Below are 115,343 nucleotides of genomic sequence, written 5' to 3'. Positions count from 1 at the left end.
GTCAGAATAATGACAGGGATATGGCTGATCTGAAAATCCTTCCGGATAGATTGCAGCATTTCCAGTCCATCCATTTCCGGCATCATCTGATCGGTCACTACGATGTCCGGGTGATACAGATGCACTTTCTTCAGACCTTCTACGCCGTTATTGGCTATATGGATGTTGAATTTATCTTCCAATTGCAGTTTTATTAACTGGCAAAGGTCTTTATTATCCTCTACCAGCAGAAGAGTCGGTAATGAAGCGTCAATTTCCAGTTCCTCCTCCGGTTCCTTTTCGGAATCGATAACCATCTCCTTGTCTGTAGCGGCAGGAGCAGTTTCCGTATCGCTGACATAGAAATCTACTTCCGACGGACGATAATGATCCTTGCCCAATAATAGCTCTACAATAAACACGGCCCCCTGCCCTTCCGGACTTTCGGCACGGATGATACCGTGATGCAGATTTACTATTTCTTTGGAAAGTGCCAACCCGATGCCTGTACCCTGATAATGTGGATTATTCGCATTCTCTCCTTGTGAGAAACGCTCGAAAATCTCACTCAGCTTATTTTGCGGAATGCCGACACCGTTGTCTTCTACTCGTACATAGCAGGATTTTCCGTCATCCGTCAATCCGGTAGTTACATAAATACTTCCACCGGAAGGGGTAAATTTGAACGCATTCGATATGACGTTGCGGATAACAATGCTCAATTTATCCTTATCTGCCCATACCATAATCGGTTCGTCCGGTAGCTGGAAGGTGAAACTGATTTCATTTTCCTCCGAAAGTACACGGAATTCTTTTTGGAAGGAGGCTATCATTTCATTGAAATCGATCAATGATACATGCAGGCGCATCTTGCCATTCTGAATCTTTCGGAAATCAAGAATCTGATTGACCAGTTGTAACATTTGATTTGTATTTTTTTCCATCAGGTCCACATATTGCAATCCTTTCGGAGACAGCTCTTCCCTTTCCTTCAGTTCTTGTATCGGCCCTTTTATCAGTGTCAGAGGAGTACGAAGCTCATGGGAAATATTGGTGAAGAACTTGATTTTCATTTCCGAGACTTTCTGTTCGATATAAATATCGTTCTTCATCTTAATCATGAAGAAGGCCAGGCGCAGACCGAAATAGAGGGCCGCAATGCCAAGGATTACATAGATAAGAGTAGCCCACCAGCTCAGCCACCATGGCGGGAGAATGGTGACAGCCAATGTACGTGTGGATACAAGTTCCGGATTAGCTTCATCCATCGTTTCTACACGGAATACGTAGTCTCCGGGAGGAACATTGGTATAAGAAGCAATACGGTTTTTGCCGTTATAGTGCCATTCCTTCTCATACCCTTCGAGTATGTAACGATAAGATACGCGATTCTGATTGTAGAAATTTAATGCGGCAAATTCGATTGTGAACATAGACTGATTATACTTCAATTGAAGTGCATCGGTGTATGTGATAGACTTTTGAATCGGACAGTCGTTCAAACTTCGCAGATTACGATTGGATACTTTAAAGTCTACGATACGGGTGTCATAGTTGGTATGTTGTGTCTCCAGTTTATCAGGAGAGAATGTCAGAATCCCCTGTCGCGAACCAAGCCATAAGTCTCCGTTCAATGCACGCAACGCACTGCCTTCTTCCAGTTCAACATTCAGGAAACCATCGTATTTGTCGTAGTTACGGAACTGCTCTGTCGCCTTATTAAAGCAGGACAGGCCAATCTCGGTAGTAAACCACAAATTTCCGTTTTTATCTTCCACGATGGACTTGACCACATCGTTATTCATTCCTTCACGTATGCCATATGACTTGAATATCGGTTCACGTTTTTCTTTGTCATAGCGGACCAGTTTATTCAGACCTCCACCGAATACACTCACCCAAATTTGTGAATTACTGTCTTTATATAATACATAAATATCATTGTCCGCCACATTGGAACGATCGCTGATTTGTCGGTACGTCTCAAACTGAATCTGTTCGGGAGTCGTAAAATGTCCGTCAAAAGACATCAGACCATCCATCGTTCCTACCCAGATACGCCCATCTTCATCTTCCGTCATTGTGCGGACTTCCATATACAGACCATAAGCGGGATACTGTTTCAGTCCGTTGTACTTATGCTTGAATACAAGCGTTCCATTTTCTTCGGAAATTAAGTTCAGCCCGCCGCCCAACAGACCGACCCAGATACGCTCCTGACTATCCTGATATGTGAAATATACATCATTGTTACTGATAGTATTCGGATTCTTAGAATCATTTTTATAACGGGTAAAGCGCAGACCGTGCGGTGAGTTCATATCCGGTTCGGCTTTGACAAGTCCGTTTCCCTTAGTGGAAAACCATAAGTTTCCTTCTTTATCTTCCATGATATGATATACGGCGCCTATCAGATAATTCTGATCCGTAAAAACCTGCTTTATCTGTCCGTTGCTATCCAGACGATAAAGTGCCTGCCAACGGGTACCTACCCAGATATCCCCGTTCTTTGCCTGATAAAGCGCACGTATCCCCTGATTCCAGGAGGTCGCTTTTTCAGCCCCGACAGGGACAGGAGAAACTTCTGTCAGCAGTTGAAATTGCTTCTTTGGAAAGTTGACTTTGTATACTCCGCTGCCTGTAGATGCCAGCCAAAGAATACCGTCTTTATCCAGCAGCAGATGAAAGAAGAGCTGATCGGGAAGGTCGTCGGAAAAAGGTTTCAGTTGATTGATACGGGTCATTTCCAGTTTCTCCCTGTCGAAGAGCAGAATTTCTCCACCGGGGGTGAGGAAAAACATACCCTGTTCACCGGCATCCTGCTTTTCAAAGTTACCGATGGCATTTTGTTTGGGGAAAGGAAAGCGATGATTGCTTTTGTTCAGAGGATCATAGTACGTCAATGCCTCATTACCTTCCTGAAACCAAATTTTGTCATACTTGTCATTGAATATCATTCCTACTTTTTTCCCTGCGATGGAGAACGGTAGTTTGGTCAGTTGTTTGTAGCCGATGTTATATTCATACGCACCATCAACGGTGGTGATATACATTAATCCTGATTCAGTGACCAGTATATTGGAAATCGGTTGATCAATTTCCGGTATTTCGTAACGGTTGACTACTCCATTTTGCGGATCGACGCTATAAATATGTCCGTTCTTATCTCCCAGCCATAAGAATTTGGAACTGTAGGAAGCACAAGTGAACTGGTCCGGATTGGCAGAAACTTTCTTTTGAATAAAGTCGACAGGCTTATCTTTCAGAGCCTCTCCTTTTCTTAATGAAAGAATCTGATAGTCCATACCGATCCAATTGATAAACTCGGCAGTTTCGCAAAACACATTATGCTTGAGGCGTAAGTCGTAGACGTTGACATTGGGACGCGAATCGTGCAACTGCTTCATGGTGATTTTACCGTTCTGGTCTGTATTTGCACGCAGCAGGCTTTTATCTTTGGTCAGCAGCAGTACGTCTCCGTCATCTGTCGTCTGTATCTTGATAATCTGAATATTTTCAGAGTACTCTTTTACATCGTCATACACTGCGTGGAAACTTTCATGTTTCTTATCAAATAGATAGAGTTTGCGGTCGATAGTCTTGATCCAAAGGTATCCGTTCCGGTCTTCTACAATACGCTGAATCTTACGGGGAGGAATATCTGCTGAGTAAAATCCGTCATGATTATCATAGGAACGGAATTTGGTACCGTCGAAACTGCATAGTCCGTACCAGGTGCCGAACCATACAAATCCGTCCTGCCCTTTCAGTGTACAATTGACAATGTTATTGGGTAAGCCTCGTTCAGCCGTATAATGTTCAACGATCATGTTAGGGTAGGCAAAAGCACAGATTCTCGTTATCAAGAGAAACATAAATATCAAAAAGAAGTGTTTCTTCATTGTATATTATATTAGTGGAAATGAATCTTGCATCAAAGATACTATTTTTCGGGTAAAATTCAAATTAGCAGATAATAAATCCAGATTGGTAACCTTGTTTTGCCATGCACAAATCTGCGGTCAAGTTTTTCAAATTTACTTTTCTATTCCAAATTCAGTCTGTTGCCGTTCCACTTCATCCAACACCCGTTGCCGTTCTTCTTCCGTCAGTTGCACTTTGCCTTCAGTTGCACTCTCGGACGAACCGGCTTTTACAGTTAATGAGGATGTTTTCTGACCAATACAGTACTTCTCGTCATAACAGAAAGGAAGTCCCGCAGGAACACTTTCAAATTCCATTTCAGTTGCAGTCGGAGCCTGAGTTCCTTCAAATTGCACGTGGGCTTTCACTCTAATCTTCCCGGCTTTTCGTGTGGAACGGATCAGTAGAGGAGCCGATCCGAATTCTACGGCACGGGGATTGGCGCCAATCCTTGCATCGCCAATGATTTCTCCTTCACCTTCTACCGTGAATACGATATTTTCCTTTGCCAGACGACGTACATTTCCGCTATCATCCGTTACTTCGGCAACTACCACTATGAAATCCGAACCATCCGCTACCAGATTTACTTTTTGAGTATCTGCATACAAGCGAAGTTTGGTAGACCGCCGGGAAGGCATTTTCTTTTGTGTACATACAACTTTCCCATCGATAATACCTTCGGCAACCATATTTACCTTCTGCCAGTTCTTTTGAGTATAACTGTATCCGCGTGCTTCCCAAAAATCCCATACATTTTCAAAGACAACAGGTGCGTTCGGCAGGTGACCTTTGGCATGTACCACAGGTTTGGTCCATGTTTTTGTCCCATCATAGATAGAAAGGCGGATGGAGTCACAGTTGCTGAATATCACGACATCCTTATCGGAGAACTGTGACATTTCATGAGCAAGGAATATCATCGGTCCGCATTCTGCCAACGGATGTTGGAGGCTTGCCGGAGATTGGCTGCGGAACATTTCATACGCATACTTTTTCTGACGGAAAGCGTCATAAATACCTCCCCAGTATGGATCGGGGTGATAACCACGCTGGTGATCGAACGGATGCCACTGTGTGCCACCGATAAACTGACCGGTAGTGCGGTACATCTCATCATAACTTGTAGCCAGAGAAAGTGCCTGTATCAGCAACGGACGTTCACCCCAACTGCGGCTTGCACGATTATTGTTGTTGTGGGCATACCAGTCATCTACGTTTTCTCCGAATTCACGGGTGAAGATGCATTGTTCCGGTTTGTCCTCCTTTTCGTCATCACCCGGCCAGCCGTAGACTACATCGTAATGTTCCTTTACACCGGCAGAATGCACATCGGCAGCGGCTATCGGACGTCCCGGATATGGATATTCTTCCTTCGTTATTTCAAGTGCCTTCAGTGCAAAGTCGAGTGGATAACGGGTCTCATTCAGAATAGGCTCCCACATCAGCACGGAAGGATGATTGCGATCACGACGAATCATTTCACGGGTATTCTGATGAACCAGTTCTCCGAATTTCGGGTCTTTGTTCCAGTATTGCCAGCCCGGAGTAGCGACGATGACAAACATGCCGAGTTCGTCACAGGCATCCATAAAGGATGGGTCCTGTGGATAATGCGCTACACGGATGATGGTACATCCTGCATCACGCAGGCGTTTTGCGTCACGCCATTGCTGTGAATTGGGAAGAGCATTGCCTACGTATGCGAAATCCTGATGACGATTGGCTCCAACTAATTGTCCGAAAGGTTTTCCATTCAGCCAAAAGCCCTCTTTGCCACGAAATTCCGCCAGGCGGATACCGATACGGGTAGTTCCTCCGTCGATGGAACGGTTTCCTTTCTTTATACGGGATTGTACTCTGTATAGATATGGTGCATCCGGTGACCAAAGTTTCGGATTCCTCACATCCATCTGCTGGCGGATTGATTTCTTTTCTCCGGAGTTCAGAGAGAGTTTGCTAGACGTACGTTTGATAACCTTGCCTTCGGCATCTGTAAGGGTCGTTTCTACTGTGACGGATTCCGAACGAGTATTATTGTTCTGAATCTCTGTTTCTACGTATACTTGTGCGCTCTTTTCGCTGATCTTGTCGAAGTGAACAAATACACCGCCACCGCCAACTGTCCGGGAGTCGATGGCATCGGTAATGGCGACCGGAGACTTGGCAATCATCCATACATCACGATAGATACCTCCATGATAAGCAAAATCCAATGTGTATTGTGGCTTTCCGGGAGGGTATGATTTATCGTTGCTGTTGTCGGTATAGACGGCAAGGAGGCAGGAGTCTCCGGCTTGTACGCCGTTTGCCGTCAAGTCCAGTGTGAAAGGCAGATAACCTCCGAGATGTTCCTGAACACGTTTGCCGTTCAGGTAAAGTACTTGCTTTCCCATTGCCGCTTCAAAATGAAGGAGTACACGCTGTCCTTTCGTTGCGGTGGGAACTACGAAATACTTGCGATACCACGCAGGGCCCTGATAATTGCGGCAACCACTACCTTCGGCAGGCATCAACTCTACTGTGTGAGGAGTAGAAACGACCTCCCAGGAACGATCGTCAAAATTTACAGCTTCCGCCCCCCGGATATCGCCTTTGCAGAATCGCCATCCCGGATTGAAGTTATATACTTGTCGCCCGCAATCGGGAAGCGGAATAAATCCGGCAACCGATGTTTCGGGACGGTAAGTATCTGCTGCCTGCCCACCGAAGGAGAATAGCAGCAGAAATAGGAACAAAATTAAAAACGGTCTTTTATTCATAGTTTTTTCATTTATGTAATTCGTGCTTATTTTTTCTATTTTTCTATCATTATAATAATGTCTTTCTTTCTGTTTTCTGGTGATACCTTTAGGTCTGTCACTTTCCCGTCTTTTAAAGTTGCTTCTACCGTCGTATTACCCGGAGCGTGGAGCTTGAAATGGACGTTCCATTCTTTGGGCCAGGCGGGGAACAGAAGTATTTGTGCTCCATTCGTTTGTAAGAGCATCTCTTGAAGTCCTATCATGCCGCTACCTCCCCAGTTGTGGTCGGGTGTCCAGTCATATCCCGGTCCCCAGAAGGCAGGAAAACGGTGGGGACCATCCGATAGCTTTGCCAGAGAAAGGCTTTTGGCTTCTTCGGTCAGTCCCAGACAGGCCGCCCAGATGTTGTCTTGCTTCCATCCGGTGTGGGAACGGAATTTGAGTGCGTCAGGATCATAGAAATAGGTATCACGAGCTATTTCCAGATTTTCCTTGCCTACTCCGTAGATGCGCCAGGGAAATACCGGGTAGAGTTGTGGTGTCTCTATATTGTTGATTCGTTCCCAGCTTTTGGCGGGAGAAATCGTTTGTTTCCATACTGGAGTCATGGTAGAAGTCTGACGATTAAGAGAATCCTTGACTTCGATATAGCGTAATGGAACCGGAGGAATTGTTTCCAGCATCTTTTGCCACTTTTCATTGTTGTAAATTTTGATGTAAGTCTCCAATACAGTTCGCAGTGCGGCGATGGTGTTGCTGGCGTTGTTGGTCATCTTGTAGGTTTCGCAGGCAGAGCCGGGGAACAGTATCAGGTGTCCGTCGCCATCCAGTGCTTTACGTCCCCGACGGGAAGCGAGTAGCCGATAATGTTCGTCGAAAAAGGTCAGCGAGCTTTCAATCAAAGGCAAATACGGGGTTATGTCGGCATCGGCATAATTCTTCGTTTCCAAAATCATCTGGCAAAATTCAAGAATAGTGTCCCATTCATATTCCAGCCACGCATTGTATTCCAGTCCTTTGTCAAACCAATCCGGACGTTTGAAACCATATTCTGCGGGATTGGGTAAGCCGAAGTTTTCTATCTGTTCGGAGAAACAGGCTCCCTCGTGTTGCCAATATACACGGCTGCGGAGTTCCGCATTCTTCAACATCCGGTTATAGAAATTGAATTGGGAAGGCATCATGTCGAAGTCACCGCTTTTCAGCATTGGCCAGTAGACAAGACGCTGATTCTGTGCAGTCATCGTTCCTCCTCCCCACTTTCGGTAGTCAGGAGTGAATGCCTGCTTCTCGTCTATGTGGCAGGGATCGAAGGTGAACAAACCACCGTTGAACTTGGTGGGGACACTGCCGTAAGCATTGCAGCCCAGCATATAACGGAAAAGAGTGTAGTTTCGGGTGATTTCTTTCAATGCATCTTTCGCATCGCTCTTTTCTTTATTTCCGGCTTCTTTTTCTACTTTGCTGTTCTCCTTGTTTTCGGTTTCACCGATCGTTTCGATAAAACTCCGTTGCCAGAAAGCATTCCACCACAGGCGGGTTTGTTTTTTATCCTGTGATACCACTTTAGACGATATCTTTCCTTGTGGGGCAATTCGTTGCCAGGCTGTTTTCAGACCTTGCTCCCATTGGGTGACGGTTTCCGTCTGTTCTGTGTGTAACACAACTGAGAAATGATGCTTTTTAGAAGCTTTCAAAGAACGAAATCCCCAAGTGCGGTAATCGGTCCCGGCATATACACTGTCTGAAGTGCCTGTATATTCCAGATTCTCTCCTGACAGATACCCTCCGAAAGTCAGATTTTTAAGAGGATTCATCATCTGCGACTTCACTTCATTCATCCCTTGTTGGGCAACTGCTATGTCAAATACTGTCTCTTCCGCATTACGATGATAAAACAAAAGGCGTTTGCTGTCCTTTTCGGATAAATTCTCTAATGAAATGAAGTCGGCATATGTTACCGTACCTTTCGGAGGAGCCCACTTATAAGAACATTGTTGCCCCTCTCCTTTTCTGATCAGCCGATCCTGGTATCTCCAGTTTTCATAAAATATTTCCGTCTGCAAAGGCCGGTCATTAACCACTTCAATGTGTACAACCGGATGAAAAACATCCGCCCAGAGTTGTACTTGCGTTCCTCCGGCGGAGATTTCAACATAGCCGTCGATCAGCTTTAATTCCTGCCGGAAATCCTTTGCGTCTTCAAAAGGATTGGGAGATAACCGGAGGCGAAAACGTCCCAGCTTCAACTGGCAGTTGTTTTCATCGAACGTACCGCTCCTGCTCAGATAAAACAGTATATCCCCCTCTTCTACCCATATGTTCATGCCGATATCTCCCCCGCCGCATGGCATCGATTCGGAGGAGTTCCGGCTGGGAGTATCCCAGACGACATTGGCATGCTGGCTCCAAAGAACCGACACGCCAACGAATATCATTGCTATAGCCAGATAAAATCTCTTCATATTCTCAAATTACCAGTTGTCCGAACGGAAAGACCCCAACGGCAGACCATCACAATATACATCTCCTTCCACATAATTCTCAAATCCATAACGGACAGCTACCGGATGCGGAACTTTATCACTTTTTACTAGCATTTTGCTGCGTTCGATCCATGCTTTCGCCGGATAGAATACTTTGTCTTCACCTGCCACCTGAAAGTTTTTCGATTCGAAACAGTTTTTACCGCTGATCCACATATTCGCACGTTCAAAGCTGACGACGATAGTGTCATTCTTGATTTCAATACTTTTGTAATAGGGACTTTCTCCGTTCACCCCCTCTACTCCGTACGTCTTTGTTAGTGCAAGGAGTGCCAGACGCTCTCCGGCAGCCTGTTTCTTTGCGGGATGAATACCCTTTTCCATTCCTGCATCCAGCAGTACAGCCATGCCGCTGTTAGACACACGATGTTCTACCTTTGCCTGTGCTTCCCGCAGATAGGCTGAATTAATCACTTCTTTACCTTTTTCAGTGATAATACCATAGTCATAGGGAGCTATCTGGCAATAGTAGAAAGGAAAATCACCTTGTTTCCATTCGGCACGCCAGCCGTTAATCAATGTGGCAAACATATCCGCATAGGTATGGGCACGATTCCAGTTATCTTCTCCCTGATACCAGATCACGCCTTTCATAGTCATGCCGATCAATGGATGCAACATACCATTATAGAGTACGGTTGGAGTACGGTTTTTCGATTTGATATCAGCTTCCGATTGAGGTATCTTTGCATCCGGAAATGCTTTCAGCCAATCAGCAGTCATCCATGCCTCGCAGGCAGAACCGCCCCATGCCGCTACTACGAGTCCTACCGGAACTTCTAATATTTCATTGACCAGTCTTCCGAAATAATAGGCCGTCGCACTGAAATCACGGACACTAACCGGAGCCGCTTCTTTCCATGAACCGACTACGTCGTTCTGTGGGGTAATGGTAGAAGTACGTTTTACCGTAAACAGGCGGATATGAGGATTTTTGCTGCGAAGAATATCCATATTGGCATTCTCTACAGGTTGGTTCTTGAATCCTTTCATCGGCATTTCCATGTTGCTCTGACCGGAGCACAGCCATAATTCGCCTATCAGAATATTATTCAGTGTCTTTGGGGTTCCATCGTCGAAAGTGATGGTATACGGTCCGCCGGCTTCCGGAGTGGAGACTGAAAGTTTCCATGAGCCGTTTTTGTCTGCTGTTACTGCATATTGTTTTCCGTTCCAGCCGGTAGTGACTGTTACTTTTTTGTTCGGAGTTGCCGTTCCCCAAAGGTTGGCATTGGTTTGTTGCTGCATCACCATGCCGTCAGAGAAAATAGCAGGCAGTTTCACTTCCGCATGCATTGACAGACAGGCAGCGAGCAGAAAGCTTGCTAATACTGTGCTTGTTTTAATTCCTGAACTTTTCATTCTTATTTGTTTTTATTCGCTACTTCAAAATTCAAAGGTCCGAGCAATCCTGCAGGAAGCAGGGTGTTTTCTGCTTTCCGGTATTTGGCATTCGTCCATATTCCATCGAAAGGAGCTTTTCCTTCATCGGCCCCTTTGAGTGCATTCGCCCAAGTATTGGTCACTTCGATTTCCAGTTCATTCACACCTTTCTTTAAGGCTGCCGTAATATCAGCCCGATAAGGAGCTGTCCATATCGTTCCGCAATCTATGCCGTTTACACGGACAGTAGCCAGATCGCATACTTTTCCCAGATTCAGATATACTTGTTGGGCTTCTTTCACTTTACTTTTCCAGCGGAATGTTGTTTTATACACTACTGTTCCGGAGTAATAGCGTATTTGCTCATCTTCTTCTTTGCTCCAGTCAAAGAGTTCCTGTCTTTGGATAGTCTTACCGTTTGCTGTAAAAGTCACGGTATATTCTGTAGCTTCCAAGCCTGTCTCCGAAGGTTCTTTTACTGAATCCTTCTTTTCCTTGCGGCCTTTTTCCGGAGTTTCTTTATAATCTTCTTCTGCAGGGTATACGATGAAGACAGACTCATTCGGAGCTAACGTTAAAGTGATTTCCGTACGATAGTTTTTTTGTTCGTAAGGAATGTCGGCGGTAATCTCACCCGTCACCGGATTCCAGCATTCCGGCTTTCTGCCGTCGATGCGCATACTGGCGGTAAATGTACGTGTTTCCTCCTGTTGGTTGGCGATAAAATAAATGTCCCCCTGTTCTCCTTGCCGATGTGTCCATGCAATGTCTTCCGGTACGATCAGATCACGTTCCAGACCGTATGAGGAGAAATCATCTTCATTATATGGAAGAGAAGGAATCAGTATGCCTGCTTCTTTCAGTTCATTTATCTTTTGTTTTACTTCCGGAGATAGTTCTGTGGGGTCTGGATTCATCGGACGTGGAAGTGGCAATACTAATACTTTGTAACTGGCTCCACCCGGTAATGTCATCCTACCATTTTCAGCTTTCGCCAAACGGAGTAACGCGTCTTTGTTAAAGCTGTCATAGGCATATCCTCGAAGTGGATTTACCCACTTTTCAGGATCGGCCATATTGGCAGAATGTGTTACGCCTACAGGACGCACACGTAAGGGTTGTCCTTCGTTTGCCAAGCGGATTCGTTCGCTTTCCACCCGCTCTGTACCGAAGATGCCCGGTAAAGAAGGAACTAAACGTTCCGGCAATATCGAACGTCTTGGCATCTCTTCTCCTGTAAAAACTGCAATATCTACCACTGGATGCCCGTATTGCAGCAATGATTGGCAACGGGTGATGTATTCACAGAAAGCCTTTGCACCTTTATTCCACCACGTCTGGTCACGCTGGAAGAAAAGGCCGATACCATCCAGAGTCATTCCCGGTTTGCGGTCCAGCCAAGGATTATGGACATATACATGGAAGAAAAGGCGGTTGATGCCTAAAGCATAGTTGCGGTCCAGTAAGGCTTTCAACATTCCCGGATGTTCGTCCCATGTTCCGCGTACTTCTGTGAAACCTTCTGCCTGGATGATATTCTTGCCGTAGATATGCGCTCCGCTGATAGCATCCAGCATATCATTCGGTTTGTCGTGAGTTGGGCTGTTCAGCCAGAATTCTCCCATGGGAAGGTCTACTTTCTGATAATGCAGTAATCCGTCACTTACCATGGTAGGCGCTACGCATTCGGCTGAGAACTGGCAATCATATTCTTTGGCACAGTCGGCCAAGACTTGATAGAAAACGTCGACGACCAGTTCACCTATCGTTGTGCGGACATCACGCAGAATCTTTTCACTTCGTTCGGCACTCTCCATCGGAATACCTGCCAACAATGGTAAATAAGGCATCAGGTCGTATCCACGGCGTTTCTGGAATTCTGCGGCAAAAGTATCGCTCCAGTTCTGGCTTCCGCATTCCCAACTATCCACGTGCATATATTTTAATACGCGGCGTGCAACGTCCGGGTTTGTCTTTACAAATGCCTGCGCAAACCAGTTGTCGAACTGCTTGCGGACAGCTTTTGGATTAAATTTATCACATTCCAGTCCTTTTCCTCCTCCGGCAGTTGCGTTCGTATGTCCGGTGGCGGTATGTCCCATGCGGAGTAGTTTCCACTTTCCTTTGGGGAGAGTAGTCGTCAGTGTTCTCTCTTTAAAATTGTCGCTCGGACTATTTTTAAAGGGATCTGTCAGGTTGATAATCTGTGAAAGGGTATAGCAATCTTGCTCCCCTATTTCCTCTTTCTTCGTGGAGGAAGCTACACGCCATACCAGTCCGGCTTTGCCTTCCCACTGATCCAGTCGGGCTTCCCGGTGCAGGCGCAATTCTTTTATTTTCAGATTAGGTTTCCATTTTGCGGCATCCATATCTTCACTTCCCGGTTCACTGCCTTCGGGGGTCCAGTAGAAGCGGAAATAGCGGGCAGTTGTAGCAGGAATTGCATGAGTGGAATTTTCATCTGTATTCTGCCATCCCTGACGTGCAGGGACGAGTTGTTTCACCAAACGGTAATTAACTCCATCATCACTTGCCATCACTTTCAAGCGGTGTGCCTGATAATTATTGCCACTCAGAATGATTTCAATATTGCGGCAGGTGAAAGGCTGTTCGTATTCATATTGGATATAGCAGGGATATGATGAACGGATTACTCCGGCATCATCCATGTTCACAGTCTTCTTGATGTCAATATGATTTCCTGTGGCTATATTGGCACAGGTTATTTTAGCCGGCATAATGTCTGCCGCTTCCTCTTTTACAGGCAGGGCAAATAAAGATATATCTTCATAAAAACCTTCATATGCCTCCGGTTGCGGCAAGTATAGTCCTTTGATATTGCCACCATCAACGATTGTATCACTCCAGACTACTTTTTGCATCGATTCTTTCGGAGTCATCCACGGACCACCAGCCAATGCAAAACCATCACAAATATGCATTCCTAACTTTAATCCCAGGCGGTCGGCTTCTTCCATGCTGAAACGAACCATTTCCCACCATTCGGGAGTTAGTTGTTGCGCCTTCCCATTGTATTGTGGCCCTTCTTTGATACCTTTGATAGGCATCAGATAAGTGCCTCCCAGTCCGGCATGTTTCATTGCTTCCAAATCAGCCGTAATCCCTTCTTTGGATACGGCGCCAAACATCCAGTACCAAAAAGTCCAAGGCTTTGCTTCGTCAGACGGATTTTGGAATTGTTCGCGAAGTGAATGTGTTTGCAGAGCATTGGCAGGAGATATAGCAGTACATACCAATAATGAGATTGCAAATATTTGTTGTTTCAGTCGGCTTTTCATTCTAATCTATATTTTTACTTATAGAAAAGACGAAGAACGGACTGTTTTGTACTCACTATATTTTCCTTGCTCAAATTAAACTATTTAATTTTTTAGGCAGTATTGCTTTCTACAAAATAAGTCTCATTTCACCGCTTCTTCTATTCGGGATACTAACTGCGGATTACTGGGACGTGCCGCAGTTCCGAAATCAATAATCTGCCCCTTTCTATTTATTAATACATAGTAAGGCATCCTGTCTATTTTCCATTGCTTACGAATTTTCTGATAGTTATCTATTCCCAAATAATCAGTCACATGAACACATTCAATTCCCCGGTTTTTCAATGAATACTCATTCAGGCATTCCTCCCATTGTTCTTTGGGTTCACTCACACAAATGGAATATATAATCAAATCATCTGTAGAGAATTTGCTGCGCAATTGTTTTAAAGGTTCCATTTCAGCCAGACAAGGAGGACACCATCTGGCCCAAAAATCGAAATAAATCACTTTTCCACGATTCTTTTCGAGCACATCATAGACAGGTTTCATGTATGGCATACGTGTTGTATGCTTTGAGTTCTCATGGAATTCGCCATATAATAAATTGTCGGAAACAGGCTGTGGATTTTTTAGATATGATTTGGTCTGATTATAGATCTGCATCACCTGTGCACGTAGATGCGACATTTTAACGATTGAGTCAAACTGTGTACGTTTTTCGTGAAAAGCAAGTGTGTCATTAGTACATAAAGAACCGGCTATCAACTTAGTATATAAATACTGATTCATCTCACTCTCCCCCATTGTAGCCATGATCTCTTCTATCGAAGGATTCTTTTTATCTCTGAAAGCGATCCCATAAGCAATATATCTTTCTGCTTCATCAGCAACATCGTATAAGCGTGCCGAGAGTATGCCTTTAGTATATAGTTTATTGATTTCAGGTAAAAGTGTATGATAACGGTCCATCTCTTTTCTCGTTTCAAACAAGTATGACATACCATTGAATAACAGCGCATAATAATAATCCTGCTTCAGCAATTCTTCAGTAAACAGTACTACATCTTCCATTGGCTTGTACTTCACCAGATACTCATTCCTACGTTCCAAACGAAAATTATAATCCTTTTTTAATTCAGCCTCAAAATCCTTAACGTCTGATTCCGGTTTCATATTGTAATTCTGTATATAGTAATATGCACTTTCAGTGAACGCCAATATCTCCTGATTAAGCTTTTCGGCATCACCTGTTACTTTAGGATGAAAAAGATCTTTGAAGTCTATTTCTACATGTATGCTGTCTCCCGGGTGGATATAAAGATGTTCTGCATAGTTGCGGATAGAAACCTCCCTTAATTTGGCATAAACCGGAAAGCGGAAAGAGAATGAACCATCTTTTTGTATGGGCGAACGATACTGATTTCCCATATCTCTGAAAAATGGGATAATGAGAGTCAGTTCCTTTTCCTGAGGATAGAAATCCCGGTTTAGGACTTTGCCTGTAATGACTGCTTCTTCAGCATACTCTTCCAATGAGGGATTGCTTTTCTCTGTTTGTGCAGAAGATTCGGACTGGAAATTACTCTGGGCTTTTTGACGGCATCCGGCAAACAACAAGGTAATTATTATCAGAAAGTATAAACTGTGTTTCATTGTGTTTGAATATTAGTATGTTCGTAAATCTAACATTTAAGAGTTCTTGCCTCTAAATGTATGAAATTATTTTTAGAGGCAAGAACTTTTGAAAGGTTATCTGTCTCAATTTTAGATATTTCACATTATATATACATAATTTGTGGGATAAACAGGCCGAATGCTATAGCCAACGTACAAACTTCCTGATATACCAGTTCTTTACCAATTGCGTCAGGATACAATAGGAAAGCAAAATACCAATCAGCCAGGGAAAATAACCCAAAGGAAGAGCCGTCAGGCCGATGGAACGTCCGAAAGCTGTGAAAGGAATAAGAATGCCTACTGCCATAATTAAGAACGTCAGCCCCATAACAGGCCACGTGGCCCGGCTTTGTATAAATGGTATTTTACGGGTACGTATCATGTGGACAATCAATGTCTGGGATAACAAACCTTCTACAAACCATCCGGTCTGAAACAAAGTCTGATGTTCGGGACTGTTACAACTGAACACATACCACATGACCAGATAGGTAGCAATATCAAAGATAGAACTGATAGGTCCTATATAAATCATAAAGCGACTCAGGTCAGATGCATCCCATTTGCGCGGTTTCTTCAGAAATTCCGGGTCCATACGGTCGAATGGTATGGTTGTCTGTGATATATCATATAATAGGTTCTGAATCAGCAAATGTATCGGCATCATGGGCAGGAATGGCAGAAAGGCGCTTGCAAACATCACGCTGAACATATTGCCAAAATTGGAACTGGCAGTCATCTTTATATACTTATTGATATTACCAAATGTCTTTCTACCTTCAAGTACGCCGTCTTCCAATACCATCAAATCCTTCTCCAGCAAGATGATATCCGCACTTTCTTTTGCTATATCTACCGCCGAATCGACAGATATGCCAATATCTGACTGACGCAAGGCGCCTGCATCATTGATGCCATCTCCCAGAAAACCAACTGTATTACCTTGCTCCTGCAATAGAGAGATGATTTGGGTCTTTTGCAAGGGAGTGAGTTTGGAGAATAACGTAGTGTCTTTTACTGCTTCTTTCAATGTTGTTTCATCCATTTCCTCCATTTCTATTCCGGTAAGGGAGTGCCCGGTATCAATCCCCACCTGACGGGCAATAGCTTTCACTACGGTATCATTGTCTCCCGACAATATTTTGACTGCTACTCCATGCATATATAATTGTTCGATGGCTTCGGCGGCAGAAGGTTTGGGAGGATCAAGAAAAGCAAGATATCCGATCAACACCATTTCTTTTTCATCTTCGATGGCAAAATTACAGTCCTTTTCGATGAAACTTTTCTGGGAAACCGCCAATACTCTCATACCTTGCCGATTCATTTCTTCACTGATCTTTTGCGCTTTTATTTTCAAGGAGTCAGTCAAAGGATGTATCTCTCCGTCGAACTCGGCATACGAACAGACATCGAGAATCTCTTCTACCGCTCCTTTGGTAATAATTTGCCGCTTCCCTTGCCTGTCTTCTATAACGACAGACATCCTTCTGCGTGTAAAATCGAAAGGAATTTCATCGACTTTGGTATAGGCATTCTTCAAATGTTCCAGATTCAACTCTCTTACATGAGAGAGGATTGCTTTATCCATCAGGTTTCTCAAGCCGGTCTGAAAATAACTGTTGAAGTACGCGTGACGAAGAATACGTTTACTGTTGTCATCACTGCCGTCTGCATTGATATACTTCTCCAACACAATTTTATCGCAAGTCAATGTACCGGTTTTATCAGTACAAAGTATATCCATTGCTCCAAAATTCTGAATGGCATTGAGGTTCTTTACGATTGTTTTCTTTTTGGACATGGCGATTGCTCCTTTAGACAGGTTAGCCGTCACAATCATAGGTAACATTTCGGGAGTAAGACCGACCGCCACAGATACGGCAAAAATGAAGGCTTCGAACCAGTCACCTTTCGTAAAACCATTCACGAAAAACACGAATGGAACCATAACCAGCATAAAACGAATCAATAAAAAGCTGACTTTGCTGATACCTTTATCAAAGGCTGTAGTGGCACGATGTCCGACCAGACTTTTGGCTATTGTACCTAGATAGGTTTTATTTCCCGTCTCAAAAACAATTCCTTTTGCCGCACCGCTAATCACATTGGAACCCATATAGCAGATATTGTCCAACTCTATGACACTTCCTTTACGAAACTGTTGTCCCTGTACTTCCGGAAACTTTTCTATCGGTTCGGACTCACCCGTCAGTGAAGCCTGACTGATAAACAAGTCTTTTGAATCGATGATACGTATATCGGCAGGAACCATATCACCGGCTGCCAGGTACACAATATCTCCCGGAACGAGTTCTGTTATATCGATCTCTTCTTCCTGTTCTCCGGCACGTTTTGCCAGACAAGTGTTTTTTACCATCTTCATTAAAGAATCTGTAGCTTCACTTGCTCTCCATTCCTGCCAGAAACGAAGGATAGCACTGAATAATACCATGGACGAAATAATGATTACCCCTGCCCATTCTTGCTCTCCGGGTTCAGCCATCAATACATCCAGAAACAAGGATATGATGGCAAGTCCTGTCAGAACGCCTATGAAAGGATTGATAAACGTTCTGACAAACAGTATAAACGGATTCTTTTTCTGTTCATGGATGACTTCGTTTCTTCCATAAATGGATTGTCGCTCCTGTACTTCTCTCAGTGTTAATCCAAGCTTTGTAGTCTGCAAACAGGAATAAATTGACTTACCGGGTTGCGTGGCAACCAAAAATACTCTCTCTGAATTGAATGTGTACTGTGATGAACGCAGTTTTTTCTTCCATACCATACTCTCTAATTTTTTTAAGTTACTAACTGCATTTATTAATTCGATGCAAAAGTAAAGAGGACTTCGGAAGGAAACCGTTAGAGAATGATTAGAGTGGTATTAGAAAACTATTAGAATTTTTTAGATATGCGGAAGTTTTACCACAAAGGTAGTTCCCTCGTCCTTATGAGAAGCTACGGTAAGTTCGCCTTTGTGAAGGTGGATGATTTTCTGTGTCAAAACCATACCTATACCATTTCCGGGAGCTATATTCTTGTTTTCTCCCCGATAAAACAGTTTAAACAGGTTTTCTTTGTCTGCATCGGACATTCCTACGCCATTATCAGACAAGCGGATAATAGCCCATTGTTCCCAATAAGCTATCAGGACGGATGAAGTCCGGTTGGAAGAGTACTTGCAGTTGTTCTCTACCAGATTCACAAAGGCAGTAGTCAACAGATAGCTGTTTCCGATTACGGTCAGCACGTTATCTTCCTCGGCTTCCTGCTCAAATACTAATTCGATATGATAATCCGGATGGGCTTTTAGGACTAGTTCTCTGGCATCCAGCAACAGTTCATCCAACCGGACCTCTTCCATTGTAATCTGTTCCGACTGATAGTCGGCTTTTGCAAGATTCAGCAATCCGTCGATCAGGTTTATGATCCGTCGGGAATCTTGCAGTGCATTGCTGATGGCTGCCTGATATTGTCCGGAGGTTCGTTCTTTCAACAGGGCCAGATCCAGTTCGGCTGTAAGGGCTGCCATAGGTGTACGTAGTTCGTGAGATACATTGCTGACAAACATCTTTTGCGAGTTGAAGGACTTCTCCAGACGTTCCAACAGTGCATTGAATGTAATACTCAGTTCTCCCAGTTCGTCCTGTTCATTTTTCACTGGCAGTCTTTTGTCGATATGTGAGGCGGTGATTTTCTCCGCTTCTTTCACGATATTGCGTATAGGCTTTAAGGTGCTTCGGGAGAGGATATATCCGACAACCGCCAACACGGTCAATCCTCCGATAAATAACAGAATGAGCATATTTCTCAGTGCATCCCGGTTAGCGTATCCATAGCCATCATAGGCAGCGGCAGTGACAATGTAGTCTTGCCCTTCAAACGGATACACAAGTCCTATTGCCTGATATTCGTCCACATAGAAACTGATATTCTTTCGTTTCAGAATACGTTTTACCATCTCGGGTGTTTCCTTGACTATGTCGTTTTGAAGGGCATCATGATACAGTATTTTAAAATCTGTGGTATAGACGGCTACCTCTACTTCATTAATAAACTTCTGATTGTTCAGGTAAATAGACTGCATCGTTTTTGCATCTACTTGATTATTAAGAAATAAGTGAGCTTTGGTTATAGCTTCACTTTGCAGGTTGCGAAAGAAGGCATTGCTGCGCGAATGCTCGCTTACGTAATAGACAGCTACAACAAATGCGAAGAATACCGCAGCTGTAATGCCCGCATATTGCAGAGTCAGCGTTGTCCGGATTTTCATAATTTGTCAGTCAGTATGAAACCCATCCCTGCTTTGGTATGAATAAGTTTCGGTTCAAAGTTACGGTCTATCTTTTTGCGAAGGTAGTTGATATATACATCAATAAAGTTGGTTCCCGTATCAAAATGCGTGTTCCAGACTTTCTCCGCTATCTCTACCCGGCTCAATACTCTTTCGGCATTTTCGACCATATATAGCAGCAGGTTATATTCTTTCGGAGAAAGTTTAATGGGAACGTTATTTCGTTCTACGTCTTTCCGCTGAAGATCAATGCGCAGATCCGCATAAACAAGTTCCTGCGGTAACTCCGGTACATTTCCTGAGACACGTTTTAATAGAACTTTGATTCTGGCATTCAGCTCTCTGAAATCAAAGGGCTTCACCATATAGTCGTCTGCACCGGCATCGAAACCGTCCAGCTTATCGTTCGTTGATCCTAATGCCGTCAACATTAATATAGGAATACGGGGATTGGACTTACGGATTTCTTTCGTCAGCTCGAATCCGTCCATCTTAGGCAGAACAATATCAGATATAACCAGATCGAACGTATGTGCCTGAAAAAGCCGCAGCCCCATTAATCCGTCATAAGCTACCATGGTCTGATAACCATTTTCTTCCAGCCCGTTCATCAGCAAACTTGCCACCCTGGGTTCGTCTTCTATAATTAGTATTGTGTACATAGGAAAGAACTCGTTAATCTGAATCTATAAAACGAAACAAAAATAATGATTATTCCTCACTTATGACTCTTTTAAACCATTTTATATTTGCTATATTTACATTAAAAAAAGGTACCCAACGCAATGTGAGTACCTTTTTATTTCATTTATTTATTCCATAAACCGGAAAATGATTCGTCCGCTCTGCGGACCATTCACCCATTTAGGCTGCGATGACGGGCCACATAGATCTGTAGAATTTACTTTATTACGTACAGGAGGAATCACATTCAAGACAGAAATTCCACTTTCAGGAAGCGTATAAAGTAAACGGTCACGACCGTCACGCGGCTGATATACTCCGATATAAGCATCCGGAGTTTCATTGGTCAGGCTGATAGTACCCTCTTTCGTGCGGATGTTCATCCAGGAAACACTGCCAAAATATCCTTTGAATTCGGGATATGTGAAAGTTTCACCCGGAATAGGATCGTTATAGTCGTTTTCCCAGACATCATATTGCGTGCCATGAATACGGTTCTGCCATACACGATAGGGCCCCGCTCCCAGCCAGCGTTTACTGATCACCTGATCTTCGGGATAGTCGAAGCAGATTCCCATTAAATCTACCACGCCGGAAAAATTGTAGGTATAATCCAGCACCGCTTCTCCATTTGGATTGATTGTCCATTGCACTTTATCCAGATTACCCAGTTTATAATTGGCAGTAACAATCAGATTGCCTCCGTCTTCTTTTACATCCAGTTTTGTGAATACAGCAGCATCAGGGAATTCGCTGTAGGTACGATCCTTTTCTTTCGCTTTTTCGTCATCGTGATTATAAAACTGATCCAATGAGCGGTCGGCACGACGGGCACCGATGAAGCGAGGTCCGTTGGCAAAGCTGATCTTGCGATTGTTTACGGATACACCTTTCAGCTGACCGTCTTTCTTTGAGAAAATGAAAGTATGGTTCTTCGCTTTTACGGTAAGTTCATTTTCTGTTTCTGTAGAGGTTACCTTATTAGATAAGGGAGAGAGCACTTCATTAGCCTGATTCAGTTTGTTCACAGGGAAAGTCCAGCGCCAAAGTTCATGACCGTATCGGTCGATGGCTGTGAGGAAAAGGGCATCGGCATCCGGAAGGATCGTTGTTTTAATATCCAGCACACCTGCCGAATGGGCTGCAACATCACTTCCTTGTACTTCCCCTTGTTTCAGAACTTGAGCAGTTGTATTAGAAGCATCTGTTGCGGTAGGGAACTTCACCTGTTTCCAAAGGAAACGGCAAGTGTTCAGATTCAGAAAATCATAACGGTTTTCTACAGAGAACTTACCGTCAAACTGTTTGTCGACAGAAGTATTCATGATTTGTACCGGACTCCATAACTGCTTGATTGTGTAGAAACTGCCTTCCTTTTCATGATGTGGTCCTACAATACCGTCAGCGCCGAAATTTCCTTGATTATCAATGAATCCGTCCATATCGACACGCTTCACTCCTTCGTCCGCCAGTACCCAAAGGAAACCACCGATACAGCGGGGGTGTTTACGCATCATTTCCCAATAGTCGTATAATCCGGCACCATGACCGCCATCATACAAACCGTGGAGAAATTCTGTCGGCATAAAGATTTCCGGCAAGCGCATATAGTTCTGACTTTCTCCGTAAGAACGGTAATGCATGGTTTCAAAACCAGAGAAATTGCCTTGCGGATGAATCACCGGACGTTTCTGCGGATCGTACTTGTGAAATTCTCCATCGAGTTCGGTATTCCATCCTTTTTCATTACCATTACTCCACCAGATAATAGACGGGTGGTTAACGTCACGCTCTATCATTCCTTCGATCAGACGTACTCCGGTCGGAGTATCGTATTTACCATGCCAGCCTCCTAATTCATCCATCACATAAAGTCCCAAAGAATCACAAGCTTCCAGAAACTCCGGATCAGCCGGATAGTGACTCAGACGGACGGAGTTCATATTCATGTCTTTCATCAGAAGAACATCTTCGATATTTTTCGCTTTACTTAATGTACGGCCACTTTCCGGATGGAAGCTATGGCGATTGACACCACGTACCATAATGCGTACACCGTTTACGTATAATCCGTCACTTTCGCGTACTTCGATGGTACGAAAACCGAATGTTTCTGTCTCGTTGTGCAGCACTTTTCCGTCTTTGTCCAGCAAAGAAAACTGAGCTTTATAAAGATTCGGCGTTTCGGCTGTCCACAGAGCCGGATCAGAGACCTTGAGCTGTAAAGAAGTCCAGTCTCCTCCCGCTTTTACAGGGACGGTCGTTTCAGTTAGTTTTTTGCCTTTATTGTCCAAAATCTGTGCCCGGATACTCATTCCGTCATTAGACAGATTGGTATAGCAATTGGCACGGAAGGAACCATCCATTTGCGCATCAATGGCGATATGACGTAAATTAATCGCAGGTTTTACTTCCAGAAATACCGGACGGAAAATACCTCCGAAGTTCCAATAATCGGCACGTCGCTCGGCAAGATTCACACTGGCATTTTCGCTTTCCTTTGAAACGGTTACTTCCAGCAGATTCTTTTTTCCATACTTAAGGAAATCTGTGACATTGTATGAAAAACGATAGAAAGCTCCCTGATGTTTCGAGCCGACTTTACGCCCGTTTACTTTAACTTCGGTATCTGTCATCGAAGCTTCGAATACCAGATTTACCTGCTGCCCGCGGAACTTCTCGGGGACCTCAAACTCGTACTTATACATTCCTTTTTCATCGGCGATGCCTTCGGGGAATGCTTTGCCATAAAAGGTGATTCCATACTGATAAGTGCCAAAGCCCTGCAACTCCCAGCATGACGGTACACCGATCTTCGTCCATTTGCCGGAATTGCGTCCGTCAGTACAGAAGAAGTCCCATTCTACCATATCATCACATCCGTGACCGGAAAGGTATTGCCGTTCCGTTTGCGGAAGGGTTTGAGCAGCCAGAGTAGTTGCCAACGCCAAGGTTGATAATAAAGTGGTTACTTTTCTCATTGTTACTTTTATTATTGTGTTAGTTACTATTTATTTGTATCAATTCTTATTTTACTGCTTGCTGATGCGTATATGCAGCGTATGTTCTTTTTTCTCAATAGCATACTTCTTCAGTACGCCCGGTCCGCAGCTGCTATTCCCTAATCCGAGCACGGCTGCGTCCATACTGAGAATAATTTCGGGACGTGGCTTCAGATTGCAGTCATGAGTTTCTTTATATAAATCCTGTGCAGTATAATGCAAAGCAGAGGCAGAAAATACATCCTCTACCGCATCTACACGGATACCTTTATTCCGTTTGTCTGTCAGCGTAAAAAATTGTACTTCTTCCTTATTTCCACTATCCTGCGGACGAGGATAATGTACATACTGTTCTGCTACCGTTCCCTTCCAGAGTCCTATTGCAGCAGATGTCTTGCGATCGGGATAATTATCCTGCGGTCCTCTGCCATACCATGTAAAGGTATTATAGGCAGGAGCCAGACAGAATGCAAGCCCCAAACGAGGCAATTCCGGAAGTACTCCTTGCGGTAAGAAAGTTGTTTTCAGATCAATGACTCCATCGGAAGAAATGGTATAGACGGATGTCGTTGTCACTTTGCCTTCTTTATATAAATTAGTTGTCCGGATACGTACTATGACTGCCCCATCTGCACGTACTTCATGATCAAAAGACTCCAGACTAATCAGAGGATGGTCCATGGCATGCAGTTTCCAGTCTTTTGCCAGCCAGTTTCCGAAACTCTTGTCATTATCTGTCGGTGCACGGAATGCTTGTGTGACGGGCTGAACCGGAAAATCATCCGGATAAGCCAATATTTCCTTGCTATTGTACGTAAGGGAAGTCATACTTCCGGTTCCTTTCTTTTCCCACTGAACTGAAAAGCCGCGTCCGCTAACCGATAAAGATTTATCATCCTCTTTTACTTGCAGCGCTCCTTTATTGATCAGATCGGCAGACAACAAATCTCCTTTCTGTAAGCAGAATTGTTCCCAAGTAACTTCATGACCGGCTTTCGCCCAAAGGGCATCAGATTTCAATACGATGCTTACTTTTAGCTGACAATCAGAAAGCGTATTCGTTGAGTTGCTGTTGTTGCCTTTTCTGTTTAAAGCCTTCTTGTCCGATAAGGAACGGAAAGCTGGTAAAGTAATTGTTTCACTCTCACCCGGAGCGACTTTCGGTAATGTGATTTCTCCCTGTTCTTTCTGTTTACCATCTATTGTCAATGTCCATAAGCAGCGATACTGAGATAAGTCTATATGATGATTCCTGTTTGTAACGATCAATTGTCCATTGTTGACGGCCAACTGAACCGGTGCATATACTTTCTTTACTTCCCAATACTTCGGAGTCGTCTCACGATCACTCATCAATAGACCATTAAAGCAGAAAGCTTTCAGATTCGGCTTATCACCGAAGTCTCCGCCATACGCCACCATAATGCGACCATCAGGCAATTCTTTATAAATTCCCTGATCTACCCAGTCCCATATGAAACCGCCCAGCATACGGGGATTGCTATATATTTCATCCCAATATTCTTTAAAGTTGCCCAACGCATTTCCCATCGAATGGGCATATTCGCTTGTCATTACCGGACGGTCATCATTGGTACGTTCCGCTATTTCCAACAGCCGTTCCCAACGTGCATTTTCCGCGCGTTCTTTGTCTTCTCCTTCTGCAATGCCCGGATTCAGATATTCTTGTTTCACACGGGTATAGAAACGGCTGATCACATCGACCGTCTTCGGATCAGGATTGCCATCTACTCCCTGCGCACCTTCATAATGAACGGGGCGTGTAGGATCAAAATCGTGTAACCATGCAGAAATAGCTGCAAAGTTCGGTCCGTAGCCGCTTTCATTCCCCATACTCCACATCACGATACTTGGATAGTTCTTATCACGTTCTGCCATGCGGACTGCACGGTCCATGAATGCAGCATACCAATCGGGAGTACTTGCCAGTGTCCCGCGCAGACCATGCTCTTCGATATCCGCTTCATCCATCACATAAAGCCCTAAACTATCACAGAGTTCATACCAACGGCTCACATTGGGATAATGGCTGGTACGAACGGCATTGATATTTGCCTGTTTCATCAGCAGTATATCCTGAAGCATTCTTTCTTCACTCATTACGCGTGCCGTCCGTGGATCGTGTTCATGACGATTCACACCTCTGAAGCGAACCGGATTACCGTTAATCAGTAATTGTCCTTTATTGATTTCTACAGTACGGAAACCGACCGACTGCTCCGCCTGTTCTATCACTTTTCCTTCCGCATTCTGCAAAGTCAGGTGTAATTTATAAAGATAGGGTGTCTCCGCTGTCCATCTTTCCGGTGATTTTATCATGGCTGACAGACGTCCTGTCTTACGTGGTCCACGCTGCGGATACCACTCATTCATCCGGCTTGCTTTATGCTCCAGATCCAGTATTTCTTCCACCTCTCCCTGTAACTTTACTATCTCCTTTCCACTTACGTCTTTCAACACAGCTTGCAGGGTATATCCTTTTCCGGTCATACCTCTGTATACACTAAATTGCGGATCGATCTGCAAAATAAAGTCCTTATAATTGCCGGCAGATGCAGGAAGAGTGCGTATTGTATAATCACGCATACGAACATCAGGTGTATGTATCAGATGAATACTACGATGAATGCCGCCAAAACGCCAGAAGTCCTGATCTTCGAGATAAGACCCGTCACTATAACGGTACACTTCCAATGCTATCTGATTCTCACCAGTCTTCAGATAGTCGGTGATGTTAAATTCACTTGGCTCCATACTGCCTTGGCTATACCCTACCCGTTCGCCATTTATCCAGACATAGAAAGCACTCATCATTCCTTCAAAGCGCAAAAAAGTCTGTCCGTCCGCTTCCCATCCCACAGGCAAAACGAATGTGCGCCGATACTGTCCGACCGGGTTTCGTTCTTTATAGGTCGTATAGTCAGCTTTCGGCTCTCCCATTACTCGCGGAGGATCTATCTTAAACGGATAACCTGCAGATACATAAATAGGCGTGCCATATCCATTGACTTCCCAATTGGCAGGAACAGGAAAGTCCTTCCAGTCTTTATCATTAAAATCAGTCTGATAGAAATCTATGATTCTTTCGCCCGGAACAGGAGTCCATCGGAACTTCCATGTTCCGTCCAAAGACATCGAACAGTCTCCTTTCTGTACGGAGAAAGGAGTAAAAGCAGCCCGTGCCGGTTCACGATTAATCTGGAGAACATGATGATTCTCCCAGTCATGCATTGTTTGTGCCTGCATCGGGCAAGCGACCAATGCGCCAAGCAGTAATGTATATATTTTCATTCGTTCTTTTTTCTTCATACCAAGAAGACGGACGAAGGGGCATTTTGTACCCCTTTCTTTTACATTAATATTGAAGAATAATAAAAGGAGAAACACTCTATGAAGGGTTGTCTTGCTTCACACGCACAGTATGAGCATACGATTGAAGATTCGGAACTAAAACTGTAATTAAAATAAGAATATCAATTATTAAAATGCAAACATCGTTTTAACGATTAAGGTCTTGCGAATTAAAATACTCCTTCAGACAGGAGTAAAAACATATATGAATATCGCATTATCTTCCGGGAAATGTTTTTCTTTGTTATACATTCATGTCATTTATCTCATGTTCTGCATTAAAAAACAAAAGAAATGGAAGAGAATAAACAAACACTTTACAATGATGAGTTACTAGATATCCTGCCTGACGGAGTTATTATATTTAATATAAATGGAGAGGTTATCCAGCTTAATCGCCAGGCTCAAACCGAACTTCATGTCCATTCATCAGCCAATGAGATGATGCCTCTTCCAACCAATATCCTTTTCAAATTATTAAATAATAAAGAAGATATTCTTTCTGTCATCTTAGAGAAGATTCGTCAGGGTGAACAAACTTATTCACTTCCTGAACATACTTTCATGCAAGAACAGGTGGATTATACACAATTCCCGATCAGAGGTGATTTTGCAACGATCAAGGAAGATGGCAATCTGAAAAAGATCTTATTCTTTTTTCGTAATATCACTGTAGAACTGACACAGGAGTATATTCTGAACACAGCCTTACAAAGAACCAGGATATATCCGTGGTATTATGATATAAACCGAAGTGAGTTTACCCTCGACAACCGTTATTTCGAACATTTAGGTATTTCGGCCGGAGAAAACAACACTCTGACTATGGAAGAATACGTAAATATGATTCATCCTGACGACCGGCAAGCTATGGCCGACGCCTTTATTGTGCAACTTAGCGGCATGGAAACGTTCGATAAATCTGTCTCCTTCCGCTTGCATCGTGGAGACGGAACTTGGGAATGGTTTGAAGGCCAGTCTACTTATATTGCCAATATCTCAGGGCATCCCTATCGGTTGGTCGGTATCTGCATGAGTATTCAAGAATATAAAGACATAGAGAATACCTTAATCGAAGCACGTAAGAAAGCTGAAGAAAGTGACCGTCTCAAAATGGCTTTTCTGGCAAATATGAGCCACGAGATTCGCACACCACTAAATGCAATAGTCGGCTTCTCTGATGTAATCGGTTCCACTTATGATGAATTAAGCGAGGAAGAACGTGCCGATTTTGTGAGATTAATCAGTATCAACAGCGAACATTTAGTAAGACTGATTGATGATGTACTTGATTTATCCAAGATTGAATCAAATACCATTAAATTTACTTTTACTGACTGTTCTCTTCAATCTCTCATGATGGATATAGAGAAAGAACAAGCTATGAAACCTATATCCGAAATAGAGATCAGAGCATCATTTCCCAATGAAGATGTCTATATTAACACAGATGCTACACGTCTGAAACAAGTCGTATGTAACTTTATTAACAATGCCCGTAAATTTACCGAAAAAGGGTATATTCATTTTGGTTATGCAGTTGACCCAGTCAATGCAGACTTTGTGAATATCTTTGTGGAAGATACTGGGTCGGGGATTCCTCAAGAATGCCAAAAAGAAATATTCGACCGTTTTTATAAAGTAGATACTTTTAAACAAGGAACCGGCCTGGGACTTTCTATCTGCAAAACGATTGTGGAACATTTGCAAGGAGACATCTCCGTAGAGTCTGAAATGGGAAAAGGCAGCCGGTTTATCGTTACTCTTCCATTCGAAAGGCAGACAGAAGATTAATGCCCTCTGTATTCCTGCGGAGTGACACCGGTATGCTGCTTAAAAAATTTATTGAAGAAAGAGATATTGTAGAATCCCAAAGACAAAGCGATATTCTTCACTGGTTCATTACTTGACTTTAAACGAGACTTAGCATCCATCAGAATGACGGAAGCAATGACTTCCAGCGGGGTATTCCCCGCTGCCTTTTTAATTGTTGAACAAAAATGAGGCAGACTAAGTCCCAAATGATCAGCATAAAAGGAGGCACCATGATGAACTGTATAATTCTTCATGACCAGTTGCAGGAACTCCTGGTATATCTCATATTTTCTTGATTGAGTAGATAAATACCGATTGCTCTGTAGCTTATAAATCTCTGTTGCTCCCTGAATAAACATAGTGAGTACAGCCTTTACGATCTCTTTATTGGCCAATGTCTTGGCAGAAGCATACGCAAGAATCAATGACTCATAAAACATCTTATAGCTACAGGCTTGCAATGGAGACAAATTGATAACCGGATTTTCTACTATTATCGGAAGCAGATGCTGGGTGGACTTCATCAGATTTATATTTTCTATGAACTGAGATGAAAAGCCTGCATAATAAATATGAATATCAGATGAAAACTCATGAATTTCCATGAAATAATTAGGTGGCAGAGTGATTAAATCATTTTCGACAATATTATATCGTTCTCCATTAATTGTTGCCTGTATTGTCCCTTTCACACAAAGTATGAAGAATCCTGCCTCTATTTTACAATGAAAATTCTTATACCCATTCAGTAAGTTTATCCCAAATCCTTCTCCCACTATATAATCAACTGTTAAATCGTACCTCGGTATATCGCTTTCCATCGTTATTTTGTTTTTTATTTCAAATATAGAGATTATTTAAAATCTACGCTCGAAATAATTAAAATCCGACTATCGAATCATAAAAAAATAACATATATATTCTATTTATAGGAAAAAGGTTTCAAAATAAGAAACGGGATGCAGAAAGCTATACAAGCTTCTTTGCGTCCCGCTTTTTTACTACTATTGCAAAAGTTCAGTCTGCTAACAGAATTATTGAATATCCAAGGCATCAAAAGCCAGACCTTCCATATTTTCTGCTGAGAGTAATACTTTATAATGTCCGGCGTTGATAAAAGTTCCGGTGGTGGTACTCATCATTTTCCATTTGTCCGGTGTCTCCGGGAAGGTCAGAATGTCTTCTTTGAGCACTACTCCCTTTGAATCGATGAACTTCATTAAAACAGGCATTGGTTTTCCGGTAGTATTCATATATTTAAAGCGAAGGGCATAAACCTGTGCCAGTCCGGTAGAGACATTCCATTCAATACTGTTACCTTTTCCTTTCTCAAAGAATACTCCCGTTTGCTTACGATGTTCTTTTTTACGGAATTTGCCTTTCAGGGTTGCCGCTTCAGCTTCATACGCTACACTGATACGGGCATTCTTGTCTTCGGGAAGCAACTCTTTCGGAGTTTTTTCCATGACTTCTTTGCCGGCCTTCTCCCAATTCCAGTCGGATGCGGGGAATAAAGTCGGTTGCAGATTTGCTTCAACAGAAGCAATGGCAATACCTGAAATCAGAGCCTGTCCTGCTTTCACTTCCGGGAAATGAATCTTCAATACTCCACCTTTTACTGTAGCGTAAACCACCTTCTTACATACTCCGTCGTGACCACTCTCTGCCCAAATATCAAGATCATCCAATACTACCGAGTCATTCACTGCCACATCGAAGATGCGCAACCCCTCACAGTCGGTGGAAGCACTGCCTCCCGTCCCATGCCAAGGCTCTGTGAAATAGAGTTCAATCCGATATGTTCCGTCAGCTACCGGGAAATTGTACTCCAATTGATGACGTCCAAAACGGAAATGCTGGAACAACTTCCAGTCACGGCTTCCCCGAATCGGATCATTCGTCGTACGCTGACTGGCAAGGTATGGATTCAATTCTTTAAAGTTCGCTGCCCATGAACGGGAATAATGGGTATTATCCTGCATCCATAACTGACCGAAACTATCTGTATAGTCGTCTCCTCCACAGTTAATACGGTACAAGTAATTATATCCGTCTTTCCCTTTCAATACAGGTTTCGTATTCTGATATAATACGTCAAAGTGGGGAGCTTGCTCCAGTCCGTTGAGTACAATTATGTCCTCGGCGACCGGTTTCCCTTTATAATATCCTACAGCACGAAGTACATTATAACGAATATCCCGATTCTCCCACATGAAGTGGGTGCCTGTTCCATTATTCTTTTTGCGTCCCAGATAAGCCACTTTGTCATTGACCATGTCGTTATAAAGCAATACGGAATCACAATTGCTGTAAGCCTCGATAGTAGCCCGACGACGTCCTTTCTCGAAACGATCCGTCCAGGTATGTGATACCAGATATACCATCGGGTCCTTTGCCGCCGGCACATAGTTGGCACGATACATATAATATACATCCAGTGGTTCTTCCCACGGAGTCACCAGTCCTTTATAGTTGAACGGACCTACTTTATCTATTTTCCGGAATGCTTCATCCGGCTGGCGACGTCCGGGATTGTCGTGGCTGCTGAAAATCCATTGGAACTGTCCGCAAACACTGTCTTTGGCCTGTTCCGCCAAACGAATCTTTGTTTCCATCAACTGGCACATACGACTTTCGCTCCATACTCCATTCACTTCAAATTCGCCGGGTTCCGTATGCAGATCAATACTTCTCCATGCACCATATTCTCCATTCAGCAACTGGTTCTTCTGCGAAAGTTCCTTTCCGTATTTCGTAACGTCTCCTCCATACGTGCCGCTCCAATTCTGAATTACATTCCAGTCAGTTCCTTCACCGCCGTTACAGGTGGTGATGATACGCATCGTACGTGCTGTCGGGTCCATTTCGCGAATGATTTCACTGCATTCCTGTGCAAATTCACGAGGCAATGTACTTTCATTCTGCAATCCCCATATCACTACTGACGGAGAATTACGTCGTTCCTTCACCCATTGACGAAGCAGTTTTTTAAAGTTCTCTCGAAACTCCGGTGTGTCATACCATACATGGGCAGAAAGTTGTGTCCAAAACAAGACGCCTTCTTCATCCCAATATTTCTGATAATCGAGATGATGGGGCTGATGAGCATCACGGAAGGCGTTGAAGCCTGCCGCACGTATTTGTTTCACTCTCGCAGCTACCTGCTCCCGACTGAAGGCATGACTTTGCCCGAACTGATGCTCATACTCGCATACACCATTGATAAAGACAGGCTTTCCATTCAGATAGAAACGCCCATCTTCGTCATTTCTCTTTACCGGCCAACTGATTGTACGGATACCGAAAGGCGTAGAGATCTCGTCCGTTGTTTTGGTATCACGTTTAATCATACTTGCCAATTTATAAAGATAGGGATTCTCCGTATCCCATAAAACAGGATTCTCTACAGGAGACTGTTGACGAATCACCTTCATCTCTCCCGGTGCCAATGTTACTTTCTCTACTAGACGGAACACTTGTTTACCGTCCGCATTACTCAACTTATTGACTACTTCTATTGTCTCTGTGGTCTTACCATAGTTCTTTACTTCTGTCTCGACAAAGACATTAGCCGCCTTTTCGTCATTCCAGATGTGTACTCCGAAAGGTTCAATACGGATCTCATCTGTGGCCTCCAGCACCACCGGACGGAATATACCTAACGGCTGAGATCCCTCACTGAATCCCCACTCCGACGAACAGCCACCACATACCCACGGCATATCGGCTATCATTTCCGGATGCTCTGCTTTTACTTCCAGACGATTCGTTCCTTGTTTCAATGCATCGGTCACATCCAGCGTCAACGTGGTACGTCCTACCGGATAACGTCCGAAATCATGTCCGTTCACTTTAATAGTAGCATACGTACCTACCCCCTCAAAACGGAGGAAATAACGTTTTTTTAATTGAGAATTGACAGTTGACAATGGACAATTATCGAGGGAGAAGTCTTTCACATACATGGCTGTTCCGTGCAGGTTGCCATGAGTCAGTTGGCGATAACCGTAATAGTCATCCCAATTATGAGGTATTTGACAATTAATAATCGGGGATTGATGATTGCTTTTTGAATTGTCAATTGTCAATTGTGAATTGTCAATTAACCAAGTTTTCCAGCCTTCATTCAGTTCAGTGATCATCCGGCGATTCTTCGTTTCCGGCTTCGGGAAGCGAACGGCAGAGCGTCCCATCGGCTTACTTGTAGCAACAGCAATACCACGCTGTTCGGCATTGTTCACCGCGCAATAAAAATGATAAACTACTCCGTCGTGTTTGATCACATAGCTTTTATGTGCAAATAATTCATCGTAATTCTTAGAAGGAATAATCAAATCAGTTCCATGCCAGTCTGTCCAGTTGACGAGATCATAACTAGCAGCAAACGTATTAAAGGCTTTATACTTGCGTGACGGTTCAAAAGCTGAGAAATAAAACATCACGTACACGTCACCCATCTTTTGAATATGAGCATCACCGGTGATTGTTCCGTCCGCTTCGTGTGCAAAGACCGGATTACCGGGATAACGTTTCCAGGTTTTCATATCCTTGGAAAGTGCGATTCCTACCCGTTCACCCTTTAAATCAGTTTCCGGATGACGTCCTCCCGCATTGTAAAACATCACAAACGGGGCACCCAGTGTTTTGTCTTTATCCCAGTAAACGGTACTTTTATATTGAGTCAACTTTTCCCACCACTGGGCATCTTTATCATGGATGCTCAGAATTGGCTTGTCCAGAGATTCCCATTCATGAGCGGTGGAAATATCTCCTTTGGTAGATGCCAGTCCGACAAAGAGTGGTGCTTTTACAGCTTCATAACCTGTACCTTCTCCACCGATATAAGTCATCCAGTGGCGGCCTTTGTAGGTCTGAAGTTCGTAGCTTCCACCCCACTCCATATCCGGCAGCGCAGGGAATCCTCCACGCTGATTACAATCCCATTTACCGTCCCGATAAGAAAGTATACGTCCTAAGGTACGCCAATCAAGCAGATTATCACTTTCTGCAATCCAGGTTTCGTATCCACGACCATCCGTTCCGGTTTTACCATTATAAACGACATAAGTCATCAGCCACTTGTCTCCCTGACGAAAGACAGTAGGACAATCAATCTTATGATAATTGTCGGTCGGGGCAACAGCAAGTCCGTACTTATAAGGCGTCTTTACCTCTTCATAAATCTGCTCCATCCGTTCCTGCGTGACTTCACGTTGGGCATACAGTGAGCAGCATACGGCAGCTATACTTAAAAATGTCAGTAATAACTTCTTCATTATACTTCTGTCTATCATCTTTTTGTTGAGTTGCCGCTATTTGTTTCAAGCTTTGGAACAAATGGTTTCAAGGCATGAAACTAATAGTTTCAAAGAGAGAAACCAATAGTTTCAAGCCTTGAAACTAAATAGCGGCTTACAGCAATCGTTCATTAGTAAAACAACCAGTCCATCGTTTCTTCGTCTCCGGCAAGTCCGGCATTACGAGTTTTCATATCCGCAGCCGTAAATCCAAGAACCTGAAGGTAGCCTTTGGGCAACATCAACGTATGTTTTCCTGCCGGAAAGCTATATGCGTGTACATTTGCTAATGGCATTCCATTGATATGGATTGCATTGGTCAGTACAGGTTCCGCCTGACCGTAATCGTTGGCAGATGCATCAATCTCCAGTTTCGGAGCTTTGGCATACTTCTTCTGGTCGTCTTTAAAGTAGGCTACTAATAGTTTGACCGGAGCATTTGTTTCAAAAGTAATGCTTGTTCCTTTTTCCCGTTGTTCATTTCCATTAAAGCGGAATGCCTTCATTCCCTTCAGTTCAGGAGCTATTGCTTCTATTTTGCCCGGAAGATCTGTGAACAAGGAAGTTCCTTCATTCAGTTTTACTGTCGGATAATTCGATATTAAGTTCACATCCGCAGGAGCCCAGGCAGCGATCTCTACCGTTTCAGTCACGGCATTGCCATTTTGCTTTTCTTTCAGCATGGCAAGGTTCGCCTTGAAGTTCTCCAATTCTTTTTCGTAGTGTACCAGCAGTTCTTTCCATGTCTTATTATGACCATCGTCTCCGCCGATAGGAATACGGCGTTGGGCAGTCTGCATACTGTTGGCATATAAATAATGCTCGTCTGTCAGTTCCACCAGTTTGCGGTAATGTTCCAGACTTTGTTCCATCAGAGGGATGGCTTCTTCCAGATTCTTCATGTCTTTTCCCCACTGATAGTCCAATACCAGTTTCGCAGCTTTCACTTTCAGATTAAACGCATAGGCAAACTCACGGTAACAATGCATATCATTCTGCAAACGTGCGAATTCTTCTTTGTTGGAGGAGATGGAACCGGCTGCCTTGTCAATCGCTGCTATTGCCTTATCACCGTGTTCAATCACCTGAGCAACAATATCCAGCGGCATCTCACCTACATGAGGCTGATTCTTCCATTCTTTCTCTACAAATTCGATCAGTTTCTCGCCTTCCGGTCCGCAGCTTTCATAGAATCCCGGATAGATGGTATATTTGTACGGATTGACAAGCTGGCTCATAAACATACCCAACAATAACGTCTGACGGTTTCCTTCTGTGATACCAAAACGGCGTAATAACTTCGGAGCAATTTCTCCGCTTTCTTCATAAGCAATGCGAATATTGCCTGCATTCTCGTCGGATGTTCCGTAGAACTGTCCCAGTTGATGATTCCAGTAACCGATCTCGTCAGCACGATCCCGATGGCTGTTCCATGCATAACGTCCCCAGGTCTGATACCAGATCCAGTCGCGGTCCAGTTGAAATTCCCGTTCGCCATTTGGCAGTTTGTCGGCTGTATACGGCCAATCCCAGTACGAAGCCTGCGGATAAAGATGCAGTGCATTGGCACCGTGCACGTTGTGCATCGCTTGTACCGCCTTCTGTACAAAGTCCGGAGAGCCCCAACGGAATGGTTCCAGATTTGCCAGGATATGTACATTACTGATATGAATAGATCCTAAAGAGCTCAAATCCGTATGAATCTTCGACCAGGGGCCACGAGGCTCGTAAGTTGTCAGTGATTCACCATTATACTTATGCATCGTATAAAGATTCTTATATATCGGCAATGCCGCATCCATTACCAGTTTGCAGTCCGTATCGTGTGCGCGCAGCAAAAGAGGCGGTTCGTCGGTACGTCCCAATGCCTGTAATCCGTCTTTAACACCCGGAATGATGGTCTTTGTGAACCATTCCACATCATCTTCTACCGTACACATGGCTTCTCCCAGGCAAACCAGCAGTCCCACATTCGGATATTTCTCTATAAATGCAGCAATACTTTTACGGGTATAGTCTGCAATCAGAGGAGTAATGGGACGGTTACGGTCCTGCGTTTTCAGTCCATAATGCTCTGCAAATGGTTTGGAAAGGATGATATTGTAGAACATCTGTATCACGAAGATACCACGTTTGTCCGCTTCTTCCGTAAGGAAAGAAAACATCTCTTCATTCTTCTTGAACGTCTCTTCATCTACTTCCAGCGCAAACGGATAATCTTCCAGTTTGACTAACGATGCAAACGGATGACCATTCCACAGATACAGGGAATTCATACGGTTGGCTACCAGCATATCAAGGTATTTAATCCATTGTTCCTTATCATAAAACCAAGGGAAACTTTCCGGAGTATACGGATACTCATACACACCGTGTCCCGGCAGGTAAGTCATCTTCTGCAAACCGACACAAGCGCCGCGGAGCACCATTTCCGGACCGTCTTTCAACTCTTCCGGAAAGTTTAGTTTGCCCTCTGAGTCGTTCACACGGTCTATCAGTTCGCGACACCCGTAGATTACTCCGCTTCCGTCTCTGCCGCTTACTCTTGTCAGATTGCCGGTAGTCGTAATATGAAAGCCTTCTTTCTTAAGTGTCGTATCATTCACTTCCGTCAGCAGAATCGTCTTTATTTCAGGATCGGAGAATGTGGTATCCCCTTGTTGCATCATTACCTGATAACCGGCTTTATCCAAGGTAGTCTGTAACTGTTCCGCACTGAACAGAACGCGGTTTGACGCATCCGGCGGAGTCATTATTTTCACGGTTTGCTTACCACACGCAGCTAATAAAAGGGTGCATGCCGCAAACATGAACAATTTGGTATTTTTCATTCTTCTGATGTATATTATAAAATGTATAATTTCGTCCTTTTATAAAAGAAAGACGAAGTAAGCCCTTATTTGTACTCATTTATCCACTCTTCCACTTTTTGATACCATATTACCACATTATTCATCCAAAACATCTGTAATCTCCTTTATTCTTTAAAAAAATATCTATATTTGCCGGACAGTATTCTATAATTAAAAAAGAAAACAAGAGCAAACAATATGGAAGGGCAATTGAATTTGGACTGTGAACGATTTCAACAAATTACTCAAATGGCGAAAATGGGATGGTGGGAATCAGATGTAAAAAATCAACAGTATATTTGCTCTGATTTTATCGTTGATTTGTTAGGACTTGAAAGCCATCGAATTAGCTTTAAAGAGTTTCACCACAGGATACGCGAAGACCATCGTATGCGTCTTAGAAACGAATTTATCTCTCATTCAAATCTTGAAACTTATGAGCAAATGTTCCCTATCCAAGCTAAAAACGGGGAAATATGGGTATATTCCAAGATTAGTTTCAGAAAACCTGATAAGGAAGGATACAGAGACATATTCGGTTATCTGCAATATGTGGACAAACCTGCGGAAAACAGATGCGGAAACATCGACTTCTTTCATGTAAACAGTCTGCTTTATCAGCAAAACAGCATCTCCTATTCGTTGCTCGCTTTTCTACAATCCGATAATATCGCGGAGATAATCAATCAAATATTAAGTGACCTTCTTAAACAGTTCGGAGGAGACCGTACCTATATCGTTGAAATAGACAGAAAGAAAAAGATTCAGAATTGTATGTATGAAGCTACAGCGGAAGGGGTATCCGAAGAGCGGGATAATCTGCAGGATATACTTTGGGATGAATCTTTTTGGTGGAACAGGCAGATTTCAAACAGGAAGTCCATTATTCTGAATACTTTGGACGATATGCCCCAAGAGGCTCAGGAATACCGCAAGCTACTTGAATCACAGAATATTAAGTCACTAATGGCAGTTCCGCTCATATCCAAAGACAAAATATGGGGATATATGGGCATTGATATGGTGAAGGCTTATCGCAGTTGGAGTAATGTAGATCTTCAGTGGTTTTCTTCATTGGCAAATATTATCAGTATATGCATAGAACTGCGCAAGTCTGAACTTCAAGCGAAGGAAGACCGGCTGGCACTCGATCATAGAGAAAAGATTCTCCGTAATATCTATAAGAATCTACCGGCTGGTATCGAACTTTACGATAAAGACGGTTATCTGATTGATATCAATGATAAAGAACTACAAATATTCGGCTTAACCGATAAAAATGAGGTCTTGGGGATCAATCTGTTCGACAATCCCAATATTCCGCAAGAAATAAAAGAGAAGTTAAGGGCGCGGAATGATGTAGACTTTTCAATCAATTATGATTTCTCCAAAGTAAATAAATATATAGAAACTCAACGGAAAGGAGTCATTAACCTCACTACGAAAGTGACGACACTTTATGACTCTCAGAATCAGTTCATCAACTATCTGTTTATCAATATAGATACAACGGAAACCACCAATGCATACACCAAGATACAAGAATTTGAGAATCTGTTTCTCCTGATCGGCGATTATGCCAATGTGGGGTTTGCACACTTCAATGTACTGACCAGGGATGGCTATGCCCAAGATACATGGTATCGGAATTTAGGTGAAAAAGAAGGGACTCCCATGACTGAAGTAATTGGAGTATACTCACATGTACATCCTGAAGATCAGGCGGTTCTGAAGAACTTTGTCCGCGGAGTCAAAGAAGGAAAAGCTACCAGTTTGCGGAAAGAAGTCCGTGTCTGCAGAGAGAACGGGAAATATACATGGACCAATATCAATGTTATGGTCAGAGATTATCATCCGGAGGAAGGCATTATCGAAATGCTGTGTATCAATTATGATATTACCACTCTGAAAGAGACTGAACAGAAATTAATTATCGCCCGTGATAAAGCGGAAGAACTGGATCGTCTGAAATCTGCTTTCTTGGCTAATATGAGTCACGAAATCCGTACTCCGCTTAATGCGATTGTCGGCTTTTCCAGTCTGTTGGCAGAAACCGAAAGCAAGGAAGAATGTCAGGACTATATCAAGATTGTACAGGATAATAATGACCTTCTCTTGCGACTGATATCCGATATTCTCGATCTTGCGAAGATAGAGACAGGAACATTCAACTTTGTATATGCGGACTTGGATGTAAATGAGGTCTGCTCTGAAATTATCAAGTCCACTGGTATGAAAGTGAAAGGAGATATCAAGCTCCTTTTTGAAAAGCAAATCCCCGAATGTCATATCTATACAGATAAGAACCGGTTCATGCAGGTAATCACTAACTTTATAAATAATGCGCTAAAGTTCACCCATGAGGGGACTATCGCTTTGGGATACGAACAGATATCTTCTCAGAAAATAAAGTTCTACGTGCGCGATACAGGCGTTGGTATCCCTGCCAATAAGATAAACAGCGTATTCGAACGTTTTGTAAAACTGAACAATTTTGCCCAGGGAACAGGTCTGGGACTTTCTATCTGTAAAAGCATCATAACACAGATGGAAGGAGAAATCGGGGTAGATTCAACTGAAGGAGCAGGCTCCTGCTTTTGGTTTACACTTCCTTACCATACAAATGAATAAAAAAAGGTGTATCTTTGCACCTCATTTATTACCATTATTATGCAGACTTACATAGAAACATCCCGTTTAATTCTCCGCGATTGGAAAGAAGAAGATATTCCGGCTTTTGCCCGCATGAACGCCGACCCTCATGTTATGGAGTTTTTTCTCCATCCGCTGACTCCGGAAGAATCGCTTGCTTTTTATCACCGTATCCAAAATGAGTTTCAGACCTGTGGCTTTGGCTTGTATGCTGTAGAGCGTAAAGAGGATCATGCTTTTATGGGATATACCGGACTGCATCAGATCACATTTGACGTTGATTTTGCTCCGGGTATAGAAATCGGCTGGCGATTGGCGCACGAATATTGGGGACATGGTTATGCTCCGGAAGCAGCAACCGCTTGTTTGGAGTATGCTCGTGAGAGTTTAGATATCAAAGAATTGTTCTCGTTTACTTCTCTCCCCAACCAACGCTCGGAACGGGTGATGCAGAAAATAGGGATGGAACGGGTTAGAGAATTTGGTCATCCGCTTGTTCCTGCTGAGCATCTGTTACATAAACACGTGTTGTATCACATAAATTTAAGAAAGCATTCATCGTAAGGTATTCAGTTTAATGACAAAAAAAGAGAAAGAGAATAGTGTATCAATAATTTACCGATTTACTTAGAAGATAAAGAACTTTTCAAAATCAGCACCAACATCTATACGAAATACATTGACTAATGATACAGTAACTTCCAGTCATTTATTAATAAATTCTTTCATCGTTTATTATAAACGTCCTCCAAGTTTATTATAAACTCTAATTTCGATCTTGCTGCAAGGAATATCCATTTTAAGCAACAAAAAGGGCCGCAATTCCCATAAAGAATCGCAGCCCTTAGCTTGTGTCAGACTATCTAACAAGCATTACCCGGAGTAGGAATGCCTGCAAACTGTTATTATATTATACTTATTATTGCTCATTTTTCGTCTATATTATCAATGTTATCGAATTTACTTCCGGTTTTCACTTACAAAGATACAACATTAAAAGCGGTTTGTCAAGTCCTCGATGCTTCTTTTATACATCTGATTTTCTTCCATTCAGATTTATTTCGTCTTTATAATCTCCGCTGGATTAATTCGTGCCGCCTTATTTACTTGTCAGAACAATATGCCTGCGGAAATAGCTACGACAACCGGAGGTCTTATTTCAATCCTAATCTCTGACTACATACGATAGGTAACAATCCTTTCTTCCGGAGAATCAATCCAAAGGCGCCATACACCTTCCGAAACCTTCTCCACTGTTCCCATATTGGCTTTTGGCTGACGGCGACTCTGGATGGTCAGATAACCTTTTCCTTCCGTGGCTTTCACTTTAATGGTTTTATTATCCATGTAGACATGAATGTCTCCGTTCGGGGTAGGTACGGTGCCTTCCATCCATTTCAAGCCTCCCAATACTGGACTGACAGCAAACTCTTTATAGCCCTCTTTCGTTGGTTTGACTCCCAGATAGTATTTACCCAGCAGATAAATAGGGCTTGCTCCCCAAGCGTGGCACAAGCTCTTCCCGTATGGGCGACCATACATGGCAAGATGCTGTGTTCCGCTTTCCTCCGGATTATATTTCTCCCAAAAAGAGGTTGCTCCTTCTTTCAGCATTCCACCCCAGTAAGCTTTCATTTCTTTCATTACAGTCTCCTGCTCACCAAGAGCACAAAGGGCTTCCAGTTCGTAAAAACGCATATAAGGCGTTGTTATTTTCAGAATCTCATCATTCAGGAGAACGGACTGTTTAATGGCCTGCTGCTTATCCGCATTCAGATAATCAAAGAAAACAGAGAACATATTAGCGTATCGGGTTACGGCATCACTCTGACGTCCGTCCACACAGTTGTGCACAAATGCCTGTTTCTGATTATTCCAGAAAGCCGGCTCTAATTTTGCTTTCAATGCAGAAGCTAACTTCTCATATTTTTGTTGTCCGTCCTTATCTCCGACTAAATCTGCGCAAAGTGCCATCGTCTCCAGACTCCGGCAAAACAAAACCTGTTCGAAAGAAAGTTCTCCCTTTTTGTCTAAATAGCCATCCGCCCAGTCCACAAATACCCAGTCGCCGGACATTCCTTCCACCATACCATTCTTATTCGTACGTCCCAATACATAATCCATCATTGTTTGCATACGTGGATATAGCTGGTTGACGAAATGCCGGTCACCGCTATACATATAATAGTCATATACGCTTAAGAACCAGTAGAAAGTGTAATCCATAATGGTGTTGCTATGGCTGGTCACCGGATCTTTTCCACGAAGTAGCCAGATGGTACGCTTCACGGACTCACTGTCAAAGAACAGATAGTAATTCATCAGATAACTCTGGATGGCATCGCCACTCCATACCCAACGGTCGCGCTTGATACCGTCTATAAAAAACTCACGTGTAGTAAGATGCATTGTGTATGCTCCCACTTCCCAGATACGATTCAGTTCCTCGTCATTACAACGGAAGTTACCACGATATTCTTCGGGAAGATATTCATATTGCATGGATACTTCACCAATTTGTACTTCCGGTTCGTGAGTGATGTATACATAGCGGAATGCTTTGCTGTTCTCTAGCGTATATTCATTATCAGAATGATGCAAAGGAGATGTGCTGCGGATAGCGAGATCAGTGATCTGTCCCGGCTCCAGCAGGAGTTTATCCAATGTTTCGCAATATGCTTTGTCTTTCGCTTCTTCCGGACTTTCACCATAATAGAGGTCAATCTTTCCCTTGCCCGAAAGATTCTTTAATGTGATAAATCCGAACGTTTCTTTTCCAAAATCATACAGTATGCCTCCTTCCGATTGTTCTGTTTTAGCGACAGGTTGCTGAGGTTCACGCATCAGGCTGAATTGGGAAGGACGTTGAGTGGCACCGTCAAAGTTCCAGCATCCGGCATCCATATAGATGGTGGCAGATGTGTCACTAGCCTTACCGCTTTCATCGATCCATTCCTTATCTTCATAAGTTACCCGCCAGGACGAATCAGAGTTTACCGTCTTTCCTTTCACATAGATAGTGGGAGGCGTTGCCTGATTCCATACTTTAATATTCAGACTATGTTTTCCTGCCGGAAGCAGCAAGGTTTCAGGCATTCCGAACTGAAGTTTCCCGTCCAGCTTCACATTATATGTTCCCTCGGCAGCAATAAACACTTCTTCCGGTTCGGAAAGATTCAGTTGCTTGCTGAACTCTACGACTACATAATGACTGTCCGTTTTCCAAAAAGGAGGAAAAAAAGCACCACGTTCCGTACGTCGGTTGTTCATCTGGTTGCCCAGCCAGATTTCATAGTCCCCCGGATACCATATCCAAGTTTGGGCAAAGGTGCTGCTTGCCAATGACAAGGCACCCAGAAGTATCATGCATTTCTTTTTCATTTTTTCTTATTTCTTCAAGTCCCTATATTCGGCTTCCAACCCTGCACGTTCACGAATGACTGTATCTACCTGCGGACCATTGTTCTCCCATACATTTCCGGGACCGTTCGCATTTTGCAGATACTTCTCCCCTTCCGTCCAGTTATCGCGTACAGTGATAAAAGAAGAGCCTTCATCCGTATAGAGATAAAACCAATGATTGGGATCGTGTACATAACCTGGCTTATAAATGCTATGTACGCAATTCTCAGTTACATAACTTTTCGGCTGCGAGCCCAGTGTATAAATTCCGGCTACGTCGTACATATGCTTTGCATAGTGATGAATCAGATTCGCGTGCACTCTGTTGTTACGCATACAGTTCACTGTCTGCGTCCAGCCCCAGCCAAGGCTGATGCCGCTATAAGGAACTTCGCAGATTTCATTGTGTTCTATATTAATATCTTTCACATACCCCGCAGTGATGGCTAGACATCCCCAATCTTCATTACCCACTTCGGTAAAGTAGCAATTACTGATTTGTTGATGCGCGCATACTTCCCGAAGGTCGGCAGGGTCGTAAGGCAAATGTGTTTCATGGGCAGCCGGAGAGAAACTGCCGACCACCAGTCCGTTCCCCGCAATATCACGGAAAAGACAGCCACGAACGACACCGCCCTGCACGGCTTCTTCATAATCCAGTCCGGTTGAGCCTAAATGCTCGAACCGGCAGCGCTCAAAGTCGATCTGATTGGCAGCAGCCACGCTTACAGCCGTGGCAGGACGCCCCAGCCATCCTTGATTATCCAAAGCATGATTCAGATAGTCCCGTTCCATTTTCGGGTCAATACGATAACCGTCTGTCAGATACATTCCTGCCTGAAGAGGAACATGGCCTTTCTCAGACGGACGCATCCAAGTCGTATGAGAGAACGTGATTTTCTCAAAACGGATATGTGAAACAGGACGGTCAATGGTCCCTTTTACTTGTACCAATGTCTCTATGGCCGGCACTATCACTTCCGTGCCGGCATCCTGCATCTTCTCTCCTTCCCGAGGATAATAATAGACCTTACGGGCATCTATGTCGTGATACCATTCTCCCGCTACATCCAATAGTTCACGGGCATTCGTCAGATAAAAAGCAGAATTATGCCCATCTGTCGTTACCATCGGACGCGGCCAGGGATGCTCAAACTGAATCCGACTCTCCGGCTGATGAAAACGTATTGCGGCACTGTCTCCAGCCAGTTCGACAGAACGAATACGAAGATTAGTCACACACCACATTTGATGCAATACCATCTCTGCATATTTAGCCTTCAAAGCCCCTTTTCCGTCTACCAGCCTGCGTATGGCAACCGCAGGAACATAAAGAATCTCATTCTTTTCGTCCACACTGCAAATGCGGTTCATCTTCTCAAAATCCTCTACATCACGGGCACGGACAGCTTTCTTCCCATTCACCCATAACTGACGGAAATCCAATGGCCGCCCGTTGAACATGGGCACATCCGCTACCCAAAGTTTTCCCTGCTTCTTCCATCCACCGATCCGGATGCCGCCACTCAATACCACTTTTTCATCAGCTACCGGACGGATCACCGTGGGAGAATCCTCCGTCCCGCTGTCTTCCGGACGAATAAACACCGGTTCATAGAGTGCATATGTACCGCCTTCCATGCAGATCGTAATTCCTCCCCGCCCCCGTTCATCATCTGTCCGGCGCCATTCGCGTGCCTGACGCAAAGCAGAAGTCAACGTCGCTTTCGGAGATGGACGTGTGCCGTCATTGAAATCATTCCCTTGCGGCGAAATCCAAATTTCGCCTGCTGACAGCAGATGTGCACCCAACAGGCATATAGTTGTTACTAATAACTTTTTCATTTTTCTTTTGTACAATGGGTTATCTTGCAAGCGGCATCCAGACTGTCATCTCTCCTTTACCTCTGTTTCCCCATGCATAATAAGGAATCAGACGAATATCCACTGTTTTCTCTGCTTGGGCAACCGGACGATAAAGCACGCCTTCCCAAGACTCAGACGATGCCAGACGTGCTTTCCCTTCCAGGGCTACTATCGAACTGCCTTCAATCGTCGTTTTCTTCGGAGTCAGCTTTATGTCGGCAGGAATCAAGATGTTATCGATCTTTTCTCCATTTGCAATGTCCATACTCTCCAGACAGTAAACCAACGGGCCACGTTTCACTACCACCTGGTTACGGATTTCTTCTGCCAACGGATGAGCTTCGAGCAGACAAACAGGCATATCCATGACCAGTTCTACCACATCTCCTTTCTTCCATGTACGGTTCACTTCCGCATAGGTATTTGCCTTGGCATTCATGGACACCGGTTGACCGTTCACTATCAACGCAGCCTTCCCACACCATTCGGGAATACGGAAGAAGAGGGAGAAAGCACCTGCTTTACGGGGCACTTTGTCCAACGTTACACGTATATTACCTTCCCAAGGATAGTCCGTTTCCTGCACCAAAGCAAGTTCCCCCTTATCTTTCCAGTTTGTAGTCAATGTATTTGCACCGTACAGGTTGCAATAAATCCCTTCCGGACTCAATGTATAAGCATAATTCTGCGCCTGACAAAGCGTACGCAATGTATTGGGCGGACAACAGAAACAACTGATATATTCCGTCCGTTCTTTCGGCCAACGGAGTGTATAAGGCAGATCGGCACTGATACGAAGAGGATTCGTATAGAAATACTTCTTTCCATCCAGGCTTATGCCACTCAATACACTATTATAAAGGCAAGTTTCCACAAGCTCCGCATACTTGGCATCTCCCGTCACTTCCAGCATGCGCCAGTTGAACAGCATATTACCAATGTTGGCACAAGTTTCGTTATGTGCCGTACTGTTCGGCAACTGATACGGACGACCGTAGCTCTGATGCACTTTCTGAATGCTATCCGGTTCATAGCACGTTCCATCCGGTGAGGTGCCGTCATACAAAGCACCGCAAGCTCCGGTCACGTACATCTTTCGGGTGACAATATCGTTCCAGATACTAGTCAGGTTCTTCATCAGTTGTTGTTCCCCTGTCTCCGCATACACATCTGCCACACCTGCATACAGGTAATTGGCACGTACGGCATGTCCCATTGCACGATATTGGTCACGGAAAGGGATACGGTCCTGATTATCGTCCGTGCCGCTTTCTACCATACCGCGAATGTCAATCAGGTTTTTTGAAAGTTCTAGATAACGGGGATTTCCTGTAGCACGATACATCTCCACCACTCCCATATAGTGTGAAGGGCAAATTGCATTGCGTGCCAACTCGGCGGAAGCCGTCTCATAGAAGTGACAAAGGAAATCCGTAGCTTTCACGGCAGCATCCAAAAGAGTTGTTTTTCCGGTAGCACGGTGGTGAACGATACCTGCCATCATCAGGTGTCCCAAGTTATACGTTTCAAAATTCAACCGATTGGCAAATGCACCTTTTTCGTCCTCAGAGCCTACTTTCGTACCAATCACTGTCTGTTGTTGGGAATCAGCCAGCGTATGGCTGTCTATTCCCTTATTCAGTTCTTCTATAACAACCGGTGTATGTATATAACCATCTGCACGCTGGGCTTTTACGACACAAGCAATAAAGTTGTCCATTAACTTGTCCAATTCCGGATCTTTATTGACAGCATACACAGAAGCGACTCCTTCCATCCACTTGTACATATCTCCATCATGGAACGGAGGTCCCCAATGTTCTCCCTTGCATACACCGGCAGCAATCTCAAAATTACGGAAACCATGAGAAACTTCCGGCGTGTTCCATGTATTCCACATACTCTGCAAGGAAGTTCCGCTAAATACATTAAAACGCTCTCCCCAGAATCCATTCGTCCAGTGTACGGCATCTATTCCGGTATTCGCCGTCTTTGCATAACGGCTCTGACTCATATCCGTCAGCCCATTGCTCTGCGCAAATGCTCCCGTGACGGAGGCGGAAGCTAAAAAAAATAACAGCTTTATCTGTTTCATTTAATATGGATAATTTTAAAATTTACACACTATCTCTTTAAGGAGAGACGTGATTATCCATATTTTGTACTCAATAAAGGAATGCGAAAGCTATCCGACAGCCTTCGCATTCCTTTATTCCTGTTTGTTCTTTCGTTATTTTTCGGGAGTATAATTCAGTTCCGCTTTCCTTGCCTGTGAGTGCTGGAACTGTCGGGCGACTTTATACTCATGCCCATCTTTCAACAGATAACTTCCTGTCTGCTTGAACCAGAAACCGACATGAGCTTCCACACATTGACGGCGAATGTCCAACACCCAGTCATAATTGCAAACGCGGGCTTCCTTACCAGACTCTCCTCCTGCCACTACCTGCTCTACCCATCCTTCCAGTTCTCCCCTGAAATCAATCTGACTAAGAAGGGGTTCACAGATAATAATTTTATGTTTAATAGGGATTTCTTTATAAATAGGTAAGCGATAATCGACTCTGTCCTGATTCTCCATTGTGCAACAAATCGTCACATTGTCGTATCCATCTCCCCAATCCGGTGGCAGGCACTGTTGCAGCCTTTCTATCCGCTTAGTTATAAACATAAAATGAAGGTCCTGCCGTATCCGCATCATTTCCCATGCTTCGGCACGCCATTCATCCGCATCTTCAATCAGAAAATCAGAGGTAAAACAGGTATATACCAGATTTCCCGAGGGTATCTTATATTCTCCATTCTTTTTCTTCTGCAAAGGCAAACCGAACTTTTCCGTCTTTGTCACCACCGAACTGTCTTTTCCATATTTGCCATCCGTACGATATACATAGCAGTGGCGGCAGCCTTCACTCCATTTGTGACAGCCGTGCCATAAGTTCCACATTGATGCTTTCCCGCCCATCTTCTTTTTTTTCTTCAAATGTATGCTTTATCTGTTTCATAGGCAAATTTTCATTCAATATCCGCTAGTCAGGGTAGATAGATATAAATAGTGCATCTTCTTTCTCGCTTGAAAAAAGATGCACCAAACACAAACAAAACAAACAATAGAGCTACCTTCACAGGCGGCCGGTCCGAAAGGACCAATACTTTTGATAGTGAAATCTCACTTCACAAATATCCGTATATTTGGGGACTAGCCAAACTCCATCCATGTCGGATACAAACAATAAATGTTTCGAAGGTGACTAATACTATGACACAAAGGATGAAATGTTGCGGAATATAAAAAACAAGACCAAACAAGAAGATTCTTTTGTACTATTTGTATAATCAGGAAAAAATAAATTTCATTTATTAAAAAACGATTAAATCACGTCGGTAAGCATCATTCATCCCTTTACTCCGGCGGATTATGTCAATTAAAACGGAGATATGCTTGGCATATCTCCGCACATCTGATCATCTAATAGGATTCACTTTAATATTAATTGTTATCTGGTTAAAGCAACCATCGTCCAATATTCCTTTTCTCCGCACTGAACTCCACTCCTACTTTCACGACTTCACGTCTGTCTGATAAGGAATCAGATAGCCTTTTTCATCAATCTGCTGCAAAGCCTGCTCGGCAGTCCCATTCAGTATATATATATTTAGGCGTTTTTACTACTGCGTCCGTGCCATCAAATCTTACGATAAACTTCCTCAAACGGTACCCTGCACCGTTCTCCCCAAATTCCTTTATTTCCATTCCGGATTCCACAAGAAACTACCATATTTATTTCAGCACCATGAGGCAACTTAAGCAACCTTTTGAGTCGTCGGCTATCCAAGCCTTCCAAGGGGCAGGTATCATATCCTTCGTTCGCCATAGCAATCATAAATGTCTGAGCAGCAAGTGCACAGGATTTATGTACCACCACACGCACATCACCTTCAGATACTTCGAGCATCATAGGGCGGAAAATGCTGATAATATTAGCAAGTAGTACTCTGAAAAGTCCTAAGATACCGCAGAAACGGGCATAAACAAACGGCATCAATATCCCATAGTACAGTTTTCTGTCTTTAATACGTTTCTCCTGCCTGTCTATAGGACTATTCCGCCGTATATTTCCTGTCTCAAAATCAAGAACGAATTTCGCCCGCTTCCGATACAAGTCACGACGTGTGACGAAAACAACAATCTGCGAAGCCGTGGAAGTTGCTTTTTGATCAAGACAAGCTCTTGATACCTTTGCCATCAATTCAGGCTGTGTGATGTGATAAAACTCCCATAGTTGCATATCAGAACTATTGGGAGCCAAAGTTGCCAATTCCAGGCAATGCTTTACTTTCTCTATATCTATTTCCTTTTCTTTATCATATACCCGTACAGAGCGACGATAATTTAAAACTTCATCTAAATTCATATACTACCTGACTTAATTGAATAATATTTCATAATGTGCAATATCAGAAAATACAGATAAGCCCATATAAATAAAACAGATCTGCAAGTTAATTGTATCTTGGCTAACTATATTTTTAACATATAGTCATTGTATATACTTCAATAAGAGATCTATGAATGTCTAAATAAAAGCGGGTAAATATGTGATAAATAACATATTTGCCCGCTTTCTATAAAAAATAAGATTCGTATCTTACTTACCGGTAATTGAATTTTTCTTCCCCTGCTTATTTACAACTGAAGGACTTCCTTTATATTCAATATCACCGCTACCACTAACTCTTGCATCCAACTGTCTGGAAGCGTAGCATACTATATCACCCGAACCGGCAACTGTAGCAACGACATTAGTTGCAGCCAGTTTTTCAGCACTAATATCTCCGGAACCATTTACTTCTGACATCACAGTAGTCGCTTTCACATTTTTCAAATCAATGTCCCCGCTTCCTTTTACCAAAGCAAATATATTAGCATATTGCAGATTCTCCGCTTCGATATCTCCGGAACCGGCTATATTCAAATTCAAGTCATTCCCTTTGATTGTACCTTTCAGATATACATCTGCCGAACCTTTAATATCTACCTGATTCAATGAAGGAGAAGAAGCTATCACTTTCAAACGACGCTCTCCACTAAGAATCTTGACACCTTTTTTGATATTCACCTGCAATACTCCATTTACTGTAGAAACTTCCAACAAGTCTACCAAATTATCCGAACCGTATATAGAAACTGTCGTTTTAGAACCATTACTCTGACGATACTCAACATCAGGACTGCCTAATACTCTGATTGAACTGAAGTTGCTTACGTTATTCAGTTCTTTTGTGATATATTTCTTACTGGGAGTAACGGTCTGCGCCTGTATTCCTGTGACCAACAAAAACATCAGCACTACCAACATAGATGTAACCTTTGAATTTCTCATAATTTCTTTTCATTAAATATTCTAATGACAAATATAGGAAGTATATTTCGAATTACAAGAAAAGAATTACAATTTTGCCAACCATTCTCCAAGCTCCTGAAGCCACTCTTGCTTATACACAAAACTATCATTATAACCGAATCCATGTCCTCCCGCAGGATAGATGTGCAGAGAAATGGGGATATCTGCTTTCTGTAGTCTGGCAGCATACATAATACCATTCAGAGGGCTTACCACAGCATCATCTGCAGCTGCTACAATGAAAGCGGCAGGTGTGCCGGAAGTAATATGCTCAATCGGTGAATACTGCTCCATTTTATCCGGTGAATAGGAATGACCAAACATTCGTTCACGACAAGGAAGATGTGTCAAACGATCATCGACACTGACTACCGGATACATCAATATCTGAAAATCCGGCTTCTCATCATCAGGCAAAAGCGTAGCTGAAAAAGTTGCCAGATATCCTCCGATAGAAGCCCCCATCACTCCCAGCTTATCACAAAACTCCGGAAACTTTTCTCGCACAACCTTCAATGCCAACCGGATATCTTGTTCGGGAACATCAGGATTACCATGAGGCATTCTATATTTAAAGACGATATATGTAATTCCCAGCTTCGTAAACCATTCGGCAAAATCAATGCCTTCATTCTCCAGATTAGTCTTCAGAAATCCACCTCCGGGACACATAATAACACTGCTTCCATTGGGCCTGTCACAAGTAAAAACAAATAAAGTTCCTTCGGAAGCATTTTCTACGATTCCAATCAGTTCGACATTGTCCACTTCCGACAAATCATAGGTCGTCATGGATAAGTCCTCATACAAGCTAATACAAATTAATTTCTTCATATCGATTAATGTTTAAGTTTCTTCCCTATTTTATGAACAACAGACGGACCAGAATAGATAAATGCCGAATAAATCTGTATCATATCGGCCCCTTGGGAAATCATATCAGCTGTATCCTCTGCTGTCATTATTCCTCCTGCCCCGATAATCAGAAAGTGGTGGTCGGTGTGCCCGGACAGATAACGCACTACCTTCTGCGATTTCTTTCCGATACCCCGACCACTGACGCCACCGTTACCGATCTTTTCCAACCGTTTTGTTTTTGTATGATGCAATTCTGAGCGGTCCATCGTCGGCCCCGTAGCTATAAAGCCTTCTATGGAATATTTATATGCAAGGGAAATGACCAGATCCAATGCCTTCTCATCGATATCCGCCGGGAGCTTAATGAAAATACTGCACCGTTTGTTCACTGCCTGACGAAATGTTGTGAGGTTTTCTAAAACTTTAGCAAATGATTCTTTATCTATACTACCCCAGTTCAGCGTAAAATAATCTACACTTTCATATAAGCGAGTGAAAACCAACTCAAAATCTTTGATGATTTGCTCACCGGCAGAAAGCGGATTCTTATTGATATTTACTCCGAGTCTGTAAGAATGTTTTCTGTATTTTCTGATATGCTCCAGAGCTACATCGACACCGCAATTATTGAACCCTGTACGTGAGATCAGTGATTCGTCTTCTACCAGTCTGAAGATACGGGGAGAAGGATTTCCCGGCTGATAATCAGGAGTTACAGTCCCCACTTCCAGAAATCCGAAACCAAAATCTGCCAACTCATCAAATGTTTCCGCATTTTTATCGAATCCGGCAGACAAGCCTATCCGGTTTTTGAATCGCAGGCTTCCGTATGAAAAAGGTTCGTCCACTTGATAGTGTCCTCTTACGCAGGCACGAACCGGAAGCAGATAACGATAGATTTTTAACCAGTTCAAAAGCATTCGATGTACTTTTTCAGGATCAATGAGAAATAATAACGGTCTAACGATTAAATTATACATTTTCAATTATCTGTTTTTTAGATTAAAGAAATAAATCCACACTCAGGAAATAACTTCTTCCTAGTGCTCTTACGTATACAAAGTAAGACCTTTTTGAGCAGATATTGAAGTTCATTTTTTTTATACCCGATAACTTTTGATTATCCCTGCTTCTTATTGTCTGTATATTGGGTACAAAATTCCTTTTTAATCGTCCTCCTATAAAAGTATAAAAGCGATTAGATGAAAATGAATAAAAAGAGATTAATCGGATATCTGTTTGTAATGGTCTCTGCAGGATGTATTCATGCGCAGGAGAAAAAAGTATCTGCACAGGAATATAAGCTATGGTATGACCGTCCCGCACAGGTATGGACCGAAGCTTTACCCTTGGGAAACGGGCGTCTGGGGGCAATGGTATATGGAACGCCGGGAATAGAACAAATACAACTAAACGAAGAAACCATTTGGGCAGGACGCCCCAACAACAACGCAAACCCGAACGCACTGGAGTATATTCCGAAGGTACGTGAACTTGTTTTTGCCGGAAAATATCTGGAAGCACAAACGCTCGCTACGGAGAAAGTGATGGCAAAAACAAATTCGGGAATGCCTTATCAGAGTTTCGGCGACCTGAGAATTGCCTTCCCCGGACATACCCGCTATTCCGATTATTATCGGGAACTGAGTCTGGACTCGGCACGTGCCATCGTCCGTTATGAAGTAGACGGAGTGCAATATCAACGTGAAACGATCACCTCATTTACCGATCAGGTAGTTATGGTACGACTGACTGCCAACCGTCCGGGACAAATTACCTTCAACGCACAGCTCACCTCCCCTCATCAGGATGTAATGATTAACTCTGAAGAAGGAAACTGCGTAACCCTTTCAGGGGTGTCTTCCTTGCATGAAGGACTGAAGGGAAAAGTAGAATTTCAGGGAAGGCTGACCGCCCGCAACCAAGGAGGAAAAATAGCTTGTACCGATGGCGTCCTCTCTGTAGAAGGAGCTGACGAAGCCACAATCTATGTGTCTATAGCCACCAACTTCAATAATTATCTGGACATCACAGGCAATCAGACAGAACGTGCAAAGAGCTATTTGTCGGAAGCGCTGGTTCATCCATTCGCAGAAGCCAAAAAGAATCACGTCGAATTTTATCGTCAATATCTGACCAGAGTATCTCTGGATTTAGGGGAAGACCAATATAAAAATGTGACAACCGACAAGCGTGTAGAGAATTTTAAGGACACACATGACGCGCATCTGGTTGCCACTTACTTCCAGTTTGGCCGTTATCTGTTAATCTGTTCGTCACAACCGGGTGGACAACCCGCTAACTTGCAGGGTATCTGGAATGATAAACTTTTCCCTTCCTGGGATAGCAAATATACCTGTAATATCAATCTGGAAATGAATTATTGGCCATCAGAAGTGACTAATTTAAGCGACTTGAACGAGCCACTTTTCCGGCTGATAAAAGAGGTGAGCGAAAGCGGAAAGGAAACGGCAAGAATCATGTATGGAGCCAACGGATGGGTATTACATCATAACACGGATATATGGCGTATCACAGGAGCACTGGACAAAGCCCCTTCGGGTATGTGGCCGAGCGGCGGTGCATGGTTGTGCCGTCATCTATGGGAACGATATCTGTACACCGGAGACACAGAGTTCCTGCGTTCCGTTTATCCGATATTGAAAGGATCCGGACTGTTCTTTGACGAGATTATGGTAAAAGAACCTGTACACAACTGGCTGGTAGTCTGCCCGAGCAACTCACCCGAAAATGTACATTCCGGCAGCGATGGCAAAGCAACTACAGCCGCCGGATGCACGATGGACAATCAGTTGATATTCGACCTTTGGACAGCTATTATTTCAGCTTCCCGAATTTTGGATACGGACAAAGAATTTGCCGCTCATCTGGAACAACGCCTCAAAGAAATGGCTCCTATGCAGGTAGGACATTGGGGACAATTGCAGGAATGGATGTTCGACTGGGATGATCCGAACGATGTACACCGCCACGTATCCCATCTATATGGATTATTCCCCAGCAACCAGATTTCCCCTTACCGTACTCCGGAACTATTTGACGCTGCACGCACTTCTCTGATTCATCGTGGAGATCCGTCCACCGGATGGAGCATGGGATGGAAGGTTTGCCTGTGGGCACGCCTCCTTGATGGTGACCATGCCTACAAACTGATAACCGACCAATTGACTTTGGTACGTAACGAAAAGAAAAAAGGAGGCACCTACCCTAACCTATTCGATGCTCACCCACCTTTCCAAATCGACGGAAACTTCGGTTGTTCTGCAGGTATAGCCGAAATGCTGATGCAAAGTTACGATGGCTTTATTTACCTGCTTCCGGCACTTCCGACTCTCTGGAAGGACGGTTCTGTCACAGGTATCATTGCCCGTGGAGGTTTCGAACTTGATTTAAGCTGGAAGAATGGAAAAGTAAATCGCCTGGTCGTGAAATCTCATAAAGGTGGTAACTGCCGTCTACGTTCACTCAACCCGCTGACCGGAAAGGGCTTGAAACGTGCCAAAGGAGAGAACCCGAACCCTCTCTATGCAGTCCCCACGATTCCCCAGCCATTGGTGAATGAAAAAGCCAGCCTGAATAAAGTGGAAATTGCAAGGACTTACTTGTATGACCTGCCTACCAAAGCAGGGCAAGAATATATATTGATTGGAAAATAATAACTCTACCTATATGAACAGAAACTTGTTAAAACTGATTGTTGCTTGCGGAGCTGTCTGCTTCATCGCCTGCACAGCACCTCAGAAAGCAGAAACAGAAAAATGGAGCGAACGTATGGCACGCTCTGAGATGAAACGTTTTCCCGAACCCTGGATGATTGAAAAAGCAAAAGTACCCCGTTGGGGATATACCCACGGACTTGTTGTAAAGTCTATGCTGGAAGAATGGAAACATACCGGAGACAGCACTTACTATGAATATGCCAAAATCTATGCAGACAGTCTGATCGATACGGACGGCCATATTAAAACGATGAAATATCTTTCATTCAACATTGATAACGTCAATGGCGGCAAGATTCTTTTTGATCTTTATGCACAATCAGGAGATGAACGCTATAAAATAGCTATGGATACCCTACGTAAACAGATGGCAGAACAACCCCGCACAAGTGAAGGAGGATTCTGGCATAAGCTAAGATATCCTCATCAGATGTGGCTGGATGGCATCTTCATGGCTTCTCCTTACTTGGTACAGTATGGCAGTACTTTCCAGGAACCGGCACTATACGATGAAGCTGTGAAACAGATTCTTCTGATAGCACGCAAAACTTACGACCCCACCACAGGGCTTTACTATCACGGATGGGATGAAAGCCGTGAGCAGAAATGGGCAAATCCCGAAACCGGTTGTTCTCCTAACTTCTGGAGCCGCAGTATTGGATGGTATGGAGCAGCCTTGGTAGACATACTGGATTATCTACCTCAGGAAACGACCGGACGAGACAGTGTAATGCAGATTCTCCAGAGATTGGCAAAAACTTTAGTGAAATATCAGGATCCTCAGTCAGGCACCTGGTATCAGGTAACAGATCAAGGAGCGCGTGAAGGAAATTACCTGGAATCTTCGGCAACCGCCTTATTTATCTATACACTTGCTAAAGCTGTCAATAAGGGATATATCGGCAAGGACTACATCCAACCTACCCGCAAAGCTTTTGATGGAATGGTCAAGACATTTACCCGTCTTGAAGAAGACGGCAGCTATACCATTACGAATTGTTGTGCGGTAGCCGGACTGGGCGGAGACTCCAAAAGATACCGTGACGGTTCATTCGAATATTATATCAGCGAACCGGTTATAGAGAATGACCCGAAATCAGTAGGATCGTTTATTCTGGCGGCCATCGAATATGAGAAAATGACAGACAAATAAATGTAAAGATATGAACTCCAAAAACGATAAAGTACAATGAGAAAATTTAAGATTCTTCCTCTCTTATTGCTGCTGTTGACATTGGCAACCTCTGCCGCAGCACAAAAGAAAACACAAAAGACGTATATCCCATGGAGCAACGGCAAACTCGTCGTTTCTGAAGAAGGACGTTATCTGAAACACGAAAACGGCATTCCTTTCTTCTGGCTGGGAGAAACCGGCTGGCTGCTGCCTGAACGTCTGAATCGTGACGAAGCCGAATATTATCTGGAACAATGCAAACGCCGCGGATATAACGTGATTCAGGTTCAGACATTGAATAATGTCCCGTCTATGAATATCTACGGACAGTATTCAATGACTGACGGCTACAACTTCAAGAATATCAATCAGAAAGGTGTATATGGTTATTGGGATCATATGGATTACATTATCCGTACCGCAGCAAAGAAAGGTCTTTATATCGGCATGGTCTGCATCTGGGGAAGTCCGGTAAGTCATGGCGAAATGAATGTAGATCAGGCAAAAGCATACGGCAAGTTCCTGGCAGAACGCTATAAAGACGAACCTAACATTATCTGGTTTATCGGTGGGGATATCCGTGGTGATGTGAAGACTGCCGAATGGGAAGCATTGGCAACCTCCATCAAAGCAATCGACAAGAACCATCTGATGACATTCCACCCGCGTGGCAGAACGACTTCTGCCACTTGGTTCAACAATGCACCATGGCTGGATTTCAATATGTTCCAGAGCGGACACCGCCGTTATGGACAACGTTTCGGTGACGGAGATTATCCCATCGAAGAAAATACGGAAGAAGACAACTGGCGTTTTGTAGAACGCAGTATGGCTATGAAACCGATGAAGCCCGTTATAGACGGTGAACCCATCTACGAAGAAATACCGCACGGTCTGCACGATGAGAACGAATTACTTTGGAAAGATTATGATGTACGCCGGTACGCTTACTGGTCTGTATTTGCCGGTTCTTTCGGACATACGTATGGTCATAACTCCATCATGCAGTTTATCAAACCGGGCGTAGGCGGTGCTTATGGTGCTAAAAAGCCCTGGTATGATGCTCTGAATGATCCCGGATACAATCAAATGAAATATCTGAAGAACCTGATGCTGACTTTCCCATTCTTTGAACGAGTACCAGATCAGTCTGTCATCGCCGGACAGAATGGCGAACGTTATGACCGTGCCATCGCAACACGCGGCAATGACTATCTGATGGTATATAACTATACCGGACGTCCGATGGAAGTTGATTTCAGCAAAATCAGCGGTGCCAAGAAGAACGCATGGTGGTACACTACCAAGGATGGTAAACTGGAATATATCGGTGAATTTGACAACGGTGTGCACAAGTTCCAGCACGATAGCGGCTACAGCAGCGGAAACGATCATATCCTGATTGTAGTAGACAGTAGTAAGGACTATGTGAAGAAAGACTGGACAGAACTGCCGGACCGTCAAGGTGCCGGAGTCTAGTTTCCATTCACTCTATCAAATTGACACTCATGAATAAAAAGATACTTATATTATCATTCTTATCTGTTCTGTTTCTTGCAGCAGGTCCGATACGTGCAGCCATAGACGTAACCAACCTGCGGACAGAGCAGCTAAAGAATCCGTCGGGTATCGATACGCGCCAACCCCGACTGGGTTGGCGTATCGAATCGGACGAACAGAATGTGATGCAAACCGCATATCACATTCTTGTTGCATCTTCCCCCGAGCTATTGGCACAAGGGAAAGGAGATATGTGGGATTCCGGAAAAGTAGAAACAGATGCTTCCCAATGGATAACCTACCAGGGAGAAAATTTGAAACGCAATGCTCCCTACTTCTGGAAGGTGAAGGTTTACACCAATAAAGGTGAAAGTGATTGGAGTAGTCCGGCTTTCTGGAGCATGGGACTATTCAATGAAGCAGACTGGCAAGGTCAGTGGATCGGTCTGGACCGTGCAGCTCCGGGGGACAGTGAAACTCAATGGAGCCGCCTGGCAGCCCGTTATCTTCGCAAGGAATTTGCCTTGAAGAAAGAAATAAAGCGTGCCACAGTGCACATCGCCGGAATGGGATTGTACGAACTGTTCATCAACGGACAACGCATAGGTGATCAGGTACTGGCCCCCGCTCCTACCGATTACCGGAAGACAATCTTGTATAACACATACGATGTCACTTCCCAACTTCAGCAAGAGAACGCCATCGGTGTTACTTTAGGCAATGGTCGTTTTTATACCATGCGTCAGAATTACAAACCATACAAGATTCCGACCTTCGGATATCCCAAACTACGCCTGAATCTGATCGTTGAATATGCTGATGGCAGTAAGGAGACAATCGCGACGAATACTTCATGGAAACTGACAACCGAAGGTCCTGTCCGCAGCAATAACGAATATGACGGCGAAGAATATGACGCCCGCAAAGAACTGGGAAACTGGACGCAGACAGGTTATGACGATACAAAATGGATGCCGGCAGAACGCGTCAGTATTCCTTCGGGTACACTTCGTGCTCAAATGATGCCGGAGATGAAAGTAACGGAAACGCTGAAACCTGTTTCTATCCAAAAAATGGGTGACAAATACATTATGGATACCGGTCAGAATCTGGCAGGATGGGTACGTTTCCGTATCAAAGGTCAGGCAGGCGACAGCATTCGTCTTCATTTTGCAGAGCGTCTGGAATCAGATGGAGAAATCTTCACGAAAAATCTGCGCGACGCACATTGCACCGATATATATGTAGTTAGCGGACGTGAACCGCAAGGTGCCACCTGGGCTCCCCGTTTTGTGTATCATGGTTTCCGTTATGTGGAAATCAGCGGATATCCGGATGCCAAAACCGAGGATTTCGTAGTGGAAGTCGTAGAAGATGAGATGGATCATACAGGCTCTTTTTCCTGTTCGAACGAAACATTGAACCAAGTTATACGTAATGCATTCTGGGGGATTCGGAGTAACTATAAAGGTATGCCGGTAGACTGTCCCCAGCGTAACGAACGTCAGCCCTGGTTGGGAGATCATGCAATGGGCTCTTGGGGAGAAAGTCTGTTCTTCGACAATCATGCCATGTACAACAAATGGACACGTGACATCCGCGAAGCACAGCGCGAAGATGGCTGTATTCCTGATGTAGCTCCGGCTTACTGGAACTATTATTCGGATAATGTCACATGGCCTGCTACCCTGCCCCTAGTCTGTGATATGCTCTTCACCAATTATGGAGACATACGTCCGATAGAAGATAATTATCCGGCTATCAAGAAATGGGTATCGCACATCCGTGAGTATTATATGACAAAGGACTACATCATCACCAAAGATAAATATGGAGACTGGTGCGTTCCACCTGAATCGTTGGAAATGATTCACAGTCAAGATCCTGCCCGCAAAACAGATGGTGCCTTGATCGCTACCGCCTATTACCTGAAAGTGTTGCAACTGATGCATCGCTTCGCCAGTCTTCAGGGATTGACTGCGGATGCCAAAGAGTGGGAAGACCTGGAACATAAAATGAAGGATGCATTCAATGCACATTTCCTGCATATAAAGGAAGGTACTTCACTTGTACCCGGTCATACTTTATATCCGGATAGTGTTTTCTACGGGAATAATACTGTAACAGCTAATATTCTGCCACTTGCCTTCGGTCTCGTGCCTAAAGCGCATATCAAAGAAGTAGCAAAGAATGCAGTAACCACCATTATTACAACGAACAAAGGGCATATCAGTACCGGAGTAATCGGTACGCAATGGCTGATGCGTGAATTGACTCGTCGGGGCCATGCAGATATAGCTTATCTGTTGGCTACCAATGATACATATCCTTCGTGGGGGTATATGGCGGCACAAGGTGCCACCACTATTTGGGAACTTTGGAACGGTGACACGGCAAATCCCGGAATGAACAGCGGAAACCATGTTATGTTATTAGGAGACTTACTTCCCTGGTGTTTCAACAATCTGGCAGGTATCCGTGCCGACCGTTGGAAATCCGGTTACAAACATATTGTTTTCCAGCCTGCTTTCGAAATTCAGGAATTGAGTAACGTGGATGCTTCTTATATGAGTATCTACGGAAAGATTACCAGCCGATGGAAAAAGACTCCTATGCATCTGGAATGGGATATCGTACTTCCTGCCAATACTACAGGAGAAGTGCATCTGCCAGATGGACGAAAAGAAAAAATAGGTTCCGGAAAATATCATTTCAGCGTAGATATACCGACACGGAATGCTGCCATCATCAGCGATGAATTTCTATATGAGAAAGCTTCTTTCTCGGAATGCCACGGGGCAACCATTGTAGAACTGAAAAACGGTGACCTCGTTGCTTCTTTCTTCGGTGGAACCAAAGAACGTAATCCGGATTGCTGCATCTGGGTTTGCCGCAAGCCCAAAGGTGCCAAAGAATGGACGGCTCCCAAGCTGGCTGCCGACGGAATTTTTTCACTCAAAGATTCGCAGGCTGCTTTAGCCGGCATAGATTCGACCTGCACTCCTGTAGTGGATGCCAAAGGAAAACTGACTGCCCGCCGGAAAGCTTGCTGGAATCCTGTACTTTTTCAGATACCGGGAGGAGATTTAATTCTGTTCTACAAAATAGGACTAAATGTAGGCGACTGGACCGGCTGGCTGGTTCGTTCAAAAGACGGTGGAAAAACTTGGAGCAAACGTGAAGCCTTGCCGGAAGGATTTCTAGGTCCTATCAAGAACAAACCGGAATACATCAACGGTCGCATCATCTGCCCGTCAAGCAGAGAGGGCAAAGGGGGATGGCGCATTCATTTTGAATATTCGGATGATAAAGGCAAAACCTGGAAAACGACAGAGTCGGTACCTGCCGAACTGTCTGTCCCGACTCAGAACCGTAAGAAAGATGGTATTAACGTAGATGATCAGGAAGCGGGAGAAGCTATTCAGGGAAAAGGGGCACAACCGATTTTTGCTATCCAACCCAGTATCCTAAAGCATAAGGATGGAAGATTGCAGGTACTTTGCCGTACACGCAATGCAAAGATTGCAACATCATGGAGCAGCGACAATGGTGAAACATGGAGTAAAGTGATATTAAGCAATGTTCCGAACAACAATTCTGGAACAGATGCCGTGACAATGAGTGACGGACGTCACATTCTCATTTACAATCATTTCTCCACATTGCCAGGTACACCGAAAGGTCCCCGTACTCCTCTCTGCGTAGCCATATCAGAAGATGGAATCAACTGGAAACCTATTCTCACATTAGAAGACAGCCCTATCAGCCAATATTCTTATCCAAGCATTATTCAGGGAAAAGATGGAAAGTTACATGCAATCTATACCTGGCGTCGCCAACGAATCAAGTATACAGAGATAGATCTCTCAAAGCTTAAGTAGTAGCTGAATAAAAGAAAAACAGATTCTCTGTTATCATTATACCGCACTGACAATTATCGTATCAGTGCGGTATTTTATTGTTTACAGGTTTATCAATACTCCTTATTGCTGTATAAATTGCATAGACCACATAAATATATTATTTTTGTTCCTCAGATTTAAATGTAAAACAATCATGGCAGATAATTATATAGAAAGACAACAAGAGCAATACGAGGCCAGAAAAGCAGCTTGGAAACAGGCACAGAAATATGGGAAAAAGAAAACGGCTACCAGCAGTCAAGTCAAAACAGAGGTAGCAGGTGAAATTGTTTCAAAACCGGACAGCCTGAAAAAAAAGGTATTCGTGACAGGCGGAGCAGAAGGCATAGGGAAAGCAATAGTAGAAGCTTTCTGTAAAGACGGACATCAAGTAGCCTTCTGTGACATTAATGCTGTGTCCGGTCAACAAACAGCAAGAGATACCGGAGCCATATTTCATTCTGTTGACGTTAGTGATAAAGAAGCACTCGAAAGCTGTATGCAACAGATATTGGATGAATGGAAGGACATTGACATCCTCATCAACAATGTCGGTATCAGCAAATTTTCTTCCATTACAGAAACAAGCGTCAAAGATTTCGACAAGATTCTTTCCGTCAATCTTCGTCCTGTATTTATTACTTCACGGTTACTTGCCATTCATCGTAAGACACAGTCTGATTCTAACCCTTATGGAAGGATCATTAATATCTGCTCAACACGTTATTTGATGAGTGAACCGGGAAGTGAAGGTTATGCAGCTTCTAAAGGTGGTATCTATTCTCTGACTCATGCATTAGCTTTATCATTATCCGAATGGAATATCACAGTAAACTCCATTGCTCCGGGGTGGATACAAACACAAAATTATGATCAACTCCAACCAGAAGACCATTCTCAGCACCCTTCCCAACGAGTGGGCAAACCGGAAGATATTGCCCGTATGTGTTTATTTCTCTGCCGGGATGAGAATGATTTTATCAACGGTGAGAATATAACCATTGACGGAGGTATGACGAAAAAAATGATTTATACGGAATAAAGTTCTGTATTCAACGCATCCCGGGTAATCTCTATTCCCGTCTCCACAATAGAAGCTGCATGATGGAACTCCAGCATATCATAAGCATTGCCGGACATCTGAATTAAGATATCCGGCTGACAACGTTCTATCTGATAACGGGTAATTTGCTGCATCATCATTCTTGAAGATTCTGTCAACAAGTTATAAGGACTCATTTTCTTTTTCTTACCGCAATCAATCGAAGCATTGACATCGACTGCTATCAGAATATCCCCTTCCGTACGATGCACCTGATTCAGCGGAAGGGGATTCAGTATTCCTCCGTCAATCAGAACCATACCATCTTTCCGTAAAGGCCGGAAGAGCATCGGTATAGAAATAGTAGCACGGATAGCATCATACAAATTACCGCTATCGAACCTCACTTCCTGATCGCAAACAATATCAGTGGCCATTGCTACGTATGGTATAGGCAAATCTTCAATATTCATAATGGGAATAATCTGCTTCAGTTCTTTGATAAAACGATCCCCCTTCACCAAGCCGTCCCGACTTAATGTCAGATCCGCCAGTTCCCACATCTTACGTTTATCCCAGCTATAGAGCCATTCTTTACATTCCTCCAGCTTACCTGAAGCATACATTGCGCCTACCATCGCTCCCATCGAGCTTCCGGCAATAGAAGTTATCTCGAAATTATGACGTAACAATTCTTCAATGACTCCAATATGCGCAATACCACGTGCGCCACCCATAGAAAGGACTAATGCTACTTTTTGCTTATCCATATAATATACGTTTTTATTAGCTGTCCACAATATAACACATTTTCCGCAATAAAAGATGTCCGACCAGTCTATTATTCTACAAGCAAATGAAGCAAAAAGCAGCAATCCTCTCTATGTCAGAGGTATTGCTGCTTATAGTATGCATTAATAAAAAAGTATCTTTGATTCTCTATTTCCCCTCCTTTGCTTTTTCCGCCTTTCGCTTTTCTGCATAGTCTTTATACATTTGGCGCCAGTTACGGCCATGTTCATAGAAATACAGTTCGATCTTTGTTTTATAAGCTTTAAAGATAGCAGATATCTGTTTCATGCTTTTGTAATCAACAGCTTGTTCGCGAGCCAGTTTCAGCTGTTCAAGTATAAAGGCTGTTTCTTCCTCCGTCATATCAGGAACAATCTCCTGATACCCTTTCATGGTAAATGCTACCTTACCAACTGTATATTTATCTAAAATCTGATCAACTTGTTCCTCCGTCAGTACTCTGCGCAGCCCTTTCATCAGTCTTTCATGAACTTCCTTGGGCATAGCTGAGTCTGCTATTATCTCACGTTCGAGCTGAGTTAACGGTTTGCCCGTTGTAGGATTGATGCCCGCAGGTATTGTCGTATATGGATGATCATTATGCCAGTCTCGAACCTGGCGAAGATGATTATAAATAGTCGTCACGGCAAAACCTGATTTCTTCTCATCATCCAGATTGAGTAAAGCTACCCACTCCATTGCTTTCTTTTCAAGAGAAGCATCCGATTTCAATTTGGCAAAAGCCTTCTTATCAAAATAAGCAGCCACCTTGTCGAATGAACGAATTGCATTTTCCGGTAGTAGCTCCCCTTTCTCTCCAAAGCTGTACATGGCAGACTCCGGTTCGATAGTTACTTTACTCTCATCCAACATCTTTTTATCTAAATCGAAGACTTCGGCAAAGAAATCATAGACTGCATTTCTTTTATTCGGACCGAAATCATGTTTTTCTTTGGGAAGATGAACGTTCGTCACATTGGTTTTCGTATCATAGAATCCATAGATACGCTGCAAATACGGAAATTCAAGTGCAGGAACACTTGCTGTCCAGTCCCCGCCATCAGAAACCACTAATTGCGGACGAGGAGCGAATGTTGCAGCCAGTTCAGCATTACAAGTACCTCCTGCTGATAGCTGAATAGGCATACCACTTTCACAAGGACAACCGCCATCGAAATGAGAAGCCAGACTAACCACCGGGGCAGAAGCAGTAAAACGCCCATCCAACGTTGTCAGTAGTACAGTATGCGTTCCACCACCAGAACCACCATTGGCACCAATACGCTTGGTATCGATATCTTTACGGGAAGCAAGCATATAATCGAGAATCAACAATCCATTCATTGCCTGAATAGTATGTGCCGCACTACTGCGATGCGCTGCACTCCCCACCTGGAGAATCGATTCTCCCCAGCCAAACAAATCATAATCGACACAAACAGCTCCCATACGAGCTAATGTGCCCATACGCTGCTGCTGATCTTCCCGATAACGACCTCCACCAAAATGTCCGTTCGGACAAATAATCAGAGCGTGTTTCCCTTTCGATTGAGGCGTATAAACAGATCCGCAAACATACAGCCCCGGTAGAGTTTCAAGTGCAAAATTCTGCACAGTATAGCCATCAAACTTCCGTATTTTCGATAGAATGGGGGTTGAGTTTACACATTGGGCCAATAAAGTATCAATTCCCAAACGTTGACGTACCTCTTTTCTCAATGAATCGGCACGAAGTTCAAAAGCCTGCTTATCTGCATAAAGCGTATTGAGATAAGCCAGCATCTTTTCTCCGTCAGCATCTGTACGACGAGGATATTCATAAGCCTTCAACTTATATAGATTACCGCTCTGTCTGACAAATTTGTAATCGAATGGTGACAACACATTCGTCAAAGATTCTTCTACAGAATAAGGGCGGATACGGAAATCAGCATAAGGTAAAATCTTTCCTACCGTATCAATATCATATTTCAGACGGATTCCGAAACGATTTTGAATATCTGCCAATACTTCATTCAAGGGACGGGCAAATTCCGTCTCGTATGTCTGCGTCTGTGCTTCTGCCGAAAGAGATGCAGCGAGAAGCAATGAGAAAAGGATTCGTTTCATTTTCTTATATTTATAAATATGTAACCTCCCAAGAGGTTTATTTCAGTTTTATTTCTTCACCGTTAATGATTACGTCATCCATAGTGATACGTTCACAATCTTCAAAGATACACTTCTGTTTGGCTCCCTGAATATGGATGTCACGCAATACAATGTCAGAAATCGGAGCTTCTTCCAGTCCTACTATTTTAATCGGAGTCTTTACATCCGTCACAGTCATACCGCTGATATGAACATTACGAAATATCGGAGTACGCTCACTCTTTGCTTCTGCAGGCATTTGGCTGTATTTCAGATTCAAGACGACAGCCTCCTGCTTGATGTTACTCATTACGATATTGCTGACACGGATATCCTCTACGACTCCTCCCCTTCCACGGGTTGACTTGATGCGGATACCACGGTCGGTTCCGTCAAATACACAGTTAGAGATCGTGACCTTACGCACACTGCCACTCATTTCACTGCCGATCACTACCCCACCATGACCGGCAAGCATCGTACAATTGGTAATAGTAATATTCTCACACGGCACTCCCAAGCGGCGGGCTTGTGCGTCTCTTCCAGATTTAATCGTAATGCAGTCATCACCTACAGAAATATGGCAATCACTGATATGTACATTCCGGCAGGACTCAGGATTGATTCCATCCGTGTTGGGAGAAGGGACATTATCTATCGTGATTCCTTTGATAGTCACATTGTCACAAAACTCCGGATTAACAGTCCAAAAAGGAGAATTGACAATTTTCACTCCTTCAATCTTCACCTTCTTGCAACGAACAGGCTGAATGAACGGAGGGCGGAAAAAACGACGCTGCAAAGTGCTGACATAATCCTTATTCGTCTCTGCATAGATGGCAGTCGTATCATTCTGAGCATCCCACATCGGCTGATATTTATTAATATCACGCATACCATTATCTTTCAGGTCAATCATTACACGAAAGAACTCCATCCACCACTTCTTACCTTGACCATCCAGTGTACCTTCTCCCTTGATAGTGATATTTTCCGCATCAACCGCATAGATTAACGGCTGGAAACTTTTCATCATGACTCCTTCGTGACGAACTTCTACAAAAGGAAGATAGTCGTCAAAGTTGTCTGAAAAAAGCAGGATAGCTCCGGCTTCCAGTTCCAGCGTAATGTTACTTTTCAGATGGATACTTCCCGTCAGATACGTTCCGGCAGGAAAAAAGAGCGTACCTCCACCTCCACGATTCAAACGGTCAATCGTTGAATTTATCAGCTTTGTATTGAGAGCTTTCCCATTTGCTTTTGCACCCGCTTTCAACATATCGACGCGTTCGGCACGGAGGATCACCGTTGCGCAAAGGCAAAGAAAAGTCAAAAGAGTAATTCGTAAATTCATATTCTATATTATTAAATAGTTCTTCTTTTTTATATCTTATTCGGCAGCAACAAACTTATATGTCCCACTTTGTACTTCTTTCGGTTCTTTTTCACCTGGAAGATAAACGATAGCAGTGGTATTCACCGGTACAGATACATTCAGAGTAAAAGTACCGTTCTGACGAGTCCAGTCTACCAGAATCGTACCGTAGAGAGTCTCGTAAGTTGATTTAGCGTATTTCAAGTCTCCTACCGGCTTCGGAGCAATGACAAACTTCTGATAACCTTGCATTGGCTCATCCTTTTCATTTACAGAAGCTGATAATGTTGTAGACGGACGAATACCAATCAATGAATTAAAGAACCATTCATCAATCTGTCCCATCATGAAATGATTCCATGAAGAACCTTGACGCGGGTCCCACTGCTCCGTCAATGTAGTTGCACCAAACTTCAGCTGGAAGCCGTATCCGGGAGCTTCTTCATGATTGAACATCTTATAAATAAGCTCATGCTGTCCATTACGTGCCAATGTCTGAATCAGATAGCGGTTTCCCACATCTCCGGTAGTCAAACGATTGCCGTGTGATTCCACATCTTTAATCAGATTCGTCAACACTTTGGCAGTCAGACTTGCATCCGGTGTGTAATCTCCTTTATCTCCTGTACTTTGAGTCATCTGAAGGAAGATGGGAAGCGCATTACTAGCTTGACTCCCTGTACCATATTGTGCTGTATTACTATCCAGAAACCGTTTGTTAAACGCTAGCATTATATCATGTGCTAATGAACTGTAATAACGAACGTCAAATTCATTGCCTACCATTCGGGCAGCCTTTATCAGATACATGACAGTCATATAATAATGTGCCGTAGCCACCAACGGAACAGGTGTATTACGGGAGAATCCGGCGCGGAAATCTCCATAATCATACCAGTCACCCAATCCGAAAGAAAGAATACCGTTATCTGCCCGAGTCTTAAGATAGTCTGTGTAACGACGCATATGCTGATAATATTTCATTATCAAAGAATCATCTCCGTAAGTTTCATAGTACATAAACGGGAAAATAACCAGTGAACCTCCCCACTCCGGGGATTCGGCAAAAGCATCCATTCCGGGGCCTTCAAAGACTACATACTCCGGAGCCGTTGTGGGCATTGCTCCATTCGGATGCTGGGCGTCTGCCATATTCTGCATAATCTGTGGAGCATAGGCCGTCAGATCATAATTATAGAGTAGTCCTGGTCCATTGAGGTGCACCTGTTCCAGCCATCCGAGTTTCTCCCGATGCGGACAATCGGTAAATACGGATTGCATATTACTGCGAACCGCCTTCTCAATCAATCGATGAGCTGCATTGAATATTCGGTTGGAAGATTCGAATGTAGAGACTTTCTTTGCCGAATTATAGACAAAACAGGATTGAATGTTTTTAAGGACAGGCAGTTTCTGAGGATTTTTCTGTCCTTTCAAGACAGCACCTTCTACCTGAATGTACCGAAAACCATAATATGAAAAACGAGGATGCCAGATTTCATCACCTTCACCTTTCAGTGTATATTCATAATAATGCTGACGCCCTGTCTGACGCTGATTACAAGCTCCTTCATCCGTCAATGCTTCCGCTACTATCAAGGTGACTTTCTGTCCTCGTTTACCACGTACGGTTATCTCCGGAAAACCGGCCAGATTCTGTCCCATATCCAACACAACAGCAGAAGGGTCTACTGTTCGTTTGGTAGATTTGGAAGCAGCCATCACCTGTTCTGAATTCAACTTGGTTACTTTCTGAATATCATACCGTTCCATAATCTTCACCGGAGGTGCCATCTGCGGACGGATCACTCCTTTCGGCGCTTCCTGAACCACTACCGGACGCCAATGGCTATCATTGAAACCAACTTGATTCCATCCTTTCTGTTCGCGACGGGCGTCATAATCTTCCCCTCCATAAATACAATTAAAGGTTATCGGACTCAGATCATATTTCCACCCCTGATCCGAACGGATCGTCTCGCGTGTCCCATCCTCATAATTGATTACTAATTCAAATAAAAGTGTGGGAGGACCAAAACTAATCTGCAATTTACGATAGCGCCCTCCCTGTACATTGTAGAATCCATTCCCCAATAAGATTCCTACAACATTCTCACCATCCCGTAACTGCTCCGTTACATCGTATGTATTATAATAAACACTCTTATCATAATCGCTCCAAAGCGGAGCAAATTCACTATCTCCTATTTTTTTGCCATTCAGAGAAAACTCATAAAATCCCAGGCCACAAACGTACGCAGTAGCTTCCACGATTTTCTTTCCGGATTTCTGATTCGCATTCTTCCCTTTTGCCTCTCCTGTCTGAAACGTTCTTCGCAAGCAAATACTTTTCTTTGCCAAAGTATCTACCGCTTCCCAAGCAGCTTTCACCTCCGGTTTCTTCAATTCACCGCCATGAAACTTTCGCCCTTCGGGAAGGTGCGAATCCTTACGAGTGATGGCTCCGATCCATTTCCCTGAAGAAAAGTCATCGGATGCCAAACGGAATTTTGTTTCTTGACTCCATTCGGAAGGAGTATCCGTCTCATCCCAAACACGCACACGCCAACTATAATTAAATGGATTATTCAAACATATATCCGCTCCTTCAGTCGGAACCAGCTGACTCTGTGAAGAAGTTACCTTTCCACTATTCCAGACGGAACGTCCGGTAAAAGCCTCTCTAATCTCTATTTCATAAGCAGTCTGTCTCGTGCCATTCTCCGGTGATTCCATTGTCCATCCCAAACGGGGACAACTTTCAACGACCACCAGCCCTTCCTGCATTTCGCAGGTAAGGCGGCTAATCGTTATATTCTTTGCCTGTACGAAGCATGGCAGACAAAGTAAAAGAAGAAGATATTTCTTAAAAGTCATTATTGCTCTGTCTCTTATCTGTTATAAATATATCACTTTAATGCATTCTCGCAAACAAGTCTTGTCAACGTATCTGCATGTCCTGCTTCTTTTCCATTCACAAAAATACGCAATCCTTTTCCACAATGATAGCGATCACCATTTTTATCCCAAAGAATCGTTAGATTATAACCATGATATAAAACATTATCCAGACAGAACCAATCCCATTTATCTGTCGGAATCAGCGGATTCACCTCTATCGTATCATCCAGACGCGGACGAAGTCCGACCAGTCCGGTAATCATCAAATCATTGAAAGTAGAATGGTTATAGTAACGGCTCCGTTCCTGATCGCCTTTCAGCCAATATCCGGTTACTTCGTCCAGATACTCGCCAATATATGGACGTCCACGATGATACTGCGACTCTACATACAATTCCATCTGACGGAAATATACGCTGTCAGACAAAACTGTCTGAGGATAATTATTCATGAAATTAGCCATGGCAGTTAACGTCTGTGCAGAAGCAAACGGCCAGATAGCCCCGTCCCATTCACATTTACCGACTCCGCGCGTGCGGAACTCAGGATGACGGCGTTCTGCCGTAGTCAATCCATAAGGAGCAGAAAATCCTTTCTCATCCATAATTTCTTTCCAGGCAACTTCATATTTCTTTGTTGTGTCCGGTAAATTGAAATACCACGGGATATACCCGATTGCCTCGCGCACATTGGCGGAAGAGTCAGTACGCATCGTTTCAAAGAACTGATGGCGTGTATTCCATAAATCGTTTTCTACGAGACTCTTTAATGTATCCGCTCTCATACCATACCTCATAGCCATTCCTTCATCACCGGAAAGGATTCCCATTATCGAAAGGGCTTTTGCATTACCATACATATAGCTGTTAATCGTCGGACGGGCATATTTCTTTTTTCGGCCGCCACTGATGGATTCCTCCATGCCATCCTGTACATCACCCTGCCAATACAGTCCGTTCTTCAAACGGTTGGTACGTTCCCAACGCTGATATTCCGTTTCCAGATCCTTCGTCATATCCAGCATGAAATCCTTATCGCCATCCACCATATAGCGTGCCAGTACAGCATCTGCATTCCATGAACTAAACTTATCCATCTTCTTCATCGGTCCTCCATCATTGCCACGATACCATGTATGGATAATCTGATCCAGATATTTCGGATCACGCAACCAACGACTTTCATAAATATGATGTCCGATAGCACAGGCAATCAGGTTATACTTATCCGAATAAGAACGCTGAACCAAAAACTCGGTCATACCATATCCGACGGGAGTCTCCTTGATATGCTTGCGCAATGACCACCAACGATAATAATACATTTCTTCAAAATTACGCTGCGGGCATTCAAACAAAGGGATATTTTCTTCCATCCATTCCGAAGCTTTGGCATTGGGAATTGCCTGAACAATATTTTCATCTTCCATGCCATTGAAAGATTCGGCATAATGACTAAAGTCTGCATATTTCAAAAAAGCGGAAGAAGCGTCCTTATCAGTGGACGAAGTCTTTACATTGGCTATACGATATTCTGCCAATGGTTCCTGTCCGCCTGCATCGGGCAAATCATACGTTTGGTCGGCAGGAGTATCCACAGTCGGGAATGTACGCATTTCTCCGGTACGGAAAGCAATCCGTTCAATCGTTGCTACCGGAGCATAAAACATACGCAGCCCTACCCTCTTACCATCCACATACACTTGAATATTACGATCGGTAGTCGAAAGAACTGCTTCTACATGATAAGTCTTTCCCGCTTCATATTTCATCATATTCGCAAAACGTGAACCACCTTTCATACGGAAAATGCCGTCCGGAGTGAGTTCCAATCGCGAACAGGCAATGCTGTTCTCATCCAGGAAATCAATCTGAAGTATACCTTTATCATTCTGTCCTGCCAACAAATCAAATGAGACTTTCAATTCTTTCGAAGCCGGAATCTTACGTTCTACCTTCGCATAGTCGAAGGGATCTTTATCCTGTAGCTTCAACCAAGCTCCTTCTAAAGAAACCGGTGCCCAAACCGGAGAATAAATATTCCAGTTGGTCAACTCAGCTATCGATCCAAACTTCGTAAAATCATCATCTGCGTGTGCAGAAGCATTAATCTCTACCGGAACAGGAATGCGGGAAATCCACATATCTTCTTTATTTACGCTATATGAAACCCATAAATCACCATCTGCAGGCACTCCGTTTCCTTCCTGAATGCCACGGGGATATTGAGGACCATATGATTTGTAATTTCCTCCATAGCGCATCGGAGTAATTTCACCATGTACCAAGTTTAATGTAGTATACTCCAATCCGTCCTTACTCAATGAGATAGCCAACGGCCAGCGGAATTCCGACGGATTATAAACCGTAGCATAGGTTCCATCGCTCAGACGTTGTCCCCAGATTTTCGCATTACTGTTGACAAATCCTTTTGCACGAAGCACAGGTTCTGCCCAGGTATGTCCCCCATCTTCACTGATCGAAGTCAAAGCGTGTTTCCAAAGACTCGCAATGCGTCCATCGGGCAATGTATAGCAATTGAATGCTTTATATCCTTTTTTCAGTGGAATGATCGGATCTTCACGGTCAGCTTCTTCTACCCATTGCATCATATAAAGCGGATTATCCAGTATTTCCTGGCAAGCCTTTACGAATTCCCAGTCTTTGCTCTTTTTAAAATAGGGATAATCGGTATTCTTTTCGTTGAATCCATGATTGTAATAAATGAAATAAATCGGTCCGAACGAACCGTCCTTCTTTATCTCACGTACTACCCGACCGATACCGTTTCCGTCGTTCGGATCATCTTTCTTATCCAAAGCTACTCCATAATTTCCCATCGTAATCAATCTGCCCGACTTAGATACATAAAAGCCTACACGCTGGTGCATGATAGCAATCAAGTCTTTTGCCTGCATACCCGGACGGGATTCTTTGGTATATCCGTCCGGCACTCTGTAAGGAGGAAACACTATTTCCGGATTTGTCCATTGATAACCGTCTTTCGAGGTCATGAGGAACGTTTGGGAAGGTGGTACATGTTCATCTGACGGATCTGCCAGATACTGATAATAAAACTGACCGTTCCAGTAAGCCAGCATAGGCTGATGGTTGTAAGTCCATCCATTGCCGTTCGACGCTTCCGGATGCTCGCGGTTGGCACGCACCAGTTGAATATTATGCACTCCCACTACCGGAGATAATTGTCCGTCGTGATAGGTGGGATTCGATAATTCTTTTCCTGTGTAATGGATTCTGTCCTGCGGAGTCTGCGCCTGAATGGTAGTCGCCATCCATCCGACAGCCAATACAAGAAGAATCTTCGTTGAGTTGTTCATGATTTATTTCAGGTTTTAGTTTATTCCGGATTCAACTTATCCGGTTTAAGTTTATTTCTTCTTGCTTTCTTCCAGCAATGTTTTAACATCTGATTCTGAAGCTCTAAAGATGGTTCCGTGTTTATGCCCGACAGGCACACTCACATTTTCTGTGATATCCGTGAAGTTCTTAAAATCACGGGTACGCATGGCACCATATATTTTCTTTTTATAAACATCAAAATAGATCAGATAATCATCACCTAATTTTTCGACAGTCGGTCCCTCTACAAACGATTCGGTAAATGGTTGTGATGACGGCGAATAAGGTCCTGTCAGAGAGTCTGAAAAAGCAATTTTCAGATTACGTTCGGGACGTGTATTATCTTTGAGTACCATTACATAATCATTTTTCGCACGCTTTACAATGACAGCGTCGATTGAGCTGAAACCGGGATCATATAATACTTTCGTCTTGGATATTGTCTTAAAATCCTTTGTAGTGATGTAGTATAAACGATGATTATTCTCTTCTTCTTCGATCCCCTTTTCAAAACGACCTGGTACACATGAAGCCCATACTACCATAAACTGTTCGCTCTCGTCATCATAAAAAATCTCCGGAGCCCATACATTGACAGTGGTCGGTTCGTCTGCCATTACAGGAATCATTTGTTGCTCCGACCAGTGAATCAAGTCTTTGGAATTTGCATAACCAAAGCCTAAATCCCCTTTCCAGCTGGTGGTCCATACCAAATGATAAGTACCATCCGGTGTACGCACCATGGAAGGGTCACGCATCAGGCGATGTTGTCCCAATTCCGGCTTCAGCCAGACACCGGGAATACTGTCCCAGTGCATTCCGTCTTCACTATACAGATATCTCAAACCTTCATCAGCCGGCTCATGAAATGAAGTGAACATATAATAATCTTTATTCCCTCCACAAGAAGCTAAAAGCAGGATGCTTATTGCAGCTAATGTATTTCTTAACTTTCCCATTTCTATGATTGATTCTTTTACACTATACTAATATCCTTTATACAGAGACGATGAAAAGCCGGATTTGTACTCAAATAGATTGGAAGATTCGTCAGAATCAAAATTTAGAGACGATAAAAAGGGCGACTCTCCGAGCCACCCTTTCCTCCATCAAACAAACTAACCATTTAATAATGGGAAAGAATTCCACTTCTTTTTATAGTATCTCATTGGTTACCAATCCTTTCTTACCAGATTCTATACTTTTACAGCGTTCCTCCCCGTGCTTTCACACGTTTGGCCCACTCTTCACGTTCTTTCGTCAAATTATATCCCCGCTTAGCCAGATAATTGTTGATACGTCCTTTGTACTTGCCGAAAGCCGCATGTTTCTTATTTGAATTTTCCGCATCCATGGCAAACTCACGCGCTTCCACCAACCAAGCATAGATTTGTACCTTTTCTTCTTCTTTCAGAGAAGGAATCATATCAAGCGTAGCTTCATAAGTCACTTTCACCACGCCATAAGTCATTCCATCTTTTACGGCTTCTATCTGTTCCTCATTCAAAAAGAGAGATAAACTGGCAGGAAAAGCAAAGTGAGAACGGTACAAAGCTGCATCTTTTTCATTTTCAGCAGCCTTCAACGCTTCATTTTTCGCATCACCGGTCAAACCTGATTCCTTAACGGTTTTTACTTTTGCATCACGTATTTCATAAATATCATTCAGTTCGAAATAGCGATTGGCAATAATATTACAAACGTCTTCGGCTGCTTTCACATCCGTAAGTCCTAGTTTATCTACAATTTTCTGCGAACGATTGACTATAGACTCTACATATTTCGGATCACGATTCTCTTTGTTCAAATCGACTGCTCCGGCAGATATCCAACCGCAAAGCAACAACAGAGACATTAAAACTATCTTTTTCATTTCATCTTATTTTTTATACCATATGCCAAAAGGAAACCCAGTTCCGGCATCTTATACCGATACCAGTTGCAGATTACATTAATTTTCCTTTCTCAGCCAATGTATCGTAGTTATTTTTTAAATCTCTCCAGTCTACTTTGTGTTTTGTACTGATTCCATTGATATACTTTTCAATATTCGTATATCCGTCACCTGTACAATCTTTATTAGCATCACTTGGATCATTCGGATTCAATCCATTAGCAATTTCCCATTCATCCGGCATACCGTCACCATCCGTATCCACATACGGAGTTCCTTTATATTCGGGGAAACCACCCATCTGACGAATATCAGTAATGATACCTATCTTATAAGAATCTTTAGGTAAACGACGATATTTAAACTGACCGTCTTCTCCCATTGACTTAGGAGACAAGCCTGTAAGATCACCATTAGCATCCTTCGCAAGTTTCTTGTCATAATAAGGAATACCTGTTTTTACTTCTTCTATGATGCGTTCGTCCACGATATCACGGCAGGGTATATTGGCACCAACATGTTTTGTCACATAATCATAAGCATCATTAGCTGATGTAATTTTGATATAAGGCATTGCAAACGGCTCATAGCTCCGCATATTCTCAGTATATCCCTCTGTATTTGGCTGACTCTCGATTTGGATACCACCATTCCAGTTATCTTTCGTGATTTCCGGATAGCCTTCCATAACGTTACCATCAGCATACACGCGACCGTATACCTTATAATTCAGTTTACTGCGTCCGGCTTCCGGTTTCAGAATACGGCAGCCTACCGTATTATTCTTTGGAGTAGCAGGACCGGGTTTATAATAGTTATTGATCATATTGAACATGGCGGTATAATCGCCACCATCAGAAGAACGATGCACCCAATTAAATACTACATTATTAACGAAGTTGAATACTCCATTCCAGCCTACAGACGGATTGCGACCAGAGTTGCTGGCCCAAAGGTTACGCATAAATGCACAGTTCTCACCTCCCAGCGTACTGCCGAATGCATGGTTATAGGTATCCAGCGCTTTCGCAGAAATTGTATTCTGAATAGTTACATTGACTGTCGGAAGCTTCAAATCCTTGCTTTCATATTGACCTTCACTCGGATCGTACATATGACGGTAGAAAGATATATTTTCGTCCAGTCCCCATGTACATGAACAGTGGTCTATCATGATATTACCAATCGGATTACCACCGAAAGAGTCGTCACGATGCCATACTTTTGTTTCTCCACGACGGAATCTCATATGACGTACAACTACGTCGTGTGTATCCACCCAAAATGATTCTCCGGCAATGCAGACACCATCACCCGGTGCTGTCTGTCCGGCAATAGTAACGTAAGGTGCTCGAACAATAATCGGAGATTCCAAACGAATGATACCAGCCACATTGAATACAATAATACGTGCACCACCTGTCTCACAAGCTTCGCGGAATGAACCCGGACCACGATCATTCAGATTAGTAACCGTAATTACTTTACCACCACGGCCACCGAAACTATACATTCCGCCTCCTTCAGCACCCGGAAACGAGGGAATTCTAGCTTGTGGCAAATCATAGGGACGACCAGCCCATGAGATATAAGGACGTCCTTCTTTTGCTTCTTTCAGTACTATAGGTAACGCTTTCTCCCATGCTTCATCAGAACGTTTCCGTTCCTCGGTCATCATCTTTGTATAATTCGCTTTGGCTTCGTCAGTTATCTGCGGGTATTGTGCCCATACAACGGTCGGAGTCAACATTGCAGCTGCAAAAGCTACTAAAAGTACATGTTTCTTCTTCATTTTTATTAGGTTTTGTGAGATTGATCATTCTAAAATACAATAATAAGACGTAAAACAAGGAAATATGTAATCAGAAAATATAATATATTTTTCTATTCTAACTTTAAATACAAAAGGACCACTTATTCCTTAATATTCTTTTCAAAAGATCAAAGTGATAAATGGTCCTTAGGTTTATTTCAGAATGAACATTCTTCAGATCAAGTAATTATTTTGATAAACGAATTCACTCTGCCAAAGGATCAAAGGTACCATCAGCTCCACCTCTCCAATAGTCGCCCCATCCTATATTTTGTTCTAATGACACATTGTTTTGCATCGCATTCTTCTTAAAACCTAAGATATAATAATAAGGTTTAAATGTTGGAAGAATAGTTTCATCATTACCGTCAGTACTAAGATTTTTACGTTTAAAATGTTCTTGATAAAACTGAGCCAATGCCTTTACCTTTGCATCTGCATATGTTATTTCATCATCGGCTGATTCTGTACAAGTTATATCTTCAGTCAAACTTAATGCTGTCGGACGTTTATTCCATAATTCATCATAGGTTTCTTTTATTGTTTTATCTTCATTGTAGACATTATTACTTTTAGCAGCAATAAAATTTTTTGCATAAACCTCAATCCGATGTCTTCTCTGACCATTCAATGGTTCAACTCCTAAATAGTTACATGTATTGCCATTAAAACCTGTAAGTTTCCAAGTCGATTTCAGTGCTTCTTGGCCCACTCCACCATCAAATAACATCCAACGTCGCACATCGTGGAAACGTTTACCTTCATAAGCAAGTTCTATTTGACGTTCATAAAGTATAGCCTCAAATAGTTTAGCACGATCATTAAAAATAGCTGGATCTAATCCACAATTATCTGTATATCCTACACGCTTACGAATTCGTTTAAGAGCATTCACTGCCTCGTCAAAATGATTTGCCCCACAAGCAGCCTCCGCATAATTCAATAATACTTCGGCAAAACGTATTTCCATATATGGAGCAGCAGACTGTCTGAATCCATTACCTGAAGTCTTTTCAAAGATATATAAAGGATTAGAATTGAGTGCTAAATCATCTGTACGCTTACGCAAATAAATCCCCGTATTTTTGATACCTAGACAATCAGCTGCATAGCCTGACTTAGAGTTACTATTACGATCATCTACATTATCATACCAACAATAATTCCACAACTTGTAATTATTCCCTGTAGTATACCCATTAATGCCATAAGGTAATTGACCTTTTTCACCAAAAGATTTCAAGTCATCACTATCAAACTTCCATTCTACACCAGGGAACGCAAAAGTGCGATAAAATCTTGGATCACGGTTTAAAAAGAAAAGTTCTTGATTATAATCATAAGATCCATTCATGTCATTTGGTTTCTTCCCATCCGCCATTGGAAAAAGATCAACCATTTCTGCAGTGGGAGTCATACCACCCCCACCTCCAGCATTAGCTGGGCGAAGAGAATGTTCCCATCCATTCCATTTTTCAAGCTGTAAGTGCTCGGCTGGTGATACATTATTATATAAAGTTACTAATACTGCCTCAGAAACAGTTCCTCCACCACCTTCTGAGCCAATATAATCGGAGAATATCTTTCCCCAACCTGCTGCATTCTTTCCTGAATTGTTTTCATAAGCCAATCCAAAATTACCTTCTTCCAGTTTTTTTACAGCAGCTAAGTTTGTTTGATATGCAGTTTCCCATCGTGTAACATCATCCGCCCTATTAAAAAGCGGACTGGCATATAACAATTCCACACGACCTTTTAAAGCCAATGCTGCCCCCGATGTTATGCGTCCAAAATTCTTATTTTCAGACTCCCAACGTGCTGGCAGATAATCAGCAGCTGTTTGCAAATCTTTGCAAATAAAATCAATACATTCTTTTGTAGACGAGCGTGGAACTACCAAATGAATACCTTCACTATCTCCAATTATAGGATTTTGTACATTATCAATAATAGGTACACCACCATACATCATTACCATTAAATAATAACGCCATGCACGGAAGAAAAATGCTTGTCCCAACAATAACTGCTTTTGGTGTTCAGTTAAACTTTCACTGCCAATCACTCCTTCGATCATATCATTACACTCACGAATACGCACCCAAGGAGAATAATTGTTATCTAGATTAAAATAATCAGTAACAGTTTCATAATCTAGAGGAGAATTAGGATTCATCAAACCTGATATCCCTCCATATTCTTCTGTACATTTCGAATATTGATCACTTGTTCCCGTGCTTGGCATATCACCCATAGAACCAGTCAGATCAGATCCACCCGTCGCACTCGGCAGCATGATATAATACAAGTAAGCTATACGGTTATCAGCTGACTCATAATTTTCATAAATAGTCGTACCGTTAAAACTTCCATATAATTTTTTGTCTTCCAAAAATTGATCACTACAACTTGTAAAGACGGCAACTGTTATGGTCAGTAATGCAATTGAACCATACTTATTTATTTTCTTCATCATTGTATTCAAATTATTAAAATGAAACATTAACACCTAACGTGAATTTACGTAAGTTCGGATAATATCCATAGCTTCCCGCCCAAGAAGCCCATGCTCCTTCTGGATAAGGGTTTAGGAAGTTAAATACATTTTGGCAAGTAAGATTGAAACGGCAACTACTAATACCAATTATTTTTAGCCATTCTTTAGGCAATGCATAAGCTACTGTCATATTACGAAGTTGCACTGTTGCTGCACTTACTTTCCAAAAAGTAGAGGGTGCACCATTTACGCTACTATAGCGAATATTCGGGTATTTTGCATTTCTGTTTTGTGCTACAGTTACTATATTATTAGCGTCATAAATATCCTCATATACAAACATATCTTTCCACATTGCCGACACATTACTATATTCAGAGTAACTTTCTTTACGCATAGTTGTAGGAACTAAGGAATATGCTCCCCAACTTGCACCAAACTGCGCACTAATAGAAAAATCTTTATAAGAGAAACCGAAATTTAAAGTTCCACCGTAAGGATTACTAGCACGGTGAGAAATTTTTATATAATCTTGTTCATCAACAATACCATCTGCCGGACCAAAAGTTCCAGTTGATTCATCATATTGTCCACGTACATCCTTATAAATCAGCATACCAGGATGTACATTTTCTTTTGTATTTCCTAAATATTTAGTAATACTATATTTATCAAAGTACTCATTAATTTCCTGATAACTACGGAACATACCTATACATTCATAACCCCATAGTCCTCTATCAGAACGTTCATTTCTCACTAATTTATCAAAATCATATGCAGCCTTCCAACCTGTCTCTCTGATTTTATTATCATTGTATCCTGTTGTAAGCTTTACCCAATATGACATGTCTTTTCCAATTTTATCCTTCCATCCTAATGACAATTCAACACCATATGTATCTACCTCACCAAAGTTTTCTGGAGCAGGCTGTATTCCTACCGTATTCGGATAATAAGAAGTTCCTTGATGTGAAGCAAACATTTCACGGCCCATATCATAATAGAAGTCCAAATTAGCGCTCATTCGATTCTTCAAAAAGGCCATATCAATACCAAAATTAGTTTTATAAGTCTTATCCCAATGTACATCAGGATTTACTCCTTGTTTCGGCATACGAATCGTAGCACTTGTATTTGTACTAGAATTAGTTCCAAAGATCGGTCCTTTGTCTGGATTACGGGTGTAAAGCTGAGTCCAAAGCCAAGCATTCACATTATCTTTACCAAGAATACCAAACGAACCACGTATCTTCAAAAAGTCGATTTTTGTCTTGTCTTTATCAAACCATTTTTCATCTGAAATAACCCAGCCGGCAGACCATGAAGGGAACATTCCCCAATAATTCTGAGGAGCAAATTTGGCAGAGGCATCAGAACGGAGCATAAACTCAAACAAATATTTATCATCATATGAATAATTCACACGACCAACATAAGAAAGCATACCAGACTCACTGCGGTTAAACGTTACAGTTTGAGCAAAACCTTCTGCATTGGAATCCACAGAACTAGATTGGCCATCTGTAAAAGGTAATGGGTCTGTAAGACTACCATTCAAATCTTCCCATTCTGATTCTGCTTTTTCAATAGAGAACAAACCACTGACATAATGCTTACCAAACTGACGTGCATAGCTTACTGTTAAGTTCATTTGATAACTATCTGAGCGATTCATACTACGCCCCAAAGAGTTGCCATTATTCAACTCATACAATCCCAATGTATTAGCATTGTATTCAATCTCGTCACCAACATAAAGGTGACCACCGCTGCCACCACGGGATATAAGGCGATATACATCGATTTTTGTACCGATAGTATTTGTTTTTCCTGTACTTATATTTTTTGAATAAGAAGCTTTTACCTTTAAACCACGTAAGTATTTACTCCAACCAAAATCATACTCTAATGAACCGTTAAGAGAAAAATTCTGATTCTGATTCTCAACATTATCTGACGCATTCTGTACTGCTGCAAAATTATACTTCTGCTGATCACTTGGATTAGTTATATTTTCCATACCTGAATGAAAAATATAATATCCATTTACTTGATCAGGCACATAAGGTACATGTAACATTAAAGATTCAAAATCACCATCAGAGCCACCACCTTTTACATTTTTAGGTTTATTTGTCTCTCCATAATTACCAGATACCTGCAAAGAAGCTTTCATCCATTTTGAAATATTAGCATTTACACCAGCACGATAGTTCCAACGATTATAGTCCAAGCGCCCTATATTACCTTCTTGCTGATAATACGAAACACCACCGAAATAAGTTGCTTTTTCTGTTCCCCCGCTAATGTTGACACTATGACGCTGCGTCAAAGCCGCACTCCATTCTTTATCTAATAAATTATAATTCATACCCTTCATTGCCTCCAACTCATCAGATTGAAAAAGTTGTACCCTCAAGTCATCGGATTCTTGATCCTTAGTAGCAGTATTAGCAGCACGAGCAGCATTGTATATACGACCGTAATCATAGGCATTTAGCATCTTCGGTAACATCAATGCATCTGTATAACCAAACTGTCCTGAATAAGAAATTTTGGGAGCACCTACTTTTCCTTGTTTAGTCTTAACCAGCACAACACCATACGCAGCACGTGCTCCATATACAGCCGCTGCAGCATCCTTTAAAACAGTCACATTTTCTACTTCATTTATATCTAAATTATTGAAAGCACCTTCATCTGCAATAAAGCCATCAATAACATATAGTGGAGTAGGGCTTGCATTACCTCCTAAATCAGAACTTGGAGTAATGGTAGTATTCACTGAACTTTGACGAATCTGTAAGCTTGGTGTACTACCTGGACGCCCACCACTAAGTGATACATGTAAACCATTTATTTTACCAGCTAACGCGTCACCCAAACTACCCACTGACAAATCTTTCAATTCTTCTGTGGAAATCGTTTCAATGGCACCTGTTGCATTACGTAATTTCTGAGAACCATAATCACCAAGTACTACAACTTCATCTAATTTCAGTTGATCTTCTAAAAGTACAATCCTAGGATTTTTTAAATCAGATATAATTTGTGAAGTATATCCAACAAAGGAAACTTTCAATTTGCTTTTTGGAGCAACCTTAATATTAAATTTCCCATCAATATCTGTCACTGTACCTACTGTCCCATTTACCACCATGACAGTAGCACCTATTATCGGTTCACCACTTACATCTACAACAAGTCCAGTTACTGTCTGATTCTGGGCACACAATGGCATAACAAAAGTCAACAGTGTACCGATGAATAAACTGAGAATAATATTTTTCTTATTCATTGTATTTAATTTTTATTGTCATACTACTTTACTTACTCTTCAACAAGTGGAAGCCATCGTGGATCACCGGTTCTCTTTTCAAGCTGGCTTGCTCCAGTTACAGTAAAATCACCATTTACAGCATTAATGAAGCCAGGATCTGTATCAAGAGTATTTGTATCATATTTGTCATTACTTTGACTACCATTATACCAATAAGTATTATATTCAAAATTTCTAGACATATTTGCATTACCCATTATTTTATTCGTCATATCTCCTTTACCACAATCTACAAAAATAGTTCTGGAGAAATTTAGTGTTAAGCATGCTTGTCCTCTATAGCTATTCCAATTAGTAAAGTCTTTGCTATAAGCAAGATTGTATACTGTACAATTATAAAAATTAAAAGTTCCATTTGAATATCCAGTAATCTTGTTAGGTCTGTTACCATTTACCTGTGCAAAATAACTTCCATTCTGTACAGTACTACAAAGAGTACTCTCTTTAAATGTTATATTAATAAAACTACCTTTATTAAAATACACAATCGTATTAGACTGATTACATCTAATAAAAGAAGCTTTTACTGTAAAGTTTTCTACACAATATTTTTTCCCTGAATCATATAATAAATGCCTATTAAGGTCATATACATTACAAGACTGAATAACGATGGGATCTTTAATAACGTATTCTCCAGAAGATACTTTTAATTGTTCATTTGGAGTCTTACTTAATCCAATTAATGAAGCATCAGAAGAACCTTTCTCCATTGCATTACAATAGAAATCCATAAACTTTATCTTCAAACCATTCTGTGTTAATATTCTACCACTTTGACCAAATGTAATTTTCGAATGATTAATTTTATTTCCACGAATTGTAACTTTACGTGCTCCAAAATCTATTGGACCTGATATAGTATATTCACCGTTAGCCTCTAATTCATATGCCAACTCTTTTAAAGTGCCATCTTCATTAGGTTCCATATCAGTCTCTGGAAGCGGATTATCAATAAACCATTGAGTCAAATCTACTCCACTAGGAATGGATGCATATGTTTCAAGTAAAGTTGAAAAACTTATTTCACAGGCTTTTTCTGCATCTTTGTTATTAAACTGTTTATTTCCAATGGTTTTAATTAAGAATTTATATTTTGTATCTTCTTCTACTTCCAATTCAACGCTACAACCATCGATAAACTCTCCTTCAACTACAGCTATCGGATTTTCAGGATCATCAACTACATACCAAGAAAACTCATAACCTTCTGCTCCATGCACTACAGGCCATTCAATAGTTGCATTTTCTCCTGTGGCATCAAGTTCCACTTTTACATTCTCCAATTGGGGAGATTCCAGTGTAGCATTTTTCACATCCGACTCAAAAGATTCGTCTTCGTGATACCCTATGGTACAGCTACTTAAAAGAAATAATAACGTAGCGAATAACAGTCCACGTGTTCTTCTTCGTAAAAATAAACGATTACTTTTCATACATTAAATTTAAATTAAACAATACGTTCTTATGTTATCAATATTTAAGTTGAATATTATATACAATAGTCCGTTAAACATTTCATTCACATTTATGCAGTAATGGCTGCAAAACTAATGGCTTCTTTCTACAGTCTTCGATTTATTTCTTTGTTCGGTTTGATTCCTATTATTCAGTTCCCTACTTTGACAGTCAGTTAATCTTGTGAATTGCTTTCCATCTCAATAAAAATTATAAGAAGCTTCCCATGAACTCTTGAATGAAGACATGTTAGTAAACTACTTAAATAATCATAAAATACATATACCACTCTTCTTTTTCTTCATACACAAAAAGGACGTATGATTTAAAGATATGTAATCACATAAAAAGAACAAAAATGAAGTTAATTGGAAATTATATGCAAAAAAAAGCCTCAAGACACTTTTCCTATTAAAAGGAAAGTGCCTTGAGGCCACCTTTTTATATTAAATTACTTTTTTCCGGGAATCAGAAAAATCTTTTATTCTGCCAATGGGTCGAAAGTACCCATACCACCGTGAGCATAATCTTCCCAACCAATGGTCTGATACAATGTCGCATTAGTTTGCTGTGCACTTTGACGCAATCCAAAGAAATAATATCTGGGTTGGAAATAAGGATTAATGTCCAGCACATTACCATCAAGACTGATATCTTTACGTGAGAAATAGGTATCATAGAATGTACATATACTTGACACAGCCGGATCAAGAATCGTTTCTCCGTCTGCTTCCGTAGCAATCTTCTCATTCAATGTCAGTGCTGCTGGTCGCTCTACGTTTTTAATCGGATCACTGTCATTATTTGCAGACCCGGTACCTTCAACATTGATTTCTATGCGATATCTCTTACCACGTTCATTCATCGGAGTCACACCCAAATAAGTACAAGTATTACCTCCAAAGCCACTCAATGCCCAACTTGCATTCAAAGCACCTTGTCCTACACCTCCGTCAAATAGCATCCAACGACGCATATCATACGCACGTTTACCTTCAAAAGCCAACTCTACCTGACGTTCATACAATATAGCTTCAAACAATTTAGCACGGTCAGTTTCAATCGCCGCATCCAGGCCATAATTATTTGCACTCGTATAGCCTACTCTGCCACGTACGGCTTTCAGCGCCTTGACCCCTTCCGCATGATAAGTGCCGCCCGCACCACAAGCTGATTCTGCCAGATTCAGCAATACTTCCGCATACCGTATCTCCATGTAAGGAGCTGCCGATCGTCTGAATCCCTGCTGATCACCACTGCTGTTATCAGTAAACACATAAAGACTAGTGCCCAAATCAAAATCATCCGAACGTTTACGAACATAGACTCCTCTATTCTTAGTGCCCAGCATATCGGCTGCAAAACCGCTTCTACTCGGATTATTACGCTCATCAGCCGTAGTATACCAACAATAATTCCAAAGTTCATAGTTCGCACCACTGGTATAACGGGTTGGGCATAAACTAGACATCGTTGCTCCTGAAAAATCGACATTGCCACTGTTGAATTTCCACTCTACCCCCGGAAATGCAAATGTACGGTAGAAACGCGGGTCACGATTTAGAAAGAACTTTTTAGGGTCATAATGAACTCCTGATTCCATCGGTTTCTTACCGTCAATCATCGGGAAGATGTCTATTATTTCCGCTGTAGGAGTCTTTCCTCCGCCTCCGTTTATATTTCCTGGTCGGATTCCCTGCTCCCACAAGTTGTATCGGTTGATGTTTTGTGAAGCAATAGGAGACACATTATTATATAAAGTAACAAATACGGCTTCGCTTCCACCTGTATAAGTGGCGAACATTCTGGCCCAATTCTTGGCATTGTCTTCTCCGCCATTGCCTTCATAAGCAAGTCCGAAGTTACCTTCATTCAGTTTAGTGATGGCAGCAAAATTGGCGTCGTAAGCATCTTTCCAACGAGATGCGTCATCGGCACGGTTAAAAAGTGGACTAGCATAAAGCAACAATGTACGACCTTTTAGAGCAAGTGCTGCACCGGCGGTTATGCGTCCGTAATCCTGCCCTTCATTCTGCCAACGTGCAGGAAGATAGCTGGCTGCCAGTTCCAAGTCATCGCATATAAAGTCTATACAAGCCTTAGTCGAGGAACGAGGAATGACCAGATTCTCACCATTACCATCACCTATCACCGGATTCTGGACGTGGTCTACAATGGGAACACCACCATACATTTTCACCAACAGATAATAACGCCATGCACGAAAAAAGTAAGCTTGTCCGAGTAATTGTTCTTTCTCTGTCTGCGAAAGAGTCGCACTTCCCGTCACACCTTCAATCACATTATTACATTCGCGGATACGTCCCCAAGGACTTCTTTCACTGTTGATTACATAAAAATAATCGGGAACAGTCTGAATAGTAAGAGATGCCGTAGGATCATTGAAAATAGAGTAGTCTCCATATTCCTCCGTACATTTGGAAAAATCGTCATCAATACCCGCACTGGTTATATCGGTCAAAGCATTGGAACCTCCGGTAGAACTAGGCAATAAAGACTGATATAAAAAGTCCACACGACTTTTGGCTGTTTCATAATTTTCGTACACAACCGAAGCGTCATAGCTTCCATATACTTTCTTGTCTTTCAGAAAATCATCGCTGCATCCAGTAAAACAGATTAGTCCTGTCACCATCGATGCTGTCAAACATATTTTATTTATCTTTTCTTTCATAATCTTCTTTGATATTAGAATGAGACATTAACACCTAAAGTTACTTTACGCAAATTAGGATATCTTCCATAAGTGCCTCCCCATGTACTCCAAACACCATCAGGATAAGGATTGTAAAAGTTTAAAAGGTTCTGAGCAGTCAAATTCAGACGGCAACTGCTGATGCCGATCCGATTTGTCCATTCCTTCGGAAGGCTATAAGCAACTGTCAAATTACGTAATCGAACGCTGGCTGCGCTAACTTTCCAAAATGTAGAAGCCTGACCGTTTATGGCACTATATCTTAAGTTTGGATATTTAGCACTCCGGTTCATTGGCGCCACTACATTACCACCGGCATCCAATACATCTTCATACACATACATATCTTTCCACATGGCAGATACATTTTTATATTCCAGATCATCGTATTTTTCCTGACGTAAGTCTGTCTGTACAAGAGCATAAGTACCCCAGCTTGCACCAAATTGAGCACTGAATGAGAAGTTCTTATACGAAGCACCAAAATTAAAAGTCAATCCATAAGGATTATTGGCACGATTGGAAATCTTCACATAGTCATTCTGATCAATCACGCCATCTGCTTCACCATAAGTACCATCGGCATTACGCTGACCACGTACATCACGATAGATCAACATACCCGGATGAATGTTATCTTTCGTATTCCCAAGATAAGAAGTGATCTTATTCACTGCGAAATACTCTTCGATATCCTGATAGGTGCGGAACATGCCAATACATTCGTATCCCCACACACCACGGTCGGAACGTTCACCCCGAACAATGTCATCAAAACCGGGAGTAGCCTGGAATCCGGCTTCTTTAATCTTGTTATCACTGTAACCGGTAGTCATTTTTACCCAATAAGAAAAATCTTTACCGATTTTATCTTTCCAATTCAAAGTAAGTTCTAAACCATACGTATCAACTTCTCCAAAGTTCTCAGGAGTAGCCTGCGTACCTACAGTAGTCGGATAGAAAGAAGTACCCGTGAAAGTTGTGAACAACTCACGTCCCATATCATAGTAAGCATCTAATGTAATACCCAGTCTACTATCCAGCATCCTGACATCGATACCTAAATTGGTCTTGTAGGTTTTATCCCAATGTACATCTGCGTTGACCCCTCTTTGCGGCATTTGGAATGTTGCACCACTATAGGTATTGGTGGCTGTACCAAATATAGGACCTCCATCTGCATTTCGGCTATAAAGTTGTGTCCACAACCAAGGTTGTATATTATCTCTTCCCAAAATACCGAATGAACCACGAATTTTCAAGAAATCAATACCTAGTTTTTCTTTATTAAACCAGCTTTCTTCCGAGATAACCCAACCTGCTGACCATGAAGGGAACATTCCCCAGTAGTTACTAGGAGCAAATTTGGTAGATGCATCCGAACGAAGCAGGAACTCAAACAAATACTTGTCTGCATACGAGTAGTTCAGACGACCGATATAAGAGAGCATACCCGATTCCGTACGACCGAACGTAGTCGTTTGATCCGCACCGGTAGCTGTCGAATTAGATTGTCCATCGGTAAAGCTGAAAGGATCAGTTACAGTACCGGTCAGATATTCATATTCCGATTCTGCCTTTTCAATAGAAAACAATCCATTCACATTATGCAAACCAAACTGACGTGCGTAGCTGACTGTCAAGTTCATCTGGTAGTTATCCGTTTTATTCATCGCACGGCTCAATAAATTACCATTATCCAAAGTAAAAGTACCAAAATTGCTATCATCTATATTTATATCATCGCCAGTATAAAGGTGATTTCCACTGCCACCACGTTCCAGCAGCCTGTAGACATTCATTTTAGTACCGATATTATTACTCTTATTATTGATAATGCTCCTCGAATAAGAACCTTTCACTTTTAGCCCCTTCAACCATTTGCTCCAACCAAAATCATATTCCAATGAACCGTTTATGGACATATTATTTGTCTGATTTTGAGTATTGTCAGGAGAATCCTGAACTGCTCCAAAATGGAATAGTCGTACAGCACTTAAGCCCGAAGACACATTTTCCATACCTGTATATACAACAGGACGTCCACCTACATATCCGGGCACAAAAGGCAAATGTGTCATTAGAGAATTAAAATCAGCATCTGTCCCACCACTGGTTATACCATTACGTGAGTTATTCTGTTCACCCATGTCACCTGAGAACTGTAAGGAGGCTTTAATCCACTTACCGATATTAGCATTAACACCCGCACGGAAGTTCCAACGATCATAATCTAAACGTCCCATATTACCTTCTTGATTATAGTAAGATGCACCCGCAAAATAAGTAGCCTTCTCTGTACCGCCATTAATACTGAAACTGTGGCGTTGCGTCCAAGCCGCACTCCACTCATCATCCAGCAAATCGTAGTTCAGTCCTCTCATTGCTTCCAATTCGTCAGCCTGGAAATATTGCGTTCTTCTATTATCCGATTCCGATTCACCGGTAGAAGTTCCAGCTCCACGTGCGGCATTATAAATACGTCCATAATCATAAGCACTTAGCATCTTAGGTTTTTTCAAAGCATCAGTAAAACCGAATTGCCCTGTATAAGATATGGAAGGTGTACCTACCTTACCGCGCTTGGTTTTCACCAATATGACACCGTAAGCCGCACGTGCCCCATATACAGCTGCCGAAGCATCTTTCAAAACCGTAATACTTTCTACTTCACTCACATCCAAATTATTAAATGCATCCTCTGTAGAAATAAAATCGTCAATTACATATAATGGGCTAGGATCTGCATCACCTCCACGCGTTGAATTGGGAGTAATGCTGGTATTGATATTACTTTGGCGTATTTGTAGACTTGGGGTACTACCCGGACGACCACCACCCGAATTTACATGCAAACCACTCATCATTCCGCTCAATGCATCACCTAAGTTACCCACCGAAAGATCTTTAATCTCATCCGGAGTAATGGTTTCAATCGCCCCCGTTATGTTTTTCATTTTTTGTGTACCATAACCTACAATAACCACCTCATCCAGATTAGCTACATCTTCTTTCAATACAATCTTTGGATTATTCAAATTCGTTATTGTTTGAGAAACGTATCCTACAAATGAAACAGCCAATCTTCCCCCTTCCGGGACGGGAAGGCTAAATTTACCATCAATATCACTTATCGTGCCTACCGTAGAATCTACAATCTTAATTGCAGCCCCAATAATTGGGTCACCAAATTCGTCCACAACAACCCCGGTCACCGTACGTGCATTTTGGGCATAGACGATTTGCGCAAAGGCTTGTATAAAAAGCATACATAAGCCTAAAATGAAATATCTTTTACTCATAGTATTCTGTTATTGTTTATACATTGTATTCATTCTGTTGTCGGAAGCCAACGTGGATCTCCACAACGATTCGCAATATGCTCCGAGCTACTCAAAGTAAAATCACCGTTAGCAGCATTCACAAACTTTGGCTCTACCTTAATAGCTGTTCCCGAATGGTCTCGTCCATTCTCATCACTAGTATCATAATCAAGGAATCCTCCCGGAACAGCACTATAATAATAAGTATTATATCCAAGTGTATAATTTACATTACCATAATTTCCCGCATTACAGATCCGTCTGAAAACACCTTCAGTTCCTGTGGCCGAACTTACGACACAGTCTGCAAAAATAGTATTCTGCATTTCCAAAAAGAACACAGCACTATTACTGTTTATTACATTATTAAAGAAACGATTGTTAGTGCCAATTTGATAGAACGTACAATTACTCATTTTCCGAAGCGATGTACTCCAGCCAGATCCGCTAAAGTTTGACGGAGTACGTCCTCTCATCTGAACAAAATAGGCAGATCCGGGAACCGTATAATAAATAGTACTGTTTGAAAAGCTCAAATCTTTGATCCAACCTTGACCGTTGAATGCTATAAATATAGTACTTGCTGTATTAATGCTAACCAAGCAATCAGTAATAGACAATGACGACAAAGCATAACCATTATTACAGTAATATAATGGTACGGGAAGATCTTTTATAGTACAAGATTGGAAAACATAAGGCTGCTGCACTATACCGGCTTCTGTGCTATTGAACATAACGACACCTCTACTATTAGAAGCACTGTAAGTATCAGCATCAAAATCAAAATCTATAAACTTAATTTTTAGACCAGCTCCGCGATTTATAAAAGAAGCATTTCTTTTCATTGTCAGTTTGGCATGATTTACTTTGTCGCCACGAATAGTCAATGTAGTCGTTCCTAAATCAATATTACCATCCATTTCATATACACCACCTGCCACTAATTCATAAGCTATTTCTTCTTCTCCTTCTGCAAGAGGCTCAATCGGATTTGCCGTAAAATATTCGGTCAGATTAGTTCCTGTTGGTATTGTTTCACGTACTCGAACCAATGTATTATAAGTCATTTCCGTAGCTGCAACAGCATCAGCGTTATTATACTTCTGATTTCCTAATGCTCTGACTGCAACCTTATACTTTGTATCTTCAGTAATATCACGCGTAATCGTACATTTATCTACGACTTCATTCTCTTCGCCTATAACAACTGGATTGTCAGGATCATCAATATTATAAAATGTCACTTGGTACCCACCGGCTCCTAGCACTACCGGCCATTTAATTTCCAGAGACGTAATATCTACGTTTCTGGTAAAAGTCCAACCTTCAGTCGACGGTGATTCCAAGGTTACCCCCTGAACTTCCGATGAGAAGGTCCAATCATCCTTGTATCCATCGACACAAGAACTAAAAAGAAGTATAGCTGCCGCAAATGCCAAACTATCCCTTTTTACTCGCAAGAATAAATGTTTACTCTTCATAGATTAAATTTTAATTTATATAAAATGATATATTACATCATCAGACATCTATTCATATAAATAAAAAGATACAACTAAAAGAATCGTAATCTCTTAAAAAGAATAAAAAATAGAATCTGAAGTTTTTTCTCTTAGTTTTATTAAACTATATCATAATTCCCCTCCCTATCATTGTTTAAAATTTTCTTTTAAATGTTTTATATTCCAATCATCGTTCTTCTCCACATCTTCACATCGTTTTAACTTCCACTTTAACCGATTCATATAAAGGACGAATGGATAAGATCATTGTAATCCACCAAAATTCTGCTGATTGATACCATAACGGAAACAGTGAATTAAATAAAAAACAAAATGGTTACAAGCATCCGAAATAAAGGATGAGAAAGCATCAATATCTCTATAGGATTAGGATTTGATTCGCATAGTGAAAAAAAAGTCCGAACTTTTTTAAGTTCGGACTTTTAATATAGTAAGAGGACATATAATGTTTGAAGTCCCTCCTACCTATTATCTCAATTATTATATTACTCTTGAAACACCTTTTTCAAATACTTTATATTCGTTCCATAATTCTTCTTCACGTTCCTCACATCATCCTTGTCTCGTGAGCGTTCTACAACCAGCCAGCCCCTCCAGCCCATTTTGTCAAGCGTCTTTTTTACCTTATTCATATCCAGCCGCTCATTGAAAGGAAGAGTCACTCCATCCGTATCTGTACAGTGAATCTGGCAAATTCTATTTTTTCCAAGAATCTTGAGTTCCTTACATAGATCCCTTCCATTCTCTAATGCATTCTGAAATTTAAAATAGATCTTGATACCGGGAGAATTAATCTCTTTCAATAGTTTCACTTCTTCTCTTGCATCCAATTGAGTTTCAATGCCAATTACAACTCTTTCCGAAGCAGCCATATCCCCTACTTCCTTCAGCCGTTTTATTAAAGCTGTCCGAAGTTCCGGAGTTTCCTGCCAGCCTGCTTCCACTCCACCCAAAGGGAGAAAAGCGACCTTGGCACCCATTACTTTCATTGCATCCAGACAATCCCGAACTAATTCTTTATAATTAGCACGATCTAAAAAAGACTGTCCATAAAAACCGGACATAGCAATAGAAGGAACCTCTAAATTATAGTTCTGAGCTGTTTCACGAAATAGCTGCTGGAAATGGGGCTCACGCAATTTGTTATCGAACATTTCTCTTTTACCGAGACTACCCATATCCAACTCGACTCCATCTCCTTTCAACTCATGCACCAATTGGAACGAACCAATCTTCTGACGTTTCAATATCATCCAGTCACATACGGCGATCTTGTAACGTTGTTCTTTTTGTTTCGATGCAGCAACAGCCAGCATTGGAAAACATTCTGCTACGATTAATATCCAAAGGATATGTTGAAATAATTTCTTTCTATTCATCATCTTAATTATACGCTGATCGTATAAAAGACGGATGAAAGGAAACTTTGTAATCGGCTACATTCCAAATATTTAATACTAAAACGGAAAAGGGGATATTTATAAAAATAAGATAATGACACTATCCCAGGTAAATGGTGTCACTATACCACTGATATAGTGTCACTATCGCAGACATATAGTGACACTATCTTTTTGAAAGGATTATTCAGGTAAGATGTAAAAAAAATAGGCTGCCGAACCCTGAAAAGTCCGACAGCCTTGTCAACCCAAAAACGATACCTATGAAACACTGTGTGTTATTTCAAATCAAATATCAAGCGTTTACCATGAACAAGTTCATCGTGGGTAATGCGGTATTTATTGAACTTCTTACCATCCAATAACACCTTATTTATATAAAGAGTTTCCGATCCGGTACGATTACTCTCAATTACCAGCTCATTTTCCTTATACCATTTAGGATCCAAGCGGATCGTTACTTTATTAAATACCGGAGTAGTCAATGTATATTCCGGCAATCCCGGACAGTCGGGATAAAAACCTATCATATTGAAAATAGCCCATGCAGACATCGTACCTGTGTCATCATTTCCAGGGATACCGTCCGGTTTGGTCGTAAAGTACTTATCCAGCAGTCGCTGTGTCTCTTTCTGTGTACGCCATTCTTCACCTTTAAAGTAAGAGAACAGATGAGCGTAAGCAATATCCGGTTCGTTAGCCGGATCATATAGTCCTTCATCAAACACCATTTGCAGCTTATTGACAAAAGGTTTCTTTCCACCCATCAGTTTAGCCAATCCATATACATCATGTGGTACATAGAAAGTATAATTCCAAGAATTACCTTCGTGGAAACCGGGATTCGGTTCAAAGTTCTCTCCCTGCCTCGGATTGAACGGACTGTAGAAAGTTCCGTCTGGAAGAATAGGTCGGAATGTACCGAACTCCTTACTATAATAATGCTTATATCCCAAAGAGCGTTTATAGAACATTTCCGCATCTTTCTTCTTTCCTAAAGCATCCGCAAAACGGGAAAGGGCAAAGTCTGCGATATAATATTCCAGTGCATGAGATACGGAGTTATCATATTGTTCACGAAGCGGCACGTATCCTTTTGACATATAGTCATCATTGTCCGGACGCATCAGATTTTCCGCCCCGGGTAATGTAGCCGACTTGTACATAGCTTCATAAGCCAGATCTACGTCAAAGTCACGCAATCCTTTCATCCATGTATCCACAATCACTGGGATACTTGGATCACCTTCCATCGTAAGAGTCTCTCTTCCATACAATTCCCATTTAGGAAACCAACCATGTTCACGATACATATCGAGCATGGTACGTACCATTTCCATCTGACGTTCGGGATAAACCAAAGTCAAAAGCTGATGTACGTTACGATATGTATCCCACAAAGAGAATACAGTATATCGGGTACCTTTCGTTGTCAGAATCTGATCGCTCTCCATAGCCGGATATTCACCATTTACATCCTGCAGAACGTTCGGATGAATCAACAAATGATAAAGTGCCGTATAAAAAACTGTTTTCTGTGCATCCGTTCCTCCTTCTACAGTGATACGTGACAAGTCATCGTTCCACTGTGCACGGGCATCGGAAAGCACCTGTTCAAAGTTTTTTCCCGACTGTTCTTTATCCAGATTCAAACGGGCATTCTCTATGCTTACAAAGGAAACTCCCATCTGTACTTCGACCTGTTCTCCTTCCTCTGTTTCAAAAGTGAAGTAAGCGCCCACATCGTCACCTGCTATTTCTTTTCCATAGCGGGTATACAATTTATATTTGCCTTGGTCTCGATCCCATTCTGCTTCCACACCTGTCATCGGACGTTGCTTTTTCCAATATCCGGTTGTGGTGGGAACTTTGTTCACTCTCATCACAAAATAGATGGGAAATACAGCTTGGGGATTATAACAGAAAGTACCCAATAGTTTCATTCCCTCTATTTCGCTGTCACTTACACGACGAAGCATGGCTCCACTCTCATTGGTCAGGCCTTCGCCCAAATTCAGAAGTATATGACTCTTTCCTCTAGGAAAAGTGAAACGGGCAATACCTGTACGCGGAGTAGCAGAGACTTCTGTCTTTATATTATACTTCGTCAGATAATTGGAATAATAGCCGGGAGAAGCCTGTTCATCCTTATATTTGCTCCCATATTCCTTATAGTCTACATTCAGTTCTCCGGTAGTAGGCATCAGCAATAAAGAACCCAGTTCAGGACAACCGACACCACTCAGATTTACATGAGAATATCCTGTAAAGAAACAATTGGTATATTCATAAGGCGTAGACCACCAACGTGCATCTTTATCGTAAGTATTATCAGCAGAACCCATCACATTAAAAGGTACTACGGACATCATTCCATTCGGACAAACAGCTCCGGGATTAGTGGTACCGAAATTTGTCGTTCCAATAAAAGGATCTACATAGTCTATCAACAGACTCTTTTCCTTATTCATAGGGGGGGCCTTACCCTCTCCCCCAAATACGGGGAGAAGGGTGAAAGCCAGTGTGCAAGTTAATAATATACGTCTCATATCCTTCTTAGATAATGCTCGTCCGTTTTGTAAAATCAATTATTTCCTGGATATAGCCGAAAGCCATTCCTACAACAGTATCTGCAGCTCCATAATAAACAGCTACACGCTCACCATCCTGCAATGCCGCACATGGGAATACCACATTGGGCACATCACCTTGAAGTTCATAAGGTGCAGCCGGACCTATCAGATATTCACGGGTACGATAAAGTACCTTTTCGGGATGATCCTTATCGAGTATCGCCGAACCCATTGCATAACGGAAACCGTTGCAAGTAGTGATAACACCATGATAGAAAAGCAACCAGCCTTCATCAGTAAGGAAAGGTACCGAACCTGCACCAATCTTGGTACACTGCCAGGCACTTTCAGGGAAAGGAGTCACTTTCATAACACAACGATGTTCACCCCAGTATTTCATATCCGGACTGTAGCTGATATAAATATCACCGAACGGTGTATGTCCATTGTCGCTGGGGCGACTTAACATAGCATATTTGCCATCTATCTTTTGCGGGAAAAGTACTCCATTACGATTGAAAGGCAGGAAGGCATTCTCGCATTGGAAGAAATCTATAAAATCAAATGTATAGGCAATACCGATAGTAGGTCCATGATAGCCGTTACACCAAGTAATCCAATATCGGTCTTCAATCCATGTAACACGCGGGTCATATTTATATTCGGATTCGATCATTTCCGTGTTACCGGCTTTAAATTGAATCGGTTCATGACTAATATCCCAATGAATACCATCTTTACTGAACCCTGTGAAGATATTCATCTGTACAGCTTTGTTGTCACAACGGAATACGCCGGCGAACCCATCTTTGAAAGGTACGACAGCACTATTGAAAATACTATTGGATGAAGGAATATGATAGCGTCCGATGACCGGATTTTGCGAGTAACGCCACATTACATCTGTACATCCGACAGGACGTTCTTCCCAGGGAATTTGAATCTTATTCATAATAATTATTTATTTAGTAATTAGTTATCTATTATCACTCAAAAATAGCAATTTATTTTTTCTTTTTTGAATCATCATACGTAAAAGGTATAAAATAGGTCATCAAAAAAGCAGGAATTGTTGCGATCAGTACATAGATAAAGAAACTACGGTATCCCAGTAAATCACTAAAATAGCCGCTGATCATTCCCGGAAGCATAACTCCCAGATTCATAATTCCCGAAGCAAATGCATAATGTGACATCTGATGTTTGCCAGGAGCAATCTGCTGCATCATGAACAAGGTCAGTCCGACAAATCCGAAACCATAGCCGAAATACTCCATTGTGATACATGTTCCGATCAGATAAAGACTGGTCGGCTGGACTACAGCAAGGAAAGTATAAGCAAGGAAAGGAAGGTTGAACACGCAACAAAGCATGAATAAAGTTTTCTTCAATCCATATCTGGCAACAAATATTCCACCCAGCAATGAACCGATAACAAAGGCGGCAGAACCAAAGACGCCATTCAATGTTCCGATTTCTGTCAATGACAGCCCCAGACCTCCGACCTCTCTGGAGGCACGCAGAAACAAAGGAGCAACCTTCATTATAAATCCTTCCGCCAATCGGTAGAGAATAATGAAGAAGATATAATATACTATATGTTTTTTAGTAAAAAAGTTCCCAATCACATTTACCAAATCCTGCATGATTTCTGAAGTAGTTTTTTTTCCGGTAGCAGGAACTTGTGTAGAAGGCAACATCTTTATATGATAAAGACCGAGCAATACCATTACTGCAGCAATTACGGCAAAAATAATCATCCATGCAGATGAATATGCACCCTTATTGGCATCTATCGAAGCTCCTTCTATTGCCCCGAAATGTTCGGCCAGCATACCTGCCAAAGCAACTAATCCACCATTGGCAACCAATTTTGCCACATTATAGAAAGCCCCCTGCACTCCAATATATTTAGCCTGATCCTCTTTATTCAGTTCTGCCATATATACACCATCGCAAGCAATATCATGTGTGGCTCCACTGAACGCAATCACCGCCATAGTGGAAATACTGATAGCAAAGAAATAATCAAAGAATAACGAAAAAGCTACTACTCCAAACAATATACCACTCAACAGTTCGGTTACCAGTACAAAAAACTTTTTGGTCCGATACATTTCAAGAAAAGGGCTCCATAAGAATTTGAGTGTCCAGGGCATCATGATAAGAGAAGTCCAAAACGTTATCTGAGTATCAGAAATACCCAAATCCTTAAACATGAATACGGAAACCAAATTGATGGCAATAAAGGGAAGTCCCATTGCAAAATAAGCGGTAGGTACCCAATAAATCGGGTTGATAGTTTTTCCTTGAGAAGCAGTTTTATTCTGTTGCATAGTTCAATAGTATATAGATGAAAGGGTCATTTTTCTGACCCATCTATATATAATACAACTAAGAAGGGCAAACTACTAACGCTTGCCCCTACTTTTTTTTATTTTATTGTTACTTCGTCGATAAAGAACCACGAAGGATGTCCTACACCATAATGCCATTCGGGACATTCTTTCGTACCGGTGACCTCAACTTTCACATAACGGGCATGCACTGGCATTTCCGATTCAGTCTTCACTCCGCGGAACTCCACTTTCCCCGAACGGTTTTCCGGCATATCATGTGTTCCCCAATGTGTATAATTCTCTCCATCTTCAGAATAGGAATAAACCACCTTCAGAGGGAAAAGAATCCAGGCTCCGATCTGATGCAGGAAATCCGTATCTATACTATGTATTTCTTTCTCTTTACCCAAATCTATAACAAAAGCACCGTCTGTTCCTTCCCAGCCAACCCAGCTTTCAACGAAAGTAGATCCTCCGAATAATCCATCCACTAATGCCGTTTTTCCGATCTCTGCATATTTACCGGTAGGAGGAATAAGATAAGTAACCTTTGCTCCTATCGCAACGCTTTTTTCTGCACGGGGCATATATCTCTCCCGATACAACTGGCAATATTCCACAGGAGAATTGGAACGTTCATTCAATGTCGGTACATTAAATTCTTTCACCCGTTCTTCAAAAAGTGCCAATTTCGGACTGATCTCATTCATATCTGTACCAGTCTCAGTACGGGCAATTTCCAATTCCGAATACTGAATGGGCAAGCGGGCACGCTGCACACGCTTCAGGAATTTATTATCTTCAGCCACCGCTTTCTCTGCATCATCAAACAGTTGATTATAACGTCGCATCAGTTGTGGTTTCAGCATTCCGTATTTATGGGAAACAGGAGAATCATAAATCCACAATCTTTGTCCGCTGCCTATCAACGCTCCCTCCATCACCTTGATATACTGATAAAGGTATGGCGCAGCCTCTCCATAGTATCCATGCAGGAAATGCTGCATCAAAGAATCAACATTCGCTTCGGGGTTCCACATTAACTTAGATACCAAATAGGCACGTAACTCAGCGAAGTCTCCTCCCCTGCTTCCTGCAATCTGTGAGAAATGCATAGTGGCATGATTCTTTTTGAACAGACGAATATTATCCTGCAAGATATGAAAATTAGGGAACGGAGCCAGATAATTATCAAAATTAATACCATAATCCCACACGAAAATATTATTAGTGATGGCAGCCCAGCCTTCCATTGCTTTCACAAACTCTTTACCTGAGGCATTTTCCGTCAAAGTCACTTCACGGTCACAATCTATATCACAAAGCATGATATTCACATTCGGCAATGGCTTCACATGTTTCGGAGGATTCATCGTATACAGATAGGCAAGCGTGGAAAATTCCTTATCGGGAAAACGGGCAGCCAGCTTATTCAAAAAAGTAATGATACTTCCTGAGAGTGCTCCTTCATAATCATCTATCGCTTTGCAGGCATCACATGTACAATTGGTATAATTACCATCATTCTGACTCACAGACATAATATGCTTATCCGGATTTGCCTTAAAAATAGAATCAATCCGCTGAGCCACGATTTCAAAAACTTCCGGGTTACTCAGACACCATTGGCTTGCTTTCCCGGGATGGCGTTTGCCTTTAAAATAAGAATAATATTCCGGATGGTCTTTTCCATATACGGAAGCAGGAAGCAACTTATCAAAAGTATGCACCCAATAACCGGCAGCAAACACTTCGTTTGGCTCTTCCAGCCTGTTCCACCATTTATATATGGAGTCTGTACGAATAGCATAACATTGTGTCTGGCGGTAACGGAAAGCCGGATTATCTATTTTATCGATAAGCGGCAGTTCGATTGTCTTCGCAGGGTTAAAAGAGTATTCGTTTTCTCCCCAGTAATCCACTCCAAGATATTGTTCGAGTAAAGTTACAACTCCGTAGACTGTCCCATTCCCACTGCCTGAAATACGTAAGATTCCATCTTTCGTAGATAGGCTGAAACCGTCTTCTGTCACTCCAGCTGGGGTTTTGCTACTGATTATAATATCTCCTTTTTTTGCATTCTGCCCTTTTACAATGGGAAATGTACAACCTGAAATTCTCTGAAGGAACAATTGAAATAAATTTGCTGATATTTGATTAATCTGGTCATTTTCTGATAGAATAATCCTGGATTTAGTTTTTCCATTATCAACTAAAACGACTTGTGCTGTTGCAGGAATATAACAACATGCTCCCAACAAACAAAGCAGCTGAAAAATAATACGGCGAATGATTCTCATAGCATTTCCTTTAATTAGTTTTTAGATAATACAATCCAAAAATATAAGATACTCAAGAAAAAAATCAGTTCTAAGTTTTATTAACAAAGAAAACTTAGAACTGATCACAACATGATATAAACAGCAAATAGCCCAAGCTCATTCAGTAATAAACTTGGGCCATTTTTTATTCAGTTTCAGTATAAATACCTACAGTATTAATATAAGGAGAATAATAAAGAGCTCCATGGAAAGTTACTCTTATATATTGCGCTTGTTTAGCCACAAGAAGAAGAATGTAACTTGTCTTATTTGCAAATCCTGAAGCTACACCAAGATCCTCATATTTCTCTCCATCATTACTTATCGCTATACTTGCACTTTCCGAAGAATAAAACCATTCATAGAAATGTAAAGCAATAGTTTTTATATTCTCTTGTTTTCCCAAATCGATATCAAGTATGCTGCCATCCGGAACATAATCATACAAGTCGCTAGATTGTCCATTCAAAGTAAAACTCCAACCCGAATGGTCATTTATTACAGAACCTACCGGTTTGTCTACACAAGATAAAAATCCGACAAGTGCTGTTTTATAAACAATATATATAACTTTATTCTCGCCTATATCTGCTCCTACTCCATCAACATTCGTGATTGTCACTGGAATAACATAGTTAGTACCCAGCTGCACAGAAGCCATATCATCCGAAAAACTCAAGGCAACACTCTCTTCCGGAGTTGTTTTTCCTTGTTTAATCATTATTGTCGATTGCTTTAAACTTGCACTAGTCAGTAAAGAATAATCTGTGCCATGCAATGCATTATACGTTCCAACTAATGCCGGATTAATAGCAAGAGTAACTTTGGTGTCACCATCTGCGGCCCATGCCGATTTTAAGATACCGTCAAGCTTCCATTCACTGCTTAAATTTGTAAATCCTTGACTATACTGATACTCTAACAGATATTCTTTACTTGAAGTCAGTGTGACATGATTTGGTTTGTAAGTCGATTCAAATGTCAAGAATATCTTACTATTACTTTCACTCGCTGATACTCCTGTTCCATTAATAGAAGTTATAGCAATCGGGAGAATATAATTTTCCGATCCGTTCTTAAATTCTTCCATATTAGTATAATGCACTTTTAAAGTATCTGCAGAGATATATTCCCCTTGTTTTATATACAAAGTTGCATTTTCCAGTTCTGCATTTTGTAAAGCTACATAGCTCGTTCCATATTCACTGTTGTATGCATCTACCAATGACCTGTCAATAGCTAATTGGATGGTCAAATCTTGTGGTGCAGGTTTAGTACACCTGACAGGAGACAAAATATGTTCGGTGGCGATTTCTTTCAAAAAAGTTCCGTCTCCTTTATACTCTAAAGTAGCATTTGTTTCACTTGGTTTATAAATATAGACATAATTGATATCATACGGATCTGTTGCTTCGTCATCGTCACATGCTGTGACTAATGGCAATGACATAGCAAAAAATGTACTGTATAATATATATTTAAATAATGCTTTCATATCATACTGTTTTAAATTATTGAGCAAATGAATATGTTTCCCATGTCACCTTTTGACGGTTTTCGTTACCTAGGTTAGAATTGCCAATTTCCACATCATGACCATTACCGGTTACATCGTGTAGTATTGTAGCTCCTTCACCTTCATTCATTGGCAGATACAACAACAAATTCTTGTCTGTATAGTCAACTTCGGTATACATAGATTTCTTTATCTGATTAACTGTGCGTGTAACTTTCCAAAAACGAACCTGACACATTTCACAGAAATCCGGAAAATATTCTTCTCCTGAAGAAATCATCTGAAATTGATCAATATTCATCGGTTGTCCTATTGAAGAAGATAATGAGGCAACTACAGTACCATTTTGGTACAATAAAGTAGTACCGGATGCTGCATCATAACTCACTGCAAAATGATACCATTTTTGTGCTTCTAAACCTTTTCCCTTAGTTGGATCACCTGTATCAAATTGAGACCCCATCGTTTTTACTTGTAGGAAATTATTTTTATAGCTACCATTCTCGGAATAGATTAAGTCACCAAACCGTATATATAGTTCTGTCCCTGAACCTCCTGAGTTTATTATAGCCTGATTATTCTTAGTATATCCACCGTTCCCTGATTTAGAGGTGACTTTACTCCACCATTCCAATGTATAATTTGGCAAAGCTAACCCCCAAGCTCCTTCCGGGGCTGCATGCATACCATTATACCATGTTAATTTAGGAACAGCTTGTTTCAAAGGCTTCACAAGAACCAATAAAAAACTGGAAGAGGATTCCGACTTCTCAATACCTCCTTCCACATTCTTAATACTGATGGGAATTGCATATTGAGCACCGCCTTCAGCTTCAAAACTTTTAATATCAACATTCACAGGATCTGCACTTACAGAACCTGCTTCAATTGTCACTGATTCAGGAAATGATATATATTCTTTAGGAGGCATTTTATAATTAGTTTCATTCTTCTTATTATAAGCATCTAATACAGATTCGTCAATAAATAAATTAGCTTTTATTGTTTGATTAATAATATTCACCAAACGTACAGTTAACGAAGTACGCGTCGTACCCTCTGTCAATGTCAATTCTTTAGTTTTGGATGTAGACGCTTCATTTATATAGACTAAATTATCTATAACATCATACTTAGCATTTTCACATGCAGTATGGACCAGTGCCAGTACCCCAAATGCCATTATTTTAAGTAAAGATATTCTCTTCATTGTTTAACCCTTTCTTTTAGTTATTAATAGGAGGATTCTGTGCAGCAATAGCTGCACGCACTGTGGGATAATCAGGATTTCCAGGATAATCATACTCAATATGATAAGCCCCCATACCTGCATGTTCTATTCCACAAGCCGGATGATAGCTCTGTTGCTCGGTAAAGTAATGCTTATCCACTGCTCTTTCAAAAGTTGCAGTCACAATAGATTTCCCCATAGCTTCTTTAAAGACATTAGGGTGACTTCTACGTACAGCTTCAAAGAAAGAATCCAATCCAGAATGTCCTAGTTCATAGGTCTGCCAAGCTATATAATCAAGACTTAGAACTGTTTCCTCTGAAAGCACTTCATAAAAGCTCAACCAACCTGCACCACCAGGGATATCAGCAACCAACATTTTCCCCGTCTTATCAAACTCCTCACGTAAAGTCTTCATAAACGCATTGGGTACTGATGGCATACTGGAGTTCATTAAAGTCCCCCAATCCTCAATATCATAATCAAATCCATCGATATTATATTTGTTACATGTATCTACAATAGCAAGTGCATATTTCTTAGCAGCCTCAATGCAAGATTGCTCATCTTTAGGATCAAAGCCCCAAAACGCTTCCTTCACTGCATCATCGTTACCCCCCGGTGTGAGATTATCACCAATATCTCCTGCGCGCCAACAAAGCACTGCTCTGGAACCCTTAGCCTGAAAGTCTTTTAAATCAGCCTGTTGCTCAACCGTCAGATTTCCCCAACAGAGCCAAAGGCTCACAAAATCCGTACTGTCCGGTAATCCACATAAAGCATATTGCATGGAAGAACCTCCCTTACCTGCCCAGTTACCAAACCAGCCAAACATAATCTTATGTGGAGAGTTAAAATAATCCTTCAAATTATTTTCATAACCTTGCGTAGGAGGTTCATAATAATCTTTCGCCTCTATGTCGGTCCAATCACTACATGCGATATTTAAGAATCCCTGCGAAAAAAAGAGAGAAATTCCTATTCCGTATATTATTTTTTTCAATTTGCTCGTTTTCATAATAAAAATTATTTTAACGTTCTGATTTAATTTTTCTTAGCCCACCAAAGATCTGTGGCAGAGTTATCTACACCACCTAACATTGATACAGCTGCTTTCACATTTGCATTATTCGTATTATATTCTGACTGAGGGAAAGGCAAACGACGCATACCACGCTGCACTGTCACCCCATCTGTATTCAGATTATTCACGATAGGGAATAGTTTAGGATAACCTGTACGACGAATGTCAGCCCACGTTTCCCAACCATTCGGAAAATTGGCAATCCACTTCTGAATCAAAATACGCTCCAAATTCTCTGTAACACTTGCTGATTCATTATATTTCGGAGTTACAGTTGACACTGCTGCTATATCCTTACCTGAATCCGAAGGATCACTGTAAGCAGCAGGAACCTTTTCACTTTTCAAATAATCGCCAATAGTAGCTTTACGTTCTTCCATAGACACTGTCACTCCTGTGTCATAAAGTTCTTTGGGAGTTCCTCCCATATTCCATTTATACATCAATGCAGCTTCTGCACGTAAAAAATAAGCTTCAGATGCAGACATAATGAGCAATTCATCATCTATACCAATATTCAGGCGGGAGAATTTTGTATAATTTGCCTGAGTTGTAGCACTTTGGTAAATACCATTTCGCACTCCTATTTGTCCTCCACCGATAGAAGCATCTGCTTCTGATGCATATTTAGCCAAACGAGGATCATTATAACCGCTTAAATATGAAGTGATATTAGCACTGATACGAATTTCATTCCATGAAGAAGTAACACGATAATATGGATTCATACCGTCATTATATTTACTATATGCAGCATCTGATGCAGATGTCATCACACCAATTACATCAGAAACAGCTTCTTCTGCTTTCTCCTTGGCAAGTGCTGGAGAAACACTAGAAATGCGCATTGCCATACGAAGCTTTAAAGAATTGGCAAATTTCACCCATTTGTTAAAATCTCCATTAAATACAAGATCGTATTCTGATAAAGAACTCATATCTTCATTACCTAACACTGCTACTTTAAAAGCGGAAATCGCTTCATCCAAATCATCAAACATGTGTTTATAAAGATCCTCCATATTGTCATATTCTACAGTAAAAGCAGTTCCTGTAATTTGAGAATAAGGAATCGGTCCATAACAATCACTAATTTTAAGTGAAGCTGCCACACGAAGAATCTGTGCCCATTGATAAGCCAATCCTTTGCCATCAGAAAGATCACGTATCTGGAAATATCCGGTATAAATCTGTGGCATAGTAGTATCAAACATATTTCCATACCACCCAACTCTTGGATTGTAAGTATAATAATTACCTCCATTACCCCATTGGGCGATACAAGTAATTTCTCCACCATATTCAGATCCAATCATCTGATCCAACATCTGTGAATTGTTCTGTTGTCCTTGTACTAATGCAGGAATCATGCTTTTAATCAATGATCCGGTGATTGCATTATCACCCAGCATTTGGTCAGGTTTAGGTCCAAAGGGATTTGTATTATACTCTTCAAATTTATCGGTACAACCTGTTCCTAGTGCTACTAACAAAGTATACACAGACAGTTTTGCAAACTTCTTTATTATCTTATTCTTTTTCATAATCTAAACTAGAATGTTAGTTTGACATTAAATCCGAGACTTCTCAAACTAGGTTGTTGAAAATAGTCAACCCCCTGATAGAAATTACTAGTGACAGAAGATGTACTTTCCGGATCATAAGGTGCTTTACAATAAATCATCCATAAATTCTTTCCTGTAAGCCCCAGTGTCATATTTACATGATTTTTGAACCATGTTTTAGGAAGTTGGTAGCTCAAGCTCAGTTCAGAAAGGCGAATATTCGTTGCACTATATGTATAATAAGTACCAACAGCGGTAGTTACTTTACTATAATATTCCTCAGCATCCACTTTACTGTCTCCAACCCATACACCGCCTGCCTGACGAGCAACTGCAGAACTTTCAGATACACCATATTTATCAATCATGGCTTGTGTATCCGATACAACTAATCCTCCAAAACGCCCGGTGAATGCAAATCCAAGATTCCATCCCTTCCAAGCAACACTACCATTCCATCCCAAATAATATTTAGGAAGAATAGAGCCAACCTTGCGGTATTCCGTATTTTCAATAGCCAAACTTCCATTAGAGGGGTCTTTCCAAATATATCCATTAGGAGACTGACGCAAACGCTGATTGATATAAATATCTCCCATTGATCCGTTTTCATAGAGTCTTAAAGTCGGACCACCACTAGTTCCCAATGTTCCTTTTGAGTAATACTCCATTTCGATAGCTTCGCCGGTTTCCGGATTGATGGCACCATTCGCTAAACTAACGATCTTGTTTTGATTAAGAGTGTAAGTGAAATTTGTAGATACCTTCACTTTATCAAATGTATCAGAATATCCTAAAGCCAGCTCAATACCCTGATTCTGAATATTACCAGTCTGCACAATATTATTCTTATATCCAGATGAAGCCGATGCATCAACATAGAATGTCTGATTGAAGGTATTAGAACGATAGAAGGTCATATCTAAATTAATACGGTTGCCAAGGAATTTAGCATTGACGCCTAGTTCCCATGATTTTGTATTTTCTGGTTTCAGATTAGTATTATAATGACTTGCAGGATATTCATATGTATTTGTTTGCTCATTATAAGTATATTGCATTTGGGTAAGGTATCGATTAGGGGAAGAAGCGACCTCCGCCCACGAACCACGAACTTTCAAATAAGAAATAGCTTTTGGTAGCTTTACAGATTCACTAACAAGCCATGACAGACCAACAGACGGATAAAAGTAGGAACCTTTGCTGGTAAAAGCTAATTGAGATGCCCAGTCATTACGCCCAGTGACAGTCAAATACAATTGATGATTCCATCCTAATTCTGCACTTGCAAAAACACTTTGTACTTGATCATGCCATTTTGATTCATTACGCTTGGAAGTATTGACATTAATATTGCCATAATGGAAGAAATTAGGAATTTGCTCCAATCCTCCTTTTAGATACATAGCATCTTCCTGAATATCATTAATAGAAGCACCAACAGTTGCATTCAATGAAAGTTTGTCATCAAAGAAATTCTTATTTATGCTAGCCATTACATCAGCATAAACAGACCGATCATTTTGTTTAGTATGTCCATAATAACCTTTAGAACTACTTTCTGTAAAAGTACCTCGTGTACTAGCATAATACTTTTCATAACTATCGCTATCTGAATTATCCACACGTACTCGCCCTGTTACATTCACCCAATCTGTTATATCCCATTTCAGACTAGCATTAAACATATAACGACGTTTAGAAAGCTCATTCTGCATTCGATTCATAATCCAATATGGGTTTTGCATATCCAAATCAGTACCAAATATAGATTCCGGCCAATATTGTACCATAAGGTTTCGAGCCTCACTATAGCGTTCATACATCTGTACTTCCTGAAAGTTTTCACCTCGTGGAAAAAGATAAAGAGATACCAAGGGATTAAAATATTGTCCACTACCTACCATATTCTTATTATTTTGAATAATATATTGAGCTCCCAAATCAAGACTCAACTTATTATCACAGAATTTAGCGGTATTACGAATAGAGAAATTATAGCGGTTATAAGCATTATTAGGTAAGATACCTGTAGAGTTTGTAGTAGAGACAGATGCGTAAGTTTGATTTTGTTCAGTACCAGTGGTCAACGTGAAACCATTCATCTCCGTCATTCCCGTATTGAAGAAGTCAGATGGATCAAAGTTGCTAGGAGTATCCATCAAGCTCCCCCAACTGCCTAACTCTCCTTCACGATTACCATAAATATTCTGAAACTTCGGCATCATCATCGGAGATGAAAAACTTGTACTATTACTATAAGAAATTTGCACTTTTCCTACAGTAGCTTTTTTAGTAGTGATAAGAATAACTCCATTAGAAGCATCCGAACCATACAAGGCTGCAGCGGAAGGTCCTGTTAAAATTGTCATGCTCTCAATATCTTCAGGATTAATATCAGCTACGCTATTAGATCCTGGCTGTTTGTTCATCGTACCTCCAGCATTATCTCCTGAATTTACATTAAACATTGGAATACCATCAATAACATAAAGTGCATTATCATTTTTCTCCAAAGACTTTGTACCACGCATAACTACACGAGCCGCAGCCCCAGCACCGGCTGAAGAAGCATTTATTGTTACGCCAGCTACTTTTCCTGATAAAGCATTAATAAAGTTAGCATCCTTTATATTAGTCAATTCATCTCCCTTTACTTGCTGTACATTATAACTCAACGCTTTTTGTTCACGTTTGATACCCAACGCAGTAACTACTACTTCGTCCAAGGTTTGCGTGTCTTCACCCATTGTGACTTTTAGGGGTTGGGCGTTGGCAAGCGTGATTGATTGGGAGATATGCGGAGTAGTATGAGAGAAGAACATCTCATACTAAATATAACCATTAATATTTGTATTTGATAATTCATATATTTGTGTAAATATATAAATTGTTGAGTGGATAGTTCTGTCTCTTTATTTATGTTGTTATTATTTACAATGTATAGTAAAAACAAAGGCTGCCTCATTCCAAAGGCAGCCTTTTCTATATGTACAATTTATTGTAGTTTGTTGCTATTCTTGCGGTGGGAATATAAACCCGTTCCCTTTGTTATCATCAAAAGAATAACTTGATGGCTTGGGTAAATTCTTACCATTCTTACTCCAGTCCCAAAGCAGAGTCTCATCCTCTGTAATTTCTCCGGTAGCACTATCCCTCTTCTTCCCATTCAATGGATAATAAAGCAGTAAATTGTCATCGTCAGGATTTACCATCTTCCATATATTCGAAGCTATCTCTTGCGAAGTTCTGGCCGTTTTCCAAAAACGAACCTCACGAATCAGCTCGTTTGAACCACCAATCCAAAAGCCAATCAATCCATAAGGACCTGTTCTGATTTCCCGGTCAGCAACCAGCACTCCGTTCACGTATACATAATTTTTTTGACCATCATATACGAAAGCTAACATATACCAAGTGTCAGGCTGTGCAGAGAATTTGTCAGCGGGAACATCAATCTGAGAGCTTCCCGTCTTAATTTGTAATTGATTAGGGTTAATAGTTACATCACCGAAACGAGTATAAATCTCATCCATAGGACCAGCATTGGCAACCAATTTAGTTCCACAAATAGAACGATTGTTACTTTTGTAACTAGCCCTGTTGACCATAACTTCCATTGTCCATTGATCAACTTTGAAATCGTTAGGGAACATTTTATCATCCTCGCTCCCCGAACCACTTCCACTTGTACTTATCCGGAGCGCTTTTGTATTCACTCTTTGCTCAAGTACAAGTAAAGTCTCTTCTTGCCCTCTGATAATATTCACGTCACCTCCTGTAATACGTATAGGCAAAGCATAGTTACCTTCTAGTGAGAATTTTACATTCTTCAAAGAAATAGGAACATCCATCATTGCATAAAGAGGCATAAATGTTATTTTCTGTGAGATCTCATACATCTCTTTAGGAAGTACTATATAGTTAGTTCCATTTTTAGCATTATAAGCATCTAACTGAGCTTGATTACCAGCCTCCAATGTAACTTTTATTTCTTTAGTATCTTGAACAGCTAAAGCTACTTGCAGCCCTTTAATTTCCACATCTTTGCCTTCTTCCACAAAGCTTTGTAATACGCCGTTATTAGCTATATATACTCCTTGCTCACTTTGAAAATCATCCAAAGGATTCTTATATAACTCATTTTGACAACCTGTTAAGAATAACAGAACAGCTAAATAAATATTCTTTTTCATAATAGTCATTCTTTAATATTAATCGAACTTACCAGGATATACCTGATTACCAAAATACAAGGCTTTTCTCAACCATTTGTAAGGAGGGTCATTCGGGTAGTCATACTCCATATGATAAGTGCCTATACCACCTATTCTCTTACCACTGGGCAAATCGAGTGTTGCATAGTCAAGAATCTGATTCCCTTCCATGCTGTTCAATTCAGGACGTACACTTGTATAATAAGTTATACCACCAGTTTTCCACCCTTGTTCAAATTCTACGGTAATAATTGTTTTACGCTCCCAGTCGTCCAGATTCGGTTTATTTATTTTATAAATTACAGAACTAGTACTTGATTCCCAATATGCCTGATAGATATAATGATCAACCAATTTTGAAGTTTCTGTAGATAAGAGATCCGGCTGACCATCCATAACTAACATTCTTCCAGCAGGACGTAGACGGGCACTTAAAGTTTCAATGAAAACCTGCATCTTATTATTACCGCTAGGACTGATTGTCTGGTAGTTTGCTAAAGTTCCGGAATGTCCATATCCAGGTTCGTAGTCAATATCAAAACCATCAAGATTGTACTTTTCAATACTATCACAAATAGCATTTGCATATGCTTTTACTCCTTCAATGAAGTTTCCTTGTCCCTTTTCTTCTACCCAATATTGCGTTGCATTCAATCCTTTAGGAGTCAGCTGATCTCCCAAATCTTGAATAATCCAACATAATAATGCCTTTCCTCCTTTCACTTCCTGGAAGAATTTCAAATCTGCTTTCTGTTCATCAGAAAGGTAACCTCTTGTTCCCCAGAGAGATACAAAATCTACACTATCGGGTAACATCTTCAAATAATTTTGAGCGTTGTTTCCTTTTCCAGTCCAGTTACCAAACCAACCAAAGCCTTTCACATGAGGAGTTTTTCTATATTCTCTTATTTGAGCGAAATATTCACGCATGGTCGGTGTAAGATCTTCTTCGGTTTGGGCTTCTATTAGGGGAATCAGACGGTGCATTCCTTCTTGATTCTCAAAAACCTCTCTTTCTTCAGATGTCCAGTCAGAACAGCTTAGTATACTTAAGGCAGATATACCTATACACAAATACTTTAATAATTTCATAATTTTCTTTTCTTAAAAATGAATATCATTATTACTGATTAGGTTGTTTGGGCCTGTTTGAACGTACCCACCATAATTTAGTAGCTCCTATATCTCCACCTCCCAGCAATGTTGGAATTTCAGCCATATTAGGATTGGAATTATAGGCTGTAGGAGCAAATCTAAAGCGTTCAGGAACTCTGCAATCTTCTATTGAGGCGCCAATTCTTCCAGGAGCAGCTTCATCCATAGGTTTCATTAAATATGGGAAACCGGTTCTGCGATATTCGGTCCAGGCTTCCACAGCGTTCGGATATAGTGCCAGATATTTTTGCGTAATAATTTTCTGTAACTGTTCTTCTTGCTTACTCAAATTTCCTGTGTAATCATCCCATTTGGGTGAAGTATTTCCAATGCTTAAATCATGGTTATAAGTGCCATATTTGTAATTACTACCAGTGAGTCCGGTTGGTTTACCTGTTCCTGACAGGTATGTGGCAACTCCACTGACTCCTTGCTCTTGAAATGAAATATTTATTCCTTGTTCATAGAACGTTTTGGGGTCACCACCTATCAAATTGTATAGAGCAGCTTCTGCTTTCAGAAAATAAGTTTCGGATGCTCTGAACCAATATAAAGGAGAATTAGAATCTACTTTCGGACGCGATGCAAATTTTGCAGAATATGAGGTTTCCGATTTAGATTTACTATTCGTCGGTGCAACCGGAAAATAACCTGTTTGCGCCCAACTGCCAGAACCATATGTTCCTTCAGTAAAATATGCACTTAACCTAGGGTCTTTATATCCATCCAAATATCCCCAAATAGTGGCGCCCATTCTTGTTTCGTTATATTCATTGACAGATGCTAACATTGAATTCAGCAATGGCATTTTATCAGAACTTTTGATCTTTGCTTCACTTGAAATATCTTCGATAACACCGCCATTTTTAGGATCTAATGCTTTCGTAATATATTCTTTAGCCAAAGTCTCATCTATAAAATGTACTCTGACAGCTATTCTCAACATTAATGAGTTAGCCAGTTTTACCCAGTTTTGAACATTGCCATTGTATATCAAATCGTACTGAGCCATCACACTATAAGATATTGTATTCAGCAATTCTACTGATTTTGACAGATCAGCCAGCATGCTTCTGTAAACAACTTCCTGGCTGTCGAATTTTGGCGCAATACTTCCATCACCTGCTGAGTTATAAGCAATAGGACCGAAAACGTCTGTAGCTCGCAACCATGCTATATTTCTGACAATATTAGCAATCTCCAATATAGCTTGTTCTGATGGGGAATCCGAATCTTTAGCGATTTCATATATTTCATTCCAGGGCAAAAAGATTTGCGAGTAAAAGTTCTGATATGCATAATTCATTCTACTATCTGTAAAATTCCAATTAGCCTCATTATTAAATCCCCAATTATTATTATTGCCAAAATAACCAATATAGTTACCAGAAGATATCAAATCAGTATTTTGTAAATCATTTCCAGGTCCAGTTGTCAAACTAGGTGAACCTATAGGGATCACTCTTTGCTGCATATTCATGAAACGGGCACCATATTTAAGAGGACCTAATTCCCCATCGGAGACACCGTAAGGATTGGTATTGACAGCTTCATAATCACAAGCTGACATAGAACAAAGTGCCAAAAGCAGAATTATATATTTTTTCATATTCAATTCCTTTATTTATTTTAGAATCCAAATTTCAAACTCAATCCATAAGTAGACTGGCTGGGTAACATAAAGTAATCGTATCCTTGACCAAAAGTACCAGTGGAAGCTGTTAGTTCAGGATCATAAGGGGCCTTATTGTATATCATCCATAAATTAGTACCGTATACTGACAAGCTCAAATTATTAACAGTTCCTTTAAACCATTTATTGGGGAAAGTATAAGTTAGTCTGGCTTCCTGCAATCTCACATTAGTTGCTGAGTATGTATAGTAGGCATCCAAATTAGAAACTGCATCATAATAAGTTTTTGGATCAACTTTGAAATATCCTAATGATACACCACCTGCATCACGTGCATCTGCTGATGCTTCAGATACTCCATATCTGTCTAACATAGCTTGTGTTTTAGATATTACGATTCCTCCAATACGAGCTGTGAACAACAAGTTAAGATTAAATCCTTTGTAACTAAATCCATGCTGCCATCCCAAATTCCATTTAGGATTCACGCTACCTAGCTTGTAGGGTGTGGTGGTTTCTGTAGTTAATGCTTGACCTGGCTGATAGTCTACATAATTATCACCATCTCTTTTTAGCCATTCATTTGCATATACAGTACCAATTTCTCCTCCTTCTCTCAAACGGAAACGCCCAACCTGAATATCCGTTAAATCTATCAAGGTATTTGTTACCGGATTCAAGACATCGCGTGCCAATTGGATAATTTTATTTTTATTTGTCGTTGCAGTGAACGTTGTACTATAATTAAAATTACCAAATTTCTTGTCAAATCCTAAACTTAATTCAAGTCCTCTATTTTGGACATTACCAGCTTGTACAAACATATATTCAAAATTACTACCCAATGTAGCTTTCAGTAACTGATTATATGTATTTGAATGATAATACGTAACTCCGAAAGTTATTGTATTATTAAACCATTTGGAATCAAGACCTACTTCATAAGAACGAGTTCTTTCAGCTTTCAGATTGGAAATCGGATAATATTTAAAAGGTTTAAAGGTTCCTCCTTCAAGTTCGTGAGTGAGAGTTCCGGGAGTTAATCCTGTATAAGGGATCGGCGAACCTACCTCTGTATAGGAAGCTCTGACTTTCAGGAAACCTAAAGTTGGCTCTAATTTTTCTTTAATATTATTGGGTAACAGTTCAGTAACGATGGCAGACAAACCAACTGAAGGATAGAAAATCCACGGATCATCACTGTTTACCAATTGAGAAGGCTTATCGGCTCTCCCTGTCAAGGTTAGGTATAAGGCCGAATTCCATGATACCTCAGCAGAAGCAAATACAGCAAAATTTCTCCTGCGGCTGTCTCCACCGGTTTGACTTGCGGTGCTCTGCGTCGGGTCTATATTACTATATACAAATTTATTCGGTACTAATAGCAACTGCCCTCCATATCCACGTCCTTTTGTATCATATTCTTCGAAAGAAGTTCCTGCATTGATCGTAGCATGATAGATTTCAGCAAACTGTTTATCGAAGTTTACCATTATATCTGCATATTTCTGTCGAAACGTCTCGTTAGAGTATGTATAGCGTCCGTTTGTACTAGCATATGTGTTTATGGTAGATGCATAACGTTTATCTTCCTTTTCAGTATATGTATTATCTAAACGTACACGACCTGCCACATTCAAATAGTTGGTAATATCGTACTTTAAAGAGGCATATAACATATAACGGTCTTTTACTTCCGGACGAATATTACGATAGGCAATCCAATATGGGTTTTGTATATCCATACCAAAATCTCCGGGACTCCATTGCTGTTGAGAATATCCGAGTTCACTATTATAGCGTTCAAAATACTTCTCTTTCTCAAAATCTTCACCGCGCGGATATAAGTATGCGCCAACAATTGGATTAAAATAAGTTCCATAAGAAATCATATTGTTATAATACTCACGTATATAACTTGCAGATGCATCTAATGTCAGCTTATCATTCAAGAATTTAGCAGTATTTCTCAATGTCACATTGTAACGGTGGTACTTGTTATTGGGTACAATTCCATCAGAATTTACAGCAGCAATCGAAAAATAAGTCTGATTCTTATCGTTTCCGGTTGAAAGATTAAATGAATTATTAAAGGTTGCCCCTAATTCAAAGAAGTCTTTAGGATCATATGATGGTTGGTTCTCCAATTTATCCCCCCACGAATAATAGTTTCCTGATATTCCATATCTATTTTGGAATTTAGGCATCGTGAGTGGTGTCATAAACTCTACTGAAGAAGATACATCTATACGCATTTTTCCAGCTTCGCCTTTCTTCGTATTGATTAAGATTACTCCATTTGCTGCACTTGCTCCATACAATGCTGCAGCAGACGGTCCAGTCAATACTGACACACTTTCAATATCATCCGGATTGAAATTGGCGATACCTTCACCTGAAGTTCTGCCGCTTCCGAATCCTGTTCCGTCGCCAGTTCTGTCAGCTTGATTACCAATTGGTACACCATCAACTACATATAGAACATTGTTATCTCCGCTAATAGATTTGTTACCACGCATTGTAACACGAGTACTACCTCCTACACCGGAAGCACTGCGTTGTATATTCACACCAGCCACTTTTCCGTTTAGACTATTGACGAAGTTAGCATCCTTTACGGAAGTTAAAGCATCATTGTTAACTTTCTGCACATTATAGCTAAGTGCTTTTTCAGAACGTTTGATACCCAAAGCAGTAACAACAACTTCATCCAATTTTTGTGTATCTTCCCCCATTGTTATTTTCAATGGCTGGGCATTGGTCAACGTGATTGCTTGGGAG

Annotated in this window: 57 protein-coding genes and 2 pseudogenes (1 of these 59 running past the window's edge); 8 read left to right on the top strand and 51 right to left on the bottom strand. The window is 41.6% G+C overall.

Annotation, left to right across the window (positions count from 1 at the left end):
• From DW640_RS07160 to DW640_RS07110, 11 genes are all read right to left on the bottom strand, one after another.
• Positions 1-3,881, bottom strand: the 5' portion of a protein-coding gene (locus tag DW640_RS07160) for a hybrid sensor histidine kinase/response regulator transcription factor (protein WP_061473732.1). It extends 538 nt beyond the left edge of the window; only the first 3,881 of its 4,419 coding nucleotides appear in the window; the start codon lies at positions 3,879-3,881; its stop codon lies beyond the left edge, outside the window.
• A 135-nt stretch (positions 3,882-4,016) separates the two neighbouring features.
• Positions 4,017-6,665 carry a glycoside hydrolase family 2 protein gene (locus DW640_RS07155; protein ID WP_072066577.1) on the bottom strand — a complete coding sequence of 883 codons (2,649 nt, stop codon included), beginning with the start codon at positions 6,663-6,665 and terminating at the stop codon, positions 4,017-4,019.
• A gap of 35 nt (positions 6,666-6,700) precedes the next feature.
• Positions 6,701-9,112, bottom strand: a complete 2,412-nt coding sequence (locus tag DW640_RS07150) for a DUF5703 domain-containing protein (protein ID WP_061473734.1) — start codon at positions 9,110-9,112, stop codon at positions 6,701-6,703.
• A 9-nt stretch (positions 9,113-9,121) separates the two neighbouring features.
• A complete protein-coding gene (locus tag DW640_RS07145; RefSeq protein ID WP_061473735.1) occupies positions 9,122-10,555 on the bottom strand; it encodes a sialate O-acetylesterase in 1,434 nt (477 codons plus the stop codon).
• 2 nt (positions 10,556-10,557) lie between these two features.
• The gene (locus DW640_RS07140) at positions 10,558-13,842 is read right to left on the bottom strand and encodes a glycosyl hydrolase (protein WP_370448817.1); all 3,285 of its coding nucleotides are present in this window, start codon (positions 13,840-13,842) and stop codon (positions 10,558-10,560) included.
• A gap of 156 nt (positions 13,843-13,998) precedes the next feature.
• Positions 13,999-15,513 carry a TlpA disulfide reductase family protein gene (locus DW640_RS07135; protein ID WP_061473737.1) on the bottom strand — a complete coding sequence of 505 codons (1,515 nt, stop codon included), beginning with the start codon at positions 15,511-15,513 and terminating at the stop codon, positions 13,999-14,001.
• Between the two features lie 163 nt (positions 15,514-15,676).
• Positions 15,677-18,328 (bottom strand): magnesium-translocating P-type ATPase, encoded by a 2,652-nt coding sequence (gene mgtA / locus DW640_RS07130; RefSeq protein ID WP_016267658.1) that lies wholly within the window; start codon positions 18,326-18,328, stop codon positions 15,677-15,679.
• Positions 18,329-18,448: 120 nt separating this feature from the next.
• On the bottom strand, positions 18,449-19,816 hold the full coding sequence (locus DW640_RS07125) for a HAMP domain-containing sensor histidine kinase (RefSeq protein WP_072066575.1): 1,368 nt from the start codon (positions 19,814-19,816) through the stop codon (positions 18,449-18,451).
• The gene (locus tag DW640_RS07120; protein WP_008761639.1) at positions 19,813-20,499 is read right to left on the bottom strand and encodes a response regulator transcription factor; all 687 of its coding nucleotides are present in this window, start codon (positions 20,497-20,499) and stop codon (positions 19,813-19,815) included. The genes DW640_RS07125 and DW640_RS07120 overlap by 4 nt, the downstream gene beginning before the upstream one ends.
• A 150-nt stretch (positions 20,500-20,649) precedes the next feature.
• Positions 20,650-23,502 carry a glycoside hydrolase family 2 TIM barrel-domain containing protein gene (locus tag DW640_RS07115; RefSeq protein WP_074855729.1) on the bottom strand — a complete coding sequence of 951 codons (2,853 nt, stop codon included), beginning with the start codon at positions 23,500-23,502 and terminating at the stop codon, positions 20,650-20,652.
• Between the two features lie 51 nt (positions 23,503-23,553).
• Positions 23,554-26,835 carry a glycoside hydrolase family 2 TIM barrel-domain containing protein gene (locus DW640_RS07110; protein WP_117577707.1) on the bottom strand — a complete coding sequence of 1,094 codons (3,282 nt, stop codon included), beginning with the start codon at positions 26,833-26,835 and terminating at the stop codon, positions 23,554-23,556.
• A gap of 354 nt (positions 26,836-27,189) precedes the next feature.
• Between DW640_RS07110 and DW640_RS07105 the strand changes: the two genes are divergently transcribed.
• Complete coding sequence (locus DW640_RS07105; protein WP_117577705.1) at positions 27,190-28,689, top strand: ATP-binding protein; 1,500 nt, start codon at positions 27,190-27,192, stop codon at positions 28,687-28,689.
• Here DW640_RS07105 and DW640_RS07100 read toward each other — a convergent pair.
• The 3 genes and pseudogenes from DW640_RS07100 to DW640_RS07090 form a co-directional block, all read right to left on the bottom strand.
• The gene (locus tag DW640_RS07100) at positions 28,686-29,531 is read right to left on the bottom strand and encodes an AraC family transcriptional regulator (RefSeq protein ID WP_016267663.1); all 846 of its coding nucleotides are present in this window, start codon (positions 29,529-29,531) and stop codon (positions 28,686-28,688) included. The two genes, DW640_RS07105 and DW640_RS07100, sit on opposite strands and share 4 nt — an antisense overlap.
• Before the next feature lie 213 nt (positions 29,532-29,744).
• A complete protein-coding gene (locus tag DW640_RS07095) occupies positions 29,745-33,986 on the bottom strand; it encodes a malectin domain-containing carbohydrate-binding protein (RefSeq protein WP_187323684.1) in 4,242 nt (1,413 codons plus the stop codon).
• A gap of 152 nt (positions 33,987-34,138) precedes the next feature.
• Positions 34,139-36,607 (bottom strand): annotated as a pseudogene (locus DW640_RS07090) (hypothetical protein); the annotation flags it as partial.
• Between the two features lie 450 nt (positions 36,608-37,057).
• On the opposite strand from DW640_RS07090, the gene DW640_RS07085 reads away from it, so the two are divergent.
• Positions 37,058-39,490 carry an ATP-binding protein gene (locus DW640_RS07085; RefSeq protein WP_117577701.1) on the top strand — a complete coding sequence of 811 codons (2,433 nt, stop codon included), beginning with the start codon at positions 37,058-37,060 and terminating at the stop codon, positions 39,488-39,490.
• A 39-nt stretch (positions 39,491-39,529) separates the two neighbouring features.
• The gene (locus tag DW640_RS07080; RefSeq protein WP_055298506.1) at positions 39,530-40,075 is read left to right on the top strand and encodes a GNAT family N-acetyltransferase; all 546 of its coding nucleotides are present in this window, start codon (positions 39,530-39,532) and stop codon (positions 40,073-40,075) included.
• Positions 40,076-40,687: 612 nt separating this feature from the next.
• Here DW640_RS07080 and DW640_RS07065 read toward each other — a convergent pair.
• The 9 genes and pseudogenes from DW640_RS07065 to DW640_RS07025 form a co-directional block, all read right to left on the bottom strand.
• Positions 40,688-42,892: an alpha-L-rhamnosidase C-terminal domain-containing protein gene (locus DW640_RS07065; RefSeq protein WP_165360443.1), complete on the bottom strand. Its 2,205-nt coding sequence runs from the start codon at positions 42,890-42,892 to the stop codon at positions 40,688-40,690.
• Between the two features lie 6 nt (positions 42,893-42,898).
• The gene (locus tag DW640_RS07060) at positions 42,899-44,758 is read right to left on the bottom strand and encodes a right-handed parallel beta-helix repeat-containing protein (RefSeq protein ID WP_072067380.1); all 1,860 of its coding nucleotides are present in this window, start codon (positions 44,756-44,758) and stop codon (positions 42,899-42,901) included.
• Between the two features lie 19 nt (positions 44,759-44,777).
• Positions 44,778-46,874, bottom strand: coding sequence for a glycoside hydrolase family 127 protein (locus DW640_RS07055; protein WP_117577699.1), 2,097 nt, complete (start codon positions 46,872-46,874; stop codon positions 44,778-44,780).
• Positions 46,875-47,009: 135 nt separating this feature from the next.
• Positions 47,010-47,744 (bottom strand): DUF5131 family protein, encoded by a 735-nt coding sequence (locus DW640_RS07050; RefSeq protein ID WP_074855743.1) that lies wholly within the window; start codon positions 47,742-47,744, stop codon positions 47,010-47,012.
• 540 nt (positions 47,745-48,284) lie between these two features.
• Positions 48,285-48,458: pseudogene (locus DW640_RS23690) on the bottom strand (PD-(D/E)XK nuclease domain-containing protein); the annotation flags it as partial.
• 7 nt (positions 48,459-48,465) lie between these two features.
• On the bottom strand, positions 48,466-49,194 hold the full coding sequence (locus DW640_RS07040) for a nitroreductase family protein (RefSeq protein WP_074855745.1): 729 nt from the start codon (positions 49,192-49,194) through the stop codon (positions 48,466-48,468).
• Positions 49,195-49,428: 234 nt separating this feature from the next.
• A complete protein-coding gene (locus DW640_RS07035; protein WP_117577697.1) occupies positions 49,429-50,163 on the bottom strand; it encodes a head GIN domain-containing protein in 735 nt (244 codons plus the stop codon).
• Positions 50,164-50,229: 66 nt separating this feature from the next.
• Complete coding sequence (locus DW640_RS07030) at positions 50,230-51,018, bottom strand: alpha/beta hydrolase (RefSeq protein WP_072067375.1); 789 nt, start codon at positions 51,016-51,018, stop codon at positions 50,230-50,232.
• A 5-nt stretch (positions 51,019-51,023) separates the two neighbouring features.
• Complete coding sequence (locus tag DW640_RS07025; protein ID WP_117577695.1) at positions 51,024-52,022, bottom strand: quinone-dependent dihydroorotate dehydrogenase; 999 nt, start codon at positions 52,020-52,022, stop codon at positions 51,024-51,026.
• A gap of 228 nt (positions 52,023-52,250) precedes the next feature.
• Between DW640_RS07025 and DW640_RS07020 the strand changes: the two genes are divergently transcribed.
• The 5 genes from DW640_RS07020 (at position 52,251) to DW640_RS07000 (ending at position 62,400) form a co-directional block, all read left to right on the top strand.
• A complete protein-coding gene (locus DW640_RS07020; protein WP_199610278.1) occupies positions 52,251-54,719 on the top strand; it encodes a glycoside hydrolase N-terminal domain-containing protein in 2,469 nt (822 codons plus the stop codon).
• 13 nt (positions 54,720-54,732) lie between these two features.
• Positions 54,733-55,935: a glycoside hydrolase family 105 protein gene (locus DW640_RS07015; protein ID WP_074855990.1), complete on the top strand. Its 1,203-nt coding sequence runs from the start codon at positions 54,733-54,735 to the stop codon at positions 55,933-55,935.
• A 36-nt stretch (positions 55,936-55,971) separates the two neighbouring features.
• Positions 55,972-57,435 carry a glycoside hydrolase family 140 protein gene (locus tag DW640_RS07010; RefSeq protein WP_074855749.1) on the top strand — a complete coding sequence of 488 codons (1,464 nt, stop codon included), beginning with the start codon at positions 55,972-55,974 and terminating at the stop codon, positions 57,433-57,435.
• A gap of 29 nt (positions 57,436-57,464) precedes the next feature.
• Positions 57,465-61,337 (top strand): family 78 glycoside hydrolase catalytic domain, encoded by a 3,873-nt coding sequence (locus DW640_RS07005; RefSeq protein ID WP_117577691.1) that lies wholly within the window; start codon positions 57,465-57,467, stop codon positions 61,335-61,337.
• Between the two features lie 175 nt (positions 61,338-61,512).
• Positions 61,513-62,400 carry an SDR family NAD(P)-dependent oxidoreductase gene (locus DW640_RS07000; protein ID WP_074855753.1) on the top strand — a complete coding sequence of 296 codons (888 nt, stop codon included), beginning with the start codon at positions 61,513-61,515 and terminating at the stop codon, positions 62,398-62,400.
• On the opposite strand, the gene DW640_RS06995 is transcribed toward DW640_RS07000, so the two are convergent.
• From DW640_RS06995 to DW640_RS06860, 28 genes are all read right to left on the bottom strand, one after another.
• Positions 62,388-63,170 (bottom strand): patatin-like phospholipase family protein, encoded by a 783-nt coding sequence (locus DW640_RS06995; protein WP_074855756.1) that lies wholly within the window; start codon positions 63,168-63,170, stop codon positions 62,388-62,390. The two genes, DW640_RS07000 and DW640_RS06995, sit on opposite strands and share 13 nt — an antisense overlap.
• A gap of 169 nt (positions 63,171-63,339) precedes the next feature.
• Complete coding sequence (locus tag DW640_RS06990) at positions 63,340-65,301, bottom strand: DUF3826 domain-containing protein (protein ID WP_074855758.1); 1,962 nt, start codon at positions 65,299-65,301, stop codon at positions 63,340-63,342.
• A 37-nt stretch (positions 65,302-65,338) separates the two neighbouring features.
• Complete coding sequence (locus DW640_RS06985; protein ID WP_054958973.1) at positions 65,339-66,676, bottom strand: glycoside hydrolase family 28 protein; 1,338 nt, start codon at positions 66,674-66,676, stop codon at positions 65,339-65,341.
• Between the two features lie 36 nt (positions 66,677-66,712).
• Positions 66,713-69,574, bottom strand: a complete 2,862-nt coding sequence (locus DW640_RS06980; protein ID WP_055298525.1) for a glycoside hydrolase family 78 protein — start codon at positions 69,572-69,574, stop codon at positions 66,713-66,715.
• Positions 69,575-69,606: 32 nt separating this feature from the next.
• Complete coding sequence (locus tag DW640_RS06975; RefSeq protein ID WP_054958975.1) at positions 69,607-72,936, bottom strand: glycosyl hydrolase family 65 protein; 3,330 nt, start codon at positions 72,934-72,936, stop codon at positions 69,607-69,609.
• Between the two features lie 51 nt (positions 72,937-72,987).
• Positions 72,988-73,917 carry a glycoside hydrolase family 43 protein gene (locus DW640_RS06970; RefSeq protein ID WP_054958976.1) on the bottom strand — a complete coding sequence of 310 codons (930 nt, stop codon included), beginning with the start codon at positions 73,915-73,917 and terminating at the stop codon, positions 72,988-72,990.
• 245 nt (positions 73,918-74,162) lie between these two features.
• Complete coding sequence (locus tag DW640_RS06965; protein ID WP_054958977.1) at positions 74,163-74,831, bottom strand: DUF3826 domain-containing protein; 669 nt, start codon at positions 74,829-74,831, stop codon at positions 74,163-74,165.
• A 73-nt stretch (positions 74,832-74,904) separates the two neighbouring features.
• Positions 74,905-76,644, bottom strand: coding sequence for a thrombospondin type 3 repeat-containing protein (locus tag DW640_RS06960; RefSeq protein ID WP_008761663.1), 1,740 nt, complete (start codon positions 76,642-76,644; stop codon positions 74,905-74,907).
• A 226-nt stretch (positions 76,645-76,870) separates the two neighbouring features.
• Positions 76,871-79,138: a RagB/SusD family nutrient uptake outer membrane protein gene (locus tag DW640_RS06955; protein ID WP_165360445.1), complete on the bottom strand. Its 2,268-nt coding sequence runs from the start codon at positions 79,136-79,138 to the stop codon at positions 76,871-76,873.
• Between the two features lie 16 nt (positions 79,139-79,154).
• The gene (locus DW640_RS06950; RefSeq protein ID WP_008761665.1) at positions 79,155-82,463 is read right to left on the bottom strand and encodes a TonB-dependent receptor; all 3,309 of its coding nucleotides are present in this window, start codon (positions 82,461-82,463) and stop codon (positions 79,155-79,157) included.
• Positions 82,464-82,495: 32 nt separating this feature from the next.
• Positions 82,496-83,941, bottom strand: coding sequence for a DUF4992 family lipoprotein (locus DW640_RS06945; RefSeq protein WP_008761666.1), 1,446 nt, complete (start codon positions 83,939-83,941; stop codon positions 82,496-82,498).
• A 503-nt stretch (positions 83,942-84,444) separates the two neighbouring features.
• A complete protein-coding gene (locus DW640_RS06940) occupies positions 84,445-86,658 on the bottom strand; it encodes a RagB/SusD family nutrient uptake outer membrane protein (protein WP_225665680.1) in 2,214 nt (737 codons plus the stop codon).
• 14 nt (positions 86,659-86,672) lie between these two features.
• Positions 86,673-89,981, bottom strand: coding sequence for a TonB-dependent receptor (locus tag DW640_RS06935; protein WP_008761668.1), 3,309 nt, complete (start codon positions 89,979-89,981; stop codon positions 86,673-86,675).
• Positions 89,982-90,010: 29 nt separating this feature from the next.
• Complete coding sequence (locus DW640_RS06930) at positions 90,011-91,486, bottom strand: DUF4992 family lipoprotein (protein ID WP_008765818.1); 1,476 nt, start codon at positions 91,484-91,486, stop codon at positions 90,011-90,013.
• 527 nt (positions 91,487-92,013) lie between these two features.
• Positions 92,014-92,907, bottom strand: coding sequence for a sugar phosphate isomerase/epimerase family protein (locus tag DW640_RS06925; protein WP_055270774.1), 894 nt, complete (start codon positions 92,905-92,907; stop codon positions 92,014-92,016).
• A gap of 299 nt (positions 92,908-93,206) precedes the next feature.
• Positions 93,207-95,477 carry a GH92 family glycosyl hydrolase gene (locus DW640_RS06920; protein WP_055270716.1) on the bottom strand — a complete coding sequence of 757 codons (2,271 nt, stop codon included), beginning with the start codon at positions 95,475-95,477 and terminating at the stop codon, positions 93,207-93,209.
• A gap of 7 nt (positions 95,478-95,484) precedes the next feature.
• On the bottom strand, positions 95,485-96,453 hold the full coding sequence (locus tag DW640_RS06915) for a 1,4-beta-mannosyl-N-acetylglucosamine phosphorylase (protein WP_008765821.1): 969 nt from the start codon (positions 96,451-96,453) through the stop codon (positions 95,485-95,487).
• A 52-nt stretch (positions 96,454-96,505) separates the two neighbouring features.
• Positions 96,506-97,837 (bottom strand): MFS transporter, encoded by a 1,332-nt coding sequence (locus DW640_RS06910; RefSeq protein WP_008765822.1) that lies wholly within the window; start codon positions 97,835-97,837, stop codon positions 96,506-96,508.
• Positions 97,838-97,935: 98 nt separating this feature from the next.
• Complete coding sequence (locus tag DW640_RS06905; RefSeq protein ID WP_117577688.1) at positions 97,936-100,140, bottom strand: DUF4838 domain-containing protein; 2,205 nt, start codon at positions 100,138-100,140, stop codon at positions 97,936-97,938.
• 166 nt (positions 100,141-100,306) lie between these two features.
• Entirely contained in the window at positions 100,307-101,656 is a 1,350-nt protein-coding gene (locus DW640_RS06900; RefSeq protein WP_010537900.1) for a BT_3987 domain-containing protein, read from the bottom strand.
• A 16-nt stretch (positions 101,657-101,672) separates the two neighbouring features.
• Complete coding sequence (locus tag DW640_RS06895) at positions 101,673-102,887, bottom strand: BT_3987 domain-containing protein (RefSeq protein ID WP_008765825.1); 1,215 nt, start codon at positions 102,885-102,887, stop codon at positions 101,673-101,675.
• A gap of 16 nt (positions 102,888-102,903) precedes the next feature.
• Positions 102,904-103,926, bottom strand: coding sequence for an endo-beta-N-acetylglucosaminidase family protein (locus tag DW640_RS06890; protein ID WP_008765826.1), 1,023 nt, complete (start codon positions 103,924-103,926; stop codon positions 102,904-102,906).
• 26 nt (positions 103,927-103,952) lie between these two features.
• Entirely contained in the window at positions 103,953-105,536 is a 1,584-nt protein-coding gene (locus tag DW640_RS06885) for a SusD/RagB family nutrient-binding outer membrane lipoprotein (protein WP_117577686.1), read from the bottom strand.
• 8 nt (positions 105,537-105,544) lie between these two features.
• The gene (locus DW640_RS06880; RefSeq protein WP_117577684.1) at positions 105,545-108,382 is read right to left on the bottom strand and encodes a SusC/RagA family TonB-linked outer membrane protein; all 2,838 of its coding nucleotides are present in this window, start codon (positions 108,380-108,382) and stop codon (positions 105,545-105,547) included.
• Positions 108,383-108,571: 189 nt separating this feature from the next.
• Positions 108,572-109,753, bottom strand: coding sequence for a DUF1735 and LamG domain-containing protein (locus tag DW640_RS06875; protein WP_008761679.1), 1,182 nt, complete (start codon positions 109,751-109,753; stop codon positions 108,572-108,574).
• Positions 109,754-109,771: 18 nt separating this feature from the next.
• On the bottom strand, positions 109,772-110,866 hold the full coding sequence (locus DW640_RS06870) for an endo-beta-N-acetylglucosaminidase family protein (protein ID WP_008761680.1): 1,095 nt from the start codon (positions 110,864-110,866) through the stop codon (positions 109,772-109,774).
• 31 nt (positions 110,867-110,897) lie between these two features.
• Positions 110,898-112,538, bottom strand: a complete 1,641-nt coding sequence (locus DW640_RS06865) for a SusD/RagB family nutrient-binding outer membrane lipoprotein (protein WP_011107593.1) — start codon at positions 112,536-112,538, stop codon at positions 110,898-110,900.
• Positions 112,539-112,558: 20 nt separating this feature from the next.
• On the bottom strand, positions 112,559-115,333 hold the full coding sequence (locus DW640_RS06860) for a SusC/RagA family TonB-linked outer membrane protein (protein ID WP_233525431.1): 2,775 nt from the start codon (positions 115,331-115,333) through the stop codon (positions 112,559-112,561).
• Positions 115,334-115,343 lie beyond the last annotated feature (10 nt).

The organism is Bacteroides sp. AM23-12, from assembly GCF_003434395.1.
Lineage (GTDB): Bacteria > Bacteroidota > Bacteroidia > Bacteroidales > Bacteroidaceae > Bacteroides > Bacteroides thetaiotaomicron.
This window is presented reverse-complemented; position numbering and strand designations above follow the sequence as displayed.

Excerpts from the sequence above, each read along its gene's own strand:
- DW640_RS07155 (WP_072066577.1), bottom strand. The coding sequence starts at position 6,665 with ATGAATAAAAGACCGTTTTTAATTTTGTTCCTATTTCTGCTGCTATTC.
- DW640_RS07150 (WP_061473734.1), bottom strand. The coding sequence starts at position 9,112 with ATGAAGAGATTTTATCTGGCTATAGCAATGATATTCGTTGGCGTGTCG.
- DW640_RS07145 (WP_061473735.1), bottom strand. The coding sequence starts at position 10,555 with ATGAAAAGTTCAGGAATTAAAACAAGCACAGTATTAGCAAGCTTTCTG.
- DW640_RS07135 (WP_061473737.1), bottom strand. The coding sequence starts at position 15,513 with ATGAAACACAGTTTATACTTTCTGATAATAATTACCTTGTTGTTTGCC.
- mgtA (WP_016267658.1), bottom strand. The coding sequence starts at position 18,328 with ATGGTATGGAAGAAAAAACTGCGTTCATCACAGTACACATTCAATTCA.
- DW640_RS07125 (WP_072066575.1), bottom strand. The coding sequence starts at position 19,816 with ATGAAAATCCGGACAACGCTGACTCTGCAATATGCGGGCATTACAGCT.
- DW640_RS07120 (WP_008761639.1), bottom strand. The coding sequence starts at position 20,499 with ATGTACACAATACTAATTATAGAAGACGAACCCAGGGTGGCAAGTTTG.
- DW640_RS07115 (WP_074855729.1), bottom strand. The coding sequence starts at position 23,502 with ATGAGAAAAGTAACCACTTTATTATCAACCTTGGCGTTGGCAACTACT.
- DW640_RS07110 (WP_117577707.1), bottom strand. The coding sequence starts at position 26,835 with ATGAAAATATATACATTACTGCTTGGCGCATTGGTCGCTTGCCCGATG.
- DW640_RS07105 (WP_117577705.1), top strand. The coding sequence starts at position 27,190 with ATGGAAGAGAATAAACAAACACTTTACAATGATGAGTTACTAGATATC.
- DW640_RS07100 (WP_016267663.1), bottom strand. The coding sequence starts at position 29,531 with ATGGAAAGCGATATACCGAGGTACGATTTAACAGTTGATTATATAGTG.
- DW640_RS07095 (WP_187323684.1), bottom strand. The coding sequence starts at position 33,986 with ATGAAGAAGTTATTACTGACATTTTTAAGTATAGCTGCCGTATGCTGC.
- DW640_RS07085 (WP_117577701.1), top strand. The coding sequence starts at position 37,058 with ATGGAAGGGCAATTGAATTTGGACTGTGAACGATTTCAACAAATTACT.
- DW640_RS07080 (WP_055298506.1), top strand. The coding sequence starts at position 39,530 with ATGCAGACTTACATAGAAACATCCCGTTTAATTCTCCGCGATTGGAAA.
- DW640_RS07065 (WP_165360443.1), bottom strand. The coding sequence starts at position 42,892 with ATGAAAAAGAAATGCATGATACTTCTGGGTGCCTTGTCATTGGCAAGC.
- DW640_RS07060 (WP_072067380.1), bottom strand. The coding sequence starts at position 44,758 with ATGAAAAAGTTATTAGTAACAACTATATGCCTGTTGGGTGCACATCTG.
- DW640_RS07055 (WP_117577699.1), bottom strand. The coding sequence starts at position 46,874 with ATGAAACAGATAAAGCTGTTATTTTTTTTAGCTTCCGCCTCCGTCACG.
- DW640_RS07050 (WP_074855743.1), bottom strand. The coding sequence starts at position 47,744 with ATGGGCGGGAAAGCATCAATGTGGAACTTATGGCACGGCTGTCACAAA.
- DW640_RS07040 (WP_074855745.1), bottom strand. The coding sequence starts at position 49,194 with ATGAATTTAGATGAAGTTTTAAATTATCGTCGCTCTGTACGGGTATAT.
- DW640_RS07035 (WP_117577697.1), bottom strand. The coding sequence starts at position 50,163 with ATGAGAAATTCAAAGGTTACATCTATGTTGGTAGTGCTGATGTTTTTG.
- DW640_RS07030 (WP_072067375.1), bottom strand. The coding sequence starts at position 51,018 with ATGAAGAAATTAATTTGTATTAGCTTGTATGAGGACTTATCCATGACG.
- DW640_RS07025 (WP_117577695.1), bottom strand. The coding sequence starts at position 52,022 with ATGTATAATTTAATCGTTAGACCGTTATTATTTCTCATTGATCCTGAA.
- DW640_RS07020 (WP_199610278.1), top strand. The coding sequence starts at position 52,251 with ATGAATAAAAAGAGATTAATCGGATATCTGTTTGTAATGGTCTCTGCA.
- DW640_RS07015 (WP_074855990.1), top strand. The coding sequence starts at position 54,733 with ATGAACAGAAACTTGTTAAAACTGATTGTTGCTTGCGGAGCTGTCTGC.
- DW640_RS07010 (WP_074855749.1), top strand. The coding sequence starts at position 55,972 with ATGAGAAAATTTAAGATTCTTCCTCTCTTATTGCTGCTGTTGACATTG.
- DW640_RS07005 (WP_117577691.1), top strand. The coding sequence starts at position 57,465 with ATGAATAAAAAGATACTTATATTATCATTCTTATCTGTTCTGTTTCTT.
- DW640_RS07000 (WP_074855753.1), top strand. The coding sequence starts at position 61,513 with ATGGCAGATAATTATATAGAAAGACAACAAGAGCAATACGAGGCCAGA.
- DW640_RS06995 (WP_074855756.1), bottom strand. The coding sequence starts at position 63,170 with ATGGATAAGCAAAAAGTAGCATTAGTCCTTTCTATGGGTGGCGCACGT.
- DW640_RS06990 (WP_074855758.1), bottom strand. The coding sequence starts at position 65,301 with ATGAAACGAATCCTTTTCTCATTGCTTCTCGCTGCATCTCTTTCGGCA.
- DW640_RS06985 (WP_054958973.1), bottom strand. The coding sequence starts at position 66,676 with ATGAATTTACGAATTACTCTTTTGACTTTTCTTTGCCTTTGCGCAACG.
- DW640_RS06980 (WP_055298525.1), bottom strand. The coding sequence starts at position 69,574 with ATGACTTTTAAGAAATATCTTCTTCTTTTACTTTGTCTGCCATGCTTC.
- DW640_RS06975 (WP_054958975.1), bottom strand. The coding sequence starts at position 72,936 with ATGAACAACTCAACGAAGATTCTTCTTGTATTGGCTGTCGGATGGATG.
- DW640_RS06970 (WP_054958976.1), bottom strand. The coding sequence starts at position 73,917 with ATGGGAAAGTTAAGAAATACATTAGCTGCAATAAGCATCCTGCTTTTA.
- DW640_RS06965 (WP_054958977.1), bottom strand. The coding sequence starts at position 74,831 with ATGAAAAAGATAGTTTTAATGTCTCTGTTGTTGCTTTGCGGTTGGATA.
- DW640_RS06960 (WP_008761663.1), bottom strand. The coding sequence starts at position 76,644 with ATGAAGAAGAAACATGTACTTTTAGTAGCTTTTGCAGCTGCAATGTTG.
- DW640_RS06955 (WP_165360445.1), bottom strand. The coding sequence starts at position 79,138 with ATGAAGAAAATAAATAAGTATGGTTCAATTGCATTACTGACCATAACA.
- DW640_RS06950 (WP_008761665.1), bottom strand. The coding sequence starts at position 82,463 with ATGAATAAGAAAAATATTATTCTCAGTTTATTCATCGGTACACTGTTG.
- DW640_RS06945 (WP_008761666.1), bottom strand. The coding sequence starts at position 83,941 with ATGAAAAGTAATCGTTTATTTTTACGAAGAAGAACACGTGGACTGTTA.
- DW640_RS06940 (WP_225665680.1), bottom strand. The coding sequence starts at position 86,658 with ATGAAAGAAAAGATAAATAAAATATGTTTGACAGCATCGATGGTGACA.
- DW640_RS06935 (WP_008761668.1), bottom strand. The coding sequence starts at position 89,981 with ATGAGTAAAAGATATTTCATTTTAGGCTTATGTATGCTTTTTATACAA.
- DW640_RS06930 (WP_008765818.1), bottom strand. The coding sequence starts at position 91,486 with ATGAAGAGTAAACATTTATTCTTGCGAGTAAAAAGGGATAGTTTGGCA.
- DW640_RS06925 (WP_055270774.1), bottom strand. The coding sequence starts at position 92,907 with ATGAATAGAAAGAAATTATTTCAACATATCCTTTGGATATTAATCGTA.
- DW640_RS06920 (WP_055270716.1), bottom strand. The coding sequence starts at position 95,477 with ATGAGACGTATATTATTAACTTGCACACTGGCTTTCACCCTTCTCCCC.
- DW640_RS06915 (WP_008765821.1), bottom strand. The coding sequence starts at position 96,453 with ATGAATAAGATTCAAATTCCCTGGGAAGAACGTCCTGTCGGATGTACA.
- DW640_RS06910 (WP_008765822.1), bottom strand. The coding sequence starts at position 97,837 with ATGCAACAGAATAAAACTGCTTCTCAAGGAAAAACTATCAACCCGATT.
- DW640_RS06905 (WP_117577688.1), bottom strand. The coding sequence starts at position 100,140 with ATGAGAATCATTCGCCGTATTATTTTTCAGCTGCTTTGTTTGTTGGGA.
- DW640_RS06900 (WP_010537900.1), bottom strand. The coding sequence starts at position 101,656 with ATGAAAGCATTATTTAAATATATATTATACAGTACATTTTTTGCTATG.
- DW640_RS06895 (WP_008765825.1), bottom strand. The coding sequence starts at position 102,887 with ATGAAGAGAATATCTTTACTTAAAATAATGGCATTTGGGGTACTGGCA.
- DW640_RS06890 (WP_008765826.1), bottom strand. The coding sequence starts at position 103,926 with ATGAAAACGAGCAAATTGAAAAAAATAATATACGGAATAGGAATTTCT.
- DW640_RS06885 (WP_117577686.1), bottom strand. The coding sequence starts at position 105,536 with ATGAAAAAGAATAAGATAATAAAGAAGTTTGCAAAACTGTCTGTGTAT.
- DW640_RS06880 (WP_117577684.1), bottom strand. The coding sequence starts at position 108,382 with ATGTTCTTCTCTCATACTACTCCGCATATCTCCCAATCAATCACGCTT.
- DW640_RS06875 (WP_008761679.1), bottom strand. The coding sequence starts at position 109,753 with ATGAAAAAGAATATTTATTTAGCTGTTCTGTTATTCTTAACAGGTTGT.
- DW640_RS06870 (WP_008761680.1), bottom strand. The coding sequence starts at position 110,866 with ATGAAATTATTAAAGTATTTGTGTATAGGTATATCTGCCTTAAGTATA.
- DW640_RS06865 (WP_011107593.1), bottom strand. The coding sequence starts at position 112,538 with ATGAAAAAATATATAATTCTGCTTTTGGCACTTTGTTCTATGTCAGCT.